Here is an 89,828-nt window from a genome sequence, read left to right on the forward strand (position 1 = left end):
CCGCGATCTGCTGGAGCGTCGCGCCGATGTCCGACGTGCGGGTCGTCGTCATCGACTGCACCGACACGGGGGCCCCGCCCCCGACCGCCACCGGCCCGACGTGGATCCGCCGCGACGTGCGCCGCGGCGCGACCGGACGGGCCGGTACCTCGGGAAGGCCCAGGGGGACGGCGGTCACCGCCTCACTCCCGGTTCCCGGAGACGGTCTCGCGCATCGCCCGCAGGGACTCCTTCAGCGAGCCCATCGTGGCGAGGACGGCGGTGGGCTCGTAGCCGCAGTGCGCCATGCAGTTGGCGCAGCGCGGGTCCTTGCCGCGGCCGTACTTGTCCCAGTCGGTCTCCTCGATGAGTTCGCGGTACGTCGGCACGTAGCCGTCGCTCATCAGGTAGCAGGGGCGCTGCCAGCCGAAGAGCGAGTAGTTGGGGATCGCCCACGCGGTGCACGGGAAGTCGACCCTGCCCTCCAGGAAGTCCAGGAAGAGCGGGGAGTGGTTGAGCCGCCACTTCCTGCGGTTTCCGCCCGCGAAGGCCTTCCGGAACAGCTCGCGGGTCTGCTCGACGCCGAGGAAGTGCTCCTGGTCGGGGGCCTTCTCGTAGGCGTAGGCGGGCGAGATCATCATCTCGTCGACCTTGAGGTCGTCGTTGAGGAAGTTGAGCACCTCGATGACGGTCTGCGGGGTGTCGGTGTTGAAGAAGGTGGAGTTGGTGGTCACCCGGAAGCCGCGCCGCTTGGCCTCCTTGATGGCCTCCACCGCCTCGTCGAACACGCCCTCCTTCGCGACGGACTCGTCGTGCCGCTCGCGCAGCCCGTCGATGTGCACCGCGAAGGCGAAGTACGGCGACGGCCTGAACCTGTCCATCTTCTTGCGCATCAGCAGCGCGTTGGTGCACAGGAAGACGTACTTCCTCCTCGCCACCAGCTGCCGCACGATCTCGTCGATCTGAGGGTGCATCAACGGTTCGCCGCCGGCGATGGAGACCATCGGGGCACCGGACTCCAGGACCGCGCCCACCGCCTGGGCGACCGGCATGCGCTGCTTGAGCACTCCCGCCGGGTGCTGGATCTTGCCGCAGCCCTCGCACTTGAGGTTGCACGCGAACAGCGGTTCGAGCTCCACGATGAGCGGAAACTTGTCCCGCCTGCGGATCCTCTGTTCGGCCAGGTATGTAGCGACCTTGATGGACTGACGCAACGGCATGGCCATCTGGCTCACCTCCGGGGGAGCAGCAAAGAACGGTGCCATTCGAAAAAAGCGGGCAGTACAGAACGAAGAACGCGGAAAGCCGATATTCCACCGCGTACCGTGCCGATCCGGACGAGTTCGTGTTCGGGGGCGTCCACGACCACCCGGACGGCCGCAACGGGGCGCTCACCCGCGCGGACGGCGGTCAGGAGGGTGGCCGCCGACTCCATGTCGACCGCGATCGCGCCGGTCGCGAACAGGCCGGACCTCTCGTGCCCCCGCACGACGTGGCCGGAGCCGGTGAGCGGACCGGTGTGGACCGTGCGGCCGGGCAGCAGGCGCCCGAGTTCCTTGGCCAGCAGCTCGGTGCCCACGCAGGGAACGCTCCCGCGCGGATCCCGGGTCTCCTCGGCGACGACCAGGTCGCCGGGGTGCATGCCCGGGGCGAGTCCGGCGCAGAAGCCGGTGGCCAGGACGGCCGCGCCGGCCAGCGCCCCGGTGCCGAGGTGCCGGCTGACGGAGCGTTCCGCCGCCTTCGGGCCCATGCCCGTACGGACGACGGTGTACGGCCCGCCGGCCCCGCCGCTGTCGCCGGTGCGCAGGGCGAGGTGCTCGATGCCGAGCGCGCAGGCGATCAGCAGCGGTGCCGGGGCGGGCTCGGGTCTCACATCAGGCCCCCTTGACCCGCGAGGGGACCTTGTGCGCCGTGCCGAGCAGGTTCCGCTCGAAAGGGTCGCCGTGCAGGTACCGGCCGAGCGCGGTGAGCGGGAAGACCTGCCGGTACAGGTGGTAGTTGATGGAGAAGTCCCACGGGAAGCCGGTGCCGGTGAAGTACGGCTCGTCCCAGGTGCCGTCCTCGCGCTGGGTCTCCGCCAGCCACCGCACGCCCCGCTCGACGGCCCCGGAGTCCTTCTCGCCCGCTGCGAGCAGCGCCATCAGCGCCCACGCGGTCTGCGAGGCGGTGGAGGCGCCGCGGCCGCTCCACTCCCTGACGTACTTGTAGGAGCGCAGGTCCTCGCCCCAGCCGCCGTCGTCGTTCTGGACGCTCTCCAGCCAGGTCACGGCCCGCCGGATCGCCGGATGGGAGCCGGGCAGCCCGGCCGCGGTCAGCGCGGGCAGCACGGACCCGGTGCCGTACAGGTAGTTGACGCCCCAGCGGCCGAACCAGGAGCCGTCGGGCTCCTGTTCGGCGAGCAGCCAGTCGATGCCGCGCCGCGTGCGCGGGTCGTGGGCCAGGCCCTCGGCGGCCAGCATCTCCACCACGTGCGCGGTGACGTCGGCGGACGGCGGATCGATGACCTCGCCGAAGTCGCAGAACGGCAGGCGGTTGGGGAACGGGCTGGTGTTGTCCACGTCGAAGGCGCCCCACGCGCCGTTGCGCGACTGCATCCCGAGGTTCCAGCGCACGGCCCGCCCGATGGCCCGGTCCACGCGCTCGGGGTCGTGGTGCCTGACCCGGCGCAGCGCGAGGGCGACCTCCGCGGTGTCGTCGATGTCGGGGTAGTTGTCGTTGTGGAACTCGAACGCCCAGCCCCCCGGCGGGAGCTGGGGGCGTTTCACGGCCCAGTCGCCGGGACGGACGATCTCCTCGCCGAGCATCCAGTCGGCCGCCTTGACCAGTTGCGGGTGATCGACGGGAAGTCCCGCGTCGACGAGCGCGATGGCGGCGAGGCAGGTGTCCCAGACCGGCGACTGGCAGGCCTCGATCATGCGGGCCCCGTCCTCGCGCCACACGGCGAAACGGTCCAGCGAGGCGAGGCCCTCGCGCATCACGGGGTGCTCGAGGTCGTAGCCGAGCAGGTACAGGGCGATGATCGAGTACACGGCGGGAGGCTGGATGCCGCCCCAGCAGCCGTCGTTCTCCTGCCGCTCGATGATCCAGCGGGCGGCCGAGTTCATCGCGGCCCCGCGCACCCGGCGCGGGGCGACCTTGCGCAGCCGGTGCAGGACCTTGTCCATGCGCTGGAAGGCGCCGTCCCAGCTCAGCGGCGAGGCCAGCGGCCTCGGCGGGTTGGGGCGGGCCGGGTCGGTGTGCAGCTCGTCCAGCGGGAAGGGGGCCGGGCGGACGGGACGCTTGGCGGACACGATGGTGAGCGGCACGATGGTCTGCCGGGCCCAGCACCCGAAGTCGTAGATGTTGAGCGGCAGCCAGGTGGGGAACCAGATCAGCTCGGGCGGGAGTTCGGGCAGGTCCTCCCACTTCCACCAGCCGAACAGGGCGAGCCAGATACGGGTGAAGACGCGGGCGGCGGCGATGCCGCCGCGCTCGCGGACCCAGGCCGACGCCTTCGCCATGTGCGGGGCGTCGGGCGCGTCGCCGGCCAGGCGCAGGGCCACGTAGGCCTCGATGGTGGTGGACAGTTCACCGGGTCCGCCGAAGAAGGTGGCCCAGGTGCCGTCCTCGCGCTGCTCCCCGCGGATGAACCTGGCGGCGGCCTCGGTCGTCGCCTCGTCGCCGATGCCGAGGAACTGACGGAGCAGCAGGTCCTCGGCGTCCATGGTGACATTCGTCTCCAGGTCGCCCTTCCACCAGCCCTGGGCGTCCTGCCGGGCGAGCAGGAAGTCGGTGGCGCGCCTCGCGGCGTGTGCGGCGGCTTCCCGAACCCCGGCCGCCACGGGGGTGGTGAGAGTGGTGTCGCTGGCCGCGGCAGCTCGGGGCGGGAGGGTCGCCCCGGCACTTCCGTCGGTCGTCGCTGTCATGGCTTCCCCTTCGTGCAGTCGTGCGAGTCGTGCTGCTGTGGGTCCGCCGTCGGCCGGTGTGCCGTGTCCCGTCACACCGGCCGGCGACTACGCGAGGCCTGTCGAGCCGCCAGGGCTCATCTCTTGCGTACGACGACGAAGTCGGCGAGCGCCGTGAAGGAGTCCCGCACCCGGCCGGGCATGTCGACGGCGTCGAGGGCCTCGATGGCGATGGTGTGCTGGCGGCGTGCCTCGTCCGCCGTCCACTCGCGTCCGCCCGCCTCCTCGATGAGGGCGGCGCGGGCGGCGAACTCCTCCTCGGAGAAGTTCGCGAAGTCGCTGCTCTTGGCGTCGGCGGCGAGGATGTCGCCGAGCCGCTCGGAGGCGGGGCCGCCCGCCGCGAGCGCGGCCACCACCGGCAGGGACTTCTTGCGCTGGCGCAGATCGCTCCAGGTCTGCTTGCCGGTGGCGTCCGGGTCGCCCCAGATGCCGAGCAGGTCGTCGACCGCCTGGAAGGCGAGTCCGAGGTGGTAGCCGTACCGCTCCAGCGCGTCAGCGGTCGCGTCGTCCGCCCCGCCGAGGACGGCGCCGATGGAGCTGGACGCGGCGAGGAGCGCGCCGGTCTTGTTGCCCTCCATCTCCAGGCACTCCTCGACGCTGACGCGGTCGCGGTGCTCGTAGGAGATGTCCTGCGCCTGACCGTCGATCAGGGCGCGGGTCGCGGTGGTCAGGCGGCGGGTGGCGCGGCCGGCGTCGACGGTACCGAGTTCCAGCAGCACCTCGCCCGCGAGGGCGAACAGGGCGTCGCCGACCAGGATGGCCTGGGCGGGGCCGTGCACCTTCCAGACCGTGTCGCGGTGCCGGCGCTGCTCGTCGCCGTCCATCAGGTCGTCGTGCAGCAGCGAGAAGTTGTGCACGAGTTCGACGGCCACCGCGCCCGGGACGCCCACCTCGGGCCCGGCGCCGGTGACCTCCGCGGAGAGCACGGCGAGCGCGGGACGCACGGCCTTGCCGCCGTCGCCGTCGGCCGGGTTGCCGGCGGCGTCGATCCAGCCGAAGTGGTAGGCGGCGACGGTGTCCATGGGGGGCGCCAGGCGGTCGACGGCCGAACGCAGGACCGGTGTGGCCAAGGTCCGGCCGCGCTCCAGCAGCGCGGTCACGTCCACCGCGGCCCGTGGAGCGGGCTTCGAGGCCGGGGGAACAGTGGGCACAGTCTCTCCTCTTGTTGCGGTACCGGACGTGCGGGAGCCTGCCGCCGCCGCGTCCTGCTGATCGTGCATCAGGCCGCCTCCTCCAGGGCGAAGAGGCGGCGGGGACGGGGCCGGCCCAGGGCGCCGAGCGCGGCGTCGGCCGCGCTCACTCCGCTGCGGACCGCGCTCTCCATGGTCGCGGGCCACCCCGTGGCGGTCCACGCTCCGGCCAGGTACAGGCCGGGGGCCTTGGTGCGGGCGCCGGGCCGCAGTCGCCCGACGCCGGGGGCGGGGGCGAACGTGGCGGCGCGCTCCCGGGTCACGAAGAAGTCCTTCACCACGGCCCCGCGGGTGCCCGGGATCAGCCGCCGCAGCTCGGGCAGGTAGCGCCGGCGCAGTTCGGCGACCGGGGCGTCGATGTCGTCCCGCGCGGCCGACTGGGACAGCGCCAGGTACTGGCCGGTCCTGAGTCCGGCGGCGCCGGTGCGGTCGAAGACCCACTGCACCGGGGTGCCGAGGGCCGCGAAGAAGGGCCGCGCGAGCACCTTGCGGTCGTAGACGACGTGGACGTTGAGGATCGGCGCGGTGCCGATGTCCAGCAGCCGTTCGGGAGCGTCCAGGGCGCCGGGCGGCAGCAGGCCGTGGGTCTCGCGCTGGGGCACGGCGAGCACGACCGCGTCGGCTTCGAGCCGCTCGCCGGGCACCTGAACGCTCCAGCCCCCGTTTCCGTTGTGGAGGACGGAGGTGACGCGTGTACGGACCTCGGTACGGACGCCCGCCGAGTCGAGCGCCTTGCGGGCCAGCCGGTCGTGCAGTTCGCCCAGCGGGACGTGGGCCCAGCCGATGTCGGCCGCTCCCGGGTCGGACAGCAGACCGGTCTTGAACACCATCGCGGCGAGCCCGAGCGAGGCGTCGCCCGCGACGGCGTTGAGGGTGGCGACCCCGACCAGGTCCCACAGGGCCTCGACGGCGCGCGCCGACTGGCCGTGCGCGGCCAGCCAGCTGCCGAAGTCCTGTGCGTCCAGGGCGGGATCGGTGAGGTCGAGGCCCTTGAGCGCGAGCGCGGCCCGCCCGACGGCCGCGCGTTCGGCGAGCGAGAGGTGCGGATAGGCGGCCAGGCTGCGCCCCAGGTGGAGGGGGACGGGCAGCGGGTCGCGCCGCAGCCGGCCGAGCCGTCTGCCCTCGGGCCTGGCGGCGTCGACTACGGGCACGTCGAGACGGTCCTGCAGCGGTGCCAGCGCGGCGCCGCCGATCCGGTCGAGGAACCACCGGTAGGCGGTGCAGCAGCGCAGGTAGACGTGCTGGCCGTTGTCCACGGTCAGCTCACCGCGCCGGAAGGAGAAGGCGAGGCCGCCGAGCCGGGGCCGCCCTTCGAACAGGGTGACGCGGACGCCCGCGTCGGCCAGCGCGAGCGCCGCGGTGACGCCGGCGAGTCCGCCGCCGACCACGACGGCGCTGCGGCCCGCCGGCCGCGGGGTGCCGGCGTGCGCCTGCGCCGGGCGTGGGCCGTCGCTCATCTCGCGTCCTTCCGTGCGTGCCGGACGTGCTGGATGAACGGTGCACGCCCGGGTGTCGCAGTCAGGGACGCCACGCCGTGGCGACGGGTTGCCTGCCGGGTGCCGGCCGGTCCGCACGGGTGCATCAGGCGCGCCTCCTGACGGTCCGCCGGGACGGGTGGCGGGTCACGTGCCGGGTGTCGAGGCCGGACAGGCCGCGCACGGCGACGTACGCCTTCTCGCGTCCGGGCAGCGAGACCCGGCCGCGCAGCACGGCCTGCGGGTCGCGCTCGATGCGGTCCAGCAGCCTGCGGTAGATACCGGCCATGGCGGCCACGCACGCGCCGCTGCGCCGGTCGAGCATGGGCAGCAGCCGGTAGCCCTCGGCGAAGAGGGCGCGGGCCCGTCGCACCTCGAAGTGCACGAGGCCGGGGAAGTCGGAGCCCTCCGGCGGGGCCGGCCCGTCGAAGCCGGCCGTGCAGCCGAACTTGGCGAGGTCGTCGGCGGGCAGGTAGGTGCGGCCGCCCGTCGCGTCCTCGCGGACGTCCCGGAGGATGTTGGTGAGCTGCAGCGCCAGGCCGAGGGTGTCGGCGTACTCCGGTGCGCGCTCGGCGCCCCGCGCCCCGGGTTCGGTGCCGAACACGCCGAGCGAGAGCCGGCCGATGGCGCCGGCGACGCACCGGCAGTAGACCTTCAGGTCGTCCCAGGTCTCGTAGGTCTCCCCGCGCAGGTCCATCTGGACGCCGTCGATCAGTTCGTCGAGGCCGCCGAGCGGGATCGGGAAGGTGCGCGCGGCGTGGGCGAGGGCGACGGCCACCGGGTCGGTGTGGTCCTCCTCGATCGCGCCCTCCCGGACGCGGGCGAGCAGGGCCCGGGTCTCCTCCAGCCGCGTGAGCTTGACCTCGCCGGCCAGTTCTCCGTCGCCGATGTCGTCCACGCGCCGGGAGAACGCGTACAGCGCCGACATGGCGCGGCGCTTGGCCGCCGGCAGCAGCCGGATGCCGTAGGCGAAGTTCCGGGCCTGCTGCCCGGTGACGGTCTCGCAGTAGCTGTAGGCGGCGAGTACCGGTGCGGACACGCGTGGCGGAGAGTCCACGGTCCGGATCACCCCTTTCCTCGCAGGATCACGCCCGCCTCACGCAGCAGCCGGCCCTTGCGGGGCCGGGGCGGGCCGGGAAGTACGTCGTAGTCGGCGGCGGCGATCGCGTCGATCGCCGCCCTTCCCCCCGCCACGAACCCCGCGAGCAGCAACTTCAGCCTGCCGTGGACGCTACCCACCAGGGGGGCGCCTTCATTCAGCAGATCGCGGGCGCGTTGCGCCTCGTATGCAACCAGGGCGCGCACCGACGCGCTCGTGGTTTTCGCCGCGATGTCAGCTTCCTGCACATGAAAGCGCTTCATGTCCTCGGCGGGCAGGTAGATCCGGTCACGGCCGAGGTCCTCGGCGACGTCCTGGAGGTGTTCCACGATCTGCAGGGCGGTGCAGACCGCGTCGGACAGCCGGATCCGTTCGGGCGTCGAGGTCCCGGTGACGGCGAGGACGAGGCGGCCGACGGGGTTGGCCGACAGTTCGCAGTAGGCGAGCAGGTCGTCGTAGGTCTCGTACCGGGTGACGAGCTGGTCCTGGCGGTTGGCGGCGATCAGGCCGAGGAAGGGCTCCGGAGTGAGCCGGCAGCGGCGGACGGTGGGCTGCAGGCGGCGCAGCAGCGGGTGGCGCGGGGTGCCGTCGAAGACGCGGCACAGGTCCGCCTCGAAGGCGTCGAGGAGGAGCAGGCGGTCCCCGGCCCCGGCGTCCGGCACGCCGAGCAGCCGGGCGTCGGCCCCGCCGGGCGCGAGGTCGCCGTCGCCGATGTCGTCCACGAGGCGGGCGAAACCGTAGACGGCCACCAGGTCGCCGCGCCAGGTCCTGGGCAGGAAGAAGGGGGCCACGGGGAAGTTCTCGCTCGCGGCCTTGTCCAGGGTGGCGCGTTCCGCGTCCGGCGCCGTGACGGCGGCCGTCATCGGGCGCTGCCCGGGGCTGGGACGGCACGTGCTGCGTTGAGCTGGGGAGTTTCCGTAGCCATTGCCGTCACATCTCCCGTTCTACACTGCCGATCCAATACACACTATTTCGGACACGCCGCCCGGCAATGCGCGGGGCCGCCCCGACGGAGGGTGTCGCGTATTATCGCCCCACTTGCCGCTTTCCGGCGCCGTCACAGCTTACGTTGTACAACGCGCCCCGGGCCGCCGGGGTGTCCTGCACATCACAACAACGCACCGATCGGCGTCAAGATTCCTTGCGCCAGGCGGAGTTGATGCTTCCTTTGCAGACGCAGGGCCCCGCCGGAAGGTTGCCGGCGGGGCCCTGGCCGAAACGGGCTACTTGCCCGTGAACTTCTCGTATTCCTTCAGGACCTCTTCGGTGGGCCCGTCCATGCGCAGTTCGCCGCGTTCCAGCCACAGCACACGGTTGCAGGTGTCGCGGATCGACTTGTTGTTGTGGCTGACGAGGAACACCGTTCCGGCTTCCTTGCGCAGTTCCCGGATGCGCTGCTCCGAGCGCTTCTGGAACTTGCGGTCGCCGGTGGCCAGGGCCTCGTCGATCATGAGGACGTCGTGGTCCTTGGCGGCGGCGATGGAGAAGCGCAGACGCGCCGCCATGCCGGAGGAATAGGTGCGCATCGGCAGGGTGATGAAGTCGCCCTTCTCGTTGATGCCCGAGAAGTCGACGATGCCCTGGTAGCGCTCCTTGACCTGCTCCCGGGACATGCCCATGGCCAGGCCGCCCAGGATGACGTTCCGCTCGCCGGTCAGGTCGTTCATCAGCGCCGCGTTCACGCCCAGCAGGGAGGGCTGGCCGTCGGTGTAGACCTTGCCCTTCTCCGGGGGCAGCAGGCCGGCGATGGCCCGCAGCAGGGTGGACTTGCCCGAGCCGTTGGAGCCGATGAGGCCGATGGCCTCGCCGCGGCGGGCGACGAACGACACGCCGCGCACGGCGTGCACCTTGCGTACGCCGCGCTCCTCGCCGCGCTTGAGTATCCGGCTCAGGGCGGCCGTCGCGCTGCCCTTGCCGGTCTTGGCCCCGTTGACCCGGTAGACGATGTGGAGGTCGTCCGCGATGACCGTCGGGCGCGGGTCCACGCCGTACTCGGAGTTCTGCTCAGCCACGGCCGTACCGCTCCTCCGCCTTCCAGAAGTACACGAAGCCGCCGGCGAACACGGCCACGGCCCAGAACAGGGCGATGGCCCACACGTGCGGCGGCAGGTTCGAGGCGCCGTAGCCGTCGATCAGCGCGAACCGCACCAGGTCCATGTACACCGCGGCCGGGTTCACCTGCAGCAGGCGGGCGATCCACTCCGGCCGCCCCTCCAGCATCTTGGTGATGGAGAACATGACGCCGGAGGCGTACATCCAGGTGCGCAGCAGGAACGGCATCAGCTGCGCGAGGTCCGGGGTCTTGGCGCCCATCCGGGCCACGATCATCGCGAGCCCGGTGTTGAACAGGAACTGCAGCGCCAGCACCGGCACGATCAGCAGCCACGACGGGCTCGGGTAGCTGCCGAAGCCGATCGCCACGACGAACAGCACGATCATCGAGAACAGCAGCTGCTGGAGCTGCTGCAGCGAGAAGGAGACGGGCAGCGAGGCGCGCGGGAAGTGCAGGGCGCGGACCAGGCCGAGGTTGCCGGAGATGGCGCGGACGCCCGACATCACCGAACTCTGCGTGAAGGTGAACACGAACACGCCCGTGACCAGGAACGGGATGTACACGTCCTTGGACATGCCCCGGCCGGCGTGCAGGATCAGCCCGAAGATGAGGAAGTAGACGGCCGCGTTCAGCAGCGGCGTCGCCACCTGCCAGAGCTGGCCGAGCTTGGCCTGGCTGTACTGCGCGGTCAGCTTCGCCTGGGAGAAGGCGAGGATGAAGTGGCGGCGCCCCCACAGCTGACGGACGTAACTGCCGAGCGAGGGCCGGGCGCCGCTCACGGAGAGGCCGTACTTGGCGGCGAGCTCGGCCGCCGTCAGCCCCTCGTCGGGCGACGGGGCGGCGGTCACCGCGACCGTGCCGTCGTGCGTGGTCTCACTCACGGGTGGAAACTTTCCTCTTCGGGTTCGTCTGCTTCGGCGCCGCCGCACCGGCCGACTCGTGGTCGTGTGCCGTGCGGCGGTCGCGCCTGTCAGGTCGAGCTTGTCAGATGACCGGCGGCCGGCCCAGTCGGGTGAGTCGCCACACCGTACGCCAGCGCATCGGGCGGCGCGGGCCGCACGGCGTCCTCCAGCCTTCCCGGAATCCGCCGAACCAGGCCTTGAGGGCAGGCCGGGAGGGACGGCGGAGCAGGGTGAGCAGCATCCAGACCCCGAGGTAGACCGGGACCAGGAGGGCGGGCAGGTTGCGGCGGGCGAGCCAGACCCGGTTGCGGGCGACCATGCGGTGGTAGACCGCGTGCCGCGAGGGCGCGGTCGTCGGGTGGTTGAGCACCATGTCGGACCGGTAGTCGATCATCCAGCCCGCGTCGAGGGCCCGCCATGCCAGGTCGGTCTCCTCGTGGGCGTAGAAGAACTCGTCCGGGAGCCCGCCGACCTCGGCGAAGACCTTGGTGCGGACCGCGTTGGCGCCGCCGAGGAAGGTGGTGACCCGGGAGGAGCGCATCGGGTCGGAGGCGCGCAGCCGGGGCACGTGCCGGCGCTGGGTCTCGCCGGTGACGGGGTCGGCGATGCGGAAGCTGACGATGCCGAGCCGCGGGTCGGCGGCGAACGCCTCGCGGCACAGCTCGGCGGTGTCCTTGCGGGCGAGCAGTCCGTCGTCGTCGAGGAAGAGCAGGATGTCGACATCGCGGCCGCCGGGGCCGAAGGCCTCGATGCCGACGTTGCGGCCCCCCGGGATGCCCAGGTTCTCGGGCAGCTCGATGGTCCGTACGCCCTCGGGGACGTCCGGTACGGGCGAGCCGTTGCCGACGACGACCACCTCGACGGGGGCGCCGTCCTGCCCGGCGACGGAGTCGAGCAGGGCGCGCAGCTCGTCGGGGCGGTTGCCCATGGTGATGACGACCGCGCCGACCTTCGAGGAAGCCGTCATGCCGCTCACCTCAGCCTGCTGGAGGCGAGGATGGACACCAGGTGCAGCAGGGTCTGCAGCATGGCGATCCCCGCGAGGACGGCCGTGCCGAGGCGGGTGAAGAACAGGTCGCCGCGGGCCTGGTCCACGATCGCGAGGACCAGGATCAGCAGCGAGGCCTCGATGCCGAGGATCAGCCGGTGGAACTTGAGCGCGGCGGCGGCCCGGCGGGCCAGCGCCATGCCGGAGGAGCGCGGCTCGGAGGCCGCCTCCTGGACCGGTGGCTTGCCCGTCTGGTGGCGGGCGACGCCGACCAGGTCGGTCTCGGCCTTGATCAGGATGGCGCCGAGCGCCGCCAGGGTGCCGAGGAACGCCCACAGCCAGTCGATACGGCCGCTGCCCCACAGGTCGGCGGCACGCAGGCCGAGACCGACCAGGACGGCCGCGTCGGTGAGGTAGGCGCCGACCCGGTCGAGGTAGACGCCGCTCAGCGAGTACTGCTGCCGCCAGCGCGCTATCTCGCCGTCGACGCAGTCCAGCAGCAGGTACAGCTGGGTGGCGACGACCCCGAGGACGGCGCCCGCGATCCCGGGCACCAGCAGGGCCGGCGCCGCGAGCACACCGCAGACGGTCATCAGGTACGTGAGCTGGTTGGGCGTGACCCTGGTGTTCACCAGGTAGCGGTCGACGCGCAGCGACACCTCACGCATGTAGAGGCGTCCCCCCCAGTGCTCACCGCTGCGCCGGTCCTTGACTCCGGCGGGGTGGACGACCGGGCGGAGTTCAGCTACCGATGGCCTTGACATAGTCGGCGTAGGAGTCCTTGATCTGGTTCGGCTTGAGGGCGAGGTGTTCCAGGATCGTGTAACGGCCGGGCCGGGTCTCGGGAGCGAACTCCACCGCGCGGACGAACTCGTCCACCGTGAAGCCGATCTCCTCCGGCAGCACCGGGAGCCCGTGCCGGCGCAGCACCTCGACCATGTACGCCGACTCCTCGTGCGCCCCGCGCAGGTGCATCGCGAAGGCGGCGCCGAGCCCGCACTGCTCGCCGTGGGCGGCGGCGCGCTTGGGGAACAGCAGGTCGAAGGCGTGGTTGATCTCGTGGCAGGACCCGGAACAGGGGCGGGAGTCACCGGACACCGACATCGCGATGCCGCTGAGGACCAGTGCCTCGGCGAGGACCTGCAGGAAGTCGTTGTCGCCGATGCCGCCCGGGTGGCGCAGCACGGCCTCGCCGGCCTGCCTGGCCATCGCGGCGGCCAGGCCGTCGATGTCCTCGCCCTTGACCCGGTTGGCCAGCTCCCAGTCCGCGATCGCGTTGACGTTGGAGATCGCGTCGCCGATACCGGCCCGCACGAAGCGCGCCGGGGCCTCCCGGATCACGTCCAGGTCGATCACGACCGCCATCGGGTTCGGCACGCCGTAGGAGCCGCGGCCCGCGTCGTTGTCGAGGGTCGCGACCGGCGAGCACAGGCCGTCGTGGGCGAGGTTCGTCGGGACCGCGACCAGCGGCAGGCCGATACGGGCCGCCGCGAACTTGGCGCAGTCGATGATCTTGCCGCCGCCGAGCCCGACCACCGCGTCGTAGTGGCCGGACTTCATCTCACCGGCCAGCCGGATGGCGTCGTCGAGGGTGCCGCCCCCGACCTCGTACCACGTGGCCCCGGGCAGCGAGGGGGAGATGCGCTCGCGCAGCCGGGCGCCGGAGCCGCCGCTGACGGCGACGGCGAGCCTCCCGGACTGGGCGATGCGCTGATCGGCGAGGACGTCCGCCAGGTCGTCCAGGGCACCCGGACGGATGTCCACGACGACCGGCGACGGGATGAGCCGCGTCAGTACTGGCACGCGATCTCCCGTCCGCGGGCGAGGTCGTCGTGGTTGTCGATCTCGACCCACTGGACGTCGCCGATCGGCGCCACGTCGATGCGGAAGCCGCGGTTGACCAGCTCCTGGTAACCGTGCTCGTAGAACTGCTGCGGGTCGGTCTCCCAGACCGTCTTCAGGGCGTCGGCCAGCTCGGCCGCGGCGTCGCCCTCGATCAGGGTCACACCGATGTACTCGCCGGTCGCCTCGGCCGGGTCCATCAGCTTGGTGATCTTCTGGACGCCCTTCTCGGCGTCCGCCACGACCTTCATCTCCTCGTCCGCGAGGGACTTCACGGTGTCCAGCGCGAGGATGATCTTCTTGTCCCCGCCGCGCGCGGCGAGCAGCGTCTTCTCGACGGAGACCGGGTGCACGGTGTCCCCGTTGGCGAGTATCACGCCGTCCTTGAGGGCGTCACGGCCGCACCACAGGGAGTAGGCGTTGTTCCACTCCTCGGCCTTGTCGTTGTCGATGAGGGTGAGCTTGACGCCGTACTTGGCCTCGAGGGCCGCCTTGCGCTCGTAGACGGCCTCCTTGCGGTAGCCGACGATGATCGCGACCTCGGTCAGGCCGATCTCGGCGAAGTTGCCCAGGGTGAGGTCGAGAACCGTGATCGAGTCCTCCGCGCCTTCGGGACCCACCGGCACCAGTGCCTTCGGGAGGGTGTCGGTGTAGGGGCGCAGACGCCTTCCGGCGCCGGCCGCCAGCACGAGGCCGATCATGCGGTTTCTCCTTCATCGTGTACGGCGGGCGCCCCAGCGGACACCCAGAAGCGGATGCTCTCGACGAGCACCACCAGGGCGACGGCCACGGCGAGAACCGTGAGCGCGACCTTGAACTGCGAGGCGGTGAGCACCGCGGCCAGAACGGTGACGAGCAGCGTCCGGCCCTCATGCCCTCCGATGGCGCGCACCAGCCGGGCCGGGGGCGCTCCGGCGTTCCCGCGGATGCGGTACACCGTGTCGTAGTGATGGTAGGCGACGGCGGCCACCAGCCCGAAAGCGGCAGGAAGGGCCCCGTTCACCCCCGCTTCGACGGCCAGCGCGAGCACGGTGCCGTACTCGGCGGCCCGGAAGATCGGCGGGACCAGCCAGTCCAGGGCGCCCTTGAGCGGCCGGGCGACGGCGAGTGCGGAGGTGACGACGTAGCACAGGGCGCCGGCGACCGGCAGCACCCCGCCGAAGCCGGTGAGGGCCGAGCAGGCGACGACGGCGGCGCCGCCGAGCAGGGCGACGGCGGGCACGGCCAGCCCCGGCAGGCCCCGTCCGGCCACCCGCCGCAGAATCTCGCCGATCGGGCCGGAGTCGGCGAGGTCGGCGAGCGCCTGCGCCGCGCGGTCGGTCCGGCGGGCCCTGCGGGTCACCGAGCGCAGCACGCGGCCCGCCGTGGTGTACGTCGCGGCGAAGGCGCAGCCGGCGAGCAGGACGTAGAAGGTGATCCGCGGGGTCGTGACCGCGGTGAGGACGGCGATCATCGCCCACCGCTCGCCGATCGGCAGCACGATCATCCGCCGCAGCCACACCGTCCAGCCGACGCTGTCGAGCTTGTCGGAGAGGGCGGCGGTGGGGCTGGTGTTGGCGGTGGCGTCGTGGTTGGCCTCGTTGAAGGAGAAGTCGACCACGTGCCGGCAGGTCTGCAGGATCATCGCGCCGAGGGCGAGGGCCCACACGTCGTCGCCGCCGCGGGCCGCGCCCAGCGCGAGTCCGGCGTAGTAGGCGTACTCCTTGGCCCGGTCGAAGGTGGCGTCCAGCCAGGCGCCGAGCGTGGAGTACTTCAGGGCGTAGCGGGCGAGCTGGCCGTCGGTGCAGTCCAGCACGAAGGAGGCGATGAGCAGCACGCCGGCCGCTATGAATCCGCCGCGCGTGCCGGTCGCCGCGCAGCCGGCCGCGATCAGGGCGGTGAGCAGCGAGGCGGTGGTGACCTGGTTCGGGGTCAGACCGCGGCGGGCGCACCAGCGGGCGAGGTAGCGCGAGTAGGGGCTGATGAAGAACGTGGTGAAGAAGCCGTCGCGGGACTTCACGGCGGACTTCAGGCGCACGGCCTCGTCGTCCACGCCGGCGACGGCCTGCCGTGCCTCGTTGCGGGCCTGGGGGTCGGCGGGTACGGCGGCCACCAGGCTGCCCAGCTCGGGGCGGTGCACCTGGCCGCCGTCGGCGTCGAGGGCGGTGACGACGCGGTCGGCGAGGCTGCCGACCGCCAGTGCGGTGCTGCCGCCGGCGGAGGTCTCGCGGGCCACGGCCCGGGTCAGCGCCTGCCGGGCGGCCGGCTGGGCGGTGACGGCGCCGGGCACGGCGGCGAGCGGGAATCGCGGGTCGGTCAGGCCGAGGCGCAGCGCGTGCGGGTGGCCGACGAAGCGGGCGTCGACCAGGGCCACCCGGTCCCCGGCGGGGACGGAGGCGAGCAGGGTCTCGGTCTCGGCGGCGCTCTCTGTCACCAGGACGTCGAAGCCGAGGGACCGCAGATCGTCGTCGAGCGACGACCCGGGGACCGGCTGGCCCGTGACGATGGCGGTCGGCAACCGAACTCACTCCCTGGGGTGCGGGCGCGCGGGCGCCGGACTGCATGCTGGGGCGCGCCCTGCCTGCGGCACCGGGGCGGCATGTCGGCAGAGGCTATCCGATGGGCGGAAGTCCGTGTTCACCGGCCGTTCACTGCCCGGTCCGCGCGGGCTGCCCGGGCCTTTGCCGCGATCATCATCGGGGATCCGGCGCCCGGCCCACAAACCCGCCGGGGCAGACCCGGGCATCCGGGACACCGGAGGGCTCGGCATAGGGTGGACGACCATGACGTGGCTGATCACCGGCGGAGCCGGATACATCGGGGCGCACGTGGCACGGGCCATGGCGGGCGCCGGGGAGAGCGTCGTGGCGCTGGACGACCTGTCGGCCGCGGTGCCCGCGCGGCTGCCCGCCGGGGTCCCGCTCGTCGAGGGTTCGACGCTGGACGGGGGCCGGCTGCGGCAGGTGTGCGCCGAGTACGGCGTGACGGGCGTCGTCCACCTCGCGGCGCGCAAACAGGTCGGGGAGTCCGTGGCCGAGCCCACCCGCTACTACCGGGAGAACGTCGGCGGTCTCGCCACGCTCCTGGACGCCGTCGCCGCGGCGGGCGTCCGCCGGCTGGTCTTCTCCTCGTCGGCCGCCGTGTACGGCAACCCGGACGTGGACCTGATCACCGAGGACACCCCGTGCGCCCCGGTGAACCCGTACGGCGAGACCAAGCTCGCCGGGGAGTGGCTGGTGCGGGCCGCGGGGCGCGCCCACGGGATCTCCACGGTGTGCCTGCGGTACTTCAACGTGGCGGGCGCGGCGGCGCCGGAACTCGCGGACACGGGTGTGTTCAACATCGTGCCGATGGTCTTCGACCGGCTCACCCGGGGCGAGGCCCCGCGGATCTTCGGCGACGACTACCCGACGCCGGACGGCACCGCCGTGCGGGACTACATCCACGTGGCCGATCTCGCGGAGGCGCATCTGGCGGCGGCCCGGCGGCTCGCCGACGGGGACCTGTCCGGTGATCTGACGCTGAACATCGGCCGGGGCGAGGGTGTCTCGGTGCGCGAACTGATCACGGTGGTCGGGGAGGTCACCGGGGACCGCCGGGCTCCCGTGGTGGAGGGGCGCCGCCCGGGGGACGCCCCGCGGGCCGTCGCGTCGGCGCGCCGGGCCGCCGAGGTGCTGGGCTGGCGGGCCCGGCGCGGGGTGCGGGAGATGGTCGACTCGGCCTGGCAGGGCTGGCGGCTGCACCACGGCGCCTGAGCCGGAACCGCTCTGACCTGCGCATCGTTTACGCAGGTCAGAGCATATGAATACGGTGTTCAGTACCGCGTTGCCCGCTGCCCCCCGCCCGTAGTTCACTGGCGCCTGTCGGAACACGAAGGGCGGTTGTCATGGGGGCAGGGCACGACCACGGGCACGCGCATTCCCACGCGCCGCCCACGGGTACGGCCACGGCCGCGTACCGGGGGCGGCTGCGCGTCGCGCTGGGCATCACGCTTCTGATCATGGTCGTCGAGGTCGTCGGCGGTGTGGCCGCGGACTCGCTCGCGCTGATCGCGGACGCGGCGCACATGGCGACCGACGCGGTGGGCCTCGGCATGGCCCTGCTCGCGATTCACTTCGCGGCGCGCCCGCCGAGCACCAACCGCACGTTCGGCTACGCCCGCGCCGAGATCCTCGCCGCGCTGGCCAACTGCCTGCTGCTGCTCGGCGTCGGCGGATACGTCCTGTACGAGGCGGTCGAGCGGTTCGTGACGCCGGCGGACACACGGGGCGGTCTGATGATCGCGTTCGGCCTGTTCGGCCTGGCCGCCAACACGGTCTCGCTGGTCCTGCTGATGCGGGGACAGAAGGAGAGCCTCAACGTGCGCGGCGCCTTCCTGGAGGTGGCCGCGGACGCGCTCGGCTCGGTGGCGGTGCTGATCTCGGCGACCGTGATCCTGACCACGGGCTGGCAGCCGGCCGACCCCATCGCCTCGCTGGTGATCGGGCTGATGATCGTCCCGAGGACGCTCAAACTGCTGCGCGAGACGGTGGACGTGCTGCTGGAGGCGGCTCCCAAGAACGTCGACATGGCCCAGGTCCGGGCCCACATCCTGGAGCTGGACGGGGTGGAGGACGTCCACGACCTGCACGCCTGGACCATCACCTCCGGCATGCCGGTGCTGTCCGCGCACGTGGTGGTCAGTTCCGAACTGCTGAACGCCATCGGCAACGAGAAGATGCTGCACGAGCTGCAGGGCTGCCTCGGCGACCACTTCGACGTGGAGCACTGCACCTTCCAGCTGGAGCCGGGCGGGCACGCCGAGCACGAGGCACGGCTGTGCCACTGACCGCGGGCGTCGCCGCAAGGCGCCCGCGGAAGGTTCCCGGCGGCGGCCCCCGGGCACGATGATCACCGGGTCCGGCTTCCGGTGCCGCGCCGCGCGCGAAGGTGCCGGTAAGTGCCGGGAGTGCCGGATTCGTACGGCAGACTTGGGGTGCGAAGACCGAGGCGAAGGATGGGTATGCCGATCACACCTGCCACCGCGACGCACAGCTCGTCGAATGGCACCGCAGAGGCGATTTTGCTGGAACTGGTCGACGAGAAGGGCGTGACGACCGGCACCGCGGAGAAGCTCGCCGCCCATCAGCCGCCGGGGCTGCTGCACCGCGCGTTCTCGGTGTTCCTCTTCGACGAGCGGGGCCGGCTGCTGCTGCAGCAGCGGGCGCTCGGCAAGTACCACTCCCCCGGTGTCTGGTCCAACACCTGCTGCGGCCACCCCTACCCCGGCGAGGCGCCGTTCACGGCGGCGGCCCGCCGCACGCACGAGGAGCTGGGCGCGTCCCCCTCGCTGATGGCGGAGGCGGGCACGGTGCGCTACAACCACCCGGACCCGGCGTCGGGCCTGGTGGAGCAGGAGTACAACCATCTGTTCGTGGGCCTGGTGCAGGCCCCGCTCGCGCCGGACCCGGAGGAGGTCGGGGCCACCGCCTTCGTGACGGCGGCCGAGCTGGCCGAGCGGCACGCCCGCGACCCGTTCTCGGCGTGGTTCATGACCGTGCTGGACGCGGCCCGCCCGGCGATCAGGGAACTGACGGGCGCGTCCGCGGGCTGGTGAACGGTCCGCCCGGGCCGGCGAGGTCCGTCAGGGCAGCGTCGCCGGCTTGAGCGGGACGGCGGCCCAGATCACCTTGCCGCCGCTCGCCGTGTGCTCAACGTCGACCACCCCGCCCGCCTCCCGGGTCACCTCGCGCACCAGGAGCAGTCCGCGGCCGCCCGTCCGGCCGTGGTCGGCCTCCAGGGCGGTCGGGCGGTAGGGGTGGTTGTCCTCCACGGACACCCGCACCCACTCGGCTCCGACGGCCACTTCCACGGCCAGCATCGGCGACAGCAGCGCCGCGTGCCGGACCGCGTTGGTCACCAGCTCGGAGACGATCAGCAGCAGTCCGTGCAAGAGGTCGTCGGAGACCGGCACGCCCTGGCGCAGCAGCAGGTCGCGGACCGCGCGCCGGGCCTGCGGGACCGAGGCGTCGACGGCGGGCGCGGTGAACCGCCACACCCCTTCGTACGGCAGTGGCCCGGCGGGCGGCCCGGCGCCCTCCGCCGGACGTGGGCCGTCCCCGCGCCCGTGGTCGTCCATCGCCCGGTCGCCACCCTCGCGCTCGATTGTCACCACACGTCGAGTGTTGGTAAGGAACCGCTCCAGCCCGCCGGACTGAACACAAGTCAGCTGGTATCGAGCGGTTTCTGACCGACTGCGCATGACATGGGCACGTGTGGGACTGTTCCTGTCCCCCGGGCGCCGGTTCGCGAACTCTTCGGGTTGTACGCGACGGCCCCTCCGGAGCCCCTCACCCCCTGCGCACCCCGGCCGATACGATCCGGCGCATGGAGCCTCATCTGTCGCACCAGGTCGCCGACTCCGTCGCCACCGTGGTCATCCGCAATCCGGCCAAGCGCAACGCCATGACCGCCGCGATGTGGCGGGCGCTGCCACCCCTGCTGGACGGGTTCGCCCGCGACCCGGACGTCCGGGCGCTGGTGCTGACCGGGGAGGGCCGGACCTTCTGCGCGGGCGCGGACATCGGCGCGTTCCAGGAGTCGCTGGAGGAGCCGCAGCGCCTCGCGGTGGCCGCCGAGGAGGCTCTGGCGGCGTTCCCCAAGCCGACCGTCGCCGCGGTGCGCGGACACTGTGTGGGCGGTGGGGCGCAGCTCGCGTCGGCCTGCGACCTGCGGCTGGCGGAGGAGGGCGCGCTGTTCGGGGTGACCCCGGCGCGGCTCGGCATCGTCTACCCCTCGGCCTCGACCCGGCGGCTGGTGTCGCTGGTGGGACCGGCCACGGCCAAGTACCTGCTGTTCACCGCCGAGTTGATAGACGTCCAGCGTGCTCTGCGCACCGGTCTCGTGGACGAGGTGCTGCCCGAGGGCGAACTGGACAAGAGGGTCGCCGAGCTGACCCGGACCCTGGCGTCGCGCTCGCGACTCACCCAGGCCGCGGCGAAGGAGTTCGCGAACGGCCGGACCGATCGCGACGGCCACTGGGCCGCACAGGCGCGCGGCAGCGGCGACACCGCGGAGGGGGTCGCCGCGTTCCTGGAGCGCCGGCAGCCCCGGTTCACCTGGAGCGTTTCTACGCCGGACTGAAGCGGCCGCCGGTGCGGAACTCCGCCACCAGGTGAGCGGGCGCCTTTTCCGGGGAACCGGCGTCGTACGGCGGCTGCGGGTCGTACTCGGTCAGCAGCTGGACGGCCTGGGCGTGTTCGTCGCCCGCGATCCTGCCGACCAGGGTGAGGGCCATGTCGATGCCGGCGGAGACGCCGGCGGCGGTGACGTACTTGCCGTCGGTGACGACCCGCTCCCCCGTCGGCTCGGCGCCGTACTCCTTCAGCAGGTCCAGGGCGGCCCAGTGGCTGGTGGCACGCCGGCCCCGCAGCAGGCCGGCGGCGCCGAGCAGCAGCGAGCCCGAGCAGACCGAGGTCGTCCAGGTGCTGGTCTCGTCGACGGCGCGCAGCCACTCCAGCAGGGCCGGGTTGCGCAGCTGCCCGAACGTGCCGGGGCCGCCGGCGACCACGACGACGTCGGGGCCGGTCACCTCGTCGAGGGCCCGGTCCGCGGTGACGGCGAGGAAGCCCGTGTCGGTGCGGACGGGGCCGGGCCGCTCGGCGACGAAGTCGAGCCGCACGTCCGGCAGGCGGCTGAGGATCTCGTAGGGCCCCACGACGTCCAGGGCGGTGAAGCGGTCGTAGACGACCATGGCGATCCGCACGGGTGTTTCCTTCCGGTGGGTGTGGGTGTGGGTGTCCGGGTGGACGGACGCTTCAGTGGGCGGGCGCCGGACGGAAGCGCCTGCGGTATTCGGTGGGCGGAGTGCCGAGCGATCTGAGAAACGCGCGCCGCATGGCCTCGGGAGTCCCGTAGCCGCTGGCGCGGGAGATCTCCTCGATACCGCCGGAGGTGTCCTCCAGCAGCCGGCGGGCGTGTTCCAGGCGGACCCGGTCGACGTAGCGGCCGGGCGTCGTGCCGGTCTCCTCCCGGAAGGCGCGGGCGAAGTGGCGCGGCGAGAGCCGGGCGCGGGCGGCGAGCGACTCGACCGTCAGGTCCCCGGCGGGGTGCTCGCCGATCCACCGCTGGACCTCTCGGAGGGGTTCGCGCCGCGCGGTCTGGGCGGCGAGCTGGGCGCTGAACTGCGCCTGGTTGCCGGGCCGGCGCAGGAAGACCACCAGGTGCCGGGCGATGGCGAGGGCGACGTCGCGGTCCAGGTCCTCCTCGACGAGCGCCAGGGCCAGGTCGATGCCGGAGGTGACGCCCGCGGAGGTGGCGATGTGGCCGTCGCGGACGTAGATCGGTTCGGGCTCGACCCGCACGGCGGGATGGTCGCGGGCGAGCTTGTCGCAGTAGGCCCAGTGGGTGGTCGCCCGGCGCCCGTCGAGCAGGCCCGCGGCGGCCAGCAGGACCGACCCGGTGCACACGGAGACCAGGCGCCGCACACGCGGACCGTGCGTGCGCAGCCACTCGGTCAGCCGCGGATCGGGGCTGCGGGTGCCCTCGCCGCCGGGGACCAGGAGGGTGTGCGGGCCGGGTTCCCCGGTCAGCGCCCCGTCCGGTACGAGGGTCAGGCCGCTGGAGGTGCGCACGGGGCCGCCGTCCAGGGAGGCCGTGCGGATGCGGTACGTCCCCGGCGTGTGCTGCTCGGCGCCGGTGAACACCTCCAGCGGGCCGGTGACGTCGAGGCTCTGCACTCCGTCGAAGAGGACGAGGAGAAGGGTGCGCTGCGGCATGCCTCCGATTCTTCGGCGCCCGCCGGACGGCCGCAACGACGTGTTTCCCACCTTTTCCGCCATGCGGGGATTGCGGGGCGGCCCGCGGAGGTACCCGCTCTCCGTCCGGTCACCGGGACCGGACGGAGAGGAGACGGTCTCGTGTTCCGTGCCATCGCAGACGTGCTGCGGCAGATCGGCGGCGCCATCGCCACGGTGGTCACCCTTCCCTTCCGGGCGCTCGCCCGGCTGTTCGGCGGGGCGTCGTCCTCGGCGCGCGGCAGCCGGGCCTGAACCGGGTGGCGGCGCCTCGCCGTGCGCCGCCCTGATCCCCGTAAGCCGGTGTCACCTGCCACAATTGCCGCGCAACCTCAGTGGAGAAGGCGGTACGGGAATCGTGACGACACCCGGGGTCCTCGGAGCAGGGTCCATCGAAGGCAGGATCGCCGACGAACTCGGCGTACGCGAGCGGCAGGTGAAGGCCGCGGTCGAACTGCTCGACGGCGGTTCGACGGTGCCCTTCATCGCCCGCTACCGCAAGGAAGCGACCGAGATGCTCGACGACGCGCAGCTGCGCACGCTCGAGGAGCGGCTGCGCTATCTGCGGGAGCTGGAGGAGCGGCGGACCGCGATCCTGGAGTCGGTGCGCGAGCAGGGCAAGCTGACCAGGGAGCTGGAGGACCGGATCCGGGGCGCCGAGACCAAGGCGCGTCTGGAGGACGTCTACCTCCCGTTCAAGCCGAAGCGGCGCACCAAGGCGCAGATCGCCCGGGAGGCCGGACTGGAGCCGCTGGCCGACGGCCTGCTGGGCGACCCGACGGTGGAGCCGCTCGCGGCCGCCGCCGCGTTCGTCGACGCCGGCAAGGGCGTCGCCGATCCGCAGGCCGCGCTGGAGGGCGCGCGGGCGATCCTCACCGAGCGGTTCTCGGAGGACGCCGACCTGATCGGCGAGGTGCGCGAGCGCATGTGGGTGCGCGGGCGGCTGTCCGCGAAGGTGCGCGAGGGCAAGGAGGAGGCGGGCGCCAAGTTCGCCGACTACTTCGACTTCGCCGAGCCCTTCACCGAGCTGCCCTCCCACCGCGTCCTGGCGCTGCTGCGCGGTGAGAAGGAGGAGGTCCTGGACCTCGTCCTGGAGCCGGAGGAGCCGACGGAGGGCCCGTCCTCGTACGAGGGCATCGTGGCGCACCGCTTCGGGATCGCCGACCGGGGCCGCCCGGCCGACAAGTGGCTGACGGACACCGTCCGGTGGGCCTGGCGCACCCGGATCCTGGTGCACCTCGGGATCGACCTGCGCCTGCGGCTGCGGACGGCCGCCGAGGACGAGGCGGTGAACGTCTTCGCCGCGAACCTGCGCGACCTGCTGCTGGCCGCGCCGGCCGGCACGCGCGCGACGCTGGGCCTGGACCCCGGTTTCCGCACGGGCGTGAAGGTCGCCGTGGTCGACGCGACCGGCAAGGTCGTCGCCACGGACGTGATCCACCCGCACGTCCCGGCCAACAAGTGGGACGAGGCGATCGCCAGGCTGGCGCGGCTCGCGAAGGAGCACGCGGTCGAGCTGGTCGCGATCGGCAACGGCACCGCCTCCCGCGAGACCGACAAGCTCGCCGGCGAACTCATCGCCAAGCATCCGGAGTTGCAGCTCACCAAGGTGATGGTCTCGGAGGCGGGCGCCTCCGTGTACTCGGCGTCGCAGTACGCCTCGCAGGAGCTTCCCGACATGGACGTCTCGCTGCGCGGCGCCGTGTCGATCGCGCGGCGGCTGCAGGACCCCCTGGCCGAGCTGGTGAAGATCGACCCGAAGTCGATCGGCGTCGGCCAGTACCAGCACGACCTGTCCGAGGTGAAGCTGTCCCGCTCGCTGGACGCGGTCGTCGAGGACTGTGTGAACGGCGTCGGCGTGGACGTCAACACCGCGTCCGTGCCGCTGCTCGCGCGGGTGTCCGGCGTCTCGGCGGGCCTGGCCGAGAACATCGTCGCGCACCGGGACGCCAACGGGCCGTTCAGGTCGCGCCCCGAGCTGAAGAAGGTGGCGCGGCTCGGCCCGAAGGCGTACGAGCAGTGCGCGGGCTTCCTGCGGATCCGCGGGGGCGACGACCCGCTGGACTCCTCCAGCGTGCACCCGGAGGCCTATCCGGTGGTGCGCCGCATGGTCAAGACCACGGGCCAGGACGTGGCCTCACTCGTCGGCAACACCGGTGTGCTGCGCTCGCTGCGGCCCGCCGACTTCGTGGACGACACCTTCGGTCTGCCGACCGTCACCGACATCCTGAAGGAACTGGAGAAGCCGGGCCGCGACCCGCGTCCCGCGTTCAGGACGGCCACCTTCAAGGAGGGCGTGGAGAAGATCTCCGACCTGGCCGCCGGGATGGTCCTGGAGGGCGTCGTCACGAACGTGGCGGCCTTCGGCGCGTTCGTGGACGTCGGTGTCCACCAGGACGGTCTGGTGCACGTCTCGGCGATGTCGAAGACGTTCGTCAAGGATCCGCGGGACGTCGTGAAGCCGGGTGACATCGTCAAGGTGAAGGTCGTCGACGTGGACATCCCGCGCAAGCGGATCGCGCTGACCCTGCGCCTGGACGACGAGGCCGCTCCGCAGGGGCAGGGCGGTGGCCGGCCGCAGCGCGGCGCCCGTCCGCCCCAGCAGCGGCAGGGGGGCCAGGGCCAGCGGCAGGGCGGCGCCCAGGGCCAGCGGCAGGGCCGTTCCGGCGGCGACCGGGGCGGCCGTCAGGCGCCGGCTCCGGCCAACAGCGCGATGGCCGACGCGCTGCGCCGCGCGGGTCTGCTCGACCCGAAGAAGCGCTGACCGGCAGGGGCCGGAGCCGCCCGGCTCCGGCCCGCTCGCCGTCCTGGTCGCCGTCCTGGTCGCCGGGCGTGCCCTACCGCTCGGTCACCTTGCCGGACGCCACCTCCAGGCGCCGGGTCACCCGGACCGCGTCCAGCATCCGCCGGTCGTGGGTGACCAGCAGCAGTGTGCCGTCGTAGGCGTCGAGGGCCGACTCCAGCTGCTCGATGGCGGGCAGGTCGAGGTGGTTCGTCGGCTCGTCCAGGACGAGCAGGTTGACGCCCCGGCCCTGCAGCAGGGCGAGGGCGGCGCGGGTGCGCTCGCCCGGCGAGAGGGTCGCGGCCGGGCGCAGCACGTGTTCGGACTTCAGGCCGAACTTGGCGAGCAGGGTGCGGACCTCGACGGGCTCGGTGTCGGGCACGGCCGCGCAGAAGGCGTCGAGCAGCGTCTCGGGGCCGTGGAAGAACCCCCGGGCCTGGTCGACCTCGCCGACCAGGACGCCGGAGCCGAGCGCCGCGTGGCCGGAGTCGAGGCTCACGCGGCCCAGCAGCACGCCGAGCAGGGTGGACTTGCCGGCCCCGTTGGCTCCGGTGACCGCGACCCGGTCCGCCCAGTCGATCTGCAGGGACACCGGGCCGAAGGCGAAGCCGCCGCGCCGGACCTCGGCGTCGCGCAGGGTCGCGACCACGGCGCCCGAGCGCGGGGCGGACGCGATCTCCATGCGCAGTTCCCACTCCTTGCGCGGCTCCTCGACCACCTCGAGGCGTTCGATCATGCGCTGGGTCTGCCGGGCCTTGGCGGCCTGCTTCTCGCTGGCCTCGCTGCGGAACTTGCGGCCGATCTTGTCGTTGTCGTTGCCCGCCTTGCGCCGGGCGTTCTTCACGCCCTTGTCCATCCAGGTGCGCTGCATCTGGGCGCGGTCCTGCAGGGCGGCCTTCTTGTCGGCGTACTCCTCGAAGTCCTCGCGGGCGTGCCGGCGGGCCACCTCGCGCTCCTCCAGGTAGGCGTCGTAGCCGCCGCCGTAGAGGTTGATCCGCTGCTGGGCGAGGTCGAGTTCGAGGACCTTGGTGACGGTGCGGGTGAGGAACTCGCGGTCGTGGCTGACGACGACCGTGCCCGCGCGCAGGCCGGTGACGAACCGTTCGAGGCGTTCCAGGCCGTCCAGGTCCAGGTCGTTGGTGGGCTCGTCGAGCAGGAAGACGTCGTAGCGGGAGAGGAGGAGGGAGGCGAGGCCGGCGCGGGCCGCCTGGCCGCCGGACAGGGAGGTCATCGGCTGGTCCAGGTCCACGGCGAGGCCGAGGGAGTCGGCGACCTCCTCCGCGCGCTCCTCCAGGTCGGCGCCGCCGAGACCGAGCCAGCGCTCCAGGGCGGTCGCGTAGGCGTCGTCGGCGCCGGGGGCCGCGTCGACCAGCGCCTGCGTCGCCTCGTCCATGACGCGCTGCGCCTCGGCGACGCCCGTGCGGCGGGCGAGGAACTGCCGGACGGTCTCCCCCGGCCTGCGCTCCGGCTCCTGCGGCAGGTGGCCGACGGTCGCGGCCGGCGGGGACAGCCGGAGCTCGCCCTGCTCGGGGGCGGTGAGCCCGGCGAGCAGGCGCAGCAGCGTGGACTTGCCCGCGCCGTTGGCGCCGACCAGCCCGATCACGTCGCCGGGCGCGACGACGAGGTCGAGCCCGGCGAAGAGGGAGCGGTCGCCGTGCCCGGCGGCGAGGTTCTTGGCGACGAGGGTGGCAGTCATCAGACGCCGATCCTAATGGGCCGCCGGACGGGCCACGGCCGGGCCGCCCCTGGTACTCCGGCGCCGGCACCCGGGGCGGCCAGGTGCCGGGCTATCGTCCTGACGTGGACAGCGAGCCGAGTGCTGAAGTGATCGTGGTCGGAAGCGGAGTCGCCGGGCTGACGACGGCCGTGGTGCTGGCCGAGTCCGGGCGGCGGGTGGGGGTGTGGGCGCGGGAGCCCGCGGGGCGTACGACCTCGGCGGTCGCCGGCGGGCTGTGGTGGCCGTACCGCATCGAACCGGAGCCGCTGGTGGGTGGCTGGGCGCTGGAGTCCCTCGCGGTGTACGGGGAACTGGCGGCCCGCCCGGAGGAGACGGGCGTGCGGATGGCCGACGGCGTGCACCGGGGGACCCGGCTGGACGGGCTCGGCGCGTGGGCGGGCCGGGTGCCGGGCCTGCGGGACGTGGCCGAGGGGCTGGCGGCACGGCTGCCCGTCGTCGACATGCCGGCGCATCTGGCGTGGCTGCGGGAGCGGCTGGCCGCGGCGGGCGGGACGGTGACGCGTCGGGAGGTGGCCGACCTGACCGCGGTACCGGCTGCCGTCGTGGTCAACTGTTCGGGCATCGGGGCCCGTTCGCTGGTACCGGACCCGGGTGTGCGTCCGGTGCGCGGGCAGCTGGTCGTCGTGGAGAACCCGGGGATCACCACCTGGTTCACCTCCGTCGACCACTCCTCCTCGGCCTCGACCTATGTCATCCCGCAGCCCGGCCGGCTGCTTCTCGGCGGCACGGCGGAGGAGGACGACTGGTCACTGGAACCGGACCCGGACACCGCCGCGGCGATCCTCGCCCGCTGCGCGGCGGTGCGGCCGGAGATCGCCGGGGCCAGAGTGCTCGGCCACCGGGTGGGGCTGCGCCCCGCCCGGGACGCGGTACGGCTGGAACGGCGGCTGCTGCCGGACGGGCGGGTGCTGGTGCACAACTACGGACACGGCGGGGCCGGGGTGACCGTGGCCTGGGGCTGCGCACGGGAGGCGGCCGAACTGGCGTTCCCGGCGGCCGCCTGAGCCGCTGGCCGTGTCCGCGGAGTCGCGTCGTTCCCCCACAGGGCGGGCGTCGCGGCGTCCCGTGCGTGCTCTCGGCGTGCCGGCCGGATGCCCTCGTACCGGGCGTACTCGGGCATGCGGCCGGTGCGGCGAGAGTGCGTGCCGGGCGCCGCGACGCGGGCGCGGCTTCGCGGACACGGCCTGGCCCGCGGGGATGTGCCGGACGGTGCGCGGGGCACGGAGCCCGTCCAGGGTGGCCGGCGCGGGCGTGGCCGGTGGTGGCCCGGGCGAGAGACGTTGCCCCGACGACCGGCGGAAGTCCCGTCCGCGCCTCGGCCCCCTCGCCGTGCCCCGCGGGCGGCCAGGCGGGCGTTCCCGGCCGCCTGAGCCGCCCGCCCGCGGGGATGTGTGTGCGGGGCGCGGTCCCCGCGCAGGACGACCGGCGCGGGCGCGGCCGGGAGCCGGTCGGGGAACCGGCCGAAGCCGCCCGCCGCCCCGCCGAGCGCCCCCGCGCCCGCCGGCGCCGCCGTGCGCCCCGGCCCCGCCCTGCGCGCGGAACGCGGCCGGCCGGCGTCCCGGCCGCCCGAGCCGGTCAGCCCGCCGGGATGTGGCGGACCGTGTGCGGGCCGCGGACGCCGTCCAGGGTGGTCGGCGCGGGCGCGGCCGGGGCGTGGCCGGCGGTGGCCCGGGTGAAGGCCGCCGCGCCGCCGGTGAGCGGGAGTGCCGCCCGCGTGCCCGACAGTGTCAGCGTGAGCGTCGGCCTCGTCGCCGGAGGGTCGATGAGGTCCTTGTCCGTGCCGGCGACGATCAGGGCCAGGCGGTGGCCCTTCGGGACGACGTGGTCGGTGGCCGCGAGGTCCAGGGTGATCGTGTACGGCTTGCCCGGGGTGAGCGGGACGCCCTTGCCGAGGGAGGCGTAGTGGCCGAGGTCGGCCCAGCCGCGGCTGAACACGGTGTAGTCGACGGCAGCCGTCTTCGCCCTGGTCTCCTTGAAGCAGGCGCTGTCCCCGGCCGTGCTCGCGCCCCAGCAGGTGCGGTCGGTGAGCGTGGTGATGCCCTCGCCGCGGTCGGCGTAGTCGCGGATGGTGTCCGGGCCGAGGTCCACCAGGACCGCGGACAGGTGGGCGGAGGCGGTGGTCGGGGTCGCGGTGACCGTCACCCGGGAGGAGCCGGACAGGCGCAGGCCGTGGGTGAGCGGTGCCGTGAGGAAACCGGCCTTCTCGGGGGTGGACGCGGTCAGGTGCGCGGCCCAGTCGCCCTCGCCCAGGCCGGGGTCGTCGGTGAGGGTCTCGGTGCCGCCCGCCGGACGCAGGCCGAGCGTGCCGACGCCGGCCCGGGCGCCGGGGGCGGGGTGCAGGACGGTGACGCGGGTGCCGCGCGGCGGCCAGGACCGGGACGTCACCCACTGGCCGGGGTGGCGTTCGACGTCGGCCACCGGGGCCCGGTCGACGCCGTTGTCGTAGCCGAGGAGTTCGTGGTCGAACCAGCGGTGCAGGGTGTCGACCCAGGCGCCGCGCCGGTAGTCGAAGGGGTCGACGTGCCCGGTCTGGGACAGCCAGAGCTTGCGCTCGACACCGTGTGCGGCGAGGGCGTCCCACCACTGGCCGAAGTGCTTGGTGCGGACGTTGAGGTCCTGCATGCCGTGCACGGCGAACACGCTGGCGCGCACCCTGGCCGCGTCCTCGACGTAGTCCCGCTCGGTCCACAGCGGGGTCCAGTCGCCGCTGCGCGGGCTGCCGTCGGCGAGCTTTCGGTGCACGGCCGCGCAGTGGGAGCGGGCGTCGTCGCTCTCGACGTAGCCGGCCAGTTCACCGGGGCCGCCGTCGTAGAGCGGGGCGCCCTGGGCGAAGTAGTAGTCGTACCAGGAGGAGATGGCGCTGATCGGGACGATGGTCCTGAGGCCCTTGACGCCGGTGGCGGCGACGCCGTTGGCGATGGTGCCGTCCCAGCTCTTGCCGATCATGCCGGTCCTGCCGTTGGTCCAGCCGGCCCGGACGGGGGTGCCGCCGGTGCGGCTGGTGTACGCCCGGGCCCGGCCGTTCAGCCAGTCGACGACGGCCTTGGCGGACTGCACGTCGGAGCGCCCGCCGACGTCCACGCAGCCGTCGGAGCGGTTGGTGCCCGCCAGGTCGACGCCGACGAAGGCGTAGCCGCGGGGCACGAAGTAGTTGTCCAGGAACAGCGGCATCCGCACGACGCGGCCGTTCGCGTCGTACGTCTTCACCTGGCTCTCGTTGCCGCGCCCGCAGCAGGAGTAGTACGGGCTCGCGTCCATGATGACCGGCACCTTGCGGCCCTGCCGGGCGGGTTCGGCGGGCCGGACGATGTCGGCGGCGACCCGGTCGGTCCGCCCGTCGCCGTCCTCGTCGAGACCCGTGTCGACCCAGACGGACTCGCGGACGGCACCGGCGTAGGAGTAGACGGGCCGGCTCTCGCGCGGGGGCGCGGCCCGGGCCGTGGACGGGGCGAGGAAGAGCGCCGTCAGGACGGCGACGGCCGCTGTCGCGAGCGTTCTCCGGGTCGTGAAGCGCGTGCGTTTCGGCATGCGCGGACGGTACTCCGGTCAACTCTTCGGCAGAAGAGGGCATCTGAGTGACCCTCGGGTGCCCGTGACGGCTGAATGGCGATCGTGTGACAGCAGGGGCCATGGACAGGTCAGGTGCCCCGGGGACTGAATAGGCTCCGGACGGACTTCTGACGAACGGACCGAACGTCCCGACGACTTGGAGCTGACGTGCACCGCAGACTCATCGCACCGGGCGCACTCGTGGCGGCCTCCCTCCTGCTGGCGATCCCGGCATCGGCCGCGAGCCACTCCCCCGGTGCGCCGGGCATCGGCGACCCCTACTACCCGTACTACGGCAACGGCGGCTACGACGTCTCCCACTACGACCTGAGGCTGCAGTACCAGCCGAAGACCGACGAACTGCAGGGCACGGCGACGATCCTGGCGCGGACCACGCAGGACCTCTCCAGCTTCGACCTGGACTTCCTGCTCGACGTCAGCGAGGTGCGGGTCAACGGCGCCAAGGCGGCCTTCGCCACCGCCGGCCAGCACGAACTGGTCGTCACCCCGAAGACGCCGCTGGCCAAGGGCACGGCCGTCACGGTGGTCGTCCGTTACAGCGGGGTGCCGTCGGCGAAGAGCGCGTACGGCTTCACCACCTGGCACCGCACGCCGGACGGCGCCGTGGCGGCCGACGAGCCCGAGGCCGCCTGGTGGTGGTTCCCCAGCAACGACCACCCTCGCGACAAGGCCACCTACGACGTGTCGGTCGCCGTGCCGGACGGCACCCAGGCCATCTCCAACGGCACGCTGCAGTCGAGCGTGTCGAAGCTGGGCTGGACCCGCTACAACTGGCGGCAGAACAAGCCGCAGGCGACCTACCTGACCACACTCGCGCTGGGGAGGTTCGACATCACCACCGGCACCTCCGACGGCGGTGTGCCCGTCGTCAACGCCTACAGCAAGGACCTGGGCGACAACGACGGGGCCGCGCGGGCGAGCGTGGAGCGCACCGGGGAGATCGTCGACTGGCTGAGCGGATACTTCGGGCCGTATCCGTTCGGTTCGGCGGGCGGTTACGTGCCGAACACCACCACCGGGTACGCGCTGGAGACCCAGACGCGCGTCTACTACAGCCCCAAGCAGTTCGCGGGCGGCTCCAACACCTCGGTGGTCGTGCACGAGCTGGCCCACCAGTGGTACGGCGACGACGTGTCGCTCGAGGACTGGAAGGACATCTGGATCAACGAGGGATTCGCGCGGTACGCGCAGTGGCTGTGGTCGGAGCACGAGGGCGAGGGCACCACCCGCGAACTCGCCGACTACGTGTACGCCTCCCACCCGGCGGGCGACGCGTTCTGGACGGTCGCGCCGGGCGACCCGGGCGCCGACAACCAGTTCGACATCGCCGTCTACGACCGCGGCGCCCTCGCCATCCAGGCGCTGCGCGACGAGATCGGCGACGACGCGTTCTTCGCCGTCCTGAAGGGCTGGCCGAAGGAGCACGCGTACGGCAACGCCTCGGTGGCGGACTTCCGGAAGTACGCCGAGCGCGTGTCCGGCAAGCCTCTGGCCGCGCTGTTCGACACCTGGCTGTTCCAGCCGTCGAAGCCGGCCGCGGGCACGGGGCGGTCCCTGGCCCGGGCGGCGGCGCCCGCGGTGCGGCCGAAGTCCTGGAAGAGGATCGAGGCGACGAACGCCGTGCACGGGCACTGACGCCCGGGGCTGCCGCCCCCGGCCGGCCGTCCGCGCCGCCGCCCACCGGCCCGGCGCGGACGGCCGGCCCGTGCGGGCCCTCGGGTCAGCCGCCGCCCTCCCCGTGGTCGTACACCGTCACCGGGATCCCGCGCCGCACGAGCCGCTCGGTGACGAGCGGCTCCACGCGGGACCACTTCCCGCCGGCCAGGCCGCACCCGATGCGGGGCATGTGCACGGACGCGCCGAGCCGGGCCGCCTCCCCGGCGAGCCGGCCGAGAGCGGTGTCGATCGCCTCGTAGCGGACGGGGACGCCCTCGCTGCCGGTCCTGATCCCGCGCTGGCCGATCATGTTGGCCACCCACAGCTGCCGCTCGACCCGGACCAGCCGGACCGCGCCCAGGCCGAAGTCGTTGTGCGCGCGGTCGCGGTGCCAGGCGCGGAAGTCCGCCTCGGGCTCCGGCCAGCGCCGGGAGAGCGCCAGCACGAATCCCTTGCCCCATCCGCCGATGTCGTTGCAGACATGGGCGATCACCCTGGGGCCCTTGGCCGAGGGGGCGGTGGCGTCGCCGCGGACGTAACGGATCTCCGGCATGACGCCACCGTAGGCGGTGCCACTGACAGTGGCACCGGGCCGCTACTTCGTCAGGCGGGTCAGTTCCTCGTCGGTGTTCCGGGAGACGCGGCGGCGGACGCCGTACCAGCCGGCGGTCAGCAGGAGGGCGACCAGCGGGATGAGCAGGAGGGTCTTGCGGCCGACCTCGGGGTCGTTCCACATCATGCCGAGGCACACCAGCAGGAAGACGATCGTGGCGATCTCGGTGACGGGGCTGAACTTCAGCCGGAAGCGCGGCCGGGTCACCAGGCCGGCGCGGGCGCGGCGGACGAAGACCAGGTGGCAGATCATGATGATCACCCAGGTGCTGATGATGCCGAGGGAGGCGACGTTCAGCACGATCTCGAAGGCCTGGCTGGGCATCAGGTAGTTCAGGCCGACGCCGAGCACGCAGACCGCGCAGGTCAGCAGGATGCCGCCGTAGGGGACCTGGCTGCGGTTCATGCGGGCGGTGAACTTCGGCGCCGAGCCGGCCGTGGCCATCGAGCGCAGGATGCGGCCGGTGGAGTACAGACCGGAGTTCAGCGAGGACATGGCGGCGGTCAGCACGACCAGGTTCATCACGTCGCCGGCCGCCGGGATGCCGATCTTGGACAGGACGGTGACGAACGGGCTCTGGTCGGCGGAGTACACCGAGCCGGGCAGCAGCAGGGCGAGCAGCACGACGGAGCCGACGTAGAACAGGCCCACGCGCCACATGATCGAGTTCACCGCGCGCGGGACGACCTTCTCCGGCTCGGCGGTCTCACCGGCGGCCACGCCGACCAGCTCCAGGGCGGCGTAGGCGAAGATCACGCCCTGCATCACCAGGACGACCGGCATCATGCCGTGCGGGAAGACGCCGCCGTGGTCGGCGATGACGCTCAGGCCCGGCTTGGTGCCGTCGACGTCGTGCTGGGTGGCGAGCAGGAAGATGCCGACGAACATGAAGCCGACCAGGGTGGCGACCTTGATGATCGCGAACCAGAACTCCATCTCGCCGAAGATCTTCACCGAGATCAGGTTCACGGCGAGGACCACCGCGAGGGCGATCAGCGCCAGCAGCCACTGCGGGACGGCCGTGAACAAACTCCAGTAGTGCGTGTACAGCGCGATCGCGGTGATGTCGGCGATGCCGGTGGTCGACCAGTTGAGGAAGTACATCCAGCCGGCGACGTAGGCGCCCTTCTCGCCGAGGAACTCGCGGGCGTAGCTCACGAAGGACCCGGAGGACGGCCGGTACAGGACCAGCTCGCCGAGGGCCCGGACGACGAAGAAGGCGAAGACGCCGCAGACCAGATAGGCCAGGGCGAGCGCCGGGCCCGCGTTGTGCAGACGGCCGCCGGCGCCGAGGAAGAGGCCGGTGCCGATGGCTCCGCCGATGGCGATCATGTTGACGTGGCGGGCCTTGAGGTCCTTGCTGTAGCCGGCGTCGCCCGCGTCGGCGGGCGTGGCCGCCGCCTGGGGACTGTCGGTGGCCTGTGCCGGTTCCACGGCTTCCTTGCTCACGGGTGGTTCCACTTCCTGGTGCGCCCGGGCTTCATGGGCCCGGGGTTCGTGCAGGTCCTGGCCCGCACCACCCTTGTGTCGCGGTACAGACCAAGGCAGCAGCTTCCCAGATGGATCAGCGGTATGCGGTGGTCCGCCTCACAGCGCGGAACTTCTCACACGGCCTCCGCAGGTTTCACACCACTGGTGGGACAGCGATACTGCTGCGCATGACGACCGATGCCGGGGAGACTCCCCTCACCATCGACGAGCTGGCCGCCCGGGCGGGTGTCACGGTCCGCACCGTCCGCTTCTACGCCGCCAAGGGGCTGCTCCCGCCGCCGGAGATCGGCCCGCGCCGGGTGGGTCACTACGGGCCCGGTCACGTGGCGCGGCTGGCCCTCATCGAGGAGCTGCGGCAGCAGGGCATGACGCTGGCGGCGATCGAGCGGTACCTGCGGCAGCTGCCGCCGGACCTCCCCCCGCACGGCCTGGCCATCCACCGCGCGGTGGTGGCGTCCTGGGCGCCGGACGCGGAGGAGACGGTGCCGCGCCGGGAGCTGGAGCGGCGGGTGGGACGGCCGCTGGCCGAGCAGGACATCGAGCGGCTGGCGGCGATGAACGTCGTCGTGGCGCACGACGGGGACACGTTCCGGGTGGACGCCGGGCTGCTCCGGCTCGGTGTGCGGCTCCTCGACGTGCCGCTGTCGCTCGAGGCGATCCGCGCGGCGCGCGAGGTGCTCGTCGAGCACTCGCGCGCCGCGGCTCACGAGCTCGCCCGGCTCTTCCGCGGCGAGGTGGCGGAGCGTGACGCCCAGGACGTGAAGTCCCTGTCGGCACACATGCACCCCCTGGTGGTGCAGGCCCTGCTGACCACCTTCCAGCGTTCGCTGCGGGAAGAGCTGAGCGAGTGGCTCACCGGGTCAGGAACCGGCTGAGTCGCCGAACCGCTCCCCCCGCTCGGCCTTGCGCACGAGCAGCGCGGGCGGGGTGAAGCGGTCGCCGTAGCGCTCGGCGAGTTCCCGCGCGCGTGCCGCGAATCCGGCGGGGCCGCCCTCGTACCCGTTGATGTACTGCAGGACGCCGCCGGTCCAGCCCGGGAAGCCGATGCCGAGGATGGAGCCGATGTTGGCGTCGGCGACCGAGGTCAGCACGCCCTCCTCGAGGAGCCGCACGGTGTCGAGCGCCTCGGCGAAGAGCATCCGCTCCTGCATGTCCCGGAACGGGATCTCGTGCCCGGCCCGCGTGAAGTGCTCGCGCAGTCCCGGCCAGATCCCGGCCCGCCTGCCGTCCTCGGTGTAGTCGTAGAAGCCGCCGCCGCCGCTGCGGCCGGTCCGCCCGAACTCGTCGACCATGCGGTCGATGACCGCCTCCGCCGGGTGCGCTGTCCAGGTGCCGCCCGCCTCCTGGACGGCCCGCTTGGACTCGCCGAGGATCTTGCGCGGGAGCGTGAGGGTCAGCTCGTCCATGAGGGAGAGCACCTTGGCGGGGTAGCCGGCCTGGGCGGCGGCCTGCTCCACGGAGGCGGGCTCGATGCCCTCGCCGACCATGGCGACGCCCTCGTTGATGAACTGGCCGATGACCCGGGAGGTGAAGAAGCCGCGCGAGTCGTTGACGACGATCGGCGTCTTGTTGATCTGCCGGACCAGGTCGAACGCCCGCGCCAGGGCCTCGTCGCCGGTGCGCTCCCCCTTGATGATCTCGACGAGAGGCATCTTGTCGACCGGGGAGAAGAAGTGCAGCCCGATGAAGTCGGCCTGGCGCTCCACGCCCTCGGCGAGCGTCGTGATGGGCAGGGTGGAGGTGTTGGAGCACAGCAGCGCGTCGGGGGCGACGACGGACTCGATCTCCTGGAACACCTTGTGCTTGAGGGAGGTGTCCTCGAAGACGGCCTCGATGACCGCGTCGCAGCCGGCGAGGTCGGCCGCCTCGGCGCTGGGGGTGATCCGGGCGAGCAGGGCGTCGGCCTTCTCCTGCGTGGTACGCCCCTTGGCGACGGCCTTGGCGCACAGCTTCTCGGAGTAGCCCTTGCCCTTGAGCGCCGCCTCCGGGGAGACGTCCTTGAGGACGACGTCGATGCCCGCGCGGGCGCACGAGTAGGCGATGCCGGCGCCCATCATGCCCGCGCCGAGCACGGCCACCTTGCGGACCTGGCGGGGCTCGACGCCCTGGGGGCGGTTGGCGCCGGAGTTGACCGCCTGGAGGTCGAAGAAGAACGCCTGGATCATGTTCTTGGCGGTCTGCCCGGTGACCAGCTCCGTGAAGTAGCGGGTCTCGATCGTGCTCGCGGTCTCGAAGTCGACCTGGGCGCCCTCGACCGCCGCCGCCATGATGTTGCGCGGCGCCGGGTAGGGGGCGCCGCCCAGCTGCTTGCGCAGGTTGGCCGGGAAGGCGGGCAGGTTCGCGGCGAACTTCGGGTGGGCGGGGGTGCCGCCCGGGATCTTGTGGCCGGGGACGTCCCAGGGCTGGTGCGACTCGGGGTGCGCGTCGATGAAGGCGCGGGCCCTGGCCAGCATCTCCTCGGTCGTGGCGGCCACCTCGTGCACCAGGCCGTTGTCCAGGGCGCGCCGGGGCGAGTACTGGGTGCCCTGCAGCAGCACCTTCAGCAGCGCGTCGGTGATGCCCATCAGGCGCACGGTCCGGGTGACGCCGCCGCCCGCGGGCAGCAGGCCGAGGGTGACCTCGGGCAGGCCGATCCGGGAGCCGGGGACGTCCAGGGCGATGCGGTGGTGGGAGGCCAGCGCGATCTCGTAGCCGCCGCCGAGTGCCGCGCCGTTGATGGCGGCGACGACCGGCTTGCCGAGGGTCTCGATGCGGCGCAGGGCGCTCTTGATCCGGGTGGCGGCGTCGAAGACCCGCTGGGCGTCCTCGGGGCCGGCCTGGATCATGTCCTTGAGGTCGCCGCCCGCGAAGAACGTCTTCTTCGCGGAGGTGTAGACGATGCCGCGGATGGAGTCCTTCTCGGCCTCGGCGCGTGCGGCGATCGCCGTGATGGAGTCCCGGAAGGCCTCGTTCATGGTGTTGGCGGACTGGTCGGGGTCGTCCAGGACGAGGGTGACGACACCGGTGTCGTCCTGCTCCCAGCGGATGGTGGTGCTCTCGGTCATGACAGTCGTCTCCGTTGAAGTCGCTTGGTTCCGCAGGGAGTTCAGATGCGCTCGACGATCGTGGCGATGCCCATGCCGCCGCCGACGCACAGGGTGGCGAGGCCGTACCGCTTGTCCTGCCGCTCCAGTTCGTCGACGAGCGAGCCGAGGATCATCGCGCCGGTCGCGCCGAGCGGGTGGCCGAGGGCGATGGCGCCGCCGTTGACGTTGACCTTGTCGAGGGAGAGGCCCATGTCCTTCACGAAGCGCAGCACGACCGCGGCGAACGCCTCGTTGATCTCGACCAGGTCGATGTCGTCGACGGTGAGTCCGGCCTTGGCGAGCGCCTTGCGGGTGGCGGGGGCGGGGCCGGTGAGCATGATGGTCGGCTCGGAGCCGGAGACGGCCGCGGAGACGATCCGGGCGCGGGGGGTGAGCCCGTAGCGCTCGCCGACCTCCCTGGAGCCGATCGCGACGAGCGAGGCGCCGTCGACGATGCCGGAGGAGTTGCCCGCGTGGTGGACGTGGTCGATCTTCTCCACCCAGTGGTACTTCTGCAGGGCCACCGCGTCGAAGCCGCCCAGCTCGCCGATGTCCGCGAACGACGGCTTGAGCCCGGCCAGGGAGTCGGCGGTGGTGCCGGGGCGCACGTGCTCGTCGCGGTCGAGGACGACCAGGCCGTTGCGGTCCCTGACGGGGACGACGGAACGGTCGAAGCGTCCCTCCTTCCAGGCGGTGGCGGCGCGCTCCTGCGACAGGGCGGCGTACTCGTCCACGTCCCGGCGGGAGAAGCCCTCGATGGTGGCGATCAGGTCGGCGCCGATGCCCTGCGGGACGAAGTTGACGGCCAGGTTGGTCATCGGGTCGTTGAACCAGGCGCCGCCGTCGGACGCCATCGGGACGCGGGACATCGACTCGACACCGCCCGCGAGGACCAGGTCCTCCCAGCCCGAACGGACTTTGGCCGCGGCCAGGTTGACGGCCTCCAGGCCGGAGGCGCAGAAGCGGTTCTCCTGCACTCCGGCGACGGTGTCCGGCAGTCCGGCGGCGATCGCGGCGATCCGCGCGATGTCGGAGCCCTGGTCGCCGACCGGTCCGACGACGCCGAGGACGATGTCGTCGACGGCGGCCGGGTCCAGGCCGGGGAAGCGGTCGCGGATCTCGTGGATGAGGCCGACGACCAGGTCGATGGGCTTCGTGCCGTGCAGGGCGCCGTTCGCCTTGCCGCGGCCGCGCGGGGTGCGGATCGCGTCGTACACGTACGCTTCGGTGCTCACTGGTGTGCCTTTCGGGAGGGTGGGCCGAGCGAAGTCGGTCGCCGAGGGCGGGGGGTCGTCGGGGTCGGGTCAGTCGCCGTCGGCGACCGGGTCCTCGTTCACACGTTCCGGTATTCCCCAGTCCCGCGCCACCGTCTCCGCGCCGGCGCCGGGCCGGGCCGGGCCTGTGCGGATGGCGGTGGGGGTCGCGGAGAAGCGGGGGGCGGGGACGGGCTGGACGATGCCGCCGTGGTCGGCGAAGGTGCCGCGGGCCGCCAGGTGCGGGTGGTGCGGGGCCTCCCGCAGCGACAGCACCGGGGCCACGCAGGCGTCGGAGTCCGCGAACAGGGCCGCCCACTCGTCCCGGGTGCGGGATCTGAAGCGGGCGGCGACGCGTTCGCGCAGCTCGCCCCAGCGGGTCCGGTCCTGGTGGGCGGGTGCCAGGCCGTCCAGGCCGAGCAGGCGCAGGAACTCCCCGTAGAACCGCTCCTCCAGCGCGCCGACCGCCATGTACGCGCCGTCGGCGGTCTCGTAGGTGCCGTAGTAGGGGCAGCCGCCGTCGAGGAGGTTGGCCGAGCGCCGGTCCTGCCAGGCACCGGCGGCCAGCATGCCGTGGATCATCGCGGACAGGTGGGCCGTGCCGTCGACGATGGCCGCGTCGACCACCTGGCCGGTGCCGGTCGCGCGCGCGTGGTGGAGGGCGGCGAGGACGCCGACGACCAGGTACAGGGAGCCGCCCGCGTAGTCGCCGAGCAGGTTGGCGGGGACGGCCGGGGGCTCGCCGGGGCGGCCGATCATGCCGAGGGTGCCGGTGAGCGCGATGTAGGACACGTCGTGGCCGGCGCGGTGGGCGAGGGGGCCGTCCTGGCCCCAGCCGGTCATGCGGCCGTAGACCAGACGGGGGTTGCGGGCGTGGCAGTCCGCGGGGCCGACGCCGAGCCGCTCGACGACGCCCGGGCGGTAGCCCTCGATGAGGATGTCGGCCCGCTCGGCCAGGTCGAGCACGCGGTCGGGGCCGTCCGGGTCCTTCAGGTCGACGACGACCGAGCGCTTGTTGCGGTTGGTGACGTCGTGGGCGGGGTCGATCGCGAGACCCCGCGCGCCGGGCCGGTCCACCCGGACGACGTCCGCGCCGAGGTCGGCCAGGAGCATGGCGGCGAACGGGCCGGGTCCGATGCCGGCCAGTTCCAGCACGCGCACGCCGGAGAGCGGGCCGGTGCCGTCCGGCGTCGTCGGCGTCCCTGCCGTCGTCATGCGACCAGCTCCCCGGGGGTATGACACAACTGATGTAACACCGGTGATGCTAGGAACACGTTCCACCGGGCACAAGCCCTGAACGAGCAAGCGCTCAGTCAAGTGCCCGGTGGTCGCCGCTCCGCATCCAAACGCTAACCTCAGCCACCGGCAGCGGCAGGGGCTGCACCTACCAAGGGGTGTCATGAGCAGGCTAAACAGGACGGACCGTCCCTACGACCTCGTACTCTTCGGAGCCACGGGCTTCGTCGGCACCCTCACGGCGCGGTACCTCGCCGCGCACGCGCCCGAGGACCTGCGCTGGGCGGTGGCGGGACGCGACGAGCGCAGGCTGGAGCGGCTGCGCGAGAGCCTGCCCGGCGGCGAGGACGTCGGTGTGCTGCGGGCCGACGTGCGGGAACCGGCCACCCTGCGCGCCCTCGCCGAGCACGCGCGCGTGGTGGCCACGACCGTCGGACCGTACGTCCTGTACGGCGAGGAACTCGTCGCCGCCTGCGCCGACACCGGCGCCGACTACGTGGACCTCACCGGCGAGCCGGAGTTCGTGGACCTGATGTACGTGCGGCACGACGCACGCGCGCGTGAGACGGGCGCGCGCCTGGTGCACGCGTGCGGCTTCGACTCCGTGCCCCACGATCTGGGCGCCTACTTCACGGTCCGGCAGCTGCCCGAGGGCGTGCCGCTGACCGTGGACGGCTACGTGACCGCGGACGCGGCCTTCTCCGGCGGCACCCTGGCCTCCGCGCTGAACCAGATGGCCCGCGGCGGCCGGATGCTCGCCGCCGCCCGGGAGAGGGCACGGTACGAGCCCCGGCTGCCGGGGCGCAGGGTGGCCGCGCCCCTGGGCGCCCCCAGGTTCGCCGGGGAGGTCGGCGCGTGGGCGCTGCCGCTGCCGACCATCGACGCGCAGGTCGTGCGCCGTTCGGCGAGGGCGATGGAGCGGTACGGCCCCGGCTTCCGCTACCGGCACTACGCGGCGGTGAAGCACCTCCCGGTGGCCCTCGGCGGGGTCGCCGCGGCCGGGGCCCTGGCCGTGGCCGCCCAGGTGCCGGCCGTGCGGCACCGGCTGTCGGACCTGCTCAGGCCCGGCGACGGACCGAGCGAGGAACGGCGGGCGAAGAGCTGGTTCACGGTGCGTTTCGTCGGCGAGGGCGGCGGGCGCCGGGTGTTCACCGAGGTCGCGGGCGGCGACCCGGGGTACGACGAGACGGCGAAGATGTTCGCGGAGGCAGCCCTCAGCCTGGCCTTCGACGACCTCCCGCCGACGGCCGGACAGGTCACCACGGCACAGGCGATGGGCGACGCCCTGATCGAGCGGCTGCGCGCCGCCGGCATCACCTTCCGGGTGGCGGCGGTCCGCCGGGGCCGCCCGTAGCGCCGGTCCGCTCCCCCGCCGGTTCCCGTGCCGCCTCGCCGAGTGCCCGGCGGCACAGGGCGTCCGCCCTGCGGGTGGTCTCCGGCAGCCGGTAGCGCGGGCTCAGCGCCAGGGTGTGGGCCACGGCGTTGTCCAACCCCACCCGGTGGCCGGCCGAGACGAAGACCGGCTTGACGCCGTCCCGGGTGCGCAGCGCCCGGCCGACCTCCTCGCTCCCCGCGAGCAGGGGTGCGCAACTGCCCCGCGCGGGGGCCGGGTCGTCGTACGTGAAGGTGAACGGGTTCTTGGCGACGCCGATGGTCGGCAGGTCCAGCAGGACGCCCAGGTGGCTCGCGAGACCGAACCGGCGCGGGTGGGCGAGGCCGTAGCCGTCGCAGACCACCAGGCCCGGCGGGCACGGCAGCGCCTCCAGCGCGGCCCGGACCGTCGGGATCTCGCGGAAGGCGAGGAGCCCGGGCACGTACGGGAAGGAGATCCGGCCGACGGCCGTAGCCTCGGCCACGACCTCCAGGGTGGCGGCGTCGAGGACGACGGCCGCCGCGGCGACGAGGTCGAGGTCGTCGTCGTAGGCGACGTCGACCCCGGTGACCCGGCCCGTCCCGGGCGGCGGCCCGGGCTCGTCGAGCACCACCCGCCCGCGCAGCCCGTCCTGCACGGCGCGCGCCGCCTCCTCGGTCGCGGGCCAGCCCGCCGGTACGCCTACGATCGCCATGATGCCGTGACTCTACGGGTCCGCGGCCGGCCGCGGCGGCCCGGGGGTAGGCTCGTGATCATGTTCGTACTGGAGCTGAACTACACCGCCCCGCTCGACGCCGTGGACGCCCTGCTGCCCGACCACGTGGCGTGGCTGGAGGAGCAGTACGACAAGGGCTTCTTCCTCGCGTCCGGGCGCAAGAACCCGCGCGACGGAGGGGTGATCCTGGCCGTCGCGGAGAACCGCGCCCGGATCGAGGAGATCGTCGCGGGCGATCCGTTCACCGTCGCCGGTGTGTGCGCCTACCGCGTCACGGAGTTCGTCGCCACGAAGACCGCGCCGGAACTCGCGCGCCACCGGCAGACGCTGGGCTGAGGTCGCTCGGGACTCAGCCCTTCTTGTCGTTCAGCGCGCGCTGCAACTGATCCTTGTTCATGTTCGAACGGCCCTCGATGCCGCGCTGCCTGGCCTCGTTGTACAACTGGTCGCGCGTCGGACCGTGCGAGCCGACCCGGTTGCCCGACCGCTGGCCGCCGCGCTTCCCGGACGACATGTCCTGCGTCGAGCTGCGGCTCGCGGTCTTGGACTCGCCCGAGCGGGCGCGTTCCTTGTTGACCGTCCGCGCGGCGATCTCCTTGGCGCGTCCGGCGCTCTCGCCCCGGTCCTGCGCGCTCTCCTTGATGTGCTCGTACTGACGCTCGCGCTTGGGGCTGGAACCGGCTGGCATGATCGCTCCCTTCCTCTGCGGCGGGGAACGGGTACCCGGGTTGCGGCGGCTGAACGCGCCGGTTGCCGGATCAGCGTTCCAGACGGGCCACCCGTCCCTGTTCGCCGGCCGCCCAGCAGCTCAGGTCCGGTGTGCAGGCCACGGTGTCGTAGGAGCCGGTGTCGATCGTCCGCCAGGTGCGGCCGCCGTCGGTGGTGAGGTCGGTGCCGGTGGGTCCGACGGCGAGCGCGGCGGTGCGGCTGTGCGGGAGCCAGGCGGCGCCGGAGCGGTAGGCGGGCGGGGGCGTGGTGGCGGGGCGCCAGGTGCGGCCCCCGTCGGCGGTGACGGCGGCGGCCCGCGGGGAGGGCCGGTCCGGGCGGTAGTCGCCGCCGACGGCGATGCCGTGGCCGCGGTCACGGAAGGCGAGCGCGAAGACGCCCCTGGCCGGATCGCCCGCCGGCACGGGCGTGGAGGCGGCCGTCCAGGTCAGTCCGCGGTCGGCGGAGTGCAGCACGCGCGCGTGGGCGCCGCCGCCGGTGGCCAGCCAGACGTCCTTCGGGCCGGAGGTGACGAGGCACTGGCCGCTCGCGGCGAACCCCGCCTCGCCGTCCAGGGCGGGCGGCATGCCGTCCGGGGGCAGCACCTGCCACGAGCGGCCGCCGTCGCGGGTGGACAGGATGCGGAACCTGCCGTCCACGGGGTCGCCGAGGGCGAGGCCGTGGCGGCGGTCGAAGAAGGCGAGGCAGTCGTAGAAGGCCTTCGGGTCGGTGTTGCGGAACGTCTCCGTCCAGGTCTTCCCGCCGTCGTCGGTGCGGTACGTGCGGGACGCCTCGCCCTCGCCGATGGCCAGCACCACCGCGCGGCGGGCGTCGAAGGCCTGCACGTCCCGGAACTGCAGCCCGGCCGCCCCCGGCGGGGAGACGTTCCGCCAGGTGGATCCGCCGTCGGTGGTGCGCAGCACCGTGCCGCCGGTGCCGGCGAGCCAGGCGGTGCGCCGGTCGACGGCCGCGAGGCCCCGGAAGCGGACCTGCGGGGTGCCGGTGTCCTTCGCCGCCCAGTGCACGCCGTCCGCCCGCGCTCCGTCCCGCCCGAGCGGCCCGGCCTCGGCGGCCGGAACCGTCAGTGCGGCCAGTGCCGCCCCGCACGCCACCCCCGCCGCCACGAGCCTGCCCGGCCGTCCCCCGCGTCGCGTGATCCCCAAGCGCCTCATGGCGGGCGAAGCTAGTCCATGCCCCCGGCGGCGTCCAGGGGACCGGTCCCGTCCCCGGACCCGGGGCCGGCCACTGCTTGCACAGGGAGAACATCCGGCACTCGCCGCGCATGAACGCGGTGACCGAGGTCACTCGTTCCGCGTGTGCACGCATTGGCCGAAACCGCCGTCTCTTCCAGTGCCGGGTGCCGCACACCCGGGCGCAGTCCAGCCGTCACGAGGGAGCAAGGCGTTGTCCACCGTCATCGAGCAGCCCGTAGAGGCCCGCCTCGTCGCCGCCGCACCGCGCATGCAGAGCATTCCCGCCACGCTGCGCTACGACCGCCGCGACCCCTTCGCCGTCCGCATGACGTTCCCGGCGCCGGCCACCCTGGAGGGGGTCGAGGTGTGCTGGACCTTCTCCCGGGAACTCCTCGCGGCCGGGCTGCGGGAGCCGGAGGGCCACGGGGACGTCCGCGTGCGGCCGTACGGGTACGACCGCACCGTGCTGGAGTTCCACGCCCCGGAGGGCACCGCGATCGTGCACGTGCGCTCGGGCGAGATCCGGCGGTTCCTGGAGGCGGCCGGCGAGCTGGTGCCCGTCGGTCTCGAACACCTCCAGCTGGACCTCGACCACGGCCTGGCCGAGCTGATGCGGGACGCGTGCTGAGCACGGCCCTCCGGCGATAATCGCGTTGACAGCCGTCTGTGCCCCTCCTACGGTGTACAGCGGTTCTGTTGCCGTCGATTGGAGAAGGACGTTGCTCGTCTGAGGTCCTGAGACACCGTGTCGCACCGGTGAGGTGTGCGCGGCGTACGACCTCGGCGTCCGAGCCGTCCCAGGGCACAGGCCTTCTTCCCTGCCTTGCGTGCACAGGCCCTTCGGTTTTCCGCCTCGCGGTGTCTCGATACGCGTCCACCCGAACGCACCCACCCCTCGCGAGGCCCGCATGTCCGCTTCCCTCACCTGTACCTCCCTGTCCTTCGCCTGGCCCGACGGCACCACCGTCTTCGACGGCCTCGACATCGCCTTCGGCCCCGGCCGGACCGGGCTCGTCGGCGTCAACGGATCAGGCAAATCGACCCTGCTGAAGCTGCTGTCCGGTGAACTCACCCCGGCCGGCGGCACCGTCAAGGCGGCCGGCGAGGTCGGCTGTCTCCCGCAGAACGTCACCCTCGACACCACGCTCCGCGTCGACCAGGCCCTCGGCATCGCCGAACGGCGGGCCGCCCTGCACGCCATCGAGGCGGGCGACGCCGCCGAGGAGCACTTCGAGACGGTCGGAGACGACTGGGACGTCGAGGAACGCGCCCTGGTCACCCTCGGCGAACTCGGCCTCGGCCACGTCGGCCTGGACCGCACCGTCGGCGAGGTGTCCGGCGGCGAGTCGGTGCTGCTGCGGCTCGCCGCTCTGCTGCTGCGCCGCCCGGACGTCCTGCTGCTGGACGAACCCACCAACAACCTCGACCTGTACGCGCGCCGGCGGCTGTACCAGGCGGTCTCCGCCTGGCCGGGCGTCCTGGTCGTGGTCAGCCACGACCGGGAACTGCTCGACCTCGTCGACCAGATCGCTGACCTGCGCTCCGGGGAGGTCGCCTGGTACGGCGGCAACTTCTCGGCCTACGAGGAGGCCCTCGCCGTCGAGCAGGAGGCCGCCGAACGCATGGTGCGCGTCGCCGAGGCCGACGTGCGCAAGCAGAAGCGCGAACTGTCCGACGCCCACCTCAAGCTGGCCCGCCGCAAGCGGTACGGGCAGAAGATGTGGGACTCCAAACGCGAACCGAAGATCGTCATGGGCGCCCGCAAACGCGCCGCCCAGGAGTCCGCGGGCAAGCACCGGATCATGCACGAGGAACGGCTCGCGGAGGCCAGGGAGCGCCTGGACGAGGCGGAGGAGGCCGTGCGGGACGACGAGGAGATCCGCGTCGAACTGCCGTACACGGCCGTGCCGCCCGGCCGTCAGGTGCTCACCCTGGAGAACCTGACGACGCTCTACGGGGCGCGGGCCGGCGGCATCGTCGATCTGCGCGGCCCGGAGCGGGTCGCGCTGGTCGGCCGCAACGGCGCCGGCAAGACGACGCTGCTGCGGACCGTCGCCGGAGAACTGGAGCCGGTGGCCGGTGCGGCCACGGCGCACGTCCCGCTCCGGTTCCTGCCGCAGCGGCTGGACGTGCTGGACGACGATCTGACGGTCGCCGAGAACGTGGCCCGCTTCGCACCGGCCGCCACCAACAACCGGATCCGGGCACGCCTGGCCCGCTTCCTGTTCCGCGGCGCGCGGGCCGACCAGCGGGCGGCCACACTGTCGGGCGGTGAGCGTTTCCGCGCGGCCCTGGCGGCGCTGATGCTCGCCGAGCCCGCACCCCAGCTGCTGCTGCTCGACGAGCCGACCAACAACCTCGACATGGCCAGCGTCCGGCAGCTGACCTCGGCCCTGGAGTCCTACCAGGGCGCGCTGTTCGTGGCCAGCCACGACCTGCCGTTCCTCCGGTCGGCCGGCATCACCCGCTGGCTGCTGCTGGAGGACGGGGAACTGCGTGAGACCTCGGCGGAGGAGGTGGGGGCCCTGGGGTAGGCCCTGTCGGCAAATCCCCGGCGTCCGCCCGGAGGGCGGGCCTAGCGGTCCGTCCCGGAGGGGCACGGCCCGGCGACCGGGGTTTTGCCCTGGCACGGGGGCCCTGCATCATGGCGGAACGGTGCCCCTCGCGGGCGCCGCAACCGCACCGACGACCGAAGAAAGGCCCCCCGTGCCCAGCAAGAAGGCCCTCGTCCGCCGCCCCGGCCCCCGCCTCGCCGAAGGCCTGGTGACGCACATCGAGCGGGAGAAGGTCGACGTCGGGCTCGCCGTCGAGCAGTGGGAGGCCTACGTCGAAGCACTGCGCGCGCACGGCTGGGAGACCGTCGAGGTCGAAGCGGCCGACGACTGCCCGGACGCGGTGTTCGTCGAGGACACCGTCGTCATGTACCGGAACGTGGCCTTGATCACCCGGCCGGGCGCCGAGTCCCGGCGCGAGGAGACCGCCGGCGTGGAGGAGGCGGTGGCCCGCCTCGGCTGCTCGGTGAACTGGATATGGGAGCCGGGCACGCTGGACGGCGGCGACGTGCTCAAGGTCGGCGACACGGTGTACGTGGGCCGGGGCGGGCGGACCAACGCGGCCGGCGTGCAGCAGGTGCGGGCCGCGTTCGAGCCGCTGGGCGCCCGCGTGGTGGCCGTGCCGGTGAGCAAGGTGCTGCACCTGAAGTCGGCGGTGACCGCGCTGCCGGACGGGACCGTGATCGGGCACATCCCCAAGGTGGACCGGCCGTCGCTGTTCCCCGGCTTCCTGTCGGTGCCGGAGGAGTCCGGCTCGCACGTGGTGCTGCTGGGCGGCGGCAAGCTGCTGATGGCCGCGAGCGCCCCGAAGACCGCGGAGCTGCTGACCGACCTCGGCCACGAGGTGGTCACGGTGGACATCGGCGAGTTCGAGAAGCTGGAGGGCTGTGTGACCTGCCTCTCGGTCCGCCTGCGGGAGCTGTACGCCTGACCCGGTGACGACGCCCTCCGGACAGCCCCGGGACCTGCGTGTCCCGGGGCTGTCCGGCATACCCGCCGAACGCCTGCCGGACGCGCCGGGCGACCGCCTCCACACGCCCTGATCAGCGATCTTTACAGCACTCTTAACCTACGGCTTCGTAACCTACGGTTTCGTAGCCTACGATCTCGTAGGTTTCCGGCACCGCTCGCCGGACCGTCCCCCTTCCCGACCCTTCGTTCGGCGTCCCCCTGGAGTTCCCGTGACCCTCACCTCCCCTCACCTCGGCAGCCCGTCCGCCTGGACCGACGCGCGGCTGCTGTACGCGCTGGAGGAAGTGGTCGAGAAGGAGCTGAACCGGCACCTGAAGGTGGCCAAGGACTGGATGCCGCACGAGTACGTGCCCTGGAGCGACGGCCGCAACTTCCCCGGCCAGTTCAAGGACGGCGTCGCCTGGGACAAGGAGCAGTCCGGGGTGACGGACATCGGCCGCATCGCCCTCGTCGTCAACCTGCTGACCGAGGACAACCTGCCCAGCTACCACCACGAGATCGCCTCGCTCTTCGGCCGCGACGGCGCCTGGGGCACCTGGGTGCACCGCTGGACGGCCGAGGAGGGCCGGCACGGCATCGTGATGCGCGACTACCTGCTCACCTCGCGCGCGGTGGACCCGGACAAGCTGGAGCAGTTCCGCATGTCCCACATGAGCGAGGGCTTCGAGTCCGACAACCGGCACTCGATGCTGCACTCGATCGCCTATGTCGCCTTCCAGGAGCTGGCCACCCGGATCTCCCACCGCAACACCGGGCACCAGTCCGGCGACCCGGTCTGCGACCGCATGCTGGCCCGCATCGCGACCGACGAGAACCTGCACATGGTCTTCTACCGCAACCTGCTGAAGGCCGCGTTCGAGCTCGCCCCCGACCTGACCATGCAGGCCGTCCGGGACGTCGTCGTGAACTTCCGTATGCCCGGCCACGGCATCCCCGGCTTCGAGCGGGCCGCCGCGCAGATGGCGATCGGCGAGGTCTACAACCTGCGCATCCACCACGACGACGTGCTGCAGCCGGTGCTGCGTTTCCTGAGCGTCCTGGAGATCGACGGCCTCGGCCCCGAGGGACTCAAGGCGCAGGAGGAACTCGGCCTGTTCATGGGCGGCCTGGACGCGGAGGCCCTGAAGTTCGACGAGAAGCTGGCCGCGCGCAAGGCCCGCATGGCGGCGCGCGCCGGCGGCTGACGCCCGCCCCTCCGGGCGTGGGCGGTCAGCCGGAGGTGCGCCGCAGGGCGAGGCGCTCCTTCTCGGACAGGCCGCCCCACACGCCGAACCGCTCGTCGTGGGCGAGCGCGTAGTCCAGGCACGCCGGGCGCAGCTCGCACATGGCGCAGATGCGCTTCGCGTCACGCACCGAGCTGCCCGGCTCGGGGAAGAAGAAGTCCGGCCCGGTCTGCGCGCACAGCGCCTGTGCCCGCCAGGTGTCGTCGGCCGGGGTGATGGTTTCGAGATGCATGGCCAGGATCGTGCCGTGCGGCGAAAAACGTTCGATCAACGCCGGGTCAACGACACCCGCCGGGGCCCGCGGCCGCCCCGATGATCCTCCCTGGGCGCCCCGCCGCGCACGGCGGCGCGCGGAACGAGAGGAAAGCCGTGGGAACACACCCGGTCACGTGACGCGACAGGGTGGCCGGTCCGGCGCCCCGGCGCGCTCCGGCGGCGCTCGTCAGCGGGCGGTGCCACACTCGGCAGTGCACCGGACGGGACCCCCTTCGAGGAGGGCGACCATGCTCACCACCCGCTTCGTCGACGGCGCCCCCAACTGGATCGACCTCGCCACCCCGGACCTCGAGGGCGCCCTCTCCTTCTACGGCGGTCTCTTCGGCTGGCGGTTCCGCTCGGCGGGGCCGGACGCCGGTGGATACGGCTTCTTCCGGTCGGACGGCGGAACCGTCGCGGGCGGGATGCAGACCGGTCCCGGACAGGCGCCGCCGGCCTGGACGGTGTACTTCCAGAGCGAGGACGCCGAGGCCACCGCCCGGACGGCCGAACAGGCCCGAGGCAGCGTGCTGTTCCAGCCCCTGGACGTGATGGGCCAGGGGCGCATGGCCGTCCTCGCCGACCGGGCGGGCGTGCCGTTCGGGATCTGGCAGCCCGGACGGACCCGGGGCGTGGACGTGGCGAACGAGCCGGGCGCGCTGTGCTGGGTCGAGCTGTACACGCCGGACGTCGCGGCGGCCGCCGCGTTCTACCACCGGGTGCTCGGTCTGGAGACCTCGGCCGTGCCGTTCCCCGGTGGGAAGTACACCTGCGTCAACGCGGCCGGCGCCGGGCAGGACGAGATGTTCGGCGGCATGGTGCCGCTGGCCGACGCCCCGGCCGAGGCGGAGGCAGGTCCGTACTGGCTGCCGTACTTCGAGGTGGAGGACACCGACGCCGTCACCGGGACGGCCCAGCGGCTCGGCGGGACGGTGCGGATGCCCGCGACGACCCTGGAGGGTGTGGGCCGCATGGCCAAGCTCGCGGATCCGTACGGGGCGCGTTTCGCGGTGATCACGAGCCGGTCGCCCCGGACCTGACGCGCCGCGAGGCACTCCCGTGCCCCGCGGGGGGTCACGCGGACGCGCGGCGGATCAGCGTCGTCGGCAGGATCACGCCGCCGTCCGCGCCGTTCCGCGTCGCGGGGCCGCCCGCACCCGTGCCGTCGCCGGCGCCGGACGCGCCGCCCCGCAGCAGCAGGCGGGCCATCAGGCGGCCCATCTCCTCTATCTCCTGGCGGACCGTCGTCAGCGGCGGATCGGTCTGTTCTGCGACAGGCCCCATGTCGTCGAAGCCGACCACGGCGACGTCCTCGGGCACCCGCCGGCCGCTCTCGCGCAGCACGCGCAGGGCGCCGAGCGCGGTGAGGTCGTTGGCCGCGAACACGGCGTCCAGGTCCGGGCGGCGGGCCAGGAGTTCACGCATGGCGTGTTCGCCGCCGGCCGGGGTGAAGTCGCTCTCCACGACCAGCCGTGGATCGCCTCCGCCGGGCACCCCGGCCATGACGTCCCGGTACCCGTCGAGCCGGTCCGCCGCCGAGGTCTGGTCCAGGGGGCCGGTGATGTGCGCGACGCGTGAGCGGCCCAGCTCCACGAGGTGCCGTACGGCCGTGCGGGCGCCGCCCCGGTTGTCGCAGTCGACGTACACCACGCCGGGGTTGCCGCGCGGCGAGCCGTCGGCGCCCGCGCCCCAGCCCGGCCGGCCGCCGAACACCGTGGGGACACCGGCGGCCTGGATGAGTCCGGGCAGCGGGTCGTCGAGGTGGAGGGAGAAGACGAGCGCGCCGTCGACATGGCCTCCGGCGAGATACCGGGCGACGCGCGCGTGGTCGTCACGGCCCTCGGTGAGCAGCAGCACGAGCTGGTTGTCGTGGGCGGTCAGCTCCTTGCTGATGCCCCGCAGCTGGAGCGCGAAGAAGGGGTCGGCGAAGACCCGGGTCTCCGGCTCGGCGATGACCACCGCCACGGCGTCGTGCCGTTTGGTGACGAGGCTGCGGGCGGCCTGGTTGGGGACGTACCCCAGCTCCGCCACGGCCCGCCGGACCCGCTCGGCCAGGGGCTCGCGCACCCCGTCCGCGCCGTTGACCACCCGTGACACGGTGGCCCGGGACACACCGGCCAGCGCGGCCACGGCCTCCAGCGTGGGACGCGACACTGCCTCGGTCACTTCGGGACTCCTCCTCGGGCGGCTGCCGGTCAGGATAACCGCGGGGTCCGCCGGGACCGCCGGCGCCGGGGAGGGGGCTCGCGTCCGGGCCGCGCGCGGGAACGGTAACGGCATGGACCGCCCGGCGCACCGGACCGCTAGGACGTCGTCTCGCGGCGGGCGCGGCTCGGCTGGACCCGCTTGGGCTCGCCCGGCACCTTCGGGTACTCCGGCGGGTACGGCAGGTCGCCCAGGCCGTGGTCGTGCTCGTCGCGGCGGGCCAGTTCCAGCAGGGCGTCCAGGGAGTACACGTGGTCGTCCATGTCGGCGTGCACGTCGCCGAGTTCGGCGAAGCGGGCCGGCATGGTGGCGAGGTCGAAGTCGGCGGGCAGGGCCACGCCGACCTCCTCCCAGCGCAGGGGCGCCGACACGGGGGCGTGTGGGCGGGGACGCACGGAGTAGGCGGAGGCGATGGTGCGGTCGCGTGCCGTCTGGTTGTAGTCGAGGAAGATGCGGCGCCCGCGTTCCTCCTTCCACCACTTGATGGTCACGTGCTCGGGCATCCGGCGTTCCATCTCCCGGCCCACCGCGATCGCGGCGCGTCTGACCTGGGTGAACGTCCAGCGCGGTGCGATGGGGACGAAGACGTGCAGGCCGCGGCCGCCCGAGGTCTTGGGCCAGCCGCGCAGGCCGCCGAACTCGTCGAGGACGGCACGCAGTTCGTGGGCGGCGCGGACGGCGTCGGCGTAGTCGGTGCCGGGCTGCGGATCGAGGTCGATGCGCAGTTCGTCGGGGTGGTCGACGTCGGAGGCGCGCACCGGCCAGGGGTGGAAGGTGAGGGTGCCGTACTGGGCGGCCCAGACCACGGCCGCCTCCTCGGTGGGGCACATCTCGTCGGCGCTGCGCCCGCTGGGGAAGGTGATGTGGGCGGTCGGGATCCAGTCGGGCATGCTCTTGGGGGCCCGTTTCTGGTAGAACCACTCGCCGCCGACTCCGTCGGGGTAGCGCTCCAGGGTGGTGGGGCGGTCGCGCAGGGCGCGCAGGATGCCGGGGGCGACCGCGGCGTAGTACCGCGCGAGGTCCAGCTTGGTGAAGCCCCGCTCCGGGAAGAAGACCTTGTCGGGACTGGACAGCCGTACGGTCCGGCCGCCCACCTCCAGTTCCACCGCTGCGCCCATGCGGCCACGGTAGGCGCACCCCGCACGGCCCGCACACCGGGCGGCGGCGGTGGGGTGCGAGCACAATCGGACCATGGACCTGCCGGTGATGCCGCCCGTGAAGCCGATGCTCGCCAAGTCGGTGACGGGCATCCCGCCGGGTATGCACTACGAGGCGAAGTGGGACGGGTTCCGCTCGGTGGTGTTCCGGGACGGGCCGGAGGTCGAGCTGGGCAGCCGCACCGGGAAGCCCCTGACCAGGTACTTTCCCGAGCTGGTCGAGGCACTGGGGGAACGGCTGCCCGAGCGGTGCGTGCTGGACGGGGAGATCGTGATCGCGCGCGGCGGCCGGCTGGACTTCGACGCGCTGACCGAGCGCATCCACCCGGCCGACTCGCGGGTGCGGACGCTGGCCGAGCGGACCCCGGCCTCGTTCGTCGCCTTCGACCTGCTGGCGCTGGACGACCAGTCCCTGGTGGACGTCCCGCTGACCGACCGCCGGGCCCTGCTGGAGCGGGCCCTCGCCGGGGCGACGCCGCCGGTGCACGTGGCTCCGGCGACGACCGACATCGACGTGGCGCGGCGCTGGTTCGAGCAGTTCGAGGGGGCCGGGCTCGACGGGGTCGTGGCGAAACCGCTCACCCTGCGCTACCTGCAGGACCAGCGGGCCATGTTCAAGATCAAGCACGAGCGGACCGCGGACGTCGTCGTCGCCGGATACCGGTTCCACAAGAGCGGCCCGGTGGTGGGTTCCCTCCTGCTCGGGCTGTACGACGGGGAGGGCAGGCTCCAGCACGTCGGCGTGTCGGCCGCGTTCGCGATGAAGCGGCGGGCCGAGCTGGTGGCGGAGCTGGAGCCGCTGCGGATGGACGACGTGACCGGGCACCCGTGGGCGGCGTGGTCCGACGAGGCCGCCCACGAGACGGCGCGGCTGCCGGGCGCGCCGTCCCGCTGGTCCGGCAAGAAGGACCTGTCCTGGGTGCCGCTGCGGCCGGAGCGGGTCGCCGAGGTGGCCTACGACCACATGGAGAACGGGCAGCGCTTCCGCCACACCGCCCGCTTCCGCCGCTGGCGCCCGGACCGCACCGCGAAGAGCTGCACGTACGCCCAGCTGGAGGAGCCGGTGCGCTACGACCTGGCGGAGATCCTCGGCTGACCGTTCCCGGCGCTCACGTTCCGGTGGTCACGGCTGCATGAGGACCTTGACGGCGCCGTCCTGCTTGCGCTGGAACATCTCGTAGGCGTGCGGCGCCTCGGCGAGCGGCACCCGGTGCGTGGCGAAGTCGTCGACGCCGAGCGGGTCCTCGTCCGTCAGGTAGGGCAGGATCTGGTCGGTCCAGCGGCGCACGTTGGCCTGTCCCATGCGCAGCTGGATCTGCTTGTCGAACAGGGTGAGCATCGGCATCGGGTCGGCCATGCCGCCGTACACACCGCTGAGCGAGATGGTGCCGCCGCGCCGCACCAGGTCGATGCCCATGTGGAGGGCGCTGAGCCGGTCGATGCTGAAGCGTTCCGCGAAGGGCGCGCTGAGCTTGCGCGGCATGAGCGCGGTGGCCTGCTGGGCGAGCTTGGCGGCGTGGCTGCCGTGCGCCTCGGTGCCGACCGCGTCGATCACCGCGTCGGGGCCGCGGCCCGAGGTCTCGTCCTGGATCGCGTGGATCAGCGCCTTCTCGTTCTCGAACGCCCTGAGGTCGTACGTCTCCACTCCGCGACGCTTCGCCCGGGCCAGCCGCTCGGGCACCAGGTCGATGCCGAACACCCGCTCCGCGCCGCGCGCCAGGGCGATGCGGCAGGCCATGTCGCCGATCGGGCCGAGGCCCAGCACGGCCAGGGTGCCGCCGGGCGGGACCGCGGCGTACTCGACGGCCTGCCAGGCGGTGGGCAGCACGTCGGAGAGGTAGACGAAACGGTCGTCCGACGGGCCCTCGGGCACCTTGATCGGGCCGAACTGGGCCTGCGGGACCCGCAGGTACTCGGCCTGGGCGCCGGGCACGGCGCCGTACAGGCGGGTGTAGCCGAACAGGGGGGCGCCCATGCCCTCGCCGGTGACCTGGGTGGTCTCGCACTGCGTGGGCAGCCCGGTGTCACACATGTAGCAGTGCCCGCAGGCGATCTGGAACGGCACGACGACCCGGTCGCCGGGCCGTAGGTTCGTCACCTCGGAGCCCACCTCCTCGACGATGCCCATGGGTTCATGGCCGAGGATGTCCCCCGGGGTCATGAACGGCGTGAGGACTTCGTACAGGTGCAGGTCGGAGCCGCACAGTCCGGAGGATGTGATCCGGATGACGGCGTCCGTGGGCTCTTCGATCCGCGGGTCGGGGACGTCCTCCACCCGTACGTCCCGCTTGCCCTGCCAGGTGACTGCCTTCATGGGGTCGCGCTCCCTTGCCTCGCGTGCGCGTGTCTGTGACGCATCCGGTCCTGCGACGACGGCCGGGTACCCGTGCTCCCCGGGCCGAACCCCGTGGTCCGCCTGGGCCGCGCCCGGCCGCCGGCGCTCCGGGCGCGCCCCCGCCGCCCCGCGCCGTCGGCACCGGTCCCCGCCCGCGGGCTTCCCTCCGGACCGGCCCGGCATGATCCGTGGGACCGGCCCGGCGTGATCCGGACGAGCGGGCCCTATGCCACCCGCGCGCTCTCCAGCGCCGCCCGCGCCTGTGCCACCAGACCGTCCGCTCCGCACGCCCGGGCGAGATCGAGGCCCCGGTCGAGCTCCGCGGCCGAACGGGCGGCGATGCCGTGTTCGATGCGGGCCGCCGCGTGCTCGTACTGGCACGGCGAGGCCTCCAGGTAGGTGACGGCCCGGGCGGCGAGGCGGGCCGCGCGGTCCCCGGTCTCCAGGGCGGCGGCGCAGCGCAGGGCCTCACCTATGGCGGTGTCCGTGCCGAAGCGCTCGGCCTGGCGGCGGGCGTCGGCGGCCAGCCGGGCGGCGCGGGCCGGGTCCCGGACGGCCACGGCCTTGGCGAGGTCGACGGACCAGGGGGCGAGGACGGGGTTGTGGCCGCCGCGGGAGGCGGCGGTCTTCTCGGCGGCCTCCAGTTCGCCCACGCCCTCCTCGGTGCGGCCCACCGCGAGCAGCAGCCGGCCACGCACGGAGCGGATGTCGGGCAGCACGATGGTGGACGGGTAAGGCGGTGCGAAGCCGTACTGTCCGGCGACCGACCACGCCTCGTCGACGTGGCCGCGGGCCAGCAGGGTGTCGACCAGCCCGCAGCTGGCGGACCAGTACAGCGGCAGGCCGCGGCCGACGCGCTCGGCGAGGGTCAGTGCCTCGCGCAGGGCGGATTCGGCCTCCCTGAGCCGGCCCTGCCTGCGGTAGGCGAGGCCGAGGAAGGCGTTGGCCAGGGAGAGGTGGCCGCCGCGCCAGCCGGCGCCGGTGTAGACGCGGCGGGCCTCCGCGAACAGGCTCTCGGCGCGGTCGAGCCGGTCGGCGTAGGTGTACGCGCTGCCGAGCATCATCAGCAGCTCCATCCCCCATTCGGGGTCGGTCCAGCCGAGGCCGGGCGCGAGGCGGCCGTTGACGAGGGCCCGGTCGCACAGTTCGAGGACCTCGGTGGCGTTCTCGCCGTGGGTCATCGCGTCGAAGCCGCGCAGGATCAGCAGGGCGCGTTCGGCGTTGTCGCGGCCGGTGCAGGTGCGGGCGAGGTCGGCGAGGGCGCGGGAGCGGTCCGGGGAGACGGTCTCGCCATGGATGCCCTCCCACATGTACTGGAAGGCCTGCAGCCGCATCCGGACGGGGCCGGCGTCGTGCCGGGCGGCCTCGGCCTCGACGGTGCGGACGGCCTCCTCCAGCTGGTCGTTGTGGAGCAGTGCCTGGGAGAGGCGGACGACGGCGTCGACGCGCTCGCCGTCGTCGAGACCGGGCACGGCGAGCGCGCTCTGCAGGTGGCCGATGGTGACGGCGGGCGCGGTCAGCAGGGTGGCGCAACCCAGTTCGTAGAGGACGTGGGCGTGGATCTCCGGGAGGGGCGGCTCCCTCAGGGCGCGTTCCAGGCAGCGGCGGGCGGCGTCCGGGGCGCCGACGGCGAGGTGTTCGCGGGCGGCCTCGCGCAGTTGCCCGACGAGTTCCTCGTCGTCGTCCGGGTGCACCTTGAGCAGGTGCCGGGCGGCCTCGGCGGCGCCGCGGCCCAGCTCGGTGATGATCTGCGCGGCGACGCCGTGCATGGCGGTGCACACGCCGGGCGGGATGGAGTCGTAGACGGCGGTGGCGATCAGCGGGTGGACGAACTCCAGCCCACCCGCCTCGTGTTCGGCGCCGGAGGCGGGGTCCGGTGCGGTGAGGATGCGGGCGCTGCACAGGAGTTCGGCGCAGCGCCCGGCGATGTCGTCGTTCATGGTGGCGAGGCGGGCGACCATGTCGACGGTGATGTTGGTGCCCAGGATGGCGGCCGCCCAGGCGAACCGCGTGGGCTCCAGGCCGAGGCCCTTGAGCCGGTCGACCAGTCCCCGCCGCGCGCGGTCCGGTTGAGGGCGCGCAGCTCCCCGGCCCGGGCCTCGACCGGCTGGAGTTCCCTGTCCCGGACCTTGGCGAGGAGTTCGACGGTGTCGTACGGGTTGCCGGCGGTGACGGCCCAGACCTCCCGGCAGAACGCGTCGTCGGCGTGCCGGCCGACGGTGGCGCGGGTGAGTCCCGCGGTGGCGTCCGGGGTGAGGGCGCTGAGGGTGGTGGCGGGGCGGCCGGCGACGGCGGCCACGGCCTCGAGGTGGCGGGCGCTCTCCCCGCCCGCCTCGCCGGGCCGGCGCGCGACCACGACGAGGACCGGCAGGTCCGCCAGGCGTGCGGTGAACGCGGCGAGCCAGCGCAGGGTCTCCTGGTCGGCCCAGTGCGCGTCGTCGACGAGGAGCACCAGCGGCCATTCGCGGCGGGCCAGCCCGCACACGGCCTCCACGAGGCCGTCGACGACGTACTGCGGGTCGGGGCTGTCGTCCCGGGGGTCCGCTATGCCGAGGGCGGGGCCGGCGATGTCGTAGGAGTCGCCGAGGTACTCGCGGGCCTCTTCCGGCAGCAGGGACAGCAGCGCGGGCTGGAGCAGCTGCCGGACCACGTTGAACGGGACGGACCTCAGGGTCTCGGCGCCGCGGGCGGACCAGACGGCGCAGCCGCGGCGCTCGGCGATACGGCGGGTCTCGGTCAGCAGCGCCGTCTTGCCGAGTCCGGCCTCGCCGCACAGGACGAGCACTCCGCCCGCGGACGACCGGTCGGCGCACAGGACGTCGAGCGCCCGCGCGACGGTGGCGATCTCCGCGTCCCTCTCCCACAGGGAAGCCGTGGAGGCCGCCGACGGCCGTCCCTCCGTCATCCCGTTACCTCCCCAGGTCGCCCGAATGACGTACAGACCCCGAGCGTAGCCGTCCGGTGGGATGTGTGGTGGCCGGTCCGTGCAGCTGTTGCCCCGCCGGGTGAAGGCCGGTGCGGGCGGGCGACGCGCGTCCGGCTGCGACCAGCCGGTGAGCAGCGCACGGGGCGTCAACCGTGCCCGGGCGGCGAGCGCACCGGCCTGGTGGGGCGTGCTTCGGAAGCGGCCTTCGGAAGCGGCCTTCGGGAATCTTCGGGATCCTTCGGAAAGGGGAGTCGACTCGTGCGGGTGATCGGGCTGATGTCGGGGACGTCGTACGACGCCGTGGACGCGGCTGCGGCCGAACTGCAACTGGTGGACGGGGTGCTGACGCTGCGGCCGCTGGGGATGGTGAGCACGTCCTACGGGGGCGGTCTGCGCGCGGCGCTCACGGCGGCGCTGCCACCGGCGGCCGTGCCGCTCGCCGAGGTGTGCCGGCTCGACACCGGCATCGGCCGGGCGTTCGCCGCGGCGGCGGTCCGCGCGGACCGCGAACTGTGCGGCGGACGGGGCGGGTTGGTGGCCTCGCACGGGCAGACGGTGTTCCACTGGGTGGAGGGCGGCCGGACGCACGGCACGCTGCAGCTGGGGCAGCCCGCCTGGATCGCGGAGGCGACCGGGCTGCCGGTGGTCGCCGACTTCCGCTGCCGGGACGTCGCGGCAGGCGGTCAGGGCGCGCCGCTGGTGAGCCTGGTGGACCTGCTGTGGCTGCGGGGCAGGCCGGGCAGGCCGGTCGCGCTGAACATCGGCGGCATCGCCAACCTGACCGCCCCGGACGGGACGGCCTTCGACACCGGGCCGGGCTGCGCGCTGCTGGACGCGGCGGTGCGGGAGTTCAGCGGCGGGCGCCTGGCGTACGACGCGGACGGCGCGCTGGCCGCGCGCGGCACGGTGGACCAGCGGCTGCTCGACCGGCTGCTCGCGGAGCCGTACTACCGGCGGCCTGCGCCGAAGACGACCGGCAAGGAACTGTTCCACCACGGGTATCTGCGGGCGGCCGGGCTGTTCGACGGCGTGCGCCCCGAGGACGCCCTGGCGACGCTCACCCTGCTGACGGCCCGGACGGTCGCGGACGCGGTGACGTCCGTCGGCGCCACCGAGGTGATCGCGTCCGGTGGAGGCGTCCGCAACCCGGTACTGACGGGGCTGCTGCGGGAGTTGCTCGCGCGGACCGCGGTGCGCACCTCGGACGAGCTGGGGCTGCCGGCCGCCGCGAAGGAGGCGTACGCCTTCGCGGTCCTCGGCTTCCTGACCGCCCACGGCCTGCCGGGCACCGATCCACGCAGCACCGGTGCCCGCCGGCCGAGCGTGCTGGGGTCGCTCACACCGGGCCGGGACGGCTTCCGGCTGCCGCCACCCGCGGCCGACGCGCCCGAGCGGCTGGTGGTGGATGCGGCGGCGCGGCGGGAGCCGTGCGTCCCCGGCAGCGGCGGATGACGGCGGAAAACGGGCGCAATCCACCCGTCGGCGGGATTGCCGGCGGCCCCTCTCATTCCCTTCTCACCGACGCCTCATACGGTGGGGCCATGACGCAGGTGACTCCTCCCGGGTGGTACCCCGACCCGGGGCAGACGAATGACGGTCCGCCCATCGAGCGCTGGTGGGACGGCAAGGCCTGGACGGAGCAGACCCGGCCCGCCGGGACGGCCGCCGCGTGGGGTCCCCCGACACAGCAGGCCGCCTTTCCCGCGCAGCCGGCCGGCCCGGCGCCCACGGCTCCCCCGGCGTACGGCGCCTACCCGGGTTATCCGGCGTATCCCGAGCAGCCCGCGGGCGGTTCGCGGCGGGGCCTGCGCACGGGCATAGCCGTGGCCGTGGCGGCCGCGGTCCTGGTGAGCATCGGGGTCGGCGTGTACGCCCTCGCCGGAGACGGCGGTGACGACGGCGGCCGGGCCGCCGGCACGCAGGGGCAGGACGGCGGCCGTGGCGGACCGTTCGGCGGCTCCGGCGGCGGACCGGGCGGGTCCGGGGACTCCGGCGGCTCCGGGGACTCCGGCGGGTCCGGTGGCTCCGGCGGCCCGGGGGGTACCTCGCCGTCGCCGGGCCGGTCGGACGCGCCGAAGATCAAGGGCGGCGGTACGGTGCCGGATCCGGTCAACGGCATCAGCCTGCCGGTGCCCGAGGGCTGGAGCGGGGAGACGATCAGCATCGGCGCGCAGGTGACGTCCGAGAACGCCTACAAGTGCCCGGGCAACACCGCCAAGACGTGCACGGCGGGCGGCGCGTACACGGCTCCGGCGTCGGTGCTGCGGATCAGCGGCGACACCGCCGAGGAGGTCGCCAAGGCGGACATCTCGGCCAACGCCGAGCAGTCGTACGGTGGTACCACCTACGGCAGCGTCACCTCGCACGAGGTGCTGGCGTCCAAGGCCGTGACGGTGGCCGGGCAGAAGGGTTACCTGGTGCGCTGGAAGGCGGTCACCAGCAAGGGCGCCGACGGCTACGTCGAGTCGGTCGCCTTCCCCTCCCCCAACGACGCCGATCGGATGGTCGTGGTGCGCTTCGGCGTGGACGTCGGCCAGAAGGTGTCCGTCATCGACGAGATCCTGAAGGGGATCAAGGTGTCCTCCGGCGGCGGATCCGGCCAGGACGTCTGACGGCCCGGACGGGAGGAAGTCGGCCGGGTGGGGCGCCCCTCCGCTCAAGGGGAACCCCACCCGGCCGGGGGGTGCGCGCCGCCCCCGTCCCCACGGTGCGGCGCGATCAGGTCACCGTTCAGTCATCCCGTGAACGGCGGCCTGGGTCCTGGGTGAGTCCGAGCGCGGGGAGCACCGTGGCCTCCACGAACCGGACGAGGTAGTCGGCGTCGGCGTACTGGCCGCTGAGCACGGGCCGCACGCGCAGGACGCCGAACAGCATGGCGGGGATGTACTCCAGCGCGGGGTGGTCCGCCGCCACCTCGCCCCGCTCCACGCCGCGGGCCAGCATCTCCTGCAGCGCGGCGATCTCGGGCAGGACGAGCGCCTCGCGCAGCGCCTGGGCCAGTTCGGGGTCGGCCGTGACCGCGTGCCCGAGCGCCTGCATCAGCCGGGCGTCCTTGCCGGACCAGTCGCCCGCGGCCCGCGCGGCCTCGCGCAGGTCCCCGGCGAGCGAGCCGGTGTCCACACCGGCGAACCGCACCCGGCGGCTGGCGCGCAGCGCGGCCGCGACGAACTGCGGCTTGGTCTTCCACTGCCGGTAGAGCGTGGACTTGCTGCACCGGGTGCTGGCGGCGACGCCCTCCATGGTCACGGACTCGTAGCCGCACTCGCGGATCTGTTCCAGCACGGCGTCGAAGAACTCCCGCTCACGCTCCGGCGTGATCTTGGAGCGGCGCGAGGCGGTGGCCGTCTCCGGCCCGTCCGCGGCCTGCGACGTCATGCGCTGGTTCCCCTCACTCGTGGTTGGCCGGTGCGTGCTTCCAGTGTGTCGCACCCTCTTCGATACGCCAGTGTACCGGTACTCGGCCGTATCGGTACACTCGCGTATCGGTACACTGACGTATCGGTACGCCAACGTATCGAAGGACTCGCACCACCATCAGCAGAGGGGGCCGGGGGATGAATGCCCGCACCGAGCCTGAAGAGGCGCAGGCGGAGCTGGACGCGACCGTCCGGCCGCCGCTCCTACGCGAGTTCCTGCTGGTCGCAGGCCTCTTCCTCGTCTACAAGCTCGGACGGCGGCTCGCCACCGGCCACACCGGGGACGCCTTCCGCAACGCCCGCCGGATCTGGGACCTCGAACGGGCGGTGCACCTGCCCGCCGAGACCGGCGTGCAGTCCGCGCTGCTGCACGGCGGCATACCCGTCCACCTGGCGAACACCTACTACGCGACGGTGCACTTCCCGGCCACGCTGCTCTTCCTGGTCTGGCTCTACGTCAGGCGGCCCGCCCACTACATATGGGCGCGCCGGGTCCTCGCCGTGGTCACCGCGGCCGCCCTGGTACTGCCGTTCACGTTGCCGCTGGCCCCGCCGCGGATGCTGACCGGCACGGGCCTGGTGGACACCGGACGGATCTACGGCCCGTCCGTGTACGGCCCGCCGGCCGACGACCACCTGTCCAACCAGTTCGCGGCGATGCCCTCCCTGCACTTCGGCTGGGCGCTGATGGTGGCGGTCGGCCTGATCGCGGCCACCCGGTCCCGGTGGCGCGCGCTGTGGCTGCTGCACCCGCTGATCACCCTGCTGGTGATCGTGGGTACGGCGAACCACTACTGGCTCGACGCGATCGCCGCGACGGCCATGCTCGGCCTCTCCCTCGCCGTCGTCCACCCGCCGCGGCGCACGGCCGGCCCCGTGGACCGCGGTTCGCGGCGGCTCGCCCCCGACACCTCCGTGCCGGTCGGAGCGGGCCGATGAGCGCCGCCACGCTGGTCGCCGTCGGCCTGTCACTGATCTCGGCCGTCGCCTACGCGCTGGCCGCCGTGGCCCAGGAACGCCTCGCCTCCCGCGGCCCCGGCGCCGGCCTGCCGCGGCTGCTGCGCACGGGCGCCTGGTGGTCGGCGGTCGGCCTGAACGCGGCCGGGGCCCTGCTGCACGTCGTCGCCCTCGAGTACGGCCCCCTGACCGTCGTCCAGCCGCTGGGCGCGCTCACCCTCGTCGCGGCCGTGCCGCTCGGGGCGCGGGCGGCCGGGCGGCGGGTCAGCGGTACGGAGTGGCGCGGTACGGCGCTGACGCTGCTCGGGCTCGCCGTGCTGCTGGTCGCCGCCTCGGGCCCGGCGCCCACCCGGGTGCTGTCGCTGCCCGGGGCCGTGGCGGTCGCCGGTACGACCGCCGCCGTGATCGGCGTGCTGTCCCGGCCCGGCGCCCGGCCCGGCCTGCGGCACGCGACCGCGTCCGGGTTCGCCTCCGGTGTCGCCTCGGCGCTGACCCAGACGGTGACCGTCGCGGCCACGAACCGTTCCGGGCCGGTGCCCGGGATCGAGGTGATCGTGGTCGCCGCACTGGTCGCCGCGTTCGCCGCCTGCGGGCTGCTGCTGTCGCAGACGGCCTACCGCGGCGGGCTCGGCGGTCCGCTGGCCGTGGTCACCCTGGCCAATCCGGTGGCCGCCGCGGTGATCGGCCTGACCCTGCTCGGGCAGGGTTTGCGGGGCGGCGCCGCCGGTGTGCTGCTGGCGCTGGCCGGAGCGGGCCTGGCCGCCCGGGGTGTGGTCCTGCTGACCCGCGCGGCCCCCGCACCGGAGCCCGCCGGCGAGCCCGCGGAGTCCGGGGTGCGCGACGAGCACCCCGTCGCGGCGGTGCTGGCGTTGCGGGGCACGGCGGCGACCGCCGAACCGGCGCTGGTGCCGCGGCGACCGGAGCGGCCGGGACACCTCACGGCGCTGTGAGGGCACACGACGGCGGCCGGTGCACGGTGGTTCTCCGCGTGCACCCGCCGCCGTCGCCGTGTTTGACCGGACTGCCGGTCAGCCCCAGCCGCGCGCGTCCTGCTTGAGGGCGGTGTCGACGGTCAGGGCCGTCGCCACGACCAGGCTCAGCAGCGGTTCGGGCAGCTGGTAGTGGATCTGCAGGACGTAGTTGTCCGCCGTGGTGAACAGCGTCTTGGCGAGGCCTTCCCACGTCTTGGTGATCCGCGCGACCTCGTTGTCCGCGTGGTCGACGATGGCGAAGTTCCAGGCCCGCCAGTTCTCCGCCTTGATCGCGCCGACCTGCTGGCCGTTCGCGGTCATCGCGAAGTTGATCTTCCCGATCATGTTCTTCTGGACGATCTCGCCGACCGGCGATCCGTCCGGGCGGGTCACGATCACCCGGGACTTGAAGATCTTCGCGGGGCGGGTCAGCAGCAGCTGCGGCTGGCCGTAGGCGTCGCGGATCTCCAGCTTGTGGGTGAGGAACTGGTCGAGGCTGGAGACGAAGCGCAGGATCTTCCTGAGCACCCCCTGGCCGACCTGGGTGACCGAGCCGATCTCCCGGCCGTTCTGATCCATGACCTTGTACTCGTTGGTCAGCTCGATCAGCTTGGCCTTCTGGTTCACGACCAGGACGGGCTCGGTGAACAGGGTGCCGCCGCCGGGGCCGGCCGCGACGCCCGCCTGCTGCTGCACCTGGCGCTGCACCTTGGCGTCGGGCGCCTGCTGCTGCGGGATGTGCGCGGCGGGCTGCTGGGGAGCGGCCTGCGGCGGGACCTGACCGGCGCCCTGCTGCGCCGGGTTGGTGTGCTCGGTCCACTGGGTTCCGTCCCAGTAGCGGAGCGTCTGGGCTGCCCCGTGCGGATCGGGGTACCAGCCTGCAGGAGTGTTCGATTGCGTGGTCACCGGGGCACACTACCCTGATGTGCCCGGTACCTGACCAGCCTGAACGGAACGGTCTTCATCGCCCGTTCACTCCGTCACGATCGCCGGGTCGCTGACGCCGGGCAGCCCGTTCTCCACATGTCCGGCGAATCGGCGTGAAAAGGCCGCGTCGGCCTCACAGGTGACGGTCAGGTCGTACCAGCGCCCGCTCTCCGCGAGGCCGACGGCGTGCCGCACGGTGGCCCCGGGCCGCACGCCCACCACGAGCGGCCGGCCGCCGTAACCGTTCGTCACCTTCAGCCGCGCCGTGCCGGAACCGCTGTTGGTGAAGGCCAGTTCTAGCCGGTCGCCGGCGTGCCGGGCGGTGACCTCGGGGCCCGCGGTCCCGCCCCGGCCCCGGAAGACGCGCAGGAAGCCGTTCGGGCCGTGGACGGCGAGGTCGTAGACGCCCGCGGAGCAGGCCGGGTCCCAGGTGTCGGAGACGGTCTTGCCGGCCTCGGTGGTGTAGCTCCAGGGACCGTCGGTGCGGTTGCCCGCGGTGACGAGGAAGGCCGCGCCGGCCCGCGCGCCCGAGGCGAAGGTGAGCGTGTACTTGCCGGTGGCGGTGTCCATCGAACCGTCCACCGCGGGCGCGTACTTCAGCGGGCGGGTGGGCCGGCTGCCGCGCTCCTGCCGGGGCAGTGAGGGGGTGGCGGGCGGGGTGGGCACGTAGTCGGGGTGGCGGGCGCGGTCCGGCGGCCGGTAGCCGGCCGTGGACGGCAGCGCGGCCGGCCGGGTGTCCTTGCGGGAGAAGTCGAAGGCGCTGGTCAGATCGCCGCAGACGGTGCGCCGCCACGGCGAGACGTTCGGCTCGTGCACACCGAAGCGGCGCTCGATGAACCGGATGATCGAGGTGTGGTCGAACGTCTCGGAGCAGACGTAACCGCCCTTGCTCCAAGGGGAGACGACCAGCATCGGCACGCGCTGGCCGAGTCCGTAGGGACCGGCCGGGTGAGCGGCGTCGCCCCGGAACAGGTCGAGCGAGGGGTCGACGGTCGACCTGCCCTGGGCGGCGGAGGCCGGCGGGAAGGGCGGGACGACGTGGTCGAAGAAGCCGTCGTTCTCGTCATAGGTGAGGAACAGTGCGGTCCTGCCCCACACCTCGGGGTCCGAGGTGAGCGCGTCCAGGACCTGCGCGATGTACCAGGCGCCGTAGTTGGCGGGCCAGTTCGGGTGCTCGGTGAAGGCCTCGGGGGCGACGATCCAGGAGACCTGCGGCAGCCTGCCGGAGGTGACGTCCGCCCTGAGCCGGTCGAAGAAGCCCTCGCCCTTGCGCGCGTCCGTGCCGGTGCGGGCCTTGTCGTACAGCGGGTCACCGGGCTTGGCGTCGCGGTACTGGTCGAAGTAGAGCAGGGAGTTGTCGCCGTAGTTCCCCCGATAGGCGTCGTCGATCCAGCCCCAGCCGCCGTTCGCGTCCAGCCCGTCGCCGACGTCCTGGTAGATCTTCCAGGAGACGCCGGCCCGCTCCAGGCGCTCCGGGTACGTCGTCCAGCCGTAGCCCGCCTCCTCGTTGCCGAGGACCGGGCCGCCGCCCTTGCCGTCGTTGCCGGTGTGACCCGTCCACATGTAGTAGCGGTTGGGGTCGGTTGAGCCGATGAACGAGCAGTGGTAGGCGTCGCAGATGGTGAAGGCGTCGGCGAGCGCGTAGTGGAACGGGATGTCGTGCCGGTTCAGGTAGGCCATCGTCGTCGCGGACTTGGCGGGCACCCACTTGTCGTACCTGCCGCCGTTGAAGGCGGCGTGCCCGTCGTTCCAGCCGTGCGGCAGGTCCTGGAGGAAGGCCAGGCCGAGGTCGTCGGCTTCCGGGTGGAAGGGGAGGACGTCCCGCGTGCCGTCGGACTGCTTCCAGACGGACCTGCCGTTCTGGGTGACGGGGCGCGGGTCGCCGAAGCCCCGGACTCCGCGCAGCGAGCCGAAGTAGTGGTCGAAGGAACGGTTCTCCTGCATCAGGACGACGATGTGCTCGACATCGTCCAGCGAACCCGTGCGGCGGTGGGCGGGCAGGGCCGCCGCGCGCTGGATGCTGCCGGACAGCGCCGTGAACGCCGTGGTGGCTCCCGCGAGCTGGAGGAAGCGCCGACGATTTGCTTCGGGCATGCGTGAGGATCCTCTCTCCCTGACGTGCGCGTTGCCGCCGGCCGGCACAAGCCGCGCGCAGCGAGTGTTCCAAGAGCAGCGAACGTCAGGGAAGGGTACGGTGGCGCCTCCGTGAAACCCGGCGGTCCGTGCGGTGCGGCGTGCCGTTCGCCGGCCACGGCCGGGTGCGGACCGTGACCGGCGACCGGGCCCGCGTCAGGAGCCGGAATACGCCTCGACCTCACTGAACTGCCCGGCCGGCCAGCCCGTGTTGGCACTGACGGTCAGGCGCAGATGGCGCAGGTTCGTGCCGCTCGGCAGGGACACCGTCGCGGTGTTGCCGGTGGCCGGGTCGAAGCGGTAGCCCTGGGGGCCCACCACCGTGGAGAAGTGCGAGCCGTCCGTGCTGCCGAGCACGGTGATGGTCTGGGTGCGGGCGCCCCAGGCCGGGGACGGGGGCAGCTTCAGCACGAGCCGGCGCACGGCGTAGGCGGAGCCGAGGTCGACGGTCCAGGACTGCGGCAAGGCGTTGTTGGACGACTCCCAGTAGGTGCTCGCGTCGCCGTCGACCGCCTTGCCGGGCGTGTAGACGTCCTGGGAGCCGGTCGCGGTGGCCGGGCGGCCCTTGGCCAGGTTGCGGCCCGGGTCGGGGTCGGGGTTGCCCTCGCCGGGCCGGGGCCAGGTGGAGCAGTCCGCCCAGGTGCTGGACCAGCCGGAGTTGCCGCCTCCGTCGGTGAGCGTGAAGGAGCCGGAGTTCGCCGGGTACGGGCAGTTGTAGACACCGGCCGCGCCGACCTGGGCGGCGGTGACGTTCCGGAAGGTGGCCGCGCCCTGGGCCTCCGCCTGGACGACGACCGTTCCGGTGTTCCGCACGGTCGCGCCGGTCACGCTGACGCCCCGCACCGGGTGTCCCCGCCCGCCGCCGGAGACGAACTCGAAGGCGCTGTAGGGGCTGTCCGTGATGGTGGTGTCGGTGATGTCGACGGTGGCGTTGACGGCGCTGTCGTAGGAGTCGACCCGCAGGGCGCCCATCGGATGGTTCCAGTTGGGGTTCATCGCCCCGGTCCGCACCAGTGTGTTGCCGTCGACCGTGATGGTGCCGGACAGCGGGAAGAACGGGTCGAGGAACTTCTGGTTGGAGATCGCGATGCCGCTGCCGAGGGCGTTGGTGTCGGAGACGAGGTTGTTCCGCACCGTGATGTCCGTGCCGCCGTAGACGGCGATGCCGTTGGCGAGGTTGGGCTGCGAGATCGTGTTGTTCTCGAAGCTGGAGTCGGTGTCCGGGGAGTACAGCGACCACATGGCGAGGGAGTCGTCGCCCTGGTTGCGCAGGAAGTTGTTGCGTACGCGGACGCCCTTGGCCGTGCCGTTGAGGTTGAGGCCGTCGGCGGTGGTGTCGAGGATGCGGCTGTTCTCCACCACCAGGTTGTCGTTGGGTCAGCCACAGCCCGACCTTGAGGTGCTGGAGCCACATGCCGGAGACGGACGAGCCGGGGCCGAGGGAGCCGTTGACGAAGTTGTCCGGGCTGGAGTCGACGCGCTCGGTGACCTCGCCGATCACCGCGAAGTCCTTGATGTGGACGTTCCCGGAGGAGCTGGCCTGGTCGATGAAGCGGGAGGTGTGGACGACCGAGTACCAGCTGCCGGCGCCCTGGAGGGTGACGTTCTGGACGCCGCTGAGGGAGGACGTGACGCGGTAGTCGCCGGGCGGGATCCAGACCGTTCCGCCCCGGGCGGCGGCGATCGCGTCCCGGAAGGCCTGGGTGGAGTCGCCGTCGCCGCTCGGGTCGGCGCCCTTGGAGACGACGGACACCGATCCGGCGGGCTGGGTGGCCGCCCCGTCGACCTGCTCGAAGTCGGCGACGTCCACGGTGACCTGGGTGCCGGTGGACTCCACGGCCACCTTGTCGCCGGCCTGGACGTTCCGGCCGAGCAGCAGCCGGGCGTTGTCGAAGAAGTGGTGCGTCCGGGCGCCGGCGATCCATCCCGTGTCCACGTACGAGTACTTGGAGGTCACCGGGATGGTCCTGGAGATCCTGTCGCCGTTCACGTACACGTTCAGCGAGCCGGACTGGCCGTCCGGGACGCTGTAGGCGATGTTCACGGCATCGGCGGCGCGCGGCACCGTGAACTGCACCCGCTGGCCGGAGGTGAGCCGCACGGCCTGCCGGCCGGAGGCCTCCGAGGCGAGGGTTCCCTGGGTGTAGTCGGGGCCGATCTTCGTACCGTCGGTCGTCGCGGACTCCGCCTCCACCGAGGCGAAGGGGAGTGTCGCGCCGGCGGCCGCGTGGGCCGCCGGGGCGACGGTGACGAGCAGGCCCGCGGCGAGGGCGACGACCGCCCCGATGGCCGGCATGCGCCTGACGTGTCTGGCGGTGCTGCTGTGCATGTGCTGATCCCTTCGTGGTGGGGGTGCTGGGGACAGCTGTGCGTGCGGTCGGCTCAGGCCAGCAGCCAGGCCGCCGTGTCCTGCGGCAGCCGGCCGGCGTGGTCCAGCGGGCCACTGCTGAGCAGGAGCCGGGAGTGGGCGGGAAGACCGGCGGGCGTGGGGGCGAGGTTCACCACGCACAGCGCGCCGCCCGCGCGGGCGAAGGCGAGGACGCCGTCGGGGGCCGGCAGCCAGGTCAGGGGACCGTCGCCGAAGACGGGGCGGGCGGCGATGGCCTCGCGGTACAGGGAGAGCATGGACTGCGGGTCGTCCTGCTGCCGGTCGACCGCGTAGGAAGGCCAGTCGGGCGGCTGCGGCAGCCACGGCTCCCGCTGGGAACCGAATCCCGCGTACGGCAGGCCGGCGGCCCACGGCAGGGGCACCCGGCAGCCGTCGCGGCCGGGGTCGGCGCCCCCCGACCGGAAGTGCATCGGGTCCTGGATGCGGGCGGCCGGGACGGCTGCCTCCGGCAGGCCCAGTTCCTCCCCCTGGTACAGGTACACCGAGCCGGGCAGCGCCAGCGACAGCAGGGCGGCCGCGCGAGCCCTGCGGGTGCCGAGCGCCAGGTCCGTCGGGGTGCCGAAGGCCTTGGCGGCGAAGTCGAAGGCGGTGTCCTCGCGGCCGTACCGGGTGACCGTGCGGGTGACGTCGTGGTTGCACAGCACCCAGGTGGCCGGGGCCCCGACGGGGGCGTGCTCGGCGAGCGTGGCGTCGATCGAGTCGCGCAGCCGGCCGGCGTCCCAGGGGCAGGACAGGAAGGAGAAGTTGAAGGCGGTGTGGAGTTCGTCGGGGCGCAGGTACCGGGCGAAGCGCACGGGGTCGGGGAGCCAGACCTCGCCGACGAACACGCCGTCGTGGGCGTCGGCGACCGCCCGCCAGGAACGGTAGACGTCGTGGAGTTCGTCGCGGTCGACGAACGGGTGGGGGTGCGGGTGCGCGGCGAGGTCGGGCAGGTCCGGGTCCTTGGCGAGCAGGGCCGCCGAGTCGACGCGGACGCCGGCCACGCCCCGCTCGAACCAGAACCGCAGGATGTCCTCGTGTTCCCGGCGGACGGCCGGGTGGGCCCAGTTGAGGTCCGGCTGTTCCGGGGTGAACAGGTGCAGGTACCAGTCGCCGTCGGGCAGCCGTGTCCAGACCGGTTCGGTGGAGCCGGCGAACTGCGACGGCCAGTCGTTGGGCGGGAGTTCGCCGCGCGCGCCGCGGCCGGGCCGGAAGTGGAACAGCTCGCGCTCGGGACTGCCGGGGCCGGCGGCGAGGGCGGCCCGGAACCAGGGGTGCTGGTCGGACACGTGGTTGGGCACGATGTCGACGATGGTCCGGATGCCCGACTCGCGGGCCTCGGCGATGAGTTTCTCCGCCTCGTCGAGGGTGCCGAAGGCCGGGTCGACCGTGCGGTAGTCGGCGACGTCGTAGCCGCCGTCCTTCATGGGTGACAGGTACCAGGGGTTGAACCACAGGGCGTCCACGCCGAGCCGGGCCAGGTACGGCAGTCGTGCGCGGACGCCCGCGAGGTCCCCGGTGCCGTCGCCGTCGCCGTCCGCGAAGCTGCGGACGTACACCTGGTAGATGACGGCCGAGCGCCACCAGTCGCGGTCGTTCGGGGCATGGGTGGGCTGTCCCACTGGGCTTGCCTTTCTGTGGACGGGGCGCCTGCGTCAGCCCTTGGTGCTGCCCGCGCCGATCCCGGCGATGATGTGCCGCTGGAAGACGAGGAACAGCGCGACCATCGGGATGCTGGCGATCACCATCGCGGCGATGAGCACGGTGAGCTGGATGTTCTGCGACAGCTGGACCAGTGCCACGCTGATCGGCTGCTTGCCGGTGTCGGAGAAGACCATGAGCGGCCACAGGAAGTCCTGCCAGACGGCGACCAGCGCGAAGATCGAGACCACGCCGAGGACCGGCCGGGACATGGGCAGCACCACCGACCACAGGATGCGCAGCTTCCCGGCGCCGTCGATCTCGGCGGCCTCCAGGACCTCGCGCGGCAGCTGGTCGAAGAAGCGCTTGAGCAGGTAGAGGTTGAAGGCGTTGGCGACGGCCGGCAGCCAGATGGCCAGGGGGGCGTTGAGCAGGCTGGTGTGCAGGAGCGGCAGGTCCGCGACGGTCAGGTACTTCGGCACGACCAGGGCCTGCGCCGGGACCATGAGGGTGGCGAGGATGCCGCCGAGGATCACCTTGCCGAACACCGGCTGCAGCTTGGACAGGGCGTAGGCGGCGGCCGTGCAGAACACCAGCTGGAAGGCCCAGGCGCCGGCCGCCTGCACGACCGTGTTCTCCAGGTGCCGCGGGAGCTCCATCAGGTCCCAGGCGTCGCGGTAGCCGCCGGCGTGCCAGTGCTCGGGCAGCAGGGTCGGCGGGGTCCGCGCCACCTCGTCCGGGGACTTCGTCGCACCGGTCACCATCCAGTAGACCGGGAAGAGGAAGGCGAGCGTGAACAGGACGACGACGGCGGTGAAGACCGTCCAGTAGACGGCCCTGCCGCGCGGGCGGGCGAGGGCGGCCGGGGAGACGAGGGTGCGGGTGCTGCTCATGTGTCCCCCTCGGAGCGGGTGAGCCGCAGGTAGACGGCGGAGAAGGCGCCCAGCAGGAGCAGCAGCATGACGCTGAGGGCGCAGGCCCCGCCGAAGTCGTTGTAGAGGAAGGCGTACTTGTAGATGAGGTAGAGGACGGTGACGGTGGCGTTCTCGGGTCCGCCGCCGGTGATGACGAACGGTTCGGTGAAGACCTGCATCGTCGCGATGATCTGGAGGAGCATCAGCATCAGGATCACGAACCGGGTCTGCGGGATCGTGACGTGCCGGATGCGCTGGAGGAGTCCCGCGCCGTCCAGTTCGGCCGCCTCGTACAGCTCGCCCGGGATGGACTGCAGGGCGGCCAGGTAGATGAGGACGGTGCCGCCCATGTTGGCCCAGGTGGCGACGATCACCAGGGAGACGAGCGCGGTGTCGGTGCCGTTGGTCCAGTCGGAGGTGGGCAGGTGCAGGAAGCGCAGGGCCTCGTTGGCGAGGCCGGCCCCGGGGTCGTAGAACCACTTCCACAGCAGGGCGCTGACCACCGGCGGGATCATCACCGGCAGGTAGACCACGACGCGGAAGAACGCCTTGGCGTGCCGCAGTTCGTTGAGGACGAGGGCGAGCACGAAGGGGACCGCGAAGCCGATGAGCAGGGCGAGCAGGGTGAAGGTGAGGGTGTTGCGCCAGGCGGCGGTGAACTCGGGGTCGTCCAGGACGCGGGTGAAGTTGGCGGTGCCCACCCACTCGGGTGAGGAGCCCGGGGTGTACTTCTGGAAGGCGATCACGACGGCGCGGATCGCCGGGTACCAGGAGAACAGGGCGAAGCAGACGAGGCCGCCGAGGAGGAAGCCGTAGGCGCGGGCCTGGTCGGCCAGGCGGCGCCGCCTGAGGTCCCTCGCCGGGGGCGGCGCCGGGGCCGGGTGGGCGGCGGCCGGTGCCGGGGGTTGTCGCTCGGCCGTCTTCGTCATGGCGGTCAGCCCCGGGCCAGGATGCTGTCGATCTTGCCGGACGCCTGCTGGAGGAGCTGGTCGATGTCGGCGTCCTTCTCGGTCAGGACGGCGGAGACGACGGAGTCGAGCACGGAGTAGATCTGCTGGGCGTTCGGCGGCTCGATCTTCATGGTGAGGTGCCGGCTGCCGTCGAGGAACGCCCGGTAGTTCTCCACCGGGACGTTGGCGTTGGCCTTCTTGGCCTGCTGGTCCTTGGCGTCGGCGGCGCCGGTGAACAGGCGGGGCTCGGGCAGGCCGACTGGTGCGTCGTGCTTCTTGGCGCGGGCGTAGTCGCCGAGGAAGCCCGCGCCCGGGGTGAGGAACATGTGGTCGAGCCACTTCAGGCCGGCCCGGATCTGGGCGGGCGTGTCGTGCTTGTTGAACATGTAGCCGTCACCGCCGATGAGGGTGCCCCGGCCGCCGGGCATGGGGGCGATGGCGATGTCCTCGTAGTCGGCGCCCTTCTCCTTGACCAGGATGGGGATGTTGTCGGGGGCGGCGAGGTACATGCCGAGCCTGCCGGAACCCATCATCTGCTGCGCGTCGTTGATGACGAGGAGCTGCTTGCTGCCCATGGAGTCGTCGGTCCACCGCATGTCGTGCAGGTTCCGCAGGACGGCGTGGCCCTCGGGGGTGTCGACGGTGGCCTTCTTGCCGTCGGCGTCGACTACGTCGCCGCCCTGCGCGTACAGCTCGGCGGTGAAGTGCCAGCCGCCCTGGTTCTGGGCGCTGTAGTCGGCGTAGCCGACGGTGCCGTCGCCCAGCGCGGCGATCCTCCTGGCGTCGGCGCGGACCTCCTCCCAGGTCGCCGGGGGCCGGTCCGGGTCGAGTCCGGCCTTCTCGAAGAGCCTGCGGTTGTAGATCAGGCCCATGCTGTAGCCGGTGCGCGGGATGCCGTAGACCTTGCCGTCGACGGTGTAGATGTCGCGCAGCTGCTTCTGGACGGTGCCGTAGCTCCTGAGTTCCTTCAGGTACGGCGTGAGGTCCGCGGCCTGGTCGATGTCGACGACGTGTCCGGCGTCGGTGAAGTACGTGTAGAAGACGTCCTCCATCTGCCCGCCGGCGAGTTTTGCGTCGAAGGTCTTCGGGTCCTGGCAGGGGAAGGCGTCGTGGGCGACGACGTCGATGTCCGGGTTCCGCTTCTCGAAGGAGGCGACGTCCTCCTCGAAGAACGAGCGGTCGACCTTGGCGCTCCTGGGCGGCTCGCAGTTGACGGTGATGCGGGTCTTGCCGCCGGCCGAGGCGTCGTCGCCCGGCCCGCAGGCGGTGGCGGCGAGGGTGAGTGCGGAGCAGACGCCGATCGCGACGAAGGTACGGCGGAACCCGGTGCTTCTCATCGGTGGACCCCTCAAGGCAGGAGCGGTGGGCGCCGCACACTCAAGCACCGCCGACACCTGTCCGCAAGATGTCGCGCAGAATCTGAAATTATTCGACAGAAGCTTGGATCTTTCGGGGTTCAGTCCCGTGGGGCTTGCGCCGTGGATCCGCGCACCACGAGCTCGGGTTCGAACAGAAGCTCCTCCGCGGGTACGGCGGTGCCGCCGATCTGGGCGTTCAGCAGCTCGACGGCGGCGCGGCCCATGGCCTCGATGGGCTGGCGGACGGTCGTGAGCGGGGGCTCGGTGCAGTTCATGAAGGCCGAGTCGTCGTAGCCGACGACGGAGACGCGGCCGGGGACGTCGTACCCCTTGCGGCGGGCCGCCCGGACGGCGCCGAGCGCGAGGGGGTCGCTGGCGCAGATGATCCCGGTGACGCCGCGGTCGATGAGCCGTGAGGCGGCCGCGTGCCCGCCCTCGATGGAGAAGATGGCGCGGGCCACGCGCTCCTCGGGCAGATCGCCGGCGACGGACCGGGCGGCGGCCAGCTTGCGGGCCGAGGGCATGTGGTCGCCGGGCCCGAGGAGCAGGCCGATGCGCTCGTGGCCGAGGGAGGCGAGGTGCCGCCAGGCCTGTTCGACGGCGACGGCGTCGTCGCAGGACACGCCCGGGAAGCCGAGGTCCTCGATGGCCGCGTTGACCAGCACGACGGGGATGTTGCGCTCGGCGAGCCGCCGGTAGTGGTCGTGCGGGGCGTCGGCCTGGGCGTACAGGCCGCCGGCGAAGACGACGCCCGAGACCTGCTGCTGCAGCAGCAGGTCGACGTAGTCCGCCTCGGAGACGCCGCCCTTGGTCTGCGTGCACAGCACCGGGGTGAGCCCGTGCTGGGCGAGCGCGCCGCCGATGACCTCGGCGAACGCCGGGAAGATGGGGTTCTGCAGCTCCGGCAGGACCAGACCGACGAGCCGGGCGCGCTCGCCGCGCAGCTGGGTGGGGCGTTCGTAGCCGAGGACGTCGAGGGCCGTCAGCACCGCCTGCCGGGTGGCTTCGGAGACCCCGGGCTTGCCGTTGAGCACCCGGCTGACCGTGGCCTCGCTGACCCCGACCTTCTTCGCCACTTCCGCAAGTCGTCGCGTCATGAGCGCAAGCGTAGCGCAAGTTACGCAAGTCGCTTGCGTAAAGAAGGCGTGTCGCGAGAGGGGGGCGGCACGGAATGGAGGAGCGGCGCTCGGCCAAGTGGGGGGCGGGTTCCCGACCCGGCGCCGCCGGCGACCTGAACGCCGGCGGTGCCGGGTCAGCCCTGGGAAGCCGGGACGACCGCCAGATGCGTGGCCGCGCCGCGCGGCCGGCGGGCGCGACGGGCGGGCGCGGGTGCCCGTCGGGGATCGCGCAGCACCATCGTCAGACGCCGGTGGCCGAGCCCCCGCAGTATCTCGGGTGTCTCCTCGACGATGCGGCACTCGGTGGGACCCCGGCGCGGATCGGGGTGGAGCAGCAGCCGGACGGCTCCGTCGAGCCGCGCCCCGGCCTCGCCCACGGCCCGGATCCAGTGCGGCAGACCCTGCCGGTAGGCGGCCTCCATGAACGGGTCCTGGGCGATGTCCCGGCGGATCGCCTGGAGTTCGTTGTCGTGACCGTAGGTCTCCAGCGCCGTGCGGAGGTGGGCCAGTACCGGCAGGCACCAGCCCGCCTCGTGCTCGCCGAGGAGGTCGGCCGCGTCCGGGTGGAAGAGCACGAACCGGAGGAAGTTGTCCCCGGGCATGGCGGTCGGATGAGGGCGCACGCCCCGGAAAAGCGTCTCGAACGCGCCGTTGGCCATGACCACGTCCCAGCGGTGGTCGACGACCAGGGAAGGGAACGGCAGGGACTCCAGCAGCACGGCGTAGTCCTGCAGGTACGCCTGGGCGTCGCAGCTCTCGGGGACGGGCCGCGGTGCCGGCCGCTGCCCTCCTGCCTGATATGCCATCGGGAGGTCACCCCTCTTGCCTCTGCGGCCTTCACGCGGCGATGCGATCCTGCTGCCCAGCCAGGAGCGGTGTCAACTATCGTGGCATTTCACGGCGGTTGACGGCTGAAATTCGCCACAGTTGTGGCGAGACCTGGATGTGAGTTCGAGACACCCGCTACTCTCCGGGAAGTTCACGGCGACCGCTTGCGGCAAGCACGCACGCGTCCGAAGCCCTCGAGAGACGTAGGAGTTCTTTCGGTGACGGATGGCTACGAGGATCCGGACGCCGCGGCGACCGCCCAGCTGCCGGCCGTCGTCGCACGCGTCACCGCGCTCGCCGACCGGCTCGGCGTGCCGCACACCGAGGTCTTCGACGTCGGGCGGCTCTCGGCCGCCTGCGGCGTGCCCGAGCCGGTGGTCAAGGCGCTGCTCAGCGGACGCCCGGCGGGCGAGCCGGACGTGCAGGCGCGCTTCCTGCAGCGCCTCGACCTGCTGCGCCGCACCCGGCTGAAGCCCAACGGCCGCAGGTACACCCAGCAGGAGATCGCCGACGGGGCGGGCATGTCCCGGCAGCAGGCCGGCGCGCTCATCAACGGCGACCGGCGGCCCACCATGGAGCACTGCGACGCGCTGCAGCGCTTCTTCCGGGTGCACGCCGGTTTCCTCACCGCGGAGGACCCCGAGGCGCTGGCCGGTGCGCTGCAGCGCACCGAGCAGGAACTGCTGCAGAAGCTGGCCGACCGCGAACGGGCGGCGGCCGAGCCCGTGGACGACCCGCTGGAGCGGCTGCTGCAGGACCACGGCGTGCGCGGCATAGCCTGGCGGGCCGCCCAGTTGCCCACCGACCAGCACCGGGACAAGGTGGCGGAGTGGCTCGACATGCTGCTGGAGAGCGTCAAGCGGCCCGAGGCGTGAGCCGCCGGGCGGCCGGCTGCTTCCGCCCTTCCTGAGCGGGGAACCGGCGCGGGGTCCGGGGGCGTTGTCAGTGGGGGACGGCAAGCTGGACGCGTGCGCCGTCCGACGCGGCGCACGGCGCCGCAGGGCGCGTGACCGTGACGCCTGAACCGGGGAGAGCCGACCGATGCCCACCGCCGTACTGACCGACCGTGAGCGCACCGCCGTCCAGGCCTACCTGCGGCTGCTGCATACGGTGCGCGCCGCCTTCGACGGGCCACCGCAGGGCGACCGGCCCGCCGTCGTCCCTCCCGGTGTGCTCGCCGAGGCGGAGGCGGCCCTGACGGGGGCCGGACTCGCGGGCAACGAGGAGGAGTTCTTCCGGTTGCTGCGCGACTGGTGCCCGCCCGCCTGACCGGCCGCACGGCCCGCCGCCGTCGGTGACCGCGTGACGGCGGCGGCCGTCCGGGGTACGCCGGCGTGGGCCGGAGGCGGCACGACGGCGCCGGTCCGCCGGATCGGGCGTGTGCAGGCGTGTTCAGGCGTGCTTCAGGCGTGCGGAACCACGACGCTGGTGGCCAGCACCCCGTCCCGGACGACCCAGCGGCCGTCGAAGGAACGCAGCCGGCGCCCGCCCACCAGGGGGCCGGGGACGAGGAGTTCGGCGTGCAGCGTGCCGGCCGGCGCGCCGCCGGGCTCCGGGTCGAGGGTGATGTCGGCCTCGGTGAAGTCCAGCCACTTGCCGGTGAGGGGGTACCACGCCTTGTAGACGGACTCCTTGGCGCTGAACAGGATGCGGTCCCAGTGCACGGTCGGCCGCTGTGCGGCGAGGTGGGCGAGCCGCTCGGCCTCGGCGGGCAGCATGACGGCGGAACCGACGCCGTCCGGGAGCGGTCCGTGGGGTTCGGCGTCGATGCCGAGGGAGGCGAGGTCGCCGGCGCGGACCAGGGCGGCGGCGCAGTAGCCGTCGCAGTGGGTCATGCTGCCGGTCAGGCCGGCCGGCCAGCGCGGGGCGCCCCGCTCGCCGTGCACGACGGCCTGCGCCGGGACGCCGAGCTTCTCCATCGCGCGCCGCGCGCAGCCGCGTACGGCGGCGAACTCACGGCGGCGTTTGCCCACCGCGCGCGCGACGAGCGCCTCCTCCTCGGGGTGGAGCGGGGTGTCCCACAGCGGGTCGTCACTGTGTGCCTCCACGGCCACGACCGACTCCGGGAGCAACTCCTCGATCACCGGCTTCGCCCTCCATCGGCATGATGCGGCGCAGCCGCCCCGGCGGCCCGGGACGCTTTCGCCACTCGCGGGGATATCCCACGGAGACCTCTTCGAAGCGGACTCCGTCGTGCCAGGTGGTGCGGGGGATGTGCAGATGGCCGTAGACCATCGTGGCGACGCGGAACCGGCGGTGCCAGTCGGCGGTCAGCCCGGTGCCGCACCACATGGCGAACTCGGGGTACCACAGGACCTCGGTGGGGTGCCGGTCCAGTGGGTAGTGGTTGACGAGGACGGTCGGCAGGTCGGCGGGCAGCGCGGCGAGTCTGCGCTCCGTCTCGGCGACCCGGGCCCGGCACCAGTCCTCGCGGGTCGGGTAGGGGTCGGGGTGCAGCAGGTACTCGTCGTTGCACACGATCCCCGTGCTCCTGGCGTAGTCCAGGCCCTCGGCCTTGGTGGCGCAGCCGGCCGGCAGGAACGAGTAGTCGTACAGAAGGAAGAGAGGGGCCACGGCGACCGGGCCGCCGGGGCCGTGCCACACGGGATAGGGGTCCTCGGGGGTGACCACGCCCAGTTCACGGCACAGTCCGACGAGGTGCTCGTAGCGCGCGACGCCGCGCAGTTCGACGGAGTCCTTCGGATGGGTCCACAGTTCGTGGTTGCCGGGCGCCCACAGCACCTTGCGGAAGCGGCTCGCGAGGGTGGTCAGGGCCCAGCGGATGTCGGCCACGGTCTCGGCGACGTCGCCGGCCACGATCAGCCAGTCGTCGTCACCGTCCGGACGCATCTCCTCGACCAGGGCCCGGTTCTCGGGGTAGCTGATGTGCAGGTCGCTGATGGCCAGCAGCTGTCCGGCCCCGGCCGTCGACTCCACCCCGTACCCCTTTTCCGATCATCGGCTGACCGCACCACCTGAACACATCAGCGGCGGTCGGACAAGACGGTTCCCGGCCGGACGCCGCTCGTGGCCCACGCCGGACACCCGCCCGGCGTACGGGCGCGGCCCCGCCCGAATCCGTAACCCGCGCGTTGCACGCGGCGACTCTTGAAAGCCGTATGATCCCCCCAACACCGGCGCCCCTCAGCCCTCTTCGACAGGGCCGTTCCGGTGACCCTTCCTTCCCTCTGCCCGGGCACGGGCCGCTCGGCCCTGCCCTGCCCGCACCCCGAAAGGCGGCCGGCATGCCCTCTCGCGTACGCGTCTGGCTCAACCGCACGTACGCGGAGAACGTGTTCTTCATGGATCAGCTGCGGAGGAATCCCAGCGGCCGGGCCGTGGAGATCCACGCCACGCACGGGGACCCCGACTCCCCCGTGCTGGCCGCCGCCGACACCGCCGAGCCGGAACCCGAGGGTCTGTCCCCGGCCGCCTACGTCGAGTACGCCCTCGACCAGTGCGCCCGGCGCGGCATCGACGTCTTCGTACCCCGGCTGCACCAGACGGCGATCGTGGCGCACCGAGCCGAGTTCGCCGCCGCCGGGACGGCCCTGCTGGCGCCCACGCGCGAGGCGGTGGCCGTGTTCGAGGACAAGGCCACCGCGTACGAGGCGGTGCGCTCGGTGGGCGTCCCGGTACCGCCCTGGTGGCGGGTGCGCACGGCGGACGAACTCCTCTCAGCGGTGGAGGAGTTGGAGACCGCCGGGCACAGGGCGTGCTTCAAGCCGGCCGCCGGGGCGGGCGGGGCGGGCTTCCGGGTGATCACACGGGCCCCCTTCTCGCCGGCCGCTCTCGCCGGCTTCCCCGGCCCGTCCGTGCAGCTGGACCTGGTCGTCGAGGCGCTGGCCCGGGCCGAGGAGCCGGTGGACTGGCTGGTGATGCCCCGCCTGGAGCGGCCCGAGGTGTCCGTCGACTGCCTGACCGGGCCGGACAACCGGGTGCGGCTGGCGGTGGGCCGCACCAAGAACGGCCGCCGCCGGGGCTTCACCCTGGACGAGCGGTGGCTGGAACCGGCCCGGCTGATCGCCGGGGGCTTCGGTCTGCACTACCTCTCCAACATCCAGTTCCGCATGCTCGGCGACCGTCCGGTGCTGCTCGACGTCAACACCCGTCCGGCCGGCGGTCTGCACCAGCTGTCGCTGTGCGGGGTGAACGCGCCGTGGGCCGCCGTGCGGCTGGCGCTGGGCGAGGACCCGGGAACCGTCGAACCGCCGTTCCTGGGGCAGGACTACACGGTGGTGCCGGGACCGCGCCCGCTGCTGCCCGCGGCCCTTCCGCGGCAGAGGACGGGTGCGGACGAGGTACGGCTCCCGGCCGTGCCCTCACCCGCTCGGGCGGTCTCGGCGGCGAAGCCGCTGCCGCTCTGAGCCTACGGCCGGGCGCGCATCCGCCGTGGCCGCTCGCGCGGCCCGCCGAGCCCCTGCCGCGGGGGCCGCCGGGTCGCGCTACGCCAGGTACGCCAGGCCGGGATGGACCCGGGTGTAGGCCTCGACCAGCCGGCGGGCCACGGTGACCGAGTCGACCAGCGGGTGCAGCGCGAAGGCCTTCACCGCCGTCGCCCGGGAGCCGGACTCGGCCGCGGCCAGCACCTCGCGCTCGACGGCCTTGACCGAGCAGACCAGTCCGGCGGCGTGGCCCGGCAGCGGGTCGGCCGCCAGGGGGTGGGCGCCGCTCGCGTCGACCAGGCAGGGGACCTCGACGACGGCGTCGGCGTCGAGGACGGACAGCGTGGAGCGGTTGCGGACGTTGAGGATCAGGGTGGTGCGCTCGTCCCGGGCGACGGCCCGCATCAGGGCGAGGGCGACCTTCTCGTAGCCGCCGGACAGGTCCTCGGCCTCGCGCTCGCCGGCGCCGGCGCTCTCCCGGTTCTCGGCCATGTAGGTGGCCTCCCGCTCGGCACGGGTGCGGTCCCAGGCGGACAGCGCGGAGACGCCGGGGTCGACCGCCTCCGTGTAGAACCGGGCCTGCTGGTCGCGCAGGAAGGCGCCGCGGGTCCTGGCCGCCTCCTGGTAGGCGCGGACGGTCTCCCGGTTGAAGTAGTAGTAGTGCAGGTACTCGTTGGGGACCGCGCCGAGCGAGCGCAGCCAGTCGGCGCCGAAGAGCCGTCCCTCCTCGAAGGAGCCGAGGAGCGTGGGGTCGGCGAGCAGTCTCGGCAGTTCGTCGCGGCCGGCGACGCGCAGGCCGCGCACCCAGCCGAGGTGGTTGAGACCGACGTAGTCGACGAAGGCCTCCTTCGGGTCGGCGCCGAGGGCGCGGGCGACGCGGCGGCCGAGGCCGACCGGCGAGTCGCAGATGCCGATGACTCGGTCGCCGAGATGGCGCGCCATGGCCTCGGTGACCAGGCCCGCCGGGTTGGTGAAGTTGATGACCCACGCCCCGGGGGCCAGGCGGGCCACGCGCCGGGCGATGTCGACGGCGACGGGAACGGTGCGCAGGCCGTAGGCGATGCCGCCCGCGCCGACGGTCTCCTGGCCGAGCACCCCTTCGGCGAGCGCGACCCGCTCGTCGTCCGCCCGGCCCGCCAGTCCGCCGACGCGGATCGCGGAGAAGACGAAGTCGGCGCCGCGCAGCGCCTCGTCGAGAGCGGTGGTGGCGGTCACCTCGGGGGCGCCCGGGACGCCGGCGGCCTGTTCGGCCAGGACGCGCGTCACCGCACGCAGCCGGCGGGCGTCCGTGTCGTGCAGGACGACACGGGTGACCCGCCCCTCGGCCCGGTCGGCCAGCAGCGCACCGTACACCAGCGGCACCCGGAACCCGCCGCCGCCCAGAATCGTCAGCTTCACGCCCCGCACCCTTCCCGCGCGTCCGCCACCACGATAGGCCGGGGGCGCCCGGCTACCGGCGGGCGGGGCCGCCGCGCGCCCGCTCGGCCGGCGCCCGGCCCACCGCCCACCCGCGCCCGTGCAAGCCGCCCCGCGGGCACCCCGGCCACCCGAAGAACCCTCGCATGCAGCGCACAGCACGACAGCCCCCCAGGGAAGCGGGGAACTGCGCGACCGGCCCACCACCACCCGCACCCGCGCAAGAGGCGACCCGCCCCGCCGCGCGGGCACCACGGCCACCCCGAGGAACCCTCGCATGCAGCGCACAGATCCGCGATCTGGGCCGGTACGGGTGGCTTCAGTCCGTGAACTCCCTTGGACCCAAAGGAGTTTCTTTGTTTTAAGTCTTGACGGCCGCCAAGGCGGAGAGCACATTGGCGGCACTCTGAGAGCGCTCTCAGACGTCGTCGTGGGAGCGCTCTCATGACCAACTCCCGCACACTCCGTACCCGAGAGGCTCCCCATGAACGAAACCTCCGGCACGCCGCACCCGGGCGGCGCGCGGTCACGCCCGGACGACAGACGGCGGCGCTCCGTCCGCAGGGCCCTCGTCGCCGCCCTCGGTACGATGAGCCTCGCCGCGGCTCTCGCCGGCACCGCCACCCTGCCCGCCGAGGCCTCCGCCCCCACGCCGCCCACAGGCTGGACGCAGGTCTTCGCGGACGACTTCGACGGTGCCGCCGGCTCCGGCGTCGACACCGCCGACTGGCAGTACGACACCGGGACGTCGTACCCGGGCGGTGCCGCCAACTGGGGCACCGGTGAGGTCGAGACGATGACGTCGAGCACCAGCAACGTCGCGCTCGACGGCAACGGCAACCTGCTCATCACCCCGCGTCGCGACGCCTCCGGCCACTGGACCTCGGGCCGCATCGAGACCAGGCGCACCGACTTCCAGCCCCCGTCGGGCGGCAAGCTGCGCGTGCAGGCCCGGATCCAGATGCCCGATGTCACCGGGGCCGCCGCCAAGGGTTACTGGCCCGCCTTCTGGATGCTGGGCTCGCCGTTCCGCGGCAACTACCAGAACTGGCCCGGCGTCGGCGAGCTGGACATCATGGAGAACGTCCAGGGCCTCAACACCGACTGGGCCACCGTGCACTGCGGCACCAACCCGGGCGGCCCCTGCAACGAGACCTCAGGCATCGGCGGCTCCACCGCGTGCACCGGGACCTCCTGCCAGGCCGGCTTCCACACCTACGCGATGGAGTGGGACCGCTCCACCGGCCCCGAGGAGATCCGCTTCTACCTCGACGGCGTCAACTTCCACACCGTGAAGGCCAACCAGGTCGACGCGGCGACGTGGGCCAACGCCACGAACCACGGCTACTTCGTCATCCTGAACGTGGCGATGGGCGGCGGCTTCCCGGGCGCCTTCGGCGGTGGCCCGGACAGCGGGACCGAGCCGGGCCACCCGATGACCGTCGACTACGTGCAGGTCCTGCAGTCCTCGGGCGGCGGGGGCGGCACCACTCCCCCGCCGTCCGGCGACCGGGACGCCTACAGCGCCGTCCAGGCCGAGTCCTACGACGGCCAGTCCGGCGTGGTCTCCGAGTCCACCACGGACTCGGGCGGCGGGCAGGACATCGGCTCCCTGGCGAACGGCGACTGGGCGCTGTACAAGGGCGTCGACTTCGGCTCGACGGCGGCCAGGCAGTTCTACGCCCGGGTGGCGAGCGGGGCCGCGTCCGGCGTCAGCGGACTGGTGGAGGTACGGCTGGACAGCCGCGGCAGCACCCCGATCGGCAGCTTCGCGCTGGCCGACACGGGCGGCTGGCAGTCGTGGCGGACCGTCCCGGCGAACATCGGCCCGGTGACGGGCACGCACGACGTGTACCTGACGTTCAGCAGCGGCCAGCCGGCCGACTTCGTGAACGTCAACTGGTTCGACTTCGGTCACTGACCGGATCCCCGGGCCACTCCTTGAGGAGTTCCGCCCGGAACGCCACCGGCGTGACACCGGTGTGCAGCTGGAAGAACTTGGAGAAGTTCGCCGCGTCGGGGAAGCCCACGGCCGCCCCGACGCGGCCGATCGGCATGTCCGTGTGGGCGAGCAGGCGTTTGGCCTCCAGGACCACACGCCTGTCGATGAACCCCTTGGGCGTCTCGCCGGTGGCCGCGCGGACCGCGCGGACGAGGGTGCGGCGGGAGTAACCGAGCGCGTCGGCGTAGGCGCTGACGCTGTGCTGGGTGGCGAAGCCCTGCTCGACCGCGTCCCTGAAGAGGGTGAAGGTGCTGTCCGCCGGCCGCCGGGGCGCCTGGGCCGACCCGGCCGCGAGGTGGGCCAGGCGCAGGAGGAACGCTGTCAGGGTGTGCCGCAGCACCGCCGTGTGCAGGCTCAGCGGAAGCGTCGCGGTGTCCTCGTACTCGCGGCGCAGCTGCTCCAGGGCCGCCCGGAGCGCGGCGAGTTGCGCCGGGCCCGGGTGCAGCAGCGGCGGCAGGTCGTAGCGGTACAGACCGGTGGCCTCGACGGTGGAGCGGGGCAGGAAGCCGGGTTGCATGGTCAGGACGGTTCCGCGGTACTCGCTCCCGCGGGCGAAGCGGTGGACCTGCCCGGGGCGGATCCACAGCAGGTCGCCGGCCGCGGCCTCGTACTCGGCGAAGTCGATCATGTGCCGTACGGGGCCGCCGGTGAAGAGCATGACCACGTGGAAGTCGATGCGGTGGACCCGGTGCAGAGGAGCGTCGGCGTGCCAGGTGCGGTCGCTCCCCAGGGGGCCGATCTGCATGCCGACGCCGCCGACGGCCAGGTCGGCCGGGAAGGGGAAGGTCCTGATCCCGCCGCCGTCGTCCGTGCCCTCGCTCCCGGCCCGGGGGGTCCGGGGTGCTCTGTCCGCCATGTCGCCGTGTGCCGTCCCGTCCGACCCGTCGTCCGATGCCGCCTGCCCGATGTCCCAGATTCACCACAGGCTGACACACCTCGACCTTCCCCCCAAAAAGTCAGACTTTTAGATTTGAACGCGGACGGCCCACAGTCGCGCAGTGAGCGAGGACTTCTTGAACATGAGCACGCAGACACCCGAGAGTTTCGAGTGGACGGACCTCGACCGGCGCGCCGTGGACACGGCCCGCCTGCTGGCGGCCGACGCGGTACAGAAGGCCGGCAACGGCCACCCGGGCACCGCGATGAGCCTGGCGCCCGCCGCGTACACGGTCTTTCAGAAGGTGATGCGTCATGATCCGGCCGACCCGGAGTGGGCGGGCCGTGACCGCTTCGTGCTGTCCCCCGGCCACACCTCGCTGACGCTGTACACCCAGCTCTTCCTCGCCGGGTACGAGCTGGAGCTGGACGACCTGCGGGCGTTCCGCACGCACGGTTCGAAGACGCCTGGCCATCCCGAGTACGGGCATACGGCGGGTGTGGAGACCACCACCGGTCCGCTCGGCCAGGGCGTCGCGAACGCCGTCGGCATGGCCATGGCCGCCCGCTACGAGCGCGGCCTGTTCGACCCGGAGGCCCCCGCGGGCGCCTCCCCGTTCGACCACACCGTCTGGGCGATCGTCTCCGACGGCGACCTGGAGGAGGGTGTCTCCGCCGAGGCGTCGTCGCTGGCCGGCCACCAGAGGCTCGGCAACCTGGTCTTCCTCTACGACGACAACCACATCTCCATCGAGGGCGACACCGCGACCGCCTTCTCCGAGGACGTGCTGAAGCGGTACGAGGCCTACGGCTGGCACACCCGGCGCGTCGAGCCCACCGCCGACGGCGACGTCGACGTGCCCGCCCTGTACGCGGCGCTGAGGGCGGCGCGGGAGGAGACCGGGCGGCCCTCGATCATCGCGATGCGCACGATCATCGCCTGGCCGGCCCCGAACGCGCGGAACACCGAGGCCTCGCACGGCTCGGCGCTCGGCGAGGAGGAGATCGCCGCCACCAAGCGCCTGCTCGGCTTCGACCCCGAGCAGGCCTTCGAGGTGACCGACGAGGTCCTCGCGCACACCCGCCGGGCCCTGGACCGGGGCGCCGAGGCGCACGTGGCCTGGGACAAGCGGATCGCCGAGTGGCGTACGGCCCACCCGGAGCGGGCGCTGCTGTTCGACCGGATCGGCAGGGGCGAGCTGCCCGAGGGCTGGGAGGACGCCCTGCCGGTGTTCGAGGAGGGCAAGCCGGTCGCGACCCGTGCCGCCTCCGGCAGGGTGCTGCAGGCGCTCGGCCCGGTGATCCCGGAACTGTGGGGCGGCTCCGCCGACCTGGCCGGGTCCAACAACACCACCATCGACAGGTCCAGCTCCTTCCTGCCGGAGGGCAACCCGCTGCCGGAGGCCGACCCGTACGGCCGCACCGTGCACTTCGGCATCCGCGAGTTCTCGATGGCCGCGGAGATGAACGGCATCGCCCTGCACGGCAACACCCGGATCTACGGCGGCACCTTCCTGGTGTTCTCCGACTACATGCGCAACGCCGTCCGTATGTCGGCGCTGATGCAGCTGCCGGTGACGTACGTGTGGACGCACGACTCCATCGGCCTCGGCGAGGACGGCCCCACCCACCAGCCGGTCGAGCACCTGGCCTCGCTGCGCGCCATCCCTGGCCTGAACGTCGTCCGCCCGGCGGACGCCAACGAGACCGCGATCGCCTGGGCCGAGATCCTGAGGAGGCACGCCACCAGCCCTGCCCCGCACGGGCTCGCGCTCACCCGCCAGGGCGTGCCGACGTACGCGCCGAACGAGGACGCGGCCAAGGGCGGCTACGTACTGCGCGAGTCCTCGACGGAGGTCCCGGAGGTGATCATCATCGCGACGGGCTCCGAGGTGCAGCTGGCCGTGTCCGCGCGGGAGCGGCTGGAGGCCGGGGGAATCGGCACCCGGGTGGTGTCGATGCCTTCCGTGGAGTGGTTCGAGGAGCAGCCGCGCGGGTACCGCGAGCGGGTGCTGCCCCCGGGCGTGCGGGCACGGGTCGCGGTCGAGGCCGGTATCGGTCTGACCTGGCACCGGTTCGTGGGCGACGCCGGCCGCATCGTCTCGCTGGAGCACTTCGGTGCCTCCGCGGACGCCGGGACGCTGTTCGCCGCATACGGCTTCACCCCTGAGAACGTCGCCGCCGCAGCCCGCGAGTCGCTCGCTGCCGCGCGCGCCTGACACCGACGCGAAAGAAAGATGATCACAGTGACCGAAGCAATCGCGACCCCCGGAGCCCTCAAGCGCCTCGCCGACGAAGGCGTGTCGATCTGGCTCGACGACCTGTCGCGGAAGCGGATCGTCTCGGGTGGCCTCGCCGATCTGGTGGCGAGCGGAACCGCCGTCGGTGTCACCACCAACCCGTCGATCTTCCAGGCCGCCATAGGCTCCGGGGAGGGTTACGAGGAGCAGCTGACCGACCTCGCCGTACGGGATGTCACGGTCGACGAGGCCGTCCGGATGATGACGACCGCCGACGTGCGGGCCGCCGCCGACGTCCTGCGCCCGGTCTACGACGCCACGGACGGCCGTGACGGCCGCGTCTCCATCGAGGTCGACCCCCGCCTCGCGCACGACACGGCGGCGACCGTCGCCGAGGCCAAGCAGCTGGCCTGGCTGGTCGACCGGCCGGGCGTGATGATCAAGATTCCCGCGACCAGGGCGGGGCTCCCGGCGATCACCGAGGTCGTCGGCCTCGGCATCAGCGTCAACGTCACGCTGATCTTCTCCCTGGAGCGCTACCGCGAGGTCATGGACGCCTACCTGGCCGGTCTGGAGAAGGCCCGTGAGCGGGGCGTCGACCTGTCGACGGTCCACTCGGTGGCGTCCTTCTTCGTCTCCCGGGTGGACAGCGAGATCGACAAGCGGCTGACCGCCCTCGGCACCGACGAGGCCCTCGCGCTCAGGGGCCGCGCCGCCCTCGCCAACGCCCGCCTCGCATACCAGTCCTACGAGGAGGTCTTCGGCTCCGCCCGCTGGCTGGCGCTCGCCGGTGAGCGGGCGAACCGGCAGCGCCCGCTGTGGGCGTCCACCGGGGTCAAGGACCCCGCCTACAAGGACACCCTGTACGTGGACGAGCTGGTCGCGCCGGGCACCGTCAACACCATGCCGGAGGCCACGCTGAACGCCGTCGCCGACCACGGCGAGATCACCGGTGACACGGTGACCGGCGGCTACGCGCAGGCGCACGCCGACCTCGCCGCCGTCGAGCGGCTCGGCATCTCCTACGACGAGGTCGTCCGGCAACTGGAGGACGAGGGCGTCGCCAAGTTCGAGGCGGCCTGGCAAGAGCTGCTGGACGCCGTCGCGACGTCTCTGAGGAACAAGGGAGCTGACGCCCGATGACCGAGAACGCCCCCACCGCCCCCGCGACCGGGGAGGTCCGTGTGCCGGTGGGCCCGGCCGCCGACTGGGTGAACCCGCTGCGGGACGCCGTCGACCGCCGGCTCCCCCGGATCGCGGGACCGTCCGGCCTCGTCATCTTCGGGGTGACCGGCGACCTGTCCCGCAAGAAGCTGATGCCGGCCGTGTACGACCTGGCCAACCGCGGCCTGCTGCCGCCGGGCTTCTCCCTCGTCGGCTTCGCCCGCCGGGACTGGGAGGACCAGGACTTCGCGCAGGTCGTGCACGACGCGGTGCGCGAGCACGCCCGCACCCCGTTCCGCGAGGAGGTGTGGCAGCAGCTCGCCGAGGGCATGCGCTTCATCCCCGGCGACTTCGACGACGACACCGCCTTCAAGCAGCTGAAGGACGCCGTCGACGAGCTGGACTCCTCCCGCGGCACCGGCGGCAACTTCGCCTTCTACCTCTCGGTGCCGCCGAAGTTCTTCCCGAAGGTCGTCCAGCAGCTGAAGAAGCACGGCCTGGCGAGCCCCCCGCAGGGCGCGTGGCGGCGGGCGGTCATCGAGAAGCCCTTCGGGCACGACCTGGCCAGCGCCATCGAGCTGAACAAGATCGTGCACGAGGTGTTCGAGCCGGACCAGGTGTTCCGCATCGACCACTATCTCGGCAAGGAGACCGTCCAGAACATCCTGGCGCTGCGCTTCGCCAACCAGATGTACGAGCCGATCTGGAACCGGTCGTACGTCGACCACGTGCAGATCACGATGGCCGAGGACATCGGCATCGGCGGCCGGGCCGGCTACTACGACGGCATCGGCGCCGCACGTGACGTCATCCAGAACCACCTGCTCCAGCTCATGGCGCTCACCGCCATGGAGGAGCCCATCGCGTTCGACGCGGAGGCGCTGCTCACCGAGAAGCTGAAGGTGCTCAAGTCCGTGCGGCTGCCGGAGGACCTCGGCCGGCACACCGTGCGCGGCCAGTACGCGGCCGGCTGGCAGGGCGGCGAGAAGGTCGTCGGCTACCTGCACGAGGACGGCATCGACCCCAAGTCGAAGACCGACACCTTCGCGGCGGTCAAGCTGGGCATCGACAACCGCCGCTGGGCGGGCGTGCCGTTCTACCTGCGCACCGGCAAGCGGCTGGGCCGCCGGGTGACGGAGATCGCGGTGGTCTTCACGCGGGCCCCGCACTCCCCGTTCGACTCCACCGCCACCGAGGAGCTGGGCCAGAACGCGATCGTGATCCGCGTCCAGCCGGACGAGGGCATGACCGTCCGGTTCGGCTCGAAGGTGCCGGGCACCTCGATGGAGATCCGGGACGTGTCCATGGACTTCGCCTACGGCGAGTCGTTCACCGAGTCGAGCCCGGAGGCCTACGAGCGGCTCATCCTGGACGTGCTGCTCGGCGACGCCAACCTGTTCCCCCGTCACCAGGAAGTGGAAGAGTCCTGGAAGATCCTCGACCCGATCGAGGCCTACTGGGCGGCGCACGGCAGGCCGGCGCAGTACGCGTCGGGCAGCTGGGGGCCGAGGGAAGCCGACGAGATGCTCGCACGAGACGGACGGAGCTGGCGCAGGCCATGAAGATCGACCTGACCGACACCACGGCAAGCAAGATCAACAAGGCGCTGGTCAAGGGCCGCCGCGCCATCGGCACACCCGCCGTGGGCATGGTCCTGACGATGGTCATCGTCACGGACGAGGAGAACGCCTACGACTCGATCAAGGCGGCCGAGGAGGCCTCGCACGAGCACCCCTCGCGCACCCTGGTCGTCATCAAGCGGCACGCCCGCACGCTGCGCGACCGCACCGCCTCCCGCCTCGACGCCGAGGTCCGCGTCGGCTCGGAGGCCGGCACCGGCGAGACGGTCGTGCTGCGCACCTACGGCGAGGTGTCCGACCACGCGGACTCGGTGGTGCTGCCGCTGCTGCTGCCGGACGCCCCGGTGGTCGTGTGGTGGCCGGTGGAGGCGCCCGAGGCCCCGGCCAAGGACCCGCTCGGGGCGCTCGCCCAGCGCCGGATCACCGACCTGTACGCCGTCGAACGCCCGCTGGAGGTCCTGGAGACCCGCCTGCGCAACTACGCGCCCGGCGACACCGACCTCGCCTGGACCCGGCTGACCCTGTGGCGGTCGATGCTGGCCGCGGCCCTCGACCAGGCCCGGGTGAAGGTGACGTCCGCGGCCGTCGAGGCCGAGCAGGACAACCCCAGCGCCGAGCTGCTGGCCCGGTGGCTCCAGGCCCGCCTGAACGTCCCGGTGGACCGGGTGGTGACCGGCGGCCCGTTCGTCACGGCCGTGCGGCTCGGCACGGAGAACGGCGAGATCGTGGTCGACCGCCCCGCGGGCCCCCTGGCCACGCTGACGCTGCCGGGCCAGCCGCCGCGCGCCCTCGCCCTGAAGGTCCGCGCCACCTCGGAACTCATCGCCGAGGAACTGCGCCGCCTCGACGCCGACGAGATGTACGCCATCGCCCTCAAGGGCGAGGCCACCAAGGAGAACGCCTGACATGTCCGACGCCCTGTCAGACACCCCCCAGCTGAACCGCAGGCCCGAGTGGACGGCCCTCGCCGACCACCGCGCGGCGGGGACGCCGCGCCTGCGCGACCTGTTCGCGAAGGATCCCGGCCGTGCCGAGCGGTACGTCGTCACGGCCGGCGACCTCCACATCGACTACAGCAAGCACCTGATCACCGACGAGACGCTGGCCCTGCTCCAGGAACTCGCCGCCGCGACGGGCGTGTTCGGGCTGCGGGACGCCATGTTCGGTGGTGAGCGGATCAACGTCACCGAGGACCGGGCGGTGCTGCACACCGCGTTGCGGGCCCCGCGGGACGCGGTGGTGGAGGTCGGTGGCGAGGACGTGGTGGCGAAGGTCCACGAGGTCCTCCAGAAGATGGCCGGTTTCGCCGGCCGGGTCCGTTCGGGTGAGTGGACCGGTCACACCG

At 72.9% G+C, this 89,828-nt stretch carries 76 protein-coding genes and 2 pseudogenes; 30 read left to right on the plus strand and 48 right to left on the minus strand.

Features of this window, described 5'->3' with window-relative positions:
- From IE177_RS32120 to IE177_RS32190, 16 genes are all read right to left on the minus strand, one after another.
- The coding region (locus IE177_RS32120; RefSeq protein WP_190018993.1) for a flavodoxin-dependent (E)-4-hydroxy-3-methylbut-2-enyl-diphosphate synthase at window positions 1–178 on the minus strand (178 nt) is incomplete at its 3' end.
- 4 nt (window positions 179–182) lie between these two features.
- Window positions 183–1,205: an adenosyl-hopene transferase HpnH gene (gene hpnH / locus IE177_RS32125; RefSeq protein ID WP_190018994.1), complete on the minus strand. Its 1,023-nt coding sequence runs from the start codon at window positions 1,203–1,205 to the stop codon at window positions 183–185.
- Between the two features lie 5 nt (window positions 1,206–1,210).
- Window positions 1,211–1,852 (minus strand): phosphorylase family protein, encoded by a 642-nt coding sequence (locus IE177_RS32130; RefSeq protein ID WP_190018995.1) that lies wholly within the window; start codon window positions 1,850–1,852, stop codon window positions 1,211–1,213.
- 1 nt (window position 1,853) lies between these two features.
- Window positions 1,854–3,884 (minus strand): squalene--hopene cyclase, encoded by a 2,031-nt coding sequence (shc, locus tag IE177_RS32135; RefSeq protein WP_190018996.1) that lies wholly within the window; start codon window positions 3,882–3,884, stop codon window positions 1,854–1,856.
- Between the two features lie 116 nt (window positions 3,885–4,000).
- The gene (locus IE177_RS32140; protein WP_190018997.1) at window positions 4,001–5,143 is read right to left on the minus strand and encodes a polyprenyl synthetase family protein; all 1,143 of its coding nucleotides are present in this window, start codon (window positions 5,141–5,143) and stop codon (window positions 4,001–4,003) included.
- On the minus strand, window positions 5,143–6,570 hold the full coding sequence (hpnE, locus tag IE177_RS32145) for a hydroxysqualene dehydroxylase HpnE (RefSeq protein WP_190018998.1): 1,428 nt from the start codon (window positions 6,568–6,570) through the stop codon (window positions 5,143–5,145). Before hpnE ends, IE177_RS32140 begins: the two co-directional genes overlap by 1 nt.
- The gene (locus IE177_RS35875) at window positions 6,567–6,695 is read right to left on the minus strand and encodes a DUF6380 family protein (RefSeq protein WP_373305218.1); all 129 of its coding nucleotides are present in this window, start codon (window positions 6,693–6,695) and stop codon (window positions 6,567–6,569) included. Before IE177_RS35875 ends, hpnE begins: the two co-directional genes overlap by 4 nt.
- Window positions 6,695–7,657 carry a presqualene diphosphate synthase HpnD gene (gene hpnD, locus IE177_RS32150; RefSeq protein WP_190018999.1) on the minus strand — a complete coding sequence of 321 codons (963 nt, stop codon included), beginning with the start codon at window positions 7,655–7,657 and terminating at the stop codon, window positions 6,695–6,697. Before hpnD ends, IE177_RS35875 begins: the two co-directional genes overlap by 1 nt.
- Window positions 7,654–8,550, minus strand: a complete 897-nt coding sequence (gene hpnC, locus IE177_RS32155; protein ID WP_190019000.1) for a squalene synthase HpnC — start codon at window positions 8,548–8,550, stop codon at window positions 7,654–7,656. Before hpnC ends, hpnD begins: the two co-directional genes overlap by 4 nt.
- 360 nt (window positions 8,551–8,910) lie before the next feature.
- Window positions 8,911–9,699 carry an ABC transporter ATP-binding protein gene (locus IE177_RS32160; RefSeq protein WP_190019001.1) on the minus strand — a complete coding sequence of 263 codons (789 nt, stop codon included), beginning with the start codon at window positions 9,697–9,699 and terminating at the stop codon, window positions 8,911–8,913.
- Window positions 9,692–10,621, minus strand: coding sequence for an ABC transporter permease (locus tag IE177_RS32165; RefSeq protein WP_190019002.1), 930 nt, complete (start codon window positions 10,619–10,621; stop codon window positions 9,692–9,694). Before IE177_RS32165 ends, IE177_RS32160 begins: the two co-directional genes overlap by 8 nt.
- 103 nt (window positions 10,622–10,724) lie before the next feature.
- The gene (locus IE177_RS32170) at window positions 10,725–11,609 is read right to left on the minus strand and encodes a glycosyltransferase family 2 protein (protein ID WP_190019003.1); all 885 of its coding nucleotides are present in this window, start codon (window positions 11,607–11,609) and stop codon (window positions 10,725–10,727) included.
- A 5-nt stretch (window positions 11,610–11,614) separates the two neighbouring features.
- Window positions 11,615–12,394 carry a CDP-alcohol phosphatidyltransferase family protein gene (locus IE177_RS32175; RefSeq protein ID WP_190019004.1) on the minus strand — a complete coding sequence of 260 codons (780 nt, stop codon included), beginning with the start codon at window positions 12,392–12,394 and terminating at the stop codon, window positions 11,615–11,617.
- Window positions 12,372–13,433: an iron-containing alcohol dehydrogenase family protein gene (locus IE177_RS32180; RefSeq protein ID WP_190019005.1), complete on the minus strand. Its 1,062-nt coding sequence runs from the start codon at window positions 13,431–13,433 to the stop codon at window positions 12,372–12,374. Before IE177_RS32180 ends, IE177_RS32175 begins: the two co-directional genes overlap by 23 nt.
- On the minus strand, window positions 13,421–14,173 hold the full coding sequence (locus IE177_RS32185; protein WP_190019006.1) for a phosphocholine cytidylyltransferase family protein: 753 nt from the start codon (window positions 14,171–14,173) through the stop codon (window positions 13,421–13,423). The genes IE177_RS32180 and IE177_RS32185 overlap by 13 nt, the downstream gene beginning before the upstream one ends.
- Window positions 14,170–15,969 carry a DUF5941 domain-containing protein gene (locus tag IE177_RS32190; protein WP_190019007.1) on the minus strand — a complete coding sequence of 600 codons (1,800 nt, stop codon included), beginning with the start codon at window positions 15,967–15,969 and terminating at the stop codon, window positions 14,170–14,172. The genes IE177_RS32185 and IE177_RS32190 overlap by 4 nt, the downstream gene beginning before the upstream one ends.
- 265 nt (window positions 15,970–16,234) lie before the next feature.
- Between IE177_RS32190 and galE the strand changes: the two genes are divergently transcribed.
- The 3 genes from galE to idi all read left to right on the plus strand — a co-directional run bounded on the left by galE (window position 16,235) and on the right by idi (window position 19,047).
- A complete protein-coding gene (gene galE / locus IE177_RS32195) occupies window positions 16,235–17,206 on the plus strand; it encodes a UDP-glucose 4-epimerase GalE (RefSeq protein WP_190019008.1) in 972 nt (323 codons plus the stop codon).
- Window positions 17,207–17,337: 131 nt separating this feature from the next.
- Window positions 17,338–18,279, plus strand: a complete 942-nt coding sequence (locus IE177_RS32200) for a cation diffusion facilitator family transporter (RefSeq protein WP_190019009.1) — start codon at window positions 17,338–17,340, stop codon at window positions 18,277–18,279.
- Between the two features lie 174 nt (window positions 18,280–18,453).
- The gene (gene idi, locus IE177_RS32205) at window positions 18,454–19,047 is read left to right on the plus strand and encodes an isopentenyl-diphosphate Delta-isomerase (RefSeq protein ID WP_190019010.1); all 594 of its coding nucleotides are present in this window, start codon (window positions 18,454–18,456) and stop codon (window positions 19,045–19,047) included.
- A gap of 27 nt (window positions 19,048–19,074) precedes the next feature.
- On the opposite strand, the gene IE177_RS32210 is transcribed toward idi, so the two are convergent.
- A complete protein-coding gene (locus IE177_RS32210; RefSeq protein WP_190019064.1) occupies window positions 19,075–19,569 on the minus strand; it encodes an ATP-binding protein in 495 nt (164 codons plus the stop codon).
- A gap of 248 nt (window positions 19,570–19,817) precedes the next feature.
- On the opposite strand from IE177_RS32210, the gene IE177_RS32215 reads away from it, so the two are divergent.
- A complete protein-coding gene (locus tag IE177_RS32215) occupies window positions 19,818–20,573 on the plus strand; it encodes an enoyl-CoA hydratase/isomerase family protein (RefSeq protein ID WP_190019011.1) in 756 nt (251 codons plus the stop codon).
- On the opposite strand, the gene IE177_RS32220 is transcribed toward IE177_RS32215, so the two are convergent.
- Window positions 20,560–21,195: a DJ-1/PfpI family protein gene (locus IE177_RS32220; RefSeq protein ID WP_190019012.1), complete on the minus strand. Its 636-nt coding sequence runs from the start codon at window positions 21,193–21,195 to the stop codon at window positions 20,560–20,562. The two genes, IE177_RS32215 and IE177_RS32220, sit on opposite strands and share 14 nt — an antisense overlap.
- A gap of 52 nt (window positions 21,196–21,247) precedes the next feature.
- Window positions 21,248–22,207, minus strand: coding sequence for a GlxA family transcriptional regulator (locus IE177_RS32225; RefSeq protein WP_190019013.1), 960 nt, complete (start codon window positions 22,205–22,207; stop codon window positions 21,248–21,250).
- Between the two features lie 141 nt (window positions 22,208–22,348).
- Here IE177_RS32225 and IE177_RS35520 point away from each other — a divergent pair, with 141 nt between their 5' ends.
- Both IE177_RS35520 and IE177_RS32230 read left to right on the plus strand, forming a co-directional pair.
- Entirely contained in the window at window positions 22,349–22,480 is a 132-nt protein-coding gene (locus IE177_RS35520) for an LPFR motif small protein (RefSeq protein WP_014676189.1), read from the plus strand.
- Window positions 22,481–22,583: 103 nt separating this feature from the next.
- A complete protein-coding gene (locus IE177_RS32230; protein ID WP_190019014.1) occupies window positions 22,584–24,989 on the plus strand; it encodes a Tex family protein in 2,406 nt (801 codons plus the stop codon).
- Between the two features lie 73 nt (window positions 24,990–25,062).
- Here the strand turns inward: IE177_RS32230 and IE177_RS32235 are convergent, their stop codons facing one another.
- Window positions 25,063–26,703: an ABC-F family ATP-binding cassette domain-containing protein gene (locus IE177_RS32235; RefSeq protein ID WP_190019015.1), complete on the minus strand. Its 1,641-nt coding sequence runs from the start codon at window positions 26,701–26,703 to the stop codon at window positions 25,063–25,065.
- A 128-nt stretch (window positions 26,704–26,831) separates the two neighbouring features.
- Between IE177_RS32235 and IE177_RS32240 the strand changes: the two genes are divergently transcribed.
- The gene (locus IE177_RS32240; RefSeq protein ID WP_190019065.1) at window positions 26,832–27,749 is read left to right on the plus strand and encodes an FAD-dependent oxidoreductase; all 918 of its coding nucleotides are present in this window, start codon (window positions 26,832–26,834) and stop codon (window positions 27,747–27,749) included.
- Window positions 27,750–28,320: 571 nt separating this feature from the next.
- Here the strand turns inward: IE177_RS32240 and IE177_RS32245 are convergent.
- Window positions 28,321–30,273: a Xaa-Pro dipeptidyl-peptidase gene (locus tag IE177_RS32245; RefSeq protein ID WP_190019016.1), complete on the minus strand. Its 1,953-nt coding sequence runs from the start codon at window positions 30,271–30,273 to the stop codon at window positions 28,321–28,323.
- Window positions 30,274–30,462: 189 nt separating this feature from the next.
- On the opposite strand from IE177_RS32245, the gene IE177_RS32250 reads away from it, so the two are divergent.
- Window positions 30,463–31,950 carry a M1 family metallopeptidase gene (locus IE177_RS32250; protein WP_190019017.1) on the plus strand — a complete coding sequence of 496 codons (1,488 nt, stop codon included), beginning with the start codon at window positions 30,463–30,465 and terminating at the stop codon, window positions 31,948–31,950.
- An 85-nt stretch (window positions 31,951–32,035) separates the two neighbouring features.
- Here the strand turns inward: IE177_RS32250 and IE177_RS32255 are convergent, their stop codons facing one another.
- On the minus strand, window positions 32,036–32,524 hold the full coding sequence (locus IE177_RS32255) for a macro domain-containing protein (protein WP_190019018.1): 489 nt from the start codon (window positions 32,522–32,524) through the stop codon (window positions 32,036–32,038).
- A 42-nt stretch (window positions 32,525–32,566) separates the two neighbouring features.
- Window positions 32,567–34,033, minus strand: a complete 1,467-nt coding sequence (locus tag IE177_RS32260; RefSeq protein WP_190019019.1) for an amino acid permease — start codon at window positions 34,031–34,033, stop codon at window positions 32,567–32,569.
- Window positions 34,034–34,242: 209 nt separating this feature from the next.
- On the opposite strand from IE177_RS32260, the gene IE177_RS32265 reads away from it, so the two are divergent.
- Window positions 34,243–34,950: a MerR family transcriptional regulator gene (locus tag IE177_RS32265; protein WP_190019020.1), complete on the plus strand. Its 708-nt coding sequence runs from the start codon at window positions 34,243–34,245 to the stop codon at window positions 34,948–34,950.
- Here the strand turns inward: IE177_RS32265 and IE177_RS32270 are convergent.
- The 3 genes from IE177_RS32270 to IE177_RS32280 form a co-directional block, all read right to left on the minus strand.
- Window positions 34,936–37,119 carry a 3-hydroxyacyl-CoA dehydrogenase NAD-binding domain-containing protein gene (locus IE177_RS32270; RefSeq protein WP_190019021.1) on the minus strand — a complete coding sequence of 728 codons (2,184 nt, stop codon included), beginning with the start codon at window positions 37,117–37,119 and terminating at the stop codon, window positions 34,936–34,938. The genes IE177_RS32265 and IE177_RS32270 overlap by 15 nt on opposite strands.
- A gap of 41 nt (window positions 37,120–37,160) precedes the next feature.
- Window positions 37,161–38,375, minus strand: coding sequence for an acetyl-CoA C-acetyltransferase (locus IE177_RS32275; protein ID WP_190019022.1), 1,215 nt, complete (start codon window positions 38,373–38,375; stop codon window positions 37,161–37,163).
- Between the two features lie 69 nt (window positions 38,376–38,444).
- On the minus strand, window positions 38,445–39,608 hold the full coding sequence (locus tag IE177_RS32280; protein WP_190019023.1) for a CaiB/BaiF CoA transferase family protein: 1,164 nt from the start codon (window positions 39,606–39,608) through the stop codon (window positions 38,445–38,447).
- Between the two features lie 184 nt (window positions 39,609–39,792).
- Between IE177_RS32280 and IE177_RS32285 the strand changes: the two genes are divergently transcribed.
- Window positions 39,793–40,983: a saccharopine dehydrogenase family protein gene (locus IE177_RS32285; RefSeq protein WP_190019024.1), complete on the plus strand. Its 1,191-nt coding sequence runs from the start codon at window positions 39,793–39,795 to the stop codon at window positions 40,981–40,983.
- Here the strand turns inward: IE177_RS32285 and IE177_RS32290 are convergent.
- Entirely contained in the window at window positions 40,943–41,695 is a 753-nt protein-coding gene (locus IE177_RS32290) for an endonuclease V (protein WP_190019025.1), read from the minus strand. The genes IE177_RS32285 and IE177_RS32290 overlap by 41 nt on opposite strands.
- A 60-nt stretch (window positions 41,696–41,755) precedes the next feature.
- Between IE177_RS32290 and IE177_RS32295 the strand changes: the two genes are divergently transcribed.
- The gene (locus tag IE177_RS32295) at window positions 41,756–42,052 is read left to right on the plus strand and encodes a YciI family protein (protein ID WP_190019026.1); all 297 of its coding nucleotides are present in this window, start codon (window positions 41,756–41,758) and stop codon (window positions 42,050–42,052) included.
- A gap of 13 nt (window positions 42,053–42,065) precedes the next feature.
- Here IE177_RS32295 and IE177_RS32300 read toward each other — a convergent pair whose 3' ends face one another.
- Window positions 42,066–42,404 (minus strand): plasmid stabilization protein, encoded by a 339-nt coding sequence (locus IE177_RS32300; protein ID WP_190019027.1) that lies wholly within the window; start codon window positions 42,402–42,404, stop codon window positions 42,066–42,068.
- Window positions 42,405–42,474: 70 nt separating this feature from the next.
- Window positions 42,475–43,593 carry a WD40/YVTN/BNR-like repeat-containing protein gene (locus IE177_RS32305; protein WP_190019028.1) on the minus strand — a complete coding sequence of 373 codons (1,119 nt, stop codon included), beginning with the start codon at window positions 43,591–43,593 and terminating at the stop codon, window positions 42,475–42,477.
- Between the two features lie 232 nt (window positions 43,594–43,825).
- Between IE177_RS32305 and ssgD the strand changes: the two genes are divergently transcribed.
- The 4 genes from ssgD to IE177_RS32325 all read left to right on the plus strand — a co-directional run bounded on the left by ssgD (window position 43,826) and on the right by IE177_RS32325 (window position 48,322).
- Window positions 43,826–44,242, plus strand: a complete 417-nt coding sequence (gene ssgD / locus IE177_RS32310) for a spore wall synthesis regulator SsgD (protein WP_190019029.1) — start codon at window positions 43,826–43,828, stop codon at window positions 44,240–44,242.
- Window positions 44,243–44,522: 280 nt separating this feature from the next.
- Entirely contained in the window at window positions 44,523–46,148 is a 1,626-nt protein-coding gene (locus IE177_RS32315; RefSeq protein ID WP_190019030.1) for an ABC-F family ATP-binding cassette domain-containing protein, read from the plus strand.
- Between the two features lie 172 nt (window positions 46,149–46,320).
- Complete coding sequence (ddaH, locus tag IE177_RS32320) at window positions 46,321–47,097, plus strand: dimethylargininase (protein WP_190019031.1); 777 nt, start codon at window positions 46,321–46,323, stop codon at window positions 47,095–47,097.
- 250 nt (window positions 47,098–47,347) lie between these two features.
- The gene (locus IE177_RS32325; protein ID WP_190019032.1) at window positions 47,348–48,322 is read left to right on the plus strand and encodes an acyl-ACP desaturase; all 975 of its coding nucleotides are present in this window, start codon (window positions 47,348–47,350) and stop codon (window positions 48,320–48,322) included.
- A gap of 25 nt (window positions 48,323–48,347) precedes the next feature.
- Here IE177_RS32325 and IE177_RS32330 read toward each other — a convergent pair whose 3' ends face one another.
- Complete coding sequence (locus IE177_RS32330; protein WP_190019033.1) at window positions 48,348–48,593, minus strand: WhiB family transcriptional regulator; 246 nt, start codon at window positions 48,591–48,593, stop codon at window positions 48,348–48,350.
- Window positions 48,594–48,864: 271 nt separating this feature from the next.
- Between IE177_RS32330 and IE177_RS32335 the strand changes: the two genes are divergently transcribed.
- Complete coding sequence (locus tag IE177_RS32335) at window positions 48,865–49,656, plus strand: VOC family protein (protein WP_190019034.1); 792 nt, start codon at window positions 48,865–48,867, stop codon at window positions 49,654–49,656.
- 34 nt (window positions 49,657–49,690) lie between these two features.
- Here IE177_RS32335 and IE177_RS32340 read toward each other — a convergent pair whose 3' ends face one another.
- On the minus strand, window positions 49,691–50,782 hold the full coding sequence (locus IE177_RS32340) for a LacI family DNA-binding transcriptional regulator (RefSeq protein WP_190019035.1): 1,092 nt from the start codon (window positions 50,780–50,782) through the stop codon (window positions 49,691–49,693).
- A gap of 137 nt (window positions 50,783–50,919) precedes the next feature.
- Window positions 50,920–51,939 carry a non-homologous end-joining DNA ligase gene (gene ligD / locus IE177_RS32345; protein ID WP_190019036.1) on the minus strand — a complete coding sequence of 340 codons (1,020 nt, stop codon included), beginning with the start codon at window positions 51,937–51,939 and terminating at the stop codon, window positions 50,920–50,922.
- 73 nt (window positions 51,940–52,012) lie between these two features.
- Between ligD and IE177_RS32350 the strand changes: the two genes are divergently transcribed.
- On the plus strand, window positions 52,013–53,074 hold the full coding sequence (locus tag IE177_RS32350; RefSeq protein WP_190019037.1) for an ATP-dependent DNA ligase: 1,062 nt from the start codon (window positions 52,013–52,015) through the stop codon (window positions 53,072–53,074).
- Window positions 53,075–53,101: 27 nt separating this feature from the next.
- Here the strand turns inward: IE177_RS32350 and IE177_RS32355 are convergent, their stop codons facing one another.
- Both IE177_RS32355 and IE177_RS32360 read right to left on the minus strand, forming a co-directional pair.
- A complete protein-coding gene (locus tag IE177_RS32355) occupies window positions 53,102–54,292 on the minus strand; it encodes a zinc-dependent alcohol dehydrogenase (RefSeq protein WP_190019038.1) in 1,191 nt (396 codons plus the stop codon).
- A 245-nt stretch (window positions 54,293–54,537) separates the two neighbouring features.
- A pseudogene (locus tag IE177_RS32360) lies at window positions 54,538–57,218 on the minus strand (ATP-binding protein).
- Window positions 57,219–57,497: 279 nt separating this feature from the next.
- Between IE177_RS32360 and IE177_RS32365 the strand changes: the two are divergent.
- A complete protein-coding gene (locus tag IE177_RS32365) occupies window positions 57,498–58,691 on the plus strand; it encodes an anhydro-N-acetylmuramic acid kinase (protein ID WP_190019039.1) in 1,194 nt (397 codons plus the stop codon).
- Between the two features lie 89 nt (window positions 58,692–58,780).
- Window positions 58,781–59,851, plus strand: a complete 1,071-nt coding sequence (locus tag IE177_RS32370; RefSeq protein ID WP_190019040.1) for a DUF2510 domain-containing protein — start codon at window positions 58,781–58,783, stop codon at window positions 59,849–59,851.
- Between the two features lie 118 nt (window positions 59,852–59,969).
- Here the strand turns inward: IE177_RS32370 and IE177_RS32375 are convergent, their stop codons facing one another.
- Window positions 59,970–60,614, minus strand: a complete 645-nt coding sequence (locus IE177_RS32375) for a TetR/AcrR family transcriptional regulator (protein ID WP_190019041.1) — start codon at window positions 60,612–60,614, stop codon at window positions 59,970–59,972.
- Between the two features lie 179 nt (window positions 60,615–60,793).
- Between IE177_RS32375 and IE177_RS32380 the strand changes: the two genes are divergently transcribed.
- Both IE177_RS32380 and IE177_RS32385 read left to right on the plus strand, forming a co-directional pair.
- Entirely contained in the window at window positions 60,794–61,594 is an 801-nt protein-coding gene (locus tag IE177_RS32380) for a phosphatase PAP2 family protein (RefSeq protein ID WP_190019042.1), read from the plus strand.
- Window positions 61,591–62,562: a DMT family protein gene (locus IE177_RS32385; protein WP_190019043.1), complete on the plus strand. Its 972-nt coding sequence runs from the start codon at window positions 61,591–61,593 to the stop codon at window positions 62,560–62,562. The genes IE177_RS32380 and IE177_RS32385 overlap by 4 nt, the downstream gene beginning before the upstream one ends.
- 78 nt (window positions 62,563–62,640) lie before the next feature.
- Here the strand turns inward: IE177_RS32385 and IE177_RS32390 are convergent, their stop codons facing one another.
- The 9 genes and pseudogenes from IE177_RS32390 to IE177_RS32430 all read right to left on the minus strand — a co-directional run bounded on the left by IE177_RS32390 (window position 62,641) and on the right by IE177_RS32430 (window position 74,798).
- Window positions 62,641–63,489: an LURP-one-related family protein gene (locus tag IE177_RS32390; protein ID WP_190019044.1), complete on the minus strand. Its 849-nt coding sequence runs from the start codon at window positions 63,487–63,489 to the stop codon at window positions 62,641–62,643.
- 66 nt (window positions 63,490–63,555) lie between these two features.
- Entirely contained in the window at window positions 63,556–65,604 is a 2,049-nt protein-coding gene (locus IE177_RS32395; RefSeq protein ID WP_190019045.1) for a phosphocholine-specific phospholipase C, read from the minus strand.
- Between the two features lie 195 nt (window positions 65,605–65,799).
- Window positions 65,800–67,972 (minus strand): annotated as a pseudogene (locus IE177_RS32400) (discoidin domain-containing protein).
- A 53-nt stretch (window positions 67,973–68,025) separates the two neighbouring features.
- On the minus strand, window positions 68,026–69,633 hold the full coding sequence (locus IE177_RS32405; RefSeq protein WP_190019046.1) for a glycoside hydrolase family 13 protein: 1,608 nt from the start codon (window positions 69,631–69,633) through the stop codon (window positions 68,026–68,028).
- Between the two features lie 33 nt (window positions 69,634–69,666).
- Entirely contained in the window at window positions 69,667–70,545 is an 879-nt protein-coding gene (locus IE177_RS32410) for a carbohydrate ABC transporter permease (protein ID WP_190019047.1), read from the minus strand.
- Complete coding sequence (locus tag IE177_RS32415; protein WP_190019048.1) at window positions 70,542–71,495, minus strand: carbohydrate ABC transporter permease; 954 nt, start codon at window positions 71,493–71,495, stop codon at window positions 70,542–70,544. The genes IE177_RS32410 and IE177_RS32415 overlap by 4 nt, the downstream gene beginning before the upstream one ends.
- Before the next feature lie 5 nt (window positions 71,496–71,500).
- Complete coding sequence (locus IE177_RS32420) at window positions 71,501–72,853, minus strand: ABC transporter substrate-binding protein (RefSeq protein WP_190019049.1); 1,353 nt, start codon at window positions 72,851–72,853, stop codon at window positions 71,501–71,503.
- Window positions 72,854–72,972: 119 nt separating this feature from the next.
- Entirely contained in the window at window positions 72,973–73,971 is a 999-nt protein-coding gene (locus tag IE177_RS32425) for a LacI family DNA-binding transcriptional regulator (RefSeq protein WP_190019050.1), read from the minus strand.
- Window positions 73,972–74,126: 155 nt separating this feature from the next.
- The gene (locus IE177_RS32430; protein ID WP_190019051.1) at window positions 74,127–74,798 is read right to left on the minus strand and encodes an MmyB family transcriptional regulator; all 672 of its coding nucleotides are present in this window, start codon (window positions 74,796–74,798) and stop codon (window positions 74,127–74,129) included.
- 240 nt (window positions 74,799–75,038) lie between these two features.
- Here IE177_RS32430 and IE177_RS32435 point away from each other — a divergent pair, with 240 nt between their 5' ends.
- Window positions 75,039–75,695, plus strand: coding sequence for a helix-turn-helix domain-containing protein (locus IE177_RS32435; protein ID WP_190019052.1), 657 nt, complete (start codon window positions 75,039–75,041; stop codon window positions 75,693–75,695).
- Between the two features lie 166 nt (window positions 75,696–75,861).
- Window positions 75,862–76,089: a hypothetical protein gene (locus IE177_RS32440; RefSeq protein WP_190019053.1), complete on the plus strand. Its 228-nt coding sequence runs from the start codon at window positions 75,862–75,864 to the stop codon at window positions 76,087–76,089.
- Window positions 76,090–76,223: 134 nt separating this feature from the next.
- Here the strand turns inward: IE177_RS32440 and IE177_RS32445 are convergent, their stop codons facing one another.
- On the minus strand, window positions 76,224–76,904 hold the full coding sequence (locus IE177_RS32445; RefSeq protein WP_190019054.1) for a 4'-phosphopantetheinyl transferase family protein: 681 nt from the start codon (window positions 76,902–76,904) through the stop codon (window positions 76,224–76,226).
- Entirely contained in the window at window positions 76,852–77,757 is a 906-nt protein-coding gene (locus IE177_RS32450) for a metallophosphoesterase family protein (protein WP_190019055.1), read from the minus strand. Before IE177_RS32450 ends, IE177_RS32445 begins: the two co-directional genes overlap by 53 nt.
- 308 nt (window positions 77,758–78,065) lie before the next feature.
- Here IE177_RS32450 and IE177_RS32455 point away from each other — a divergent pair, with 308 nt between their 5' ends.
- Complete coding sequence (locus IE177_RS32455) at window positions 78,066–79,187, plus strand: ATP-grasp domain-containing protein (protein ID WP_190019056.1); 1,122 nt, start codon at window positions 78,066–78,068, stop codon at window positions 79,185–79,187.
- A gap of 78 nt (window positions 79,188–79,265) precedes the next feature.
- On the opposite strand, the gene IE177_RS32460 is transcribed toward IE177_RS32455, so the two are convergent.
- A complete protein-coding gene (locus tag IE177_RS32460; RefSeq protein WP_190019057.1) occupies window positions 79,266–80,603 on the minus strand; it encodes a 6-phospho-beta-glucosidase in 1,338 nt (445 codons plus the stop codon).
- Window positions 80,604–81,105: 502 nt separating this feature from the next.
- Here IE177_RS32460 and IE177_RS32465 point away from each other — a divergent pair.
- Entirely contained in the window at window positions 81,106–82,542 is a 1,437-nt protein-coding gene (locus tag IE177_RS32465; RefSeq protein WP_190019058.1) for a glycoside hydrolase family 16 protein, read from the plus strand.
- On the opposite strand, the gene IE177_RS32470 is transcribed toward IE177_RS32465, so the two are convergent.
- Entirely contained in the window at window positions 82,517–83,479 is a 963-nt protein-coding gene (locus IE177_RS32470) for a helix-turn-helix domain-containing protein (RefSeq protein WP_190019059.1), read from the minus strand. The genes IE177_RS32465 and IE177_RS32470 overlap by 26 nt on opposite strands.
- 163 nt (window positions 83,480–83,642) lie before the next feature.
- Here IE177_RS32470 and tkt point away from each other — a divergent pair, with 163 nt between their 5' ends.
- The 5 genes from tkt to IE177_RS32495 form a co-directional block, all read left to right on the plus strand.
- On the plus strand, window positions 83,643–85,718 hold the full coding sequence (tkt, locus tag IE177_RS32475) for a transketolase (protein WP_190019060.1): 2,076 nt from the start codon (window positions 83,643–83,645) through the stop codon (window positions 85,716–85,718).
- An 18-nt stretch (window positions 85,719–85,736) separates the two neighbouring features.
- On the plus strand, window positions 85,737–86,882 hold the full coding sequence (gene tal / locus IE177_RS32480) for a transaldolase (protein ID WP_190019061.1): 1,146 nt from the start codon (window positions 85,737–85,739) through the stop codon (window positions 86,880–86,882).
- Window positions 86,879–88,465, plus strand: a complete 1,587-nt coding sequence (gene zwf / locus IE177_RS32485) for a glucose-6-phosphate dehydrogenase (protein ID WP_190019062.1) — start codon at window positions 86,879–86,881, stop codon at window positions 88,463–88,465. Before tal ends, zwf begins: the two co-directional genes overlap by 4 nt.
- Window positions 88,462–89,388, plus strand: a complete 927-nt coding sequence (gene opcA / locus IE177_RS32490) for a glucose-6-phosphate dehydrogenase assembly protein OpcA (RefSeq protein WP_190019063.1) — start codon at window positions 88,462–88,464, stop codon at window positions 89,386–89,388. Before zwf ends, opcA begins: the two co-directional genes overlap by 4 nt.
- 13 nt (window positions 89,389–89,401) lie before the next feature.
- On the plus strand, window positions 89,402–89,828 hold a 427-nt coding region (locus IE177_RS32495), incomplete at its 3' end, for a phosphoglucose isomerase-related protein (protein ID WP_506005067.1).

It is taken from the genome of Streptomyces lucensis JCM 4490 (assembly GCF_014650035.1).
GTDB classification, from domain to species: domain Bacteria; phylum Actinomycetota; class Actinomycetes; order Streptomycetales; family Streptomycetaceae; genus Streptomyces; species Streptomyces lucensis.

What these genes read in the sequence shown, in the direction of transcription:
- IE177_RS32465 (WP_190019058.1), top strand. Translation starts at nt 81,106, where the DNA reads ATGAACGAAACCTCCGGCACGCCGCACCCGGGCGGCGCGCGGTCACGC.
- IE177_RS32175 (WP_190019004.1), bottom strand. Translation starts at nt 12,394, where the DNA reads ATGTCAAGGCCATCGGTAGCTGAACTCCGCCCGGTCGTCCACCCCGCC.
- tkt (WP_190019060.1), top strand. Translation starts at nt 83,643, where the DNA reads ATGAGCACGCAGACACCCGAGAGTTTCGAGTGGACGGACCTCGACCGG.
- IE177_RS32290 (WP_190019025.1), bottom strand. Translation starts at nt 41,695, where the DNA reads ATGGCGATCGTAGGCGTACCGGCGGGCTGGCCCGCGACCGAGGAGGCG.
- IE177_RS32270 (WP_190019021.1), bottom strand. Translation starts at nt 37,119, where the DNA reads ATGACCGAGAGCACCACCATCCGCTGGGAGCAGGACGACACCGGTGTC.
- IE177_RS32440 (WP_190019053.1), top strand. Translation starts at nt 75,862, where the DNA reads ATGCCCACCGCCGTACTGACCGACCGTGAGCGCACCGCCGTCCAGGCC.
- IE177_RS32185 (WP_190019006.1), bottom strand. Translation starts at nt 14,173, where the DNA reads ATGATCGGCCTCGTGCTGGCGGCCGGCGCCGGAAGGCGTCTGCGCCCC.
- IE177_RS32395 (WP_190019045.1), bottom strand. Translation starts at nt 65,604, where the DNA reads ATGCCCGAAGCAAATCGTCGGCGCTTCCTCCAGCTCGCGGGAGCCACC.
- IE177_RS32315 (WP_190019030.1), top strand. Translation starts at nt 44,523, where the DNA reads ATGTCCGCTTCCCTCACCTGTACCTCCCTGTCCTTCGCCTGGCCCGAC.
- IE177_RS32140 (WP_190018997.1), bottom strand. Translation starts at nt 5,143, where the DNA reads ATGCACGATCAGCAGGACGCGGCGGCGGCAGGCTCCCGCACGTCCGGT.
- IE177_RS32295 (WP_190019026.1), top strand. Translation starts at nt 41,756, where the DNA reads ATGTTCGTACTGGAGCTGAACTACACCGCCCCGCTCGACGCCGTGGAC.
- tal (WP_190019061.1), top strand. Translation starts at nt 85,737, where the DNA reads ATGATCACAGTGACCGAAGCAATCGCGACCCCCGGAGCCCTCAAGCGC.
- IE177_RS32210 (WP_190019064.1), bottom strand. Translation starts at nt 19,569, where the DNA reads ATGGACGACCACGGGCGCGGGGACGGCCCACGTCCGGCGGAGGGCGCC.
- IE177_RS32410 (WP_190019047.1), bottom strand. Translation starts at nt 70,545, where the DNA reads ATGAGCAGCACCCGCACCCTCGTCTCCCCGGCCGCCCTCGCCCGCCCG.
- galE (WP_190019008.1), top strand. Translation starts at nt 16,235, where the DNA reads ATGACGTGGCTGATCACCGGCGGAGCCGGATACATCGGGGCGCACGTG.
- IE177_RS32225 (WP_190019013.1), bottom strand. Translation starts at nt 22,207, where the DNA reads ATGCCGCAGCGCACCCTTCTCCTCGTCCTCTTCGACGGAGTGCAGAGC.
- IE177_RS32300 (WP_190019027.1), bottom strand. Translation starts at nt 42,404, where the DNA reads ATGCCAGCCGGTTCCAGCCCCAAGCGCGAGCGTCAGTACGAGCACATC.
- IE177_RS32265 (WP_190019020.1), top strand. Translation starts at nt 34,243, where the DNA reads ATGACGACCGATGCCGGGGAGACTCCCCTCACCATCGACGAGCTGGCC.
- IE177_RS32370 (WP_190019040.1), top strand. Translation starts at nt 58,781, where the DNA reads ATGACGCAGGTGACTCCTCCCGGGTGGTACCCCGACCCGGGGCAGACG.
- IE177_RS32375 (WP_190019041.1), bottom strand. Translation starts at nt 60,614, where the DNA reads ATGACGTCGCAGGCCGCGGACGGGCCGGAGACGGCCACCGCCTCGCGC.
- IE177_RS32245 (WP_190019016.1), bottom strand. Translation starts at nt 30,273, where the DNA reads ATGCCGAAACGCACGCGCTTCACGACCCGGAGAACGCTCGCGACAGCG.
- IE177_RS32200 (WP_190019009.1), top strand. Translation starts at nt 17,338, where the DNA reads ATGGGGGCAGGGCACGACCACGGGCACGCGCATTCCCACGCGCCGCCC.
- hpnH (WP_190018994.1), bottom strand. Translation starts at nt 1,205, where the DNA reads ATGGCCATGCCGTTGCGTCAGTCCATCAAGGTCGCTACATACCTGGCC.
- IE177_RS32170 (WP_190019003.1), bottom strand. Translation starts at nt 11,609, where the DNA reads ATGACGGCTTCCTCGAAGGTCGGCGCGGTCGTCATCACCATGGGCAAC.
- IE177_RS32285 (WP_190019024.1), top strand. Translation starts at nt 39,793, where the DNA reads ATGAGCAGGCTAAACAGGACGGACCGTCCCTACGACCTCGTACTCTTC.
- IE177_RS32305 (WP_190019028.1), bottom strand. Translation starts at nt 43,593, where the DNA reads ATGAGGCGCTTGGGGATCACGCGACGCGGGGGACGGCCGGGCAGGCTC.
- IE177_RS32380 (WP_190019042.1), top strand. Translation starts at nt 60,794, where the DNA reads ATGAATGCCCGCACCGAGCCTGAAGAGGCGCAGGCGGAGCTGGACGCG.
- ligD (WP_190019036.1), bottom strand. Translation starts at nt 51,939, where the DNA reads ATGGGCGCAGCGGTGGAACTGGAGGTGGGCGGCCGGACCGTACGGCTG.
- opcA (WP_190019063.1), top strand. Translation starts at nt 88,462, where the DNA reads ATGAAGATCGACCTGACCGACACCACGGCAAGCAAGATCAACAAGGCG.
- IE177_RS32385 (WP_190019043.1), top strand. Translation starts at nt 61,591, where the DNA reads ATGAGCGCCGCCACGCTGGTCGCCGTCGGCCTGTCACTGATCTCGGCC.
- IE177_RS32415 (WP_190019048.1), bottom strand. Translation starts at nt 71,495, where the DNA reads ATGACGAAGACGGCCGAGCGACAACCCCCGGCACCGGCCGCCGCCCAC.
- IE177_RS32420 (WP_190019049.1), bottom strand. Translation starts at nt 72,853, where the DNA reads ATGAGAAGCACCGGGTTCCGCCGTACCTTCGTCGCGATCGGCGTCTGC.
- IE177_RS35875 (WP_373305218.1), bottom strand. Translation starts at nt 6,695, where the DNA reads ATGCACCCGTGCGGACCGGCCGGCACCCGGCAGGCAACCCGTCGCCAC.
- idi (WP_190019010.1), top strand. Translation starts at nt 18,454, where the DNA reads ATGCCGATCACACCTGCCACCGCGACGCACAGCTCGTCGAATGGCACC.
- hpnC (WP_190019000.1), bottom strand. Translation starts at nt 8,550, where the DNA reads ATGACGGCCGCCGTCACGGCGCCGGACGCGGAACGCGCCACCCTGGAC.
- IE177_RS32330 (WP_190019033.1), bottom strand. Translation starts at nt 48,593, where the DNA reads ATGCATCTCGAAACCATCACCCCGGCCGACGACACCTGGCGGGCACAG.
- shc (WP_190018996.1), bottom strand. Translation starts at nt 3,884, where the DNA reads ATGACAGCGACGACCGACGGAAGTGCCGGGGCGACCCTCCCGCCCCGA.
- IE177_RS32355 (WP_190019038.1), bottom strand. Translation starts at nt 54,292, where the DNA reads ATGAAGGCAGTCACCTGGCAGGGCAAGCGGGACGTACGGGTGGAGGAC.
- IE177_RS32425 (WP_190019050.1), bottom strand. Translation starts at nt 73,971, where the DNA reads ATGACGCGACGACTTGCGGAAGTGGCGAAGAAGGTCGGGGTCAGCGAG.
- IE177_RS32455 (WP_190019056.1), top strand. Translation starts at nt 78,066, where the DNA reads ATGCCCTCTCGCGTACGCGTCTGGCTCAACCGCACGTACGCGGAGAAC.
- IE177_RS32470 (WP_190019059.1), bottom strand. Translation starts at nt 83,479, where the DNA reads ATGGCGGACAGAGCACCCCGGACCCCCCGGGCCGGGAGCGAGGGCACG.
- zwf (WP_190019062.1), top strand. Translation starts at nt 86,879, where the DNA reads ATGACCGAGAACGCCCCCACCGCCCCCGCGACCGGGGAGGTCCGTGTG.
- IE177_RS32215 (WP_190019011.1), top strand. Translation starts at nt 19,818, where the DNA reads ATGGAGCCTCATCTGTCGCACCAGGTCGCCGACTCCGTCGCCACCGTG.
- IE177_RS32255 (WP_190019018.1), bottom strand. Translation starts at nt 32,524, where the DNA reads ATGCCGGAGATCCGTTACGTCCGCGGCGACGCCACCGCCCCCTCGGCC.
- IE177_RS32350 (WP_190019037.1), top strand. Translation starts at nt 52,013, where the DNA reads ATGGACCTGCCGGTGATGCCGCCCGTGAAGCCGATGCTCGCCAAGTCG.
- IE177_RS32335 (WP_190019034.1), top strand. Translation starts at nt 48,865, where the DNA reads ATGCTCACCACCCGCTTCGTCGACGGCGCCCCCAACTGGATCGACCTC.
- hpnE (WP_190018998.1), bottom strand. Translation starts at nt 6,570, where the DNA reads ATGAGCGACGGCCCACGCCCGGCGCAGGCGCACGCCGGCACCCCGCGG.
- IE177_RS32235 (WP_190019015.1), bottom strand. Translation starts at nt 26,703, where the DNA reads ATGACTGCCACCCTCGTCGCCAAGAACCTCGCCGCCGGGCACGGCGAC.
- IE177_RS32430 (WP_190019051.1), bottom strand. Translation starts at nt 74,798, where the DNA reads ATGGCATATCAGGCAGGAGGGCAGCGGCCGGCACCGCGGCCCGTCCCC.
- IE177_RS32280 (WP_190019023.1), bottom strand. Translation starts at nt 39,608, where the DNA reads ATGACGACGGCAGGGACGCCGACGACGCCGGACGGCACCGGCCCGCTC.